Origin of the sequence: Pseudomonas californiensis, from assembly GCF_021147775.1 — a bacterium.
GTDB lineage: Bacteria > Pseudomonadota > Gammaproteobacteria > Pseudomonadales > Pseudomonadaceae > Aquipseudomonas > Aquipseudomonas californiensis.
In genome coordinates, this window is sequence record NZ_JAGTPK010000005.1 from 56,166 (window position 1) to 169,794 (window position 113,629).

Consider the following 113,629-nt stretch of genomic DNA (forward strand, 5'->3'; position numbering starts at 1 on the left):
AATCACCGTAGGCCTGGGCTGGGATCCGCGCGTTACTGACGGCACCGAGTTCGACCTGGATGCTTCCATTTTCATCGTGGGTGAAAGTGGCAAGGTTCTGGACGACAACAGCTTCATTTTCTACAACAACAAGAAGTCGACCGATGGCTCGGTTGAGCACTTGGGCGACAACCGCTCCGGCGCAGGCGATGGCGATGATGAGTCGGTCAACGTCAAGCTGACGGGTCTGGCTGCCACGGTCAAAAAGCTGGTGTTCGCCGTGACCATTCACTCTGCTGAAGAGCGCAAGCAAAGCTTCGGTCAGGTTGGCAACGCTTACATCCGCGTTGTGAACAAGGCAGATGGCAAGGAAATCGCTCGCTACGACTTGTCGGAAGACGCATCGACTGAAACCGCGATGATCTTCGGCGAGCTGTATCGCAACGGCGAGGAGTTCAAGTTCAAGGCCATCGGCCAGGGCTTTGCAGGCGGTCTCAAGCCTCTGGCAGAAGCCCACGGCGTCTCGATCGGCTGAACCTGAGTCACGCCTGATACGCGCAATAAAAACCCCCGTCAGCGATGGCGGGGGTTTTTTATTGTCTGCACTTCAGTGCCTGGGCTGCCTTTCGGCCATTGACCGCGTCAGATGATGCCAGCCGTCCTGGCAGCCTTGAGCCAGTCCGGAAACTCTTCCATGAGCAGGTCGTAGAGCTTTTCTTCCGGGATTTCATCCAGGCGGTCCAGGGCGAAAAAGTTGCAGTTGTCCACGACACGGCCGTCCATGTCATCCAGCTTTTCGAGAATGCCGTATCCACGTCCGCCCAGGCCGACGAACTGCCAGAAGATCGGTAGTTTGGCTGCTTCGATCATCAGTTTGGTGATTGCACGGTCTTCGTAGATGCCGCCATCGCTGATGAACAGTATGTAAACCGGGGTCTTGTCGTTCGACTGCTTGTAGTAGTCGATGACCATGCGCATCGCCTTGGGCTCATCGTTTATCCGTGCGCCCAGTACCCAGTCTTTCCAACCACCTTTGTCGGTCTTGATGAAGTCCTTGAAGTTGTTCAGCGTTACGGCTGACAACTGCTGGGGCTTGGCGCCGAATGCCCAGCAATCCAGGGCGCCGTCATCGTCGAAATGCACGGCGAGAGGGATCAGTCGGTCCACGACTTCCTGCACGTGTCCACGGTTGTATTGCCCATTCATGGACCCCGACGCATCGAGCACCAGGCCGACGCGTGCCTTGGTGTCGGTGAGTTTGGCTTTTTCCAGGCTGATCTGTGCCTTTTTTGCCAGGCTGACCAATTGCGGCGCAGCGTCGGCGATCTTTTTCTCCAGAGAGACTCTGGCGGGCGTGGCAGGGGTCGGCGCTGGTGCGGGTGCTTCACTGACCTCGCCACCAAAATGCACCACCAGCGCATCCAGACCGGCGTTGTAGCCTTGCAGGTTTGAGGCGATACGCCATTCGCCGTTCTTGCGATAAATGTCAGCGACCATGATCGCTTTTTCAGCCGCGAAGCTCGCGCCGGAAAACTCGCCACGAGCCACTTCGCGACCGCTGTCTTTGATACTGAAGTGGCTGGCCTGAATATCGCTCATCGCGCCTGCACCGTCGATGGAGGCTGTGAACACCAGACGGTCGATTGACGCTGGCAGGCTGGCGAGCGCCAGCTGGAAGTCGCCACCGTTGGACTGCTTGACGCTGTTGCAAGGGCTGGCGGGCTGGTTGAAAAAGATCATGTAGCGGTCGTCTGACAGTTTGCCGTTTGCATCGACCCCGAAGCAGACGTAATCAATCACATGCCCCGACTTGATGTCGATGGACAGTGTCAGATCCGAGCCCTGCAGGAGCGTGGACAGCGGTATGCGTTGACCTTGTGTGATAAGCATGTCTCTTCCTTGGCGATGAGGGGCCGTAATGGCCCCTTATGACAGAATGGCAAATTAACGCTCGCTTCGGCCCACACCCGCAGGGCCAGCTGCCAGCATCCGACCGGCCAGGCGCGAGAAGGGCAGGCTTTGCAGCCAGACCGTTCCGGGCCCCGTGAGTCTGGCGAAAAACATGCCTTCGCCGCCGAACAACATGGATTTGATGCCGCCGCCGACCATGCGGATATCGTAGTCGACGGTCTGGGTCATGGCCGCCAGACAACCGGTGTCCACATCCAGCCCTTCGCCGGCTGCCAGCTCGATCTTGCGCACGGTGCCGCCCATGTGCACAAACACCCAGCCGTCACCTTCCAGTTTTTGCAGCACGAAGCCTTCGCCACCAAACAGGCCCGTGAGGATCTTCTTCTGGAACTGGATGCCGATAGAGACGCCTTTGGCGCCCGCCAGGAAGCTGTCCTTCTGACAGATCAGCTTGCCGCCAAAGTCGCGCAGGTTGAGCGGCAGGATGGTGCCGGGGTAGGGGGCCGCGAAAGCCACGCGTCCTTTGCCATTGCCCTGCTGCGAAAACACCGTGGTGAACAGGCTTTCACCGGTCAGCATGCGCTTGCCCGCCCCAAACAGTGAGCCCAGCAGCCCCGAGGACTGGTTGCTGCCGTCGCCGAAGATGGTTTCCATCTGCACGTCGCAGGTTTTGTACATCATCGCGCCGGCCTCGGCGACCGCACTTTCGCCGGGGTCCAGTTCCAGCTCGACGAACTGGGTTTCGGCGCCGTACAGCTTGAAGTCCACGCCTTCGGTTGCCTGGGATGAACCGTAGCCGCCCGAGGCACCAGCGTCAGGTGTGAAAGAAGGCCGTTTGAGCGGCGGCGAGCCCGGGGTGTTTGAAGGGGCTGGCGCAGGAGCGGCGTGTGCGGGCAGTGCTGATGGCCTGGGTTGAATCATGTCCGGTGTCGGGTCCGGGAACGGCGTAACGCCGTCCTTCTTCATCGCGCGCACTTCGGCAACCTGATAGATCGGCTGCCAGTCCGGCATGCCTTGCTTCCAGCACCAGGCACCGGGAGATTCACGCGCGATGAGCCGGGCAGCCGCCGAATCCATCGGGCCCAGCTGTTTGCCGGCGTTCATTACAAACCACTGTTCCAAGGCGCTTGCTCCTTACCCGATCAGGTTGTGATAGTCGGCGTGCACGAAGGGGTCAGATGCTCAGGCGCATGGACAGGTCCACGGCTTTCACATCCTTGGTCATTGCACCAATGGAGATGAAATCGACACCGGTCTCGGCGATCACGCGCAACGTATCGTCATTGATGCCACCGCTGGCTTCGAGCTTGGCACGCCCGGCAGTCAGCTTTACCGCTTCGCGCATGTCATCCAGGCTGAGTTCGTCGAGCATGATGATGTCGGCCCCGGCTTGCAGCGCCTCTTTGAGTTCGCTCAGGCTTTCAACTTCGACTTCTACCGGCTTGCCCGGTGCGATCTTGCGCGCCGCCTCGATGGCCTGGGCAATGCCGCCACAGGCTGCGATGTGGTTTTCCTTGATCAGAAACGCATCGTAGAGCCCGATACGGTGGTTGTGGCAGCCGCCGCAGGTCACCGCATATTTTTGCGCGAGGCGCAGACCCGGCAATGTCTTGCGGGTGTCGAGCAACCTGACCTGAGTACCCGCCACCATGTCAGCGAAATACTGCGCCCGGGTGGCGACACCCGAAAGCATCTGCAGAAAGTTGAGAGCGCTGCGTTCGCCGGTCAGCAGTGAGCGGGCCGGTCCTTCCAGATGAAACAAGGCCTGATCGGGACTGACCCGCTCGCCATCGCTGACTTGCCAGTGCACGGCCACACGTGGGTCCAATTGACGAAAAACCGCATCGACCCAGGCCGTGCCCGCGATCACGGCAGCATCGCGCGAGATGATCGTCGCTTTGGCCAGACGCTCCTCGGGGATCAGTTGAGCGGTAATGTCGCCACTGCCGACATCTTCGAGCAATGCGCGGCGCACATTGGCTTCGATTTCGGCTGTCAGGGCGGCAAGTCGTAAATTCGGCATAGCAGGCTCCACTAACAAAGTCGATCGAGTATAAGCCACCGCACCCCTGTAACCCACCCGTGCCAGCGGTCTTGTCTGGCAATCGGGACATGCTGTTGGTCGGTTTTGCAAAAAGCTTTGCGATGGAACCCGAAAGACGCGGTCTATCCCCGCATCAGGTTCTGCTGAATGCGTTGATCAGGGCGCAACACGCTGCTGGCGTCGATGACAAGTTTTGAAAGATAATGCGACTTGTATTTGACGTCATAGGTTTGACGTAGCGCAGAACCAAGGGGATCGCTTCACACACGACGGTCAAAAGCCGGATTGTGAGGGGGTTCAGGTAGTTTCCTGTCAGGGGGCGTGATGCCGAACGACGAAAAAGTAGTGCCATTGAGCAAAGTATTCCCGGGTCAGGGGAGCGGTACGCCGCTTGCCAGACTGCCCGTGGTGTTGCTGCAAGTGCGCGATAAAGCGGCACAGCAACTCAAGGACGGTTTGCAGGCGCTGTTCGACAATGCTGATGACACCCTGTTCGAGATGGCCGACCGTGCCCGCAATAACACCGAGCAGAATATCTTTTTCGAAGCAATGCGTGACCTGCGCCTCAAGCGTAAAAGTATCGAACGTGGCTTCCTCGACCAGTTCTACGAGTCGTTTCTGGCGCTGGGTCAGTACCGGATCACTGAACCTGATCTGCCGGTCTCGGTGCCGTTCGACAAGCTTGCGCTGGTGGCCAACGATGACCTGGAAAAGACGGTCGCCGTCGACTCCATGGTTACCAAGGTCATGAGTCGTGATGGTCTTGCCCTCGGTCAGCTCACCACCCGCCTGAATGTGCTGCTGCCTCAACCCATTGTCGACCAGGCCAATCCGTTGGGCCCTGCAATGCTGTGCCGGTTCTACCTGGCCGCCGGAAAAAGTCTGGGGGTCGAGATCAAGGTCAAGCTGATCATTCTCAAGTTGTTCGAGAAGTATGTCCTGACCAACACCGATCACTTGTACGGCGAGGCCAATCAGTTGCTGATCGCCACCGGTATATTGCCGGAGATGAAAGCCCTGCCGGCCCGACGCTCGTCTGACCGAAGCGCGCCGAGGACACAGAGCCCCACCTTGTCCGACCCTGCGCTCGCGCAGGCGGCCGACAAACTCGATAAAAGTGTGCAGGAAGTATTCTCGGCATTGCAGGAACTGCTGCTGCAGGTGCGGGGCAATCTTGTGCCGCGTCATGAGGCGAATACTGAAGTACGACCGATTTCAAGCAAGGACCTGCTGCGCTTGCTTTCGCATTTGCAGCAGTATGTGCCTGCTCAGGATATGTCGGACGAGTTCGATCTGCGCAATCAGCTGGAACAGTTGCTGACGCGTGTCAGTGTCAAAAGCGGCAAGTCCCGAGGCGTGGGTGCTGGCGACGAAGACGTCATCAACCTGATCGCCATGCTCTTCGAATTCATTCTCGACGACCGTAATTTGCCCGCTTCGCTGCGCGCCCTGATCGGTCGCTTGCAGATCCCGATGCTCAAGGTAGCGGTGCTGGACAAAAGCTTCTTCAGTCGGGGCAGTCATCCTGCACGCCGTTTACTCAACGAGATCGCTACCGCCGCGCTTGGCTGGGGTGGGCGTGACGATTATCAGCGAGACTCGCTCTATATGCGGGTTGAGCAGATCGTGCAGCGGCTGCTGAATGACTTTGTCGATGACCCCGCGATTTTTTCCGAACTGCTGGCAGATTTCCTCGCGTTTACAGGCGATGAACGACGCCGCAGCGAACTGCTTGAGCAGCGCACACGCGATGCTGAGGAAGGCCGTGCTCGCGCAGAGCTGGCCCGACAGTGCGTGCAGCGGGAGTTGAACCAGCGGTTGATGGGCAAAACGTTGCCGGAAGTGGTCGTGCGGCTGTTGCAGGAGGCCTGGAGCAAGGTGCTGCTGCTGATCTGTCTCAAGCACGGTGAAGATTCCGGCGAATGGCAGGCCGGCCTGACGACCATGGACGACCTGATCTGGAGCGTTGAGCCCCATGATGATCCGCAGGCCCGCCAGCAACTGCTGGACCTGGTGCCCGGGTTGCTCAAATCATTGCGCGATGGCTTGACCCGCGCAGCATTCGATCCGTTCGCCACCAGCGAGTTTTTCAGCCAGTTGGAAACGCTGCATGTCAGCGCGTTTCAGCAGTTCTCTCATGCGCAGGAAAGTGGCGGCGCAGTCGATCAGCATGAGTCGGACTCTTCAGTCGTCTCGACGGCGGATGGGCCGGCGATGGTAGCGGTTGTCGACAGGATCGTCCTCCTTGAGCCCCAGGAGAGTGCTCTGCATGAACCGATCCCGGAACTTGAGGATGATGATGCCGGGTTACAGCAGGTTGACACATTGCGCGTGGGTTGCTGGGTCGAAATCAAGGAAGACGAAGAGCACAGGTTGCGCTGCAAGCTGACTGCCATCGTTGAGCCGACCGGTCGCTATATCTTCGTCAATCGCACCGGCATGAAGGTGCTGGAAAAAACGCGTAAAGGCCTGGCGGTGGATTTTCAACGCGGCGCTGTGCGTATTCTGGATGATGCGTTGCTGTTTGATAGGGCGCTCGCGTCGGTGATCAACAACCTGCGCAAGCGCAAGAGTGCCTGAGCCCCGGGGCAGGGGCTCACTCCACCCTCCGACACTGCGTACGAGCCAAACTGCAGCTTGACGGGCTGTTTCGTACGCAGGCCATTGGCATGCAAGCATCTACATCCTTCTGCATCGCGGGCATACTTGGCGCCTTCCCATTTCTTTCAAAGGAATTCCCATGCAGCTGGATGGCGCAAGCGGTTGGTGTGAAGGCATTCAGCAATGCCCTTCGCCCAATTTCAATTCGCGACCCGACGGCGAGATCTCCTTGCTGGTCATTCATAACATCAGCCTGCCGCCCGCCCAGTTCAAGACGGGCAAAGTGCAGGCGTTCTTCCAGAATCAGCTCGATACAGATGAGCATCCCTATTTCAAGGGCATTGCCGATCTGAAAGTTTCAGCGCATTTTCTTATCGAACGTGATGGCGACGTGATTCAGTTCGTCTCTTGTCTGGACCGTGCGTGGCATGCGGGCGTATCCAGTTTTCTGGGGCGCGAAGGCTGCAATGATTTTTCCATAGGTATCGAGCTGGAAGGGACAGACGACCAGCCCTTCACCGATGACCAGTACCGCGCGCTGATCGAATTGACGCGTCAGCTGCGCCGGGCGTTCACAGCCATCACGCCCGAGCGTATTTGTGGCCACAGCGACATCGCACCCGGGCGCAAGACGGATCCGGGGCCGTGTTTTGACTGGGCCAGATTTCAGGCGGCTTTGCAGGAATGATGTGAGGGACAAACGATGAGTTTTCTGGTGTTGCTGCTGGCCGTCTGGATCGAGAAATTCTCAGCCTTGCGGCAGCGCGTGCAGCGTGACGGGCCATGGTTGAAAGAGCTGGCAAAGCTTGAGGCCAGCCCGCGAACTGCCTCTCGCCCGTGGGTAACCCTGGCATTGTTGATCCTGTTGCCGGTGTTGCTGCTGCAACTGGTGCTGACCATTGTCGGTTCAGTCGCATATGGCTGGCTGGCGCTGCCTGTCCACTTGCTGGTATTGATTTATAGCCTGGGGCGGGGCGACCTGATCGCCGCGCTGGGACCTTTTCGCGATGCTTGCCGACGCGGTGACGAACAGGCGGCGGTACATGTGGCCGAGCGCGATATGGGCGTTCTGGCCGACGATGGCCCGCAATTGCTGCAGGGCGTGCAGGGTTACATGCTCTGGCAGGCCTATCAGAGTTTTTTCGCAGTGATCTTCTGGTATTTCCTGCTGGGTCCGGTGGCGGCGCTGGCGTATCGGTTATTGGCGCTTGCCGCCGAACACGGTACCAGTGCTGCGCTGGTCGAGCGGGCCGAACAACTGCGTCATGCTTTCGACTGGATACCGGTCAGGTTGCTTGCGGCCAGCTTTGCGCTGGTGGGCAACTTCGTCGCGGTGAGCCGGGTCATGTTGCATGAATTGCTGAACTGGAACATCAGCGCAGCCGCTCTGATCACCCGCATCGGCTGTGCCGCCAGCGAGGTGCGCTCGCCTGAACTGGGTGCGGAGGGCGTATCGAGCCTCGACATGCTCTGGGAGCTGTTGATTCGCGCCGCGATTGTCTGGTACGCCGGTTTTGCGTTGTGGACGCTGCTGGTCTGACAGGGTGCTGTCCTGGAGCGCTTCAAGCGTTCCAGCCAAACACCTCGCAGGCATTGCGCGTACTTGCATCGGCCAGCTGCTCGTGAGTGACCTTCATCAGTTCGGCCAGGTATGTACAGATATCAGGCAAATGTTCCGGGCTGTTGCGCTGGTTGGGGTACATGGCGGGGGCCATGTCTGGAGAGTCGGTCTCCAGTACCACGCTTTCTAGCGGCAATTGCGCAATGACGCGATGCATGCGCAGTGCCTGCGGCCAGGTCGCTGCGCCGCCAAGGCCCAGTTTGAAACCGAGCTTCAGGTACTCCTTCGCTTCCTCCCGGCTACCGGCAAATGCATGAATGATCCCGCAGCGTTTGAGCTTGTAGCGCTTTAGCGTTGCAATCACATCGGCATGGCTGCGTCGCACATGGAGCAACACGGGTAGGTCGAAATCCGCCGCGAGTTGCAGTTGGGCTTCGAAGACCTGCTGCTGACGAGCCCGGTCCAGATCTTCGAGGTAGTAATCCAGGCCGATCTCGCCTATTGCACACAACTTTGCGTGACCCTGCAGCCGGGCAAGCCAGTCGCCCAGCTCGATCAGATGTTGCGGGCGATGCTCATCAATGAACACCGGATGCAGCCCAAAGGCTGCGTGAAGGGCGGGGTGTTGCAAAGTCAGGTCCCAGACGCGTTGCCAGTTTTGCTGGTACACACCCAGAACCACGATACGTTGAACGCCGAGCGAGTCGCACCTTTCCAGAATCTGCACGCGATCGGCATCGAAGTCTGGAAAATCAAGGTGGGTGTGCGTATCGATCAGCGTCACGCTCAGACTCCGTGGATCCGTTGCTTGAAGGATCGGGCGATCGCGTGTACGCCCGGCTGGTATTCATTGTTCTGAACAGCCGCCAGCGCCAGCTGCAGGGCTTTGTCTGCGATCAGTTGATGCTGTTGAGCCATGGCGTTGACGGGCAGCGGCAGGAAATCCAGCAGTTGTGTGTCGCCGAACGTTCCCAGATGAAGCTGAGTAGCGTTGAGCTGCTGGCTTTGCAGAACATCAAATACGCCTTGCAGCAGTACGTATGAGGTGGTCACCAGCGCATCGGGGAAATGGCCGAGGCGCTGCAGCATTTCGCTCATCAGACGATGCCCGCATTCACGGCTGAAGTGCTCGCCGTGTTCCACGATGGTCGTGCCGGCAAAACCGTCCAGCGCATGGCGGAAACCGGCCGCACGTGCGCGACTGATGCTCAGCTCGGGCCGCGCGCCGATCAGGGCGATGTGTTGAGGCTTGGTCTGCAACAGGCTGTAGGTCAGTTGCAGGCTGGCGTCGTGGTCATCGCTGACCACCGAGCAGAAGTAATCGGGGTTCATCTCCCGGTCGATGGCGATGATGGGCAAGCCCTTCAGTTGCAGCTCGCGGTAGCTGTCGTCGCTGGGTGGCAGGCAGCTCGCGACCAGCAGCGCATCACAGCGACGCGCGCGAAACACTTGCAGCAGTTGCAGCTCGCTGACGGGGTCGTCATCGGAACTGGCAATCAGCATCTGGTACCCCAGTTTGCGCGCGCCTTGTTCAAGCAGCTTGGCGATGCGGGCGTAACTCGGGTTTTCCAGGTCCGGCAGGATGAACCCCAGAGTTTTGCTGTGCCGACTGCGCAGCCCAGCTGCCTGAGGGTTGGGTCTGAAATCGTGTTCGTCGACCACCGCCCTGACACGCTCGACGGTGGCAGGGCTGATGCGCTGCTGTTCGGCCTTGCCGTTGATCACGTAACTGGCTGTGGTGACGGAAACACCTGCCAGACGGGCAATATCGCTCAGTTTCACCGCAAATTTTCCTTTTGTTGTTTGCGTGGCTCAGAACAGTCAGAGCAGTCTTGATATGACGATCATCTTTACACCAGACAGTGGCATTTTCCCAACTACTCCGAGTATTTTGGGACGTCTCCTACAGCGATAAGACCGACTGGGCTTCAATGAATGCACAGAATCGAGTAACGTGCCGTGCAATTGTAGATTAAACGATTCAGCAGTCCGATTGTCTGCTGCATTCCAGATGAAACTGATGTCCGATGGGACAGCACTTCATCACCTAAGCTGTCGATCACGCTTGATCGTCATTAAAACAAGAAATCAGGTGGCGCCTTTGCGCTGCACAGGAGTCTAGGCAATGCTCGAACTCTCTCTGGAGCAAATATCCATGGCCCAGTCGGCTGTGGATAAGACTGCCGCACTTAAACTGCTTGCCGACCACCTGGTTGCTGATGGCCTCGTTGCAGAGGGTTATCTGACCGGGCTGACGAACCGCGAGCAACAGGGTTCGACCTTCCTCGGCCAGGGTATTGCAATTCCCCATGGTACGCCTGAAACCCGCGACCTGGTGTTTACCACCGGTGTGCGCCTGATGCAGTTCCCCGAAGGGGTGGATTGGGGTGACGGTCAGATCGTCTATCTGGCGATCGGTATCGCGGCGAAGTCCGATGAGCATTTGCGCCTGCTGCAACTGCTGACCCGTGCGCTGGGTGAGGAAGATCTCGGCCCGGCCCTGCGCGAAGCCAAAACGCCCGAAGACCTGCTCAAGTTGTTGCAGGGCGCTCCTCAGGAACTGGCCCTCGACGCACAAATGATCAGCCTGGGTGTGTCGGCTGACGATTTCGAAGAACTGGTCTGGCGCGGCGCGCGCCTGCTGCGCAAGGCTGACTGTGTCAGCAATGGTTTTGCCGCTGTGCTTCAGCAAGTCGAAGCCCTGTCGTTGGGTGATGGTCTGTGGTGGCTGCACAGTGAGCAAACGGTCAAGCGCCCGGGCCTTGCGTTCGTCACGCCCGACAAACCGATCCGTTACCTGGGCCAACCGCTGACGGGCCTGTTCTGTCTGGCCAGCCTGGGCGAAGCGCATCAGGCTTTGCTTGAGCGCTTGTGCCTTTTGTTGATCGAGGGCCGTGGCCATGAATTGGGTCACGCCACTAACAGCCGCGTCATATTGCAGGCCCTGGGTGGCGAACTGCCCGTTGAATGGCCGACTGAGCAGATCGCGCTGTTGAATGCCCACGGGTTGCATGCGCGTCCCGCCAAGATCCTCGCGCAACTGGCCAAAGAGTTCGAAGGTGAAATTCGCGTTCGCGTGCTGGAGGCCGGTGACACTGCGGTGTCGGTCAAGAGTCTCAGCAAACTGCTGAGCCTTGGCGCACGTCGTGGTCAGACGCTGGAATTCATCGCTGAACCGAGCATCGCTGCCGACGCGTTGCCCGCTCTGATCGCTGCAGTGCAGCAGGGGTTGGGGGAAGAAGTCGAGCCGTTGCCGGTGGTTGCCGAAGCTCAGTCTGCGGCGCCGCAAGCCGCTGTCGCCAAGCCGGTAATTGCCCCGGCCGCAGGTAGCGTGTTGCAGGCTGTGCCTGCATCTCCGGGCATTGCGATCGGCCCGGCACACGTGCAAGTGCTGCAAACCTTCGACTATCCACAGCAGGGCGAGTCAGTCGCCGCCGAGCGTGAGCGCCTGCACAAAGCGCTGGCCGAGGTGCGCAGCGATATCGAAAACCTGATTCAGCGCAGCAAGGCCAAGGCCATTCGCGAGATCTTCATCACTCACCAAGAGATGCTTGAAGACCCGGAACTGACCCAGGAAGTCGAGTTGCGCCTTAACAACAACGAAAGCGCCGCCGCTGCATGGGCCAGCGTTATCGAAGCGGCGGCTGTTCAACAGGAGCAGTTGAAAGACGCGCTGCTGGCTGAGCGTGCCGCTGATCTGCGTGACGTCGGTCGCCGGGTGCTGGCCCAGATCTGCGGCGTCGAAACCATCGCGGCTCCGGATGAGCCTTACATCCTGGTCATGGACGAGGTCGGCCCGTCTGATGTCGCCCGTCTGGACCCGGCACAGGTAGCGGGGATTCTCACGGCGCGCGGTGGCGCGACTGCGCACAGTGCAATTGTGGCGCGAGCGCTGGGTATCCCCGCGCTGGTCGGCGCAGGTGAGGCGGTGTTGCTGTTGAAACCGGGCACGGTTCTGTTGCTCGACAGCCAGCGTGGACGCCTGACCGTCGCTCCTGACGAGGCAACCCTGCAACGTGCGGCGCAGGACCGGGATGAGCGCGAACAGCGCCTCAAGGCTGCAGCAGCGGCACGCATGGAGCCTGCCGTGACCCGTGATGGCCACGCGGTCGAAGTCTTCGCCAACATCGGCGACAGCACCGGCACGCCAGCGGCTGTGGAGCAGGGCGCCGAGGGCGTAGGCTTGCTGCGCACCGAATTACTGTTCATGGCTCACTCCCAGGCGCCGGACGAAGCGACTCAGGAAGCTGAATACCGTCGCGTGCTTCTGGATCTGGGCGGTCGTCCGCTGGTGGTGCGCACGCTGGACGTCGGCGGTGACAAGCCGTTGCCGTACTGGCCGATCGACAAGGAAGAGAACCCGTTCCTCGGTGTACGCGGCATCCGTCTGACATTGCAACGTCCGGAGGTGATGGAAAGTCAGTTGCGCGCTCTGCTGCGGGCTGCCGACAGCGGTCCGCTGCGCATCATGTTCCCGATGGTCGGCACCGTCGAAGAGTGGCGTCAGGCGCGGGACATGACCCAGCGCCTGCGTGAAGAAATCCCGGTCAGCGACCTGCAACTGGGGATCATGATCGAGGTGCCATCGGCCGCCCTGATCGCGCCGGTCCTGGCCAAGGAAGTTGATTTCTTCAGTATCGGCACCAACGACCTGACCCAATACACGTTGGCCATCGACCGCGGTCATCCGACGCTGTCGGCGCAGGCCGATGGCCTGCATCCGTCGGTCCTGCAACTCATCGACATGACCGTGCGTGCGGCACATGCCAACGGCAAGTGGGTCGGTGTGTGTGGCGAACTGGCGGCAGACCCGCTGGCCGTGCCAGTGCTGGTTGGTCTGGGCGTCGACGAATTGAGCGTGTCGGCACGCAGCATTGGCGAGGTCAAGGCGTGTGTGCGTGAACTGACCCTGAGCACTGCTCAGCAATTGGCGCAAACCGCGCTGACGGTGGGCAGCGCCGCTGAAGTCCGCGCACTGGTGGAGGCACTGTAATGGCGAAGATTCTTACTCTGACCATGAACCCGGCGTTGGACCTGACCGTGCAACTGGCGAAGATGGAAGTGGGGCAGGTCAATCGCAGCAACGCGATGCTCACCCATGCGGCAGGCAAAGGCCTCAATGTTGCGCAGGTGCTGGCTGACCTTGGGCATGACCTGACGGTCGCCGGTTTCCTGGGCGTCGATAATCAGCAGGCCTTCGAGGCGCTGTTCGAGCGGCGTGCTTTCGTCGACGAGTTCGTCCGCGTGCCGGGCGAAACGCGCAGCAATATCAAGTTGGCCGAGGGCAATGGCCGTATCACCGATCTGAACGGCCCAGGCCCGCAGGTCAGCGATGACGCGCAACAGGCACTGTTTGCTCGCGTGCAACAGATAGCGCCGGGCTTCGATGTGGTGGTCGTTGCGGGCAGTCTGCCGCGTGGCGTATCACCGGAGTGGCTGCAAAAACTGTTGCTGATGCTAAAGGACCTCGGGCTGAAGGTCGCGCTGGACAGCAGCGGGCTGGCCCTGCGGGCAGGTCTTGCCGCAGGCCCGTGGCTCATCAAGCCCAATACCGAAGAACTGGCCGATGCGCTCGACGCACCGATCATTTCCATCGCAGCTCAGGCAGAAGCAGCCTCGCGACTGCATGCGCAGGGCATCGAGCATGTGGTTATTTCCCAGGGCTCGGAAGGTGTGCATTGGTTCAGTCCAAGCCTGGCGCTGCATTCGCTGCCGCCCACGGTCACCGTGGCCAGCACCGTAGGCGCGGGTGATTCGTTGCTGGCCGGTATGGTTCATGGATTGATCTGCGGCCATGAGCCACATCAAACACTGCGAACGGCGACGGCGATTGCGGCCATGGCCGTGACCCAGATCGGTTTCGGCATCACCGATGCCACGCAACTCAAACGGCTTGAAGGCGGCGTCACCGTACGCAACCTGACAGAACAATAAGAGAGGATCGTCATGAAGTTAGCCATAGTAACGGCCTGCCCGAACGGCAAGGTCAGCAGCGTACTCAGTGCACGATTGCTCGAGGCAGCGGCGCTGCGTCAGGGCTGGGAAACCAGCGTTGAGATCATCGACCCGCACAAGCCGGACCGACAGCTGTCGGCTCACGACATCGAGGCCGCTGATCTGGTGCTGGTGGTCAATACCGGCCCGCTGGACCTGAGCCGCTTTGTCGGCAAGCGTCTGTTTCAGGACTCCCCCGCGCATGCCTTGCAGGAGGTGGATGGTTTTCTGCAGCGAGCCAATCAGGACGCGAAGGTCCATGAAGCCTCCCTGGCTCCCGCGCCTGAGGCGACTGGCAGCGCCAATGCCCAGCCGCGCATCGTCGCAATCACCGCTTGTCCGACGGGTGTCGCGCATACGTTCATGGCCGCCGAAGCCCTTCAGCAGGCTGCCAAGAAGCTGAATTACGAGTTGCACGTGGAAACCCAAGGCTCGGTCGGCGCCAAGACACCGCTGAGCCCGCAAGCGATTGCCAATGCGGATGTGGTGCTGCTGGCGGCTGATATCGAGGTCAACACGGACCGTTTCGCCGGCAAGAAAATCTACCGCTGCGGGACTGGTATTGCGCTCAAACAATCCGAAACGACCCTGAAAAATGCCTTGGCGCAAGGGCAGGTCGAATCCGACGCGTCTGCCGCCAAGTCGCCTGCCAAGCAAGAAAAAGCCGGCGTCTACAAGCACCTGCTGACGGGTGTTTCGTTCATGCTGCCGATGGTGGTAGCAGGTGGTCTGCTGATTGCCCTGTCGTTTGTGTTCGGTATCACGGCGTTCAAGGAGCAGGGCACACTGGCAGCGGCGCTGATGCAGATTGGTGGCGAAGCGGCCTTCAAGCTGATGGTGCCGCTGCTGGCCGGTTACATCGCTTACTCCATCGCTGACCGCCCAGGGCTTGCGCCCGGCATGATCGGCGGTTTGTTGGCGAGCACGCTGGGTGCCGGCTTTATCGGCGGTATCGTCGCAGGGTTTCTGGCGGGTTACAGCGCAGCGGCGATCAACCGCTACGCACGCCTGCCCGCGAGCGTCGAGGCGCTCAAACCGATTCTGATCATCCCGTTGCTGTCGAGTCTGTTCACCGGTCTGGTGATGATCTATGTGGTCGGCAAACCGGTTGCCGGCATGCTCGAAGCACTGACGCACTTCCTGGACAGCATGGGCACCACCAATGCGATCCTGCTGGGCGTGTTGCTGGGCGCGATGATGTGTGTCGACTTGGGTGGGCCGATCAACAAGGCCTCTTATGCATTCTCCGTGGGCCTGCTCGCGTCGCAAAGCTACGCGCCTATGGCTGCCGCAATGGCCGCCGGTATGGTGCCGCCCATTGGCATGGGCATCGCCACGATCCTCGCCCGTCGCAAATTTGCCCAGAGCGAGCGCGAGGCAGGTAAAGCTGCTTTCGTACTGGGGCTATGCTTCATTTCCGAAGGCGCAATCCCGTTTGCAGCCAAAGACCCGCTGCGCGTGATCCCGTCGGCTGTGGTCGGCGGTGCGTTGACCGGTGCGTTATCGATGTACTTCGGCTGTAAACTGATGGCGCCGCACGGTGGTCTGTTCGTGATGCTGATCCCCAATGCGATCAACCATGCGCTGCTGTATCTGGTGGCAATCGTCGCGGGCAGCGTCGTGACGGGCGTGGTGTATGCCTTTCTCAAACGCCCCGAAGCGGTCGAATTGGAAGTCGCCCCCGCCAGCGCCTGACAGTCGGCTTGCGGTACATCTGGCAGAGATGTACCGCCTGGGCTCATCTGTTCGTGAACAAGCTCACTCCCACGAGGGCGTACGCCTTCCGTGAGTCAGCTTGCTGACGAAGGCTCCGGTGAAGTGCGTCCACGGCGTTCCGTTTGCTGATGAAGAGGCCAATCAATCCACACTCCGCCTTACCGGCCCATCTCACTGCCCGCATTGGCACGCTGTCATACAGCGCCCATATTCCCCTGCTAGGTTGCTCTTTTGCCTGTCTGCGAGGGGTTTACCGTGAGCCAATTCGATCTCAAGCGCCGTCGTATCATTCAAGCTGTCGGGGCCGGGCTGTTGCTGCCTGGGCTGGCCCCGGCTGTTATCGCCTCGGTCCAGGACCGTCCGAAAATCACCGACGGCGTGCAGTCGGGGGATGTGCTGGGTGATCGCGCCGTCATCTGGAGCCGCAGTGATCGACCTGCCCGTATGGTGGTCGAGTGGGACACGCGCAGTATGTTTACTCAGCCGCGGCGTGTGGTGTCAGGACTGGCTGACCAACGTACCGATTTCACCGCGCGCGTGGATCTGAGCGGCTTGCCCGTCGATCAGGCGATCTTCTATCGCGTGTCGTTTGAAGATGTGCAGACCGGCGTGGCCAGCGAACCCTGGTTCGGCCATTTGCGCAGCATGCCGCAACAGCGCCGTAACATTCGGTTCGTCTGGAGCGGCGACACTGTAGGCCAAGGTTTTGGCATCAACCCTGACATAGGCGGCATGCGGATTTACGAAGCCATGCGCCTGCGCTTGCCTGATTTCTTCATCCACAGCGGCGACACCATTTATGCCGACGGCCCGGTTCCGGCGCAGATCACCGCCGAAGACGGACGTATCTGGCGCAATATCACCACGGAGGCCAAGAGCAAGGTTGCGGAAACCCTGGATGAGTACCGAGGCAATTACCGTTACAACCTGATGGACGATAACTTGCGCCGTTTCAATGCCGAGGTGCCACAAATCTGGCAATGGGACGATCACGAAGTGACCAATAACTGGTCGCCGAGCAAACAGCTGGATGATCGCTACAAAGTCAAAGACATCCAGTTGCTGTCGTCTCGGGCACGTCAGGCTTACCTGGAGTACGCACCGTTGCGCCTGCAGGAGGCTGATAACGGTGGCCGCATCTACCGCAAGATTCCCTACGGGCCGATGCTGGATGTGTTTGTGCTGGACATGCGCAGTTACCGTGACGGCAACGACGCGAATCTGGCTGACACGCCGGGCCCGACCACTGCTTTCATGGGGCGCGAGCAGTTGAACTGGCTCAAGCGTGAACTCAAGGCGTCGTCCGCACAGTGGAAGGTCATTGCTGCTGACATGCCGATTGGCCTGGGTGTGCCGGACGGCGAAGTCAGCCCCGGTGTGGCGCGCTGGGAAGCCATCGCCAACGGCAACGACGGTGCTCCATTGGGTCGTGAGTTGGAGGTCGCTGAGCTGCTGGCGTATCTGCGCGCCCAGAAAGTCCGCGACTGTGTATGGCTGACGGCAGACGTGCACTACTGCGCGGCGCATCACTATCAGCCGGACCTTGCAGTGTTTCAGGACTTTGATCCTTTTTGGGAGTTTGTTGCCGGGCCTCTGAACGCCGGCAGCTTCGGCCCGAATACGCTGGACAAGACCTTTGGTCCTGAACTCGTATTCCAGAAGGCTCCGCCTGCGCAGAACACATCGCCCTTCGCGGGTTTCCAGTTCTTCGGTGAAGTGAATATCGATGGACAGAGTGGCGAAATGACCGTGGCCCTGCGTGATCTGGACGGCGTGTCGGTCTTCGAGCGCACGCTGCAGCCTGCGGCTGAGGCGCCTCGTATCGCCTGACGGAAATTCCTTGCAACACGCTCGTCATGGGTGGCTTATCATTGAGTCACCTAATGACGGCACCGGGTGCGTTGCATGTTGGCTATTTTTCTCGAAACCCTGAACATCACCGCCCCGGTTTTTGCCATGCTGTTTCTGGGCGTGTTTCTCAAGCGTATCGGTGCGATCAACGACAGCTTCATCGTTGCGGCTTCGGGGCTGGTGTTCAACGTCACGATGCCTGCGCTGCTGTTTCTGGGCATCATCCACGCGGATCTGCGCGCTGCCCTGCAACCCAAACTGCTGATCTTTTTCAGTGCCGCAACATTGTTGAGCTTCGCATTCATCTGGTGCTGGGCAGTCTGGCGCTGCCCGTATGAAGAGCGCGGGATCTACGTGCAGGGCGCATTCCGCGGTAACAACGGCGTCATCGGTCTGGCGCTGGCGGCCAGCATGTATGGTTCCTACGGTATCTCGCTGGGCGCGATCCTCGCAGCGCTGGTCATCGTCTTTTACAACACGCTCTCGACGGTTGTGCTTGCGGTCTACAGCCCGGTCATCAAGTCGGATCCGTGGAGTGTATTCAAAAGCGTACTGGCCAACCCGTTGATCATCAGTGTGATCATCGCGTCGCCGTTCGCGTATTTCAGTATCGGATTGCCCAAATGGCTGGAAACCTCGGGCAGCTATCTGGCGCAGATGACCTTGCCGCTGGCATTGATCTGCATCGGCGGTACGCTGTCACTGGCCTCACTGCGCAAGAGCGGAAAGCTGGCCATCAGTGCCAGTGTCATGAAGATGGTCGCGTTACCCGTGTTAGGCACGTTCGCAGCCTGGCTGGTCGGTTTTCGCGGTGCGGAACTGGGGATTCTGTTCCTGTACTTCGGCAGTCCGACGGCAGCGGCCAGCTACATCATGGCGCGTACGGCCAATGGCAACTACGAATTGGCGGCAGCGATCATCGTCATCACCACGCTGGCGGCTGCGGTTACCACCAACGTCGGGATCTTCATCCTGCAATGGGGTGGCTGGATTTAGTCCGGTTTGACGTAGCTGTCGATCACTTCCTGCGCCGAGCGAAAGGCTTCGATGGCGGCAGGCACACCGGCATACACCGCGCAGTGCAACAGGGCCTCGCGGATCTCTTCCACAGTGCAGCCGTTATTGAGTGCGCCGCGCACATGGCCCTTGAGTTCCTGCGAACACTTCAGCGCCGTCAGCGTAGCCAGAGTGATCAGGCTGCGGGTCTTGAGCGGCAGACCTTCACCGCTCCAGACGCTGCCCCACGCATGTTCGTTGACGAAGTCCTGCAACGGCTGACTGAAATCGGTGGCGTTGCCCAGTGCGCGGTCGACGAATGCATCGCCCATCACCTGACGACGAATCTGTTCGCCTTCGCTGATCGGTTTGTCTGTCATGGCGTTTCCTCTGTGTGCAGTCAGTGTTGGCGGCGCCAGGCGCGGATGGTGGTCAAGGCAACGATCACACCCAGCGGTGGCAGGATGAACGAAAGCATGGCGTTTTCAAGCCGTTCGGCCAGCAGCATGCCGGTGCTGATCGAAATGATATGCAAACCATAGGTCAGGTACAGCGACAGAAGGAACACGCCTTCGATACGGTCGATCCGGTAGCCCGAATAGAACAGTGGCACGCATAGCAGTGCGACTCCCAGCATCACGGGCAGGTCGAACGCCAGCGCATTGGGCGAGATGGTCAGAGGAACTGGCGCCATCAACGCGGTCACGCCCAGCACACCGAGCAAATTGAACACGTTGCTGCCAATCACGTTGCCGACGGCAATGTCGCGCTCGCCACGAAAGGCTGCGATCACCGACGTCATCAGTGCGGGCAGGGAGGTGCCGACGGCGATCACAGTCAGGCCGATGATACGTTCGGAAAGCCCGAGGTTGATGGCGATGACCACCGACGCATCCACCAGCAGGTGTCCGCCAGTGGTCAGCATCAGCAGGCCAGACGCGAGCATGGCAATCCGTGTCAGGGCGCGGGGTTTCTCGGTCGTAATCGCCTGACCGTGGCGTGGCGTATGGCCACCCTGTCGGATCACGACGAACAGGCAAGCCAGCAAGCCGGCCAGCAGCAGGACGCCATCGAAGCGACTGAGCTCGCCTGTCCATGACAGACCGATTACCAGCAGGCAGGCGCCGATCATCAAGGGAATGTCGACACGCAGCACCTGGCGGGCCACACGTAACGGGATAATCAGTGCACACAGGCCGAGAATCACCAGCACATTGAATATATTGCCGCCAATGACGCTGCCGATCGCGATGTCGGTGTTTTCCGAGAACGCGGCTTGCAGGCTGACCGCCATTTGCGGCGCGCTGGTGCCCATCGCAACTACGGTCAGGCCGATGATCAAGGGTCTGACCTTGAAAATGGCCGCCAGGTGCACGGCTGAGCGAACTGACAGCTCAGCACCGATCAGCAGCAGTACAAGGCCGGTGATCATCTGAATGAGCGAGGGGGCGGGCAACGTCGATAGCTGGAGAATTCCGGAAGTCCTTAGTCGAGGCTCTGAATACGCACGGTTGCGGTACCGCTGCGCAGCATACCCAGTTGTTCGGCTGCCTCGCGAGACACATCGATCAATCTTCCGCGTGTATGCGGCCCACGGTCATTGATGCGCACCACCACCGTCTTGTTGTTATCGACGTTGGTCACCTTGACTCGGGTGCCGAAGGGCAACTGCCGGTGGGCGGCGGTCAGGGCGTTCTGGTTGAAGGGCTCACCGCTGGCGGTGCGATTGCCGTGGTGGCGGGCACCGTAGTAGGACGCGCGTCCGGTTTCATCGTAGCCGTGAGGGTCGATTTCGTGGCTGGCACAACCGGCAAGAAGCGCAAGTGCGCTACAGGCAGAAAGCAGTCGGCGCATGGGTCGGGTCCTGAATGCCTGTGGATCGAAAAGGGGGGTGTACCAACGTGTGGGTCAAACCGGTTCTGGCCGGAAACAGTCCATCGGCGGGTGGCGCTTGTGCCGGCCGGTCATCAAACCCCGACCAGTCAAGCACCACCCTTTTATCAGCCTTCGAGCTTGGCCTTCAGCAGTTCGTTGACCTGCTGCGGGTTGGCCTTGCCTTTCGATGCTTTCATGGCCTGCCCGACGAAGAAGCCGAACATCTTGCCACGCTTGGCTTCGTCAGCGGCCCGGTACTGTTCGACCTGTTCAGCGTTGGCAGCCAGCATTTCGTCGAGCATTGACTCGATGGCGCCGCTGTCAGTGACCTGCTTCAGGCCGCGCTTCTCGATGACCTCATCAGCGCTGCCCTCACCATTGGCCATTGCCTCGAACACCATCTTGGCGATTTTGCCGGAAATGGTGTTGTCGGTGATGCGCTTGAGCATGCCGCCCAAATGTTCGGCGCTGACCGGCGATTGCTCGATTTCGACGCCCTGTTTGTTCAACAGGCTGCCCAGTTCGACCATGACCCAGTTGGCGGCCAGTTTGGCGTCACCACTGATGCTCACCACCTGCTCGAAATAATCAGCCTGTTCACGGCTCGAAGCCAGCACGCTGGCGTCATACGTCGACAGACCGAATTGGCTCTGGAAGCGCTCGCGCTTCTGCGGCGGCAACTCGGGCAAGGTGGCGCGCACGTCATCCAGGAACGAGTCCTCGATGATGATCGGCAGCAGGTCCGGGTCGGGGAAGTAACGGTAGTCGTTGGCTTCTTCCTTGCTGCGCATGGCGCGTGTTTCGTTGGTGTTCGGGTCATACAGACGAGTCTGCTGAATGACCTTGCCACCGTCTTCGATCAGGTCTATCTGGCGCTGAATCTCGCTGTTGATGGCCTTTTCGATGAAGCGGAACGAGTTGACGTTCTTGATCTCGCAGCGAGTACCGAACTCGACCTGGCCTTTCGGACGAATCGACACGTTACAGTCGCAGCGCAGAGAGCCTTCAGCCATGTTGCCGTCGCAGATGCCGAGGTAGCGAACCATCGCGTGCATGGCCTTGACGTAGGCGACCGCTTCCTTGGCGCTGCGCATGTCCGGCTCGGAAACGATTTCCAGCAGCGGCGTACCGGCGCGGTTCAGGTCGATGCCAGTCATGCCCTGGAAGTCTTCATGCAGGCTTTTGCCCGCATCTTCTTCCAGGTGAGCGCGGGTGATGCCGATACGTTTGACCGTGCCGTCTTCCAGCGTGATGTCCAGGTGGCCCTTGCCGACAATCGGCAGTTCCATCTGGCTGATCTGATAGCCCTTGGGCAGGTCAGGGTAGAAGTAGTTCTTGCGGGCAAACACGTTGTGCTGGCCAATTTCAGCGTCGACTGCAAGGCCGAACTTGACGGCCATGCGCACGGCTTCCTTGTTCAGCACCGGCAATACACCCGGCATGCCCAGGTCAACCAGGCTGGCCTGGGTGTTGGGCTCGGAGCCGAACGTGGTGGCGCTGCCGGAAAAAATCTTCGATTGGGTCGAAAGCTGGGTATGAATCTCCAGCCCGATGACGACTTCCCATTGCATGTGTTTCTCCTCAGAAGCCTTCAGGTGCGCGTGTGTGCCAGTCGGTGACTTGCTGATACTGGTGCGCGACATTCAACAGGCGGCCTTCCTGGAAATAGGGGGCGAGCAGTTGCACGCCGACCGGCAGGCCTTCGACGAAACCGGCTGGCATGGACAGACCCGGCAGGCCCGCCAGGTTGGCGGTGATCGTGTAGAAGTCTTCCAGGTACTCGGCAATCGGGTCGTTGACCTTGGCGCCGATCTTCCAGGCCGGGTTCGGCGTGGTAGGGCCGAGGATCACGTCGACTTCCGTGAACGCGCTCATGAAGTCGTTCTTGATCAGGCGACGGATCTTCTGCGCTTGCAGGTAGTACGCGTCGTAGTAGCCTGCCGACAGTGCGTAGGCACCGACCAGAATGCGGCGCTGAACTTCCGGGCCAAAGCCTTCTGCGCGCGAGCGCTTGTACAGGTCGGTCAGGTCTTTCGGGTTTTCGCAGCGATAGCCGAAGCGCACACCGTCAAAACGCGACAGGTTCGACGACGCCTCCGCCGGAGCAATGACGTAGTAGGCCGGGATGGCGTGCTGCAGGTTTGGCAGGCTGATTTCCTTGACGATGGCGCCGAGTTTTTCAAGTTCCTTGACGCTTTCGTGCACCAGCTGCGCGATGCGCGGGTCGAGGCCTGCGCTGAAGTATTCCTTTGGCACACCAATCCGCAGGCCCTTGAGCGAGGTATTGAGGCCGGCGGAATAATCCGGCACCGGTTCGTCGATGCTGGTGGAGTCCTGTGGGTCGAAACCGGCCATGCCTTGCAGCAGCAGCGCGCAGTCTTCGGCCGTACGGGCCATCGGGCCCGCCTGATCGAGGCTGGAAGCATAGGCAATCATGCCCCAGCGCGAAACGCGACCGTACGTCGGTTTCAAGCCGGTCAGGTTGGTCAGCGCTGCGGGCTGGCGAATCGAGCCACCTGTGTCAGTGCCAGTGGCCGCAGGCAACAGACGCGCGGCAACGGCAGCTGCCGAGCCGCCAGACGAACCGCCGGGTACGCAGTCCAGATTCCACGGGTTTTTCACCGCGCCATAGTGGCTGGATTCGTTGGCCGAACCCATGGCGAATTCGTCCATGTTGGTCTTGCCCAGCGTCACGGTGCCTGCCGACGCGAGTCGGGACACCACGGTGGCGTCGTACGGTGCCTTGAAGTTGTCCAGCATCAGCGAACCGCAGCTGGTGCGGATGCCCTGGGTGCAGAACAGGTCCTTGTGCGCCAATGGCGCGCCAAGCAGCGGGCCATTCTCACCGGCTGCGCGGCGTGCATCTGCCGCCTGCGCCTGGGTGATGGCCAGGTCTTCGGTCAGGCTGATAAAGCTGTTGAGCTGAGGATCAAGCTGCGCGATGCGCGATAGCAGGACACGGGTCAGCTCTTCAGAAGAAAACTTTTTTTCGGCGAGTCCGCGGGCGATCTCGGCCAGAGTCATTTGATGCATACAGGCTCTTTTCCTTAATCGATGACTTTCGGAACCAGATAAAGACCGTCCTGGACCGCCGGTGCGATGGCCTGGAAGGTCTCGCGACGATTGGTTTCGGTAACGGCGTCTTCACGCAGGCGCTGCGAGGCTTCCAGCGGGTGTGCGAGTGGCTCGATGCCGGCGGTGTCCACCGCTTGCATCTGATCGATCAGCCCGAGAATGCTGTTAAGAGCTTCGGTAGTACGTGGGATATCGGCGTCATTAAGGCCAAGTCGAGCCAGATGAGCGATCTTTTCCACGTCGGAGCGTTCAAGCGCCATGAGGGGTATCTCCAGTGGAATGCGACGAATTTGCTTTGTTGGTCATTGCGGAACACTATCGGGTTATTGCGGTCTCAAGCCGCTAACGTCGAGGGTCGTGTTCGGAAAACCGCCAATTTAGCATATTGGCTCCTTGCCCAAAATCCCTGTCGTTGTTAGAGTTTGCCGCACTTTTTTTACCACGCGTTCCCTAGGGTCCCTTTCCCATGTTCAAGAAACTGCGTGGCATGTTTTCCAGTGATCTATCCATCGACCTGGGCACTGCCAACACCCTTATTTACGTGCGTGAGCGCGGTATCGTTCTGAATGAACCCTCTGTTGTTGCCATTCGTACTCATGGCAACCAGAAGAGTGTCGTGGCCGTCGGTACCGAAGCGAAGCGCATGCTGGGCCGTACGCCAGGCAACATTGCAGCCATCCGTCCCATGAAAGACGGCGTCATCGCCGATTTCAGCGTCTGCGAAAAAATGCTGCAGTACTTCATCAACAAGGTTCACGAAAACAGTTTCCTGCAGCCCAGCCCTCGTGTGCTGATCTGCGTACCGTGCAAATCCACTCAGGTTGAGCGCCGCGCCATTCGCGAGTCGGCCCTGGGCGCTGGTGCGCGCGAAGTGTTCCTGATCGAAGAACCGATGGCTGCTGCCATCGGTGCAGGCCTGCCCGTGGAAGAAGCCCGTGGTTCGATGGTTGTCGACATCGGCGGCGGTACCACTGAAATCGCACTGATCTCCTTGAACGGTGTGGTTTACGCAGAATCCGTACGTGTGGGTGGCGACCGTTTCGACGAAGCCATCATCACTTACGTACGCCGCAACTACGGCAGCCTGATCGGTGAGTCCACCGCAGAGCGCATCAAGCAGGAAATCGGCACCGCCTACCCGGGTGGCGAAGTACGTGAAGTCGACGTACGCGGCCGTAACCTGGCTGAAGGCGTTCCACGCGCATTCACGCTGAACTCCAACGAAGTGCTGGAGGCTCTGCAGGAGTCGCTGGCGACCATCGTTCAGGCCGTCAAAAGCGCCCTTGAGCAGTCGCCGCCGGAGCTGGCTTCGGATATCGCCGAGCGTGGTCTGGTGCTGACAGGTGGTGGTGCACTGCTTCGCGACCTGGACAAGCTGCTGGCTCAGGAAACCGGTCTGCCGGTCATCGTGGCTGAAGACCCGCTGACCTGTGTGGCGCGTGGCGGTGGCCGTGCGCTGGAAATGATGGATAAGCACACCATGGATCTGCTCTCCAGCGAGTAATTCGCCGGGGTGCCGTTCAGAGGTCTTTCGTCTGCAGGTAGCGCTTGTGCTGCCTGTATGCGTTAGGCTGACGCCGAAACATGGTGCCTATTTCTTTCATCTGTCCAGGCCGGTTCCATACCGCATGAATAACAGCCAATTGAAGCGAGATCCTGTCATCGCATGCCTGGGAGGAGCGGCCTATTAAACCGCTTTTCGCCAAAGGCCCATCGCTGGGTGTACGTCTGCTGGTGCTGGTCGTGCTGTCGGTAGCGTTGATGGTCGTTGACGCCCGTTTCACGATTCTCAAGCCCGTGCGCAGTCAGATGTCGCTGGTCCTGATGCAATCCTATTGGATCGTCGATCTGCCGCAGCGCATGTTTCAGGGCGTTGCCAGCCAATTCGGCAGCCGCACCGAGCTGATCGCCGAAAACGAAAAACTCAAGACCGAAGCCCTGCTCCTGCAAGGTCGCCTGCAAAAGCTGGCGGCGCTGACCGAGCAGAATGTTCGGCTGCGTGAGCTGCTCAATTCGTCGGCGCTGGTCAACGAGAAAGTCGAGGTCGCCGAACTGATCGGTATGGACCCGAACCCGTTTACCCACCGAATCATCATCAACAAAGGCGAGCGTGACGGCGTCGTGCTGGGTCAGCCTGTGCTCGATGCCCGTGGCCTGATGGGGCAAGTTGTCGAGTTGATGCCGTACACCTCGCGTGTACTGCTGCTGACTGACACGACCCACAGCATTCCCGTGCAGGTGAACCGCAACGGCCTGCGCGCCATTGCCAGCGGCACCGGCAACCCGGAACGCCTTGAGTTGCGTCATGTTGCTGACACCGCAGACATCAAGGAAGGGGATTTGCTGGTCAGCTCCGGCCTGGGTCAGCGATTCCCGGCGGGCTATCCTGTTGCCACGGTGAAAGAAGTCATTCACGACTCGGGTCAGCCGTTTGCAATCGTGCGTGCAGTGCCGACCGCTGCCCTGAACCGCAGTCGTTATCTGTTGCTGGTGTTCTCGGATGGCCGCTCCCCTGAAGAGCGTGCTGCTGATGCTGCGCAGGCCCAGGAATCAATCGACAAGGGCCTTGAGCCCGCAGCTATCGCGACACTGCCGCCTTTGGCGCCTGCGTTCCCGATGTGGCCGCAGCCAGTCGGGCCGCTCTTTCCGGTCAGCACAACGCCTCACCGGGCTGGCGGGCAGGGCACGAACACCGCTCCGGCCACTGCACCTGCCGCAACGCCTGCGACGCCAGCTTCAAGGCCTGCCGCCCGACCTGCTGTTTCACAGCCCCCGGCTTCTTCACCTTCCAGCTCGCGGGAGCGTATCGATGGTTAGTCATGTTTCCGGACGCAATGGTTGGGTTGTCTGGCTGACCTTCGCCATCGGCTTGTTGTTGAGCGTTTCGCCGCTGCCGCAATTCATGGAAATCTTCCGGCCGCTCTGGCTGGCGTTGCTCCTGACATTCTGGGTGCTGGCGTTGCCCCATAAATACGGCATGACCACCGCGTGGCTGCTGGGCCTCATGGAAGACGTGTTGTATGGCACGCTGCTCGGGCAGAACGCCTTGATTCTCAGCCTGATCACCTTTCTGGTCATGTCCCTGCAACAGCGCCTGCGCATGTTCCCCATGTGGCAGCAATGTCTGGTGCTGTTGGTGGTGTTTGGGCTGGCCCAGCTTGCGCAATTGTGGCTCAGTGCCCTGACCGGCAATCGTCAACCGACCCTGGCGCTGGTACTGCCTGCACTGGTCAGTGCGCTGTTATGGCCATGGGTCAGCTACGGCCTGCGTGGATTGCGCAAACGTTTGAAAATCAATTAAGCGCAACGCGAGCGCGGCGCCTTTTACGTACTGCGCTCGCTCTCATCGACACGGAGATGACCTTATGCCCTCGCTTTATCTGGCTTCTGGCTCACCGCGCCGTCGTGAACTTCTCGCTCAGATTGGTGTGCCGTTCACTGTGTTGAGCGCGCAGATCGACGAAACCCCTTTCGACAACGAACTCCCTGCCGCTTATGTCGAGCGCCTGGCGCTTGGCAAGGCTCAGGCCGGGCTGGCGCTGCTCGCGGGCGACGCGCAAGCGTGTGTGCTGGGTGCTGACACCGCAGTGGTTCTCGACGGGCGCATTCTCGGCAAACCCGTGGACGAAGCCGACGCGCTTGCGATGCTGGCAAGCCTGTCGGGTACCGAGCACGAAGTACTGACCGCCATCGCGCTGACCGACTCGCACCGAAGCGAAACCTGTGTTGTTGCCAACCGTGTCCGTTTTCGCCCGATTCAGCCTCACGAAGCCCACGCCTATTGGGGCAGTGGCGAGCCGCAGGACAAGGCCGGTGGCTATGCCATACAGGGCTTGGCGGCCATCTTCGTCGAGAGTCTGCAGGGCAGCTATTCTGGGGTGGTTGGACTGCCTCTGTGTGAAACCGCAGAACTGCTGGGTCGTTTCGGCATACCCTGTTGGCAATACCTGGAAGGTAACGAGCCATGAGTGAAGAGATCCTGATCAACATCACCCCGATGGAATCGCGGGTGGCAGTAGTGGAAAACGGTGTGCTGCAGGAGGTCCATGTCGAGCGCACACAGCGTCGCGGGATCGTCGGCAATATCTATAAAGGCAAGGTTGTGCGGGTGTTGCCCGGCATGCAGGCAGCGTTCATCGATATCGGCCTGGACCGTGCGGCGTTCATTCATGCATCCGAAATCTCCATGCGTGAAGGGCCTGCGGTCGAAAGCATCGCCTCGTTGGTGCATGACGGTCAGAGCCTGGTGGTACAAGTCACCAAGGACCCGATCGGCAGCAAAGGCGCGCGCCTGACCACACAGTTGTCCATCCCGTCTCGCTATCTGGTGTACATGCCGCGCACTGCGCACGTCGGCATTTCCTTGAAGATCGAGGACGAGGGCGAGCGAGAGCGGCTCAAGAAAGTGGTCAGTGATTGTGTCGCGCTGGAAGGCATCAAGGAGGCAGGCGGTTTCATCCTGCGAACTGCAGCCGAAGGTGCCGGCGCAGACGAAATCCTCATGGACATCCGTTATCTGCGCCGCCTGTGGGACCAGATTGGCGAGCAGATCAAGACCGTCAGCCCGCCTACCGTGATTTACGAAGACCTGGGCCTGGCCCTGCGAACCTTGCGGGATCTGGTAAGCCCCCGGATTGAAAAGATCCGCATTGATTCGCGTGAGACCTTCCAGAAGACCACCCAGTTTGTCGCAGAGTTGATGCCAGAAATCGCCGACCGGCTTGAGCACTACCCAGGCGAACGGCCGATTTTCGACCTGTACGGTGTCGAGGATGAAATCCAGAAGGCACTTGAGCGCAAGGTGCCGCTCAAGTCGGGTGGCTATCTAGTGATCGATCCGGCCGAGGCGATGAGCACTATCGACGTCAATACTGGCGCGTTCGTCGGGCATCGCAATCTTGAAGAGACTATCTTCAAGACCAATCTGGAGGCAGCGACCGCCATTGCCCGGCAGTTAAGGCTGCGCAATCTGGGCGGCATCATCATCATCGACTTCATCGACATGGAGGATGGTGAGCATCAGCGGCAGGTCTTGCGCACGCTTGAAAAGCAGCTGGAGCGTGATCACGCCAAGACCAACATCATTGGCATCACCGAGCTTGGGCTGGTGCAGATGACGCGCAAACGCACCCGTGAAAGCCTTGAGCAGGTGCTGTGCGAGCCTTGCCACTGTTGTCTGGGGCGCGGCAAGCTGAAAACCCCGGAAACCATCTGTTATGAAATCTTTCGCGAGATATTGCGAGAAGCCCGTGCCTATCAGGCGGTGGGCTATCGTGTGCTTGCCAACCAGCGTGTGGTGGACAGGTTGCTCGACGAAGAATCCGGGAATGTGGCAGAACTCGAGACATTCATCGGCAGGACTATTCGCTTTCAGGTAGAAACAATGTACTCACAGGAACAATACGACGTCGTGCTGCTCTGAAGTAGCTCGCCGTATGAATGTCTGGGACATAACGCCCGACGGGGTTCTGGCAGGTATGCCCTTTATTGAGATTGATGCGTGGCGAATGAGCAAAACCTGTACCTGGCGCTACTTGCCCACATGAGTCAGGCGGTTTTCAAACACGTCGAGCGGCTTGCTTCCCTGTGGGAGGCGTCCTGATATGGAACGTCTTCCTCGTGCCGTCGCCACCACCACCCGCTGGGGCCTGAGTCTTTGCGCGCTGGTTGTGGTCGTTGCAGCGCTTTACGTCAGTGTCGGTCGTCAATTGACGCCGATGGTCGCCGAATACCGTGTCGATGTGGAAACCAGGGCCAGCACCGCGCTGAAACTGCCCATCAGCATCGGCAGACTTGAAGGTAGCTGGAGCGGCTTTTCACCGGTTTTCGTGGCACACGACGTCATGGTGGGTGAGGGCAGTAACGCATTGCGTCTGGACAACGTCCGGGTAGTCCCGGATATCTGGGAAAGTCTGCTGGCCAGGGATATTCGACTCTCGCACCTCGAAGTCAGTGGTCTGCAGGTGATCGTCAAGCAGGATGCAGACGGAAAGTGGGCGGCTGAGGGACTGCCGACCAACGACGACAGCCCTGTCGACCCTGAGCAGTTGCTCAATCGTATGCAGATGTTTTCGCGCCTTTCATTACTCAACAGCCAGGTCACTTTACAACCCTTCAATGAATCTCCCCTGACGCTGACCTACGTCAACCTCAGCCTTGCCACAGGTCGCTATCACCAGCGCCTGGACGTACGCATGACATTGCCCGATGGCCAGCCTTTGGCACTGAACCTGCGTACGCGTATCGAGGCGAGTCAGTGGAAAAACGGCGAAGCAGACCTGTATGCCAGTCTGCCGCAAAGCGACTGGGCCAAATGGCTGCCCAAGAGTCTGACCCGGGAGTGGACCGTATCGGCACTGCAAGCGGGCGGCGAGTTCTGGTTGACTTGGGGCAAGGGAGCTGTGCAGAGCGCTGTGGCTCGCCTGAATGCCCCTGAAATTCGTGGCGTGTACGCTGCACGCAAACCGTCGACCATCGAAAACCTGGCGCTCAATGCCTGGTTCAAGCGGACTGACAGCGGTGTCGAACTGACGCTTGATTCGCTGGCGATGAGTCTGGGCAAGACGCGTTGGGAAAGCCGGATGCAGGTCACGCAGACGGCTGCGACCAGCGATCAGGAAGAGCTGTGGCACATCCAGGCCGACCGTCTTGATCTGACACCACTGACGCCGCTGATCGATTCCTTCGCACCCCTCCCGGACAGCCTGATGGCGGTCGTCGACGGGCTCAAGGTCACCGGTGGACTGCGTAATGTGCTCGTTGATTACCGTCCACAGGCTGCAGGTGACAAGCGACTCGGCTTTGCCGCCAACCTGAGCAATGTGGGTTTCAATGCTTATCACGGCGCGCCCGCAGCAGCGAATGTCAGTGGTGTGATCAGCGGCGATCTGGGGCAGGGCGAGTTGCGTCTGGATACCACCGATTTCATGTTGCACCTGGACCCGATATTCACCAAGCCGTGGCGCTATCAGAAAGCCAATGCACGCCTGACCTGGAAGCTCGATGATCAGGCGTTCACGCTCATCGCGCCGTACATCAAAGTGTTGGGCGACGAAGGCAGGATCGCCGCAGACTTCCTGATCCGTATCCACCTCAACCACGACCTTGGCCAGGAGGATTACATGGACCTGCGGGTCGGCATGGTCGACGGCGATGGTCGTTACACCGGCAAGTATCTGCCTGCTGTACTGAGTCCCGAGCTTGACCATTGGTTACGAACGGCGGTGGTCAGTGGCGCGGTCAAACAGGGTTTCTTCCAGTATCAGGGTTCGCTCAACAAGGGTTCGCCCGACACTGCGCGCGTCATCAGCCTGTTTTTCGATGTCAGCAATGCAACGCTCGCGTTCCAGCCGGGCTGGCCTTCGCTGACTGGCGTTGATGGCAAGGTTTACGTCGAGAACAGCGGTGTGCGTGTCAAGGCCAGCAAAGGTCAACTGCTGAACACCCAGGTCAGTAATGTACTGGTCAACATTCCGCATGTGCCCAGCGGCACGGTCAGTCACTTGCTGGTGGACGGCAATTTTTCGGGCAGCCTGGGCGATGGCCTGAAAATCCTTCAGCAGGCACCGATTGGTACAGCTGAAACGTTTGCCGGTTGGCAAGGCGATGGTCCGCTGGATGGCAAGTTGAAGCTGGACATACCGTTGGCAAAGAGTGTTGAGCCGAAGATTGTCGTGGATTTCAGCACGCAGAATGCACGCTTGAAGCTGGCCGATCCGGTACTTGATCTGACGCAGCTCAAAGGCGATTTTCGGTTCGACAATGCCAGCGGTCTGAGCGGTAAAGGGGTCCGGGCCCAGGCATTTGATCGACCGGTAACGGCGGAAATTGCCGCTGAAGGCAAGCCAGGCGCCAACGTGACCCGGATTGTCGCGAATGGCCAGATCACAATCAAAAGACTGACCGATTGGCTGAGCGTGAAGCAGGCGCTGCCCGTGTCGGGTGACATGCCCTTTCAACTTCAGCTCACGCTGGATGACAAGGACAGTCCACTGCTGATCACTTCGCCCTTGAAAGGCGTTGCAATCGATCTGCCGGCGCCTTTCGGCAAAACTGCCGAGCAGGATCGACCGAGCGAGTTCCGCATGACCTTGCAGGGTGCCGAGCGACGCTTTGGCGCCGCTTACGGCGACCTGGCCAATCTGGCATTTTCTGCACCGGGCGGCAAAGTCGAAGACGGACGTGGCGAGCTGTACCTGGGGCAGGGCGGTGCAATCGTGCCTGATGCCAAAGGGCTGCGAGTGCGCGGTAGTCTGACTGAATTGGACGTTGCACCCTGGCAGGCGATTGCCGAGCGTTACGCAGGCAATGATCCAGGCGGTAGCGCCAAGCAATTGCTCAACAGCGTTGATCTGCAGATTGGCAAGCTCACCGCCATGGGCACGACGCTGGATGACGTCCGTGTGCAGTTGCAGCGTAACGCCGCCGCATGGGCGTTGTCGCTAGACAGTGCGATTGCCAAGGGCACTGCTTCATTGCCTGATGCCAAGTCCGCGCCCATCGGCATCAACATGCTGTACGTGCGCCTTCCCGCACCTGATCCTAACGCAACAGTCGTGGAGAACGCGCCCGATCCGCTTGCTGATGTCGACCCTGGCAAGATTCCGGCACTGGATATCAAGATTGCTCAGCTGTTTCAGGGCGAACAATTACTGGGGGCCTGGGCGCTGAAGGTTCGTCCGACTGCGACGGGCATGCGCTTGTCGGATATCAGTCTGGGTCTGAAAGGCATTCTGCTGGAAGGTGAAGGTGCCTGGGAGGGAGCGGCAGGTGCCAGCAGCAGTTGGTTCAAAGGAAATCTTGCAGGCAAGAACCTGGCGGACGTGTTGAAGGCCTGGAATTTCGCGCCCACAGTCACCAGCGAAAGCTTTGAGCTGAGCGTGGACGGCCGCTGGCCGGGCTCGCCTGCCTGGGTCGGGCTCAAGCGCTACTCCGGGAGTCTTGACGCTACCTTGCGCAGGGGTCAATTCGTCGAGGTCGAGGGCGGAGCTCAGGCCTTGAGAGTGTTCGGGCTGCTGAACTTCAACTCGATCGGGCGCCGACTGCGGCTGGACTTCTCCGACCTGCTGGGCAAAGGCTTGAGCTATGACCGGGTCAAAGGTCTGCTGGTGGCCAGCGATGGCGTCTATGTAACCCGTAATCCGATAACCCTGACAGGCCCTTCCAGCAATCTTGAGCTCAACGGCACCCTCGACATGGTCCGTGATCGTGTCGATGCCAAGGTGCTGGTGACCTTGCCGGTGACCAATAACCTGCCCATTGCAGCCCTGATCGTCGGAGCGCCAGCAATTGGCGGCGCGTTGTTTCTGGTCGACAAGCTGCTGGGTGACAAGATCGCGCGCTTTGCCAGCGTGCAGTACAAAGTCGAAGGGTCCTGGAAGGATCCGAAGATCACCTTCGACAAGCCTTTTGAAAAGCCTCAATAGCGCGCCATGGAGTACAGTGGTAACCCGGTCATTCAGGAAAGGGTTGCCATGTCTCTTGCTGTAATTCAAATGGTCAGTCAGAGCGATGTCGCAGGCAATCTGGCCCGTGCGCGCGCATTGCTGGAACAGGCGGCCGAGAGCGGCGCCAGGCTTGCGGTGCTGCCTGAAAACTTCGCTGCCATGGGGCGTCGCGATGTTGCAGATATCGGTCGGGCCGAAGCTTTGGGGCAAGGTCCGATCATTCCATGGTTGAAACTGGTCGCCCGCGACCTCAAGTTATGGATTGTTGGCGGAACATTGCCGTTGCCTCCTGATGGTCAGCCCGAAGGCAAAGTGACCGCTTGTTCGTTATTGATCGATGATCAAGGTGAGCAGGTTGGGCGTTACGACAAGCTGCACCTGTTCGATGTAGACGTCACGGACAATCGGGGCCGCTACCGTGAATCGGATGACTATGCTCACGGCAACAACGTGGTGGTGGTCGACACACCGGTGGGGCGTCTGGGGCTGACTGTCTGCTATGACCTGCGTTTCCCCGAACTGTACACGGCGCTGCGCGAAGCGGGCGCCGAACTGATTACCGCGCCGTCAGCGTTTACCTCAGTCACCGGCGCTGCCCATTGGGACATTCTGGTCCGGGCACGCGCTATCGAAACCCAGTGTTATTTGCTGGCGGCGGCACAAGGCGGGGTTCATCCAGGCCCGCGCGAGACTTACGGACACGCGGCCATCGTTGATCCATGGGGCCGCGTACTGGCACAGCAGGCACAGGGTGAAGCCGTGTTGCTGGCCACACGCGACAATGAAGAACAGGCGTCCATACGGGCGCGGATGCCGGTGTCCAGTCACCGGCGCTTTTTTTCGCAGGACGCCGTGCGGCCTGCTTCGGAGTGAATATGAGTGATCTGTCCTCAGTCAGTGAACACCTTCTGGCGCCCGGTGGCCTGAGCCTCGACAGCCTGCAATCGGTACTCGGCGAACTTGCCGGGCCAGGGATTGATGCCGCTGACCTCTACTTTCAGGGGATGATCTCCGAGTCCTGGTCGCTCGAAGACGGCATCGTCAAGGAAGGCAGCTTCAATCTTGATCAGGGCGTGGGTGTGCGTGCTCAGTCGGGCGAGAAGACTGGCTTTGCCTACAGCAACGCAATCAATGCCGAGGCGCTGAGTTCGGCCGCACGTGCGGCGCGCTCTATTTCTCGCGCAGGCCAGAACGGCACTGTCCAGGCGTTTACCGCGCAGGACGTGGCTCAGCTCTATGCCCCCGATAACCCCCTCGAAGTGCTGAGCCGTGCCGAAAAGGTCGAATTGCTCAAGCGCATCGATGTGGCGACCCGTGCTCTGGATTCCCGGATCCAGCAAGTCTCGGTGAGCATGGCCGGTGTCTGGGAGCGTATTCTGGTGGCCGCCGCTGATGGCAGCCTGGCCGCTGATGTACGCCCCTTGGTGCGCTTCAATGTCAGCGTGATCGTTGAGCAGAACGGTCGTCGTGAACGTGGCGGCCACGGCGGCGGTGGCCGTACCGACTATCGCTATTTTCTGACTGATGACCGTGCCATGGGCTATGCCCGTGAAGCGTTGCGTCAGGCGCTCGTCAACCTCGAAGCGATTCCTGCCCCGGCTGGCACCTTGCCGGTTGTGTTGGGTTCGGGCTGGTCCGGTGTCCTGCTGCACGAGGCTGTCGGTCACGGCCTTGAAGGTGACTTCAACCGCAAGGGCAGTTCGGCTTACAGCGGACGCATGGGCGAGATGGTTGCGTCCAAGTTGTGCACCATTGTCGATGACGGCACGCTCGCAGGCCGCCGTGGCTCGCTGAGCGTCGATGACGAAGGCACGCCGACCGAATGCACCACGCTGATCGAAAACGGCGTGCTGAAGGGTTACATGCAGGACAAGTTGAACGCGCGTCTGATGGGTGTTGCGCGCACCGGCAACGGGCGTCGCGAGTCCTACGCCCATCTGCCGATGCCACGCATGACCAACACCTACATGCTGGGTGGCCAGAGCGACCCGCAGGAAATCATTGCTTCGGTGAAAAGAGGCATCTACTGCGCCAATCTGGGCGGCGGTCAGGTGGACATCACCAGCGGCAAATTCGTGTTCTCGACCAGTGAGGCTTACCTGATCGAAGACGGCAAGATCACCGCACCTGTCAAAGGCGCGACTTTGATCGGCAACGGGCCTGAAGCGATGAGCCGGGTTTCGATGGTGGGTAATGATCTGTCGCTGGACAGCGGTGTCGGTACATGCGGTAAAGACGGCCAGTCCGTGCCGGTTGGCGTGGGTCAGCCGACGCTGAAGATCGACGCGATCACCGTGGGTGGCACAGGCAATTGAGAATGAGCCGGGGCTGGCTGCTTGCAGTCAGCCCCTTGGCCAGGATCAACGCAGACCGCGTTGTATCTCGTCCAGCTCACGGATGTATTTGAAGATTTTGCGGCTGGTGGCCGGCGGTTTGTTGCGTGCAACTTCGTGTTGAGCCTGACGGATCAACGAACGCAGTTGCTGGCGATCGGCATCGGGGTATTCGATGACGAACTTTTCAAGGTCGCTGTCATCGCCCGCGATCAGGCGATCACGCCAGCGCTCCAGGTTATGGAAGCGTTCATTGTATTGGCGAGTGGAGGCATCGAGTTGGTCCAGCAAAACCAGAATGGCTTCCTGGTCCTGATCGCGCATCAGCTTGCCAATGAACAGAATGTGCCGTTTTCGCGCAATGTTGGCCGTGTGCTTGGGCGCTTCGGCCAGGGCCTTGCGCAGCGCATCGGTCAACGGCAGCTTGGCCAGTACATCGGCTTTGAGTGTCGTCAGTCGCTCGCCGAGGTCGACCAGAGCATGCAGCTCTCGTTTGACCTGGGTTTTGCTTTTCTCCCCGTCGAGGGAGTCGTCGTAAGAATCAACCATGGGGGCAGTCCGCTAAGAAACGCCGCCATGATAACCAGTCGGGGGCCGCTTGTCCGGCCCGGTCGGTATTCGGCCTGTGCCGAAAGCAGAATTTGATGGAGAAAGTCATGAGTGCAACCCAAAGCGTTGGCCCACAGGCCTTGCCCGAGCTGCAGGAACAGGTTGAGCAGATCATCGCCGAAGCCCGTCGCCAAGGCGCCAGCGCCTGTGAAGTCGCTGTATCCCTGGAGCAGGGGCTGTCGACATCGGTGCGTCAGCGTGAAGTCGAAACGGTCGAATTCAACCGCGACCAAGGGTTCGGCATCACGCTGTACAAGGGTAAACGCAAGGGCTCGGCCAGCACATCGGCTACCGGCGCGGATGCCATTCGTGAAACGGTCGCTGCTGCGCTGGCGATTGCCGAGCACACGTCCGAGGACGAGAGTTCAGGTCTGGCGGACGCGGCATTGATGGCCACCGAAACCATGGATTTCGACCTTTACCACGCGTGGGACATAACGCCTGAACAAGCCATCGAAAAAGCGTTGATCTGCGAAGCGGCAGCTTTTGATGCCGACCCGCGCATCAAAAACGCCGACGGTACCACCCTCAACACCCATCAGGGTTGCCGGGTATACGGCAACAGCAATGGCTTCATCGGTGGTTATGCCTCGACTCGGCACAGCCTAAGTTGCGTGATGATTGCTGAAGGCGAAGGCCAGATGCAGCGCGATTACTGGTATGACGTCAATCGTCAGGGCCAGCTGCTGGCTGATGCGCAGAGCATCGGACACAAGGCCGCACTGCGAGCAGCCAGCCGTCTGGGGGCGCGTCCCGTACCGACCTGTGAGGTGCCGGTGCTGTTCGCCGCCGAGCTGGCGGGCGGTTTGTTCGGCAGTTTCCTGGGTGCGATTTCCGGCGGCAACCTGTATCGCAAGTCGTCGTTCCTGGAAGGAACGATGGGCCAGCGGCTTTTCCCCGAGTGGATGACCATCGACGAGCGTCCACACCTGATGCGTGCCATGGGCAGTTCCGCGTTCGACAGCGACGGTCTGGCCACCTACGCCAAGCCCTTCGTGGCAAATGGTGATCTGGTTTCTTACGTGTTGAGCACCTATTCCGGGCGCAAGCTGGGCATGCCGAGCACGGCCAATGCTGGTGGCGTACACAACCTTTTCGTCACGCACGGCACGGAAGACCAGGCTGCGTTGATCAAACGCATGGGCCGAGGTCTCTTGGTCACCGAGTTGATGGGTAGCGGGCTGAACATGGTGACTGGCGATTACTCGCGCGGCGCAGCGGGTTTCTGGGTCGAGAACGGCGAGATCCAGTTCCCCGTTCAGGAAGTGACGATTGCCGGCAACATGCGTGACATGTTCAAGCAGATCATCGCCGTAGGCAGTGACCTGGAACTGCGCAGCAACATTCGTACAGGCTCGGTACTGATCGAGCGTATGACTGTCGCGGGCAGCTGATTCTCGCCGACACACGTGTCATCCTCTTCGCGAACGAGTTCGCGGAGGGGAGGGCGTCGCTTCAAGATGCGCGCCCTGACTCAACCTCGCACCACCCTCCTGCTTTCCCTTCCCAAAGCGCCGTCCGGCCTTAAATCAAACTCCAGGCTTGTTTTGATTCTTGATCTCATTCAATAATGAATCTCATTTCATAATTGAGATGCGGTCATGGGATCTGTTCTGCAAGAGCTGCCTTACCTTGAAAACTGGCGTGGGCTTGGCCTGAGGATTCGCTGTGCGCTCGATCCGGACGAACCGCGTGTGATCGAGCACTACCTTGCCGAGGGGCGTTATCTGGCTCGTTTTACGGCCACGCCGCAGGCCATGATCGCTGAAACCTCATTTCGCCTGTTGATGGACAGCGCACGCGACACCGTCCTGCCATGGCACTGGCGTTGTCTGTGCCTGGATCAGGCGTGGCGCCCGCTGCGTGATATCGAGGCGCTGGCTTCGTCACCTGCCAGGCGTCGACGCTGGGAAGGCTGCGTGCATCAACTGGCTTTTTGCATTTTGCAGCCTTCGATTTCTCTTTCTGAACTGGTGCAAGGACATTGCGATGAGTAATACCCGTATCGAACGCGACAGCATGGGGCCACTGCAGGTGCCAGCCGAGGCCCTATATGGCGCACAGACGCAGCGGGCGGTGGATAACTTTCCAATCAGCCACCAGCGCATGCCCAGGCAATTCATCCGTGCCCTGTTGCTGGCCAAGGCAGCCGCCGCCCATGCAAACCTTGAGCTGGAACAGATCAGTGAAGGGCAGAGCAAGGCCATTGTCAGCGCAGTGAATGAGCTGATTTCCAGCGATTACATGACGCACTTTCCGGTGGACATCTTTCAGACCGGTTCTGGCACCAGCACCAACATGAACGCCAATGAGGTGATTGCCACACTCGCCTCACGGGTGCTGGGCGAAGCGGTAAACCCCAACGATCACGTCAATTGCGGCCAGAGCAGCAACGACATCATCCCGACCACTATCCACGTCAGCGCCGCACTGGCGCTGCATGAGCAACTGCTTCCCGCTCTTTCCCATCTGGTCCAGGTCACTGAGCAAAAGGCCGGGCAGGTGCACGCCTACGTCAAAACCGGTCGCACGCATTTGATGGACGCCATGCCGGTGCGCATGAGCCAAGTGCTCAACGGCTGGTCCCAGCAAATTCGCGCCAACGTCGAGCACCTGCAAGCGTTGCAGCCGAGCCTCCAGGCATTGGCGCAGGGCGGTACTGCAGTCGGCACCGGGATCAATGCGCATCCGCAATTCGCTGCCCGCTTCAGCGCCCACCTGAGTGCGCTGACTGGTGTGCAATTCGTGCAGGGCAAGGACCTGTTCGCGCTGATCGGCTCGCAAGACACGGCTGTGGCGGTTTCCGGTCAGCTCAAGGCCACGGCCGTGTCGCTGATGAAGATTGCCAATGACCTGCGCTGGATGAATTCCGGCCCGTTGGCAGGTCTGGGGGAAATCGAACTCGAAGCGCTGCAGCCCGGCTCATCAATCATGCCCGGCAAGGTCAATCCGGTGATTCCGGAAGCCACTGCCATGGTGGCGGCGCAAGTGATTGGCAACGACGCGACCATCACTGTCGCAGGGCAGTCCGGCAACTTCGAGCTGAACGTGATGTTGCCCATCATCGCCCAGAACCTGCTCAGCAGCATCGAACTCCTGGCCAACGCCAGTCGACTGCTGGCCGACAAGGCGATTGCCAGCTTCAAGGTCAACGAAGCCAAGCTCAAGGAAGCACTGTCGCGCAATCCGATTCTGGTCACCGCGCTCAACCCGATCATCGGCTACCAGAAAGCCGCCGAAATCGCCAAGAAAGCCTATCAGGACGGTCGTCCGGTGATAGACGTGGCGCTGGAACACACCGACTTGCAGCGCAGCGAGCTCGAGGTGCTGCTCAACCCTGAAAAACTCACCGCTGGCGGTATTTGATCCAGTCAGCCAACGCATCTGGAGGTAGGTCATGCAGCATTGGAAACGCACCATTGAACAGGCCAATCGCTGTTTCAATCTAGGTGAATGGGTTGAAGCCCGCGAGCTGTACCTTCAGGCGTTGGCGCTGGCGCAAGTGTTATTCGAGCGCTGGGCGGACGTTGACGAGGCCGTCGCCGCCTTTGTGATTTCTCACCATAACCTGGCCGACCTGCACCTGAGTCTGGGTCAGCCGGAAGAAAGCGCCGAATACCTGTGCGCCGTGCATCAGCATTTGCTGCAGACCATGCAGGACCAGCGTCTACCGCCACCTCTGCGTGAAGCAGCGCTGCGCCACAGCAGTAAAACTTACGCCGAGCTGTTGAATTTCATCAGCGAACACGGCGAATACCCCCGCACTCATCGATTGCTGAACAGCAGCGGCGAACATACGCGTTCGTCGTTGCAACGCAATTCGACTGCCACTCCTGGCCTCTTCTACGGAGCACATTGAAAATGCCTTATACCTTGCCTGCGTTGCCTTATGCCTACGATGCCCTGGAACCGCACATCGACGCGCAAACCATGGAAATCCATTACACGAAACACCACCAGACCTACATCAACAACCTGAATGCGGCCGTTGAGGGCACCGAGTTTGCCGAGTGGCCGATCGAAAAGCTGGTTGCCAGCGTCAACCAGCTCCCGGAAAAATTGCGTGCTGCGGTGATCAATCAAGGTGGCGGCCATGCCAACCATTCGCTGTTCTGGGAGGTCATGGTGCCCGGCGGTGGCGGCCTGCCCAAGGGCGAGATTGCCAAAGCGATTGATGAGCAACTGGGCGGCTTTGACAGTTTCAAGGATGCCTTCACCAAGGCGGCGCTGACCCGCTTCGGCAGCGGCTGGGCCTGGTTGAGCGTCACTCCGGAGAAAAAGCTGGTGGTGGAGAGCAGTGGCAACCAGGACAGTCCCCTGATGAATGGCAACACACCCATCCTGGGGCTGGATGTGTGGGAGCATGCTTATTACCTGCGCTACCAGAACCGCCGTCCTGAATACATCAATGCGTTCTACAACGTCGTCAACTGGGATGAAGTGTCGCGACGTTATCAAGCCGCTACGGCGTGATTCTTACTAACCGATCCAAGGCGACTTATGCGTTCTGAAATACTCGCGATCAGCAGTGTGCGGTTGTTTCGTCTGGCAGTAGGGACCGTGCTGCTGTTGGCGGGTATGGCGTTACTGGTGGCTGAAGGTCTTGAATGGCTTAGCCTCGAGCCTCGACTTTTGCGTGCGCTTGAGGGCGGCGCTATCTGTGCCTTGGGGACTGCGCTCGGGGCAGTGCCCGTGCTGGTGATTCGCAACATGCCGGTCATGGTGTCCGACGGGCTACTGGGTTTCGGCGCTGGCGTCATGTTGGCCGCGACGGCATTCTCGCTGATTGTGCCAGGGCTTGATGCGGCCGAAGGTCTGGGTTTGTCCCCATGGGGTGCGGGTGGCTTGATCAGTGTGGGCATTGCGTTGGGTGCGCTTGGATTGATCGCGGTGGATTACGGTGTGTCCCGAGGTACGCCCTCGAGTGCGCCGTTTGACGTCCACACGATTGCTCCACGTATCTGGCTGTTCGTGATTGCCATCGTGGCTCACAACATCCCTGAGGGCATGGCCATCGGTGTTTCAGCTGGCGGCGGATTGTCGGAGGCGGACAGTCTGGCCATCGGCATCGCCTTGCAGGACGTCCCAGAAGGGTTGGTTATCGCGATGGTGCTGGCGGGGGCCGGCATGTCACGGGTCAAGGCATTTCTGATCGGTGCGGCATCAGGTCTCGTCGAACCTGTGTTTGCCCTGCTGGGCGCCTGGCTGGTCGCGATCGCCGAGCCTCTGCTGCCGTTTGGGCTGGCACTGGCTGCGGGTGCGATGTTGTTGGTTGTCACCCACGAAATCATTCCCGAATCACGCCTCAACGGCCATAAAAAAATTGCCAGTCTGGGCCTGATCTCAGGTTTCTGCCTGATGATGGTGATGGATACTGCGCTGGTGTGAAGCGTGTTGCGCAGGAGGAGGTGAGTCGAAGCACGCTTCAAGCTGGCCTTCATGCTTGCTCGGTGGATGGCCTTTGGTAGAAACATCAAGGCACGGAGGCGCTCAGTGTTTGGCTTGACGTATCACTCGCCCTCGTCGAATTTGTTGTTGATCAGTTCAACCAGACCGTCCAGAGCGTCCTGCTCCTGTTCACCTTCGGTCGAAAGATGGATTTCGGTGCCTTTGCCAGCCGCCAGCATCATCACGGCCATGATGCTTTTGCCATCGACCATGGTGTCCACCGAACGGCCGACCCTGATCTGGCAGGGGAATTTGCCTGCGACGCCAACGAACTTGGCGGCTGCGCGGGCATGCAAGCCCAGTTTATTGATGATGGTGATTTGACGAGCGGGCATCGCAGTGGAAGTCCTTCAGCTGAGGTCGCGGTGGCGAACCTGAACGTTCTTGAGTGATTGTTGCAAGACCCGACCCAATCGTTCTGTCAGGTATACAGACCGATGATGCCCGCCTGTGCAGCCAATGGCGATAGTTACGTAGGAGCGATTGCTGGCAGCGAAACGGGGCAGCCATTTGTTGAGGTAGGAGAATATGTCCTGAAACATCTCTTCGACGTCGGGCTGCGCTGCGAGGTATTCGATCACGGGCTCTTCGAGTCCCGAATGGTCACGCAGTTCCGGCTTCCAGTAGGGGTTGGGCAGACAGCGCACGTCGAACACCACGTCGGCATCGACTGGCATGCCGCGCTTGAATCCGAACGATTCGACCAGAAATGCAGTGCCAGGCTCGGGTTTGTTCAGCAACCGCAGCTTGAGTGCATCTCGTAACTGATACAGATTGAGGTGAGTCGTATTGATCTTCAGGTCGGCCAGATCGATGATCGGGCCGAGCAATGCGGTCTCGTCGCGAATGGCTTCTGCAAGCGAGCGGTCTGCAGTGCTCAGCGGATGACGCCGCCTTGTCTCGGAGAAGCGTTTGAGCAGGGTGGCCTCGTCGGCATCCAGATAGAGCACATCACACTGGATATTGCGCGAGCGGACCTCGTCGAGCATCAACGGAAAGCGTGTCAGGTGGCTCGGCAGGTTTCGTGCGTCTATGGACACGGCCAGCAACGGCTCTGCCAGCTCAGTGTTGATCAGGGCGCGCTCGGCGAGTTCGGGCAGCAGGCCTGCCGGCAGGTTGTCGACACAATAGAAGCCGTTGTCCTCAAGCACGTCGAGCGCGGTGCTCTTGCCTGAGCCTGACCGGCCGCTGACGATGATCATGCGCATGATCAGTGACCGTTCTGTACGTCCAGCACCACTTGATAAAGCGCTTCACCGCTTTTGGCACTGCGTAGGCGTTCACGCACGTCGGCGCGGTCGAGCATGCTGGCGATCTGGCGCAGCAATTCAAGGTGTGCGTCAGTGGCGGCTTCCGGAACCAGCAGAACGAACAGCAGGTCGACGGGGGCACCATCGATGGCATCGAAATCTACAGGTGAATCGAGATGAACCACTGCGCTGACAGGCTCGCTGCAGGCAGGGAAACGGCAATGGGGAATCGCAATGCCGTTGCCAAAACCGGTTGATCCCAGTTTTTCGCGTGCAACAAGGCTTTCGAACACTGCCTGCTGATCCATGCCCGGTACTTGCTCACCGATCAGTCTGGCAATTTGTTCGAGGACGCGTTTTTTACTGCCGCCCGGCACGTTCACAACGGAACGGCCGGGGGTCAGGATATTTTCAATTCGGATCATGTGGATGCGTGTTTAGCGAGCGGTTGCACCCTTGAGGATGCTTTGCTGCTTTTCCTTATGCTTGAGCAATTGTCTGTCCAGCTTGTCAGTGAGCAGGTCAATCGCAGCGTACATGTCATCATGCTCGGCATTGGCAACAACCTCCCCACCGTGGATATGCAGCGTGGCTTCGATCTTCTGTTTCAGCTTCTCGACCGCCATCGTGACCTGCACATTTGTAATCTTGTCAAAGTGCCCCTCGAGCTTCTTGAGTTTGAGCTCAACGTATTCACGAAGGGGTTTGGTCACTTCCAGTTGGTGTCCACTGATGTTCACTTGCATACAGCTTTCTCCTTTGCCAGTGCATAAAGAGGCAGGCGTGGCGCCTGCCACTGGAACGCTGTGGCTCGGCCTGCATCACATCAGTCGCTTGCGCTCACTGGAAGGCGCGATCCCAAGTGATTCGCGGTATTTGGCGACTGTGCGGCGGGCTACTTGAATGCCTTGTGCCTCCAGTAAACCAGCGATCTTGCTATCACTCAACGGCTTTTTCTGATTTTCGGCGGCAACCAGTTTTTTGATGATTGCGCGGATTGCCGTGGACGAGCATTCACCGCCTTCCGAGGTGCTTACGTGGCTTGAAAAGAAATATTTCAGCTCGTAAATACCACGTGGGGTGTGCATGAATTTCTGGGTGGTCACGCGGGAAATCGTCGATTCGTGCATGCCTACCGCTTCGGCGATATCGTGCAGCACGAGCGGCTTCATCGCCTCGTCGCCATACTCGAGAAAGCCGCGCTGGTGCTCGACGATCTGGGTGGCGACCTTCATCAGTGTCTCGTTGCGGCTCTGGAGACTCTTGATGAACCAGCGCGCCTCCTGCAACTGATTGCGCATGAAGGTGTTGTCGGCGCTGGTGTCGGCGCGCCGCACGAACCCTGCGTACTGCGGGTTGACACGCAGACGCGGCACAGACTCCTGATTCAGCTCAACCAGCCAGCGCTCGTTGTCCTTGCGCACGATGACGTCAGGTACAACGTACTCGGCTTCAGTGGATTCGATCTGCGAACCGGGGCGCGGGTTAAGACTCTGGACCAGCTCGATGATCTGACGAAGCTCATCCTCCTTGATCTTCATGCGGCGCATGAGTTGCCCGTAATCACGGCTGCCCAGCAGGTCGATATAATCGGTGACCAGGCGCTGGGCTTCGGCGAGCCATGGGGTTTTTGCTGGCAGTTGGCGCAGTTGCAAGAGCAGGCATTCGCTCAGATTGCGCGCACCAATACCGGCAGGCTCAAATTGCTGAATGCGATGGAGCACGGCCTCGATTTCGTCGAGTTCGATGTCCAGTTCAGGGTCGAAAGACTCAAGTATTTCTTCAAGGGTCTCGTCCAGATAGCCCTGATTGTTGATGCAGTCGATCAGGGTTACAGCGACCAGTCGGTCCTTGTCGGACATCGGCGCGACGTTCAACTGCCAAAGGAGGTGGCTTTGCAGGCTTTCTCCGACAGAGGTGCGCGTCGTGACGTCCCACTCGTCGTCGTCATTGCTGGGCAGGCTGCTGGCGCTGGTCTGATAGATATCTTCCCAGGCCGTATCCACCGGCAGCTCATTCGGAATGCGCTCGCTCCATTCACCGTCTTCCAGGTTGTCCACCGTAGGGGCAGCTTCCTGGTAGGTAGGTTCCTGAACGTCCGGGTTGGGCTTTTGCTCGATGTTGTCGGCCAGCGGATCGGAGTTGTCGAAGTCGTCGCCTTCTTCCTGCCGTTCCAGCATGGGGTTGGATTCCAGCGCCTCCTGGATCTCCTGCTGGAGGTCCAGAGTGGATAACTGGAGTAAGCGGATTGCCTGTTGCAGCTGCGGTGTCATCGTCAGCTGCTGGCCCATTCTCAAGACTAGCGATGGTTTCATGGCAGGGGCTAAACACCTTATTCGCCGGCGCACATGCGCCATCCACTACAGGCGCCGAAGCGCCAACTTAAGCAAGTTATATGCCTGAAATCGAAGCGTTTGCCTAGGGCATCCCGACAAATAATGCATTGTCAATACGCCACTAGGGCATCGAGCGCCTGAAAAGCGCGAAACGCCTGGTTTACAGGCGGAACTCGTGACCGAGATAGACTTCTTTCACCAACTGATTCGCCAGGATAGTTTGCGAATCACCTTCTGCGATCAACTGCCCGTCATTGACGATATAAGCGGTTTCGCAGATGTCCAACGTCTCACGGACGTTGTGGTCAGTGATCAACACGCCGATGCCTTTGGCTTTCAGGTGATGAATGATTTGCTTGATGTCGCCAACCGAAATGGGGTCCACACCCGCGAAGGGCTCATCCAGAAGGATGAATTTGGGTGCTGTGGCCAGTGCGCGTGCGATTTCCACACGGCGGCGCTCACCACCCGACAGGCTCATGCCCAGGTTGTCACGGATATGCGTGATGTGGAATTCCTGAAGCAGGCTTTCCATCTCCTTGCGACGCCCGGCTGCGTCGAGTTCCTTGCGTGTTTCAAGGATTGCCATGATGTTATCGGCGACTGACAGCTTGCGGAAGATGGAAGCTTCCTGGGGCAGGTAACCGATACCTGCCCGGGCCCGGCCATGCATCGGCTGGTGGCTCACATCGAGGTCGTCGATCAATACGCGTCCCTGATCGGCCTGTACAAGGCCGACGATCATATAGAAGCAGGTGGTCTTGCCGGCACCGTTTGGGCCCAGCAAGCCAACGATCTGACCGCTGTCGATGGATATGCTCACATCGCGGACGACCTGTCGGCTTTTGTAGCTTTTAGCCAGGTGCTGGGCTTTGAGCGTCGCCATTTACTGGGCCTTCTGCGGTTGATCGGGTTTCTTTTTCGGCTGGATAACCATGTCGATCCGAGGGCGCGGCGTCGTCACCTTCGCACCGCCATTGGCCCGGCCGGCATTCACGATCTGCTTGACGGTGTCGTAGACGATTTTCTCGCCTTCGGACGTGTTGCCGTCATTGATAACCTTGGCCTTGTCGATCAGCACGATGCGATCCTGCGCCGCGTAATACTGGATCGTGACGGCATATGCCTGCACGATCGGCTTGTCGACGGCAGGCTTCTGCTCGTAATACGCCAGGTTGCCGACGGACGTGAACACGTCGACTTCGCCCTGGGCATTACGGGTAATGGTCACGGTATTACCGGTGATTTTCATCGAGCCTTGCGTGATGATGACGTTGCCCTTGTAGGTAGCAACGCCTTTCTTGTCATCGAGCTGCGCATCATCGGACTGGATGTGGATAGGCTGATCACGGTCGGTAGGCAGGGACCAGGCGCTCGCGCTTCCCAGTGCTGCGCCCAGGCCGAGCAAGAAAGGAAGAGTTTTAACGAGCCTCATACTGTCCTCTTACGTTGGACAGCAGGTCCATCCTGCCGTCGTTCAAATACGCTTTCATTCCCTTGGCTGTGGTGACACCGCCCGCGCCGTCGATTCTAACGACTTGCTCGGTCTGCGCATATTGCTTCTGTGGGAATACCGTCATGCGACTACTGGTGATGATAGTCGTGCGTTGCTTTTCGTCAGTACGTGCGACGCGAACGTCGTCGATCAGTTCGACATGGTCGCCGCCGGGCGACACTTCGCCACGCTTGCTTTGTACGTGCCACGGAAACACCGTGCCGCGATACATCTGCAGGTCAGGGGTGGTCAGCAGCGTCACGTCAGTGGCCTTCAGGTGCTCGACCTTGTCGGCTGTCATGTCGTACTGCATCTTGCCGTCAGGCAGGTACTGAATGCTGTGTGCATTGATCGCGTAGTAGTCAATGGCGCTCTCGTCCACCGTCGCTACAGGCTGATCCATGAAGCTTTCCGGGCTGATATTCCAGTAGCCGACAGCAGCGAGCAGCAGCGCCAGCACCCCGAAAAGCAGGAACTTCCGAATTTTCTTGCTCAACATAAATGGCTTCTATAAGTAGGCGGAGTGGGCCGCTTCAAGGTTGCCTTGCGCACTCAGGATCAGTTCGCAGAACTCACGGGCTGCGCCTTCGCCGCCCCGTGCCTGAGTAACGCCGTGTGCGTGTTGACGGACAAAGCCTGCTGCGTTGGCGACTGCCATGCCCAGACCGACACGTCGGATGACCGGCAAGTCTGGCAGATCATCACCCAGATAGGCGACCTGTTCGTAACTCAATTTCAATTCGGCCAGCAATTGATCGAGCACTACCAGCTTGTCTTCGCGACCCTGGTACAGGTGTTCGATGCCCAGATTCTTTGCTCTGCGCTCTACAATCGGCGTCTTGCGCCCACTGATGATAGCGGTGGTTACGCCCGACGCTATCAGCATTTTTATGCCTTGGCCGTCGAGTGTATTGAATGTCTTGATCTCGCTGCCGTCTTCGAGGAAGTACAGGCGGCCGTCAGTCAGCACGCCATCGACGTCGAAAACTGCCAGTTTGATGGCTTTGCCACGCTGCATCAGTTCGCTGTTCATTGTGTCGGCCTGCATTACATCACTCCCGCACGCAGTAGATCCTGCAAGTTGAACGCACCCACCGGGTAATCGTTCGCGTCAACCACAATCAGAGCACTGATTTTGTGATCTTCCATGATTTTCAAGGCTTCGGCGGCCAGCATTTCTGCGTGCACTGTCTTGCCGTGAACGGTCATGACTTCATCAATAGTAGTCACTCGAATGTCGATCGGACGGTCCAGCGTGCGACGCAGGTCGCCGTCCGTGAAGATTCCGGCCAGGGTCCCGTCGGTATTCAGCACTGCCGTCATGCCAAGGCCCTTGCGGGTCATTTCCAGAAGCGCGTCCCGCAACAGGGTGCCACGCTGCACAGTAGGCAGTGTCTCGCCAGAATGCATCACGTTTTCGACTTTCAGCAGCAGGCGTCGCCCCAGGGCGCCGCCTGGATGCGAGAACGCGAAATCTTCGGCAGTAAACCCGCGCGCATCGAGCAGCGCTACTGCCAGGGCGTCGCCCATGACCAGTGCTGCTGTCGTTGACGAGGTCGGCGCCAGATTCAGCGGGCAGGCCTCATGTGCGACATGCGTGTTGAGATTGACATCGGCGGCTTTGGCCAGCGTCGAGGCCGGGTCGCCGGTCAGGCTGATCATTTTGATGCCCAGGCGTTTGATCAACGGCAGCAAGGTGACGATTTCATTGGTGGTGCCGGAATTCGACAAGGCCAGAATGATGTCGTCGCGCGTAATCATGCCCATATCGCCATGGCTGGCTTCGGCCGGATGGACAAAAAACGAAGTGGTGCCGGTACTCGCCAGTGTGGCGGCGATCTTGTTGCCAATATGCCCAGACTTGCCCATCCCGACCACAACGACTCGCCCTTTGCTGGCGAGGATCATTTCACACGCGCGCACGAAATCGCCGTCGAGACGACCCAGCAGGCCTTCTATTGCTTCTATCTCAAGGCGAACGGTGCGTTGCGCGGATTGAATCAGGTCACTGGATTGGTTCATGTCTTGAATGGGTCAGCCTTCCGAAAGGCGGCGATTATAGCGGTAATGAACGATTCCCTCACGTCTGATCGTCGTCGTGTAATTTTTAAACGAATTTCCTGTGCTTTCACGGGTCTGTATCAAGGCATCCTGCCAGCTCGGCATGCTGCAATAATTCAGTGATTATCTGAACTTACCGGTTCTCTTTCTGTTGGGTGACGAGTCGCTGCGATGCTATAGTTCGCGGCTTGTTCGGCCCGCCTGGACAGCTTGTCTCCCTCTGGGATCTGGCGGCTGAGGAGGGAGGCTGTATCGCAAGGAGTTTAGATGAGTCCTGATGACGCCTACGCGGTCGAGTTGAAAGGGGTTTCCTTCAAACGCGGCGCGCGCAGCATTTTCAACAATGTCGATATTCGTATTCCTCGGGGCAAAGTCACCGGGATCATGGGGCCGTCCGGCTGTGGCAAGACTACCTTGCTGCGTCTGATGGGCGCCCAGTTGCGTCCCAGCGAAGGCCAGGTGTGGGTCAACGGGCAGAACTTGCCAGAGTTGTCGCGCAGCGATCTGTTCGATGCGCGCAAGCAAATGGGCGTTCTGTTCCAGAGTGGCGCGCTGTTCACCGACCTTGATGTCTTTGAAAACGTCGCGTTCCCTTTGCGTGTCCACACCGAGCTGCCCGAAGAGCTGATCCGTGACATCGTGCTGCTCAAGTTGCAGGCCGTGGGCCTTCGCGGGGCCATCGAATTGATGCCGGACGAACTGTCCGGAGGCATGAAACGCCGCGTTGCGCTGGCTCGGGCAATCGCGCTGGACCCGCAGATCCTTATGTACGACGAGCCTTTCGTGGGGCAGGACCCGATTGCAATGGGCGTGCTGGTGCGACTGATCCGGTTGCTCAACGACGCGTTGGGCATTACCAGCATCGTGGTGTCCCATGATCTGACCGAGACGGCCAGCATCGCCGATTACCTTTATGTGGTGGGTGACGGGCAGGTACTGGGGCAGGGCACGCCGCAAGAGCTGATGTCTTCGGACAATCCGCGCATTCGTCAATTCATGACCGGCGAACCGGATGGCCCCGTGCCATTTCATTATCCGGCGCCGGATTTTCGCGAAGACCTGTTGGGGAAGCGCTGATGCGCAAGAAGTCACTGATGGAGCGCATTCGCCTGCTGGGGCGTGCGGCCATGGATATCGTTACGGTTCTGGGGCGTTCAGGAATATTTCTGGGCAACGCTCTGCTCGGGCGAGGCGGCACGGGCAGCAGTTTTCAGTTGCTGGTCAAGCAGTTGTACTCGGTGGGTGTCATGTCACTGGTCATCATTGTGGTGTCAGGCATGTTCATCGGTATGGTGCTGGCCCTGCAGGGTTTCAGCATCCTGACCAAGTACGGTTCGGAACAGGCTGTTGGCCAGATGGTTGCGCTGACCCTGCTGCGTGAACTTGGGCCGGTTGTCACCGCTCTGTTGTTTGCAGGGCGTGCAGGCTCGGCGCTGACCGCTGAAATCGGCAACATGAAATCTACCGAACAGCTGTCCAGCCTGGAAATGATCGGTGTCGATCCGCTCAAATACATCGTTGCACCGCGTTTGTGGGCCGGGTTCATTTCGTTACCGATTCTGGCAATGATTTTCAGCGTGGTCGGTATCTGGGGCGGCTCCTGGGTGGCGATCGATTGGTTGGGAGTCTATGAAGGCTCTTTCTGGTCGAACATGCAGAACAGCGTTTCCTTTACCAACGATGTGCTCAATGGAGTCATCAAGAGCGTCGTATTTGCTTTTGTGGTGACATGGATTGCCGTCTTCCAGGGTTATGACTGTGATCCCACTTCGGAGGGAATCAGCCGTGCCACGACCAAGACCGTTGTATATGCCTCGTTGGCAGTGCTGGGCCTGGACTTTATTTTGACCGCCTTGATGTTTGGAGATTTCTGATGCAAAACCGCGCCATCGAAACCGGTGTCGGCCTGTTCCTGCTGGCAGGGATACTGGCTTTGCTGTTGCTGGCCCTGCGTGTCAGCGGTCTGAGCACCAGTGCGACCAATGACAGCTATAAACTTTATGCCTACTTCGACAATATTGCCGGTTTGACTGTCAGAGCCAAGGTAAGCATGGCCGGTGTGACGATCGGCAAGGTCACCGCGATTGATCTGGATCGCGATACCTTTACCGGTCGCGTCACGCTGGAAGTACAGAAGAAGGTCGACAATCTGCCTGCTGACTCCACTGCGTCGATCCTGACTGCCGGCCTGCTGGGTGAGAAATACATTGGTATCAGTGTGGGTGGCGACGAGGCACTGCTCAAGGATGGCGCAACCATCCATGACACTCAATCGTCGCTCGTGCTGGAAGATCTGATCGGGAAATTCCTGCTCAATACCGTAAGTAAAGACGCCAAGTGAGGAGCTTTAAATGATCTCGATTCTGCGCCGCGGCCTGCTGGTATTGCTGGCCGCTCTGCCGATGCTGGCCAATGCTGCTGCGGCTCCGTCTGCCCATGACCTGGTGGAGCGTACCACCAAGGAATTGCTCAGCGATCTGGCTGCCAACAAAGAGCAGTACAAAGCCAACCCGAGCGCCTTTTACGATGCACTGAACCGCATCGTCGGTCCGGTCGTGGACGCCGACGGCATTTCCCGCAGCATCATGACCGTCAAGTATTCGCGCAAGGCGACGCCTGCGCAGATGCAGCGCTTTCAGGAAAACTTCAAGCGCAGCCTGATGCAGTTCTATGGCAATGCGTTGCTTGAGTACAACAACCAGGGCATTACCGTTTCTCCTGCCAAGGATGAAGGCGCCGACCGGACCAGCGTGGACATGCAGGTCAAGGGCAACGGCGCGGTCTATCCTGTTTCCTACACCCTTGAGAAGGTCGGTGGTGAATGGAAAGTGCGCAACGTGATCATCAACGGGATCAACATCGGTAAATTGTTCCGCGATCAGTTCGCCGACGCGATGCAGCGTAACGGCAACGATCTGGACAAGACCATCGACGGTTGGGCTGGTGAAGTCGCCAAGGCCAAGGAAGTTACGGACGACGCCGCCAAGAAGCCGGCCCAATGAGTGAGTCCGCCGTGCGCCTTGCAGGGCCAGGTGAGCTGAAGCTGATCGGTGTGCTGGATTACCTCAGCGGGCCGCAGCTGCGCAAGCAGGGTGCGGCCTTGATCCGGTCGGGCGATTTGAGCAATCTGACGCTGGACTGCTCGGGTGTCGAGAAGTCCAGTAGCGTCGGTCTGGCGCTGGTGCTTGCATTCATGCGCGACGCCGAAGAAGCAGGCAAGTCCCTTCGTGTGCATTCATTGCCCGAAGACATGCGCAAAATTGCCCAGGTTTCCGGCCTGAGTGAGCTTCTGGACATCCATTGACAGGTATTATCAAAAAGGCCCTTGGTCCGACCTCCGCACAGCGGGGTTCGCATAGCATGGGCTTTTTTGTATGATGGCCGACCCGCGCGCGTACAGCGCCGATCGAGGTTAAGCATGCAGGCTGTAGAAGTTAAAGGCTTCCTTGAAGGAAAGCTGCCAGATATCCAGGTGGAAGTTGAAGGCGAAGGCTGCAACTTTCAGCTGAACGTGATCAGTGACGAGTTGGCCAGTCTGAGCCCCGTCAAGCGTCAGCAACAGATTTATGCCCATTTGAACCCTTGGATTGCCGATGGCAGCATCCACGCGGTAACTATGAAATTTTTCAGCCGCGCTGCCTGGGCCGAGCGCACCTGAGCCAATTGGTGTCGAGATTCTAATGGATAAATTGATTATTACCGGCGGTGTTCGTCTTGATGGCGAAATCCGCATCTCCGGGGCAAAGAACTCTGCCTTGCCGATCCTCGCAGCCACGCTGCTGGCCGATGGGCCGGTTACCGTTCAGAACCTGCCGCACCTGCACGACATCACCACCATGATCGAGCTGTTCGGTCGTATGGGCATCGAGCCTGTGATCGACGAAAAGCTGAGCGTCGAGATCGATCCTCGTACCATCAAGACCCTGGTTGCGCCGTACGAGCTGGTCAAGACCATGCGTGCGTCGATCCTGGTGCTGGGCCCTATGGTTGCCCGTTTCGGCGAGGCTGAAGTAGCCCTGCCAGGCGGCTGCGCAATCGGTTCGCGTCCGGTTGACCTGCACATCCGTGGTCTTGAAGCCATGGGCGCGGTCATTGATGTTGAAGGCGGTTACATCAAGGCCAAGGCGCCTGAAGGTGGCCTGCGCGGTGCCAATTTCTTCTTCGATACCGTGAGCGTGACCGGTACCGAGAACATCATGATGGCAGCCAGTCTGGCCAACGGTCGCAGCGTTCTGCAGAACGCTGCCCGCGAGCCCGAAGTGGTCGATCTGGCGAACTTCCTGATCGCAATGGGTGCGAAGATTCACGGCGCGGGTACCGACACCATCACTATTGATGGCGTCAAGCGTCTGCACTCGGCCACTTACAAGGTGATGCCTGACCGCATTGAGACCGGCACCTATCTGGTGGCGGCTGCCGTGACCGGTGGGCGCGTCAAGGTCAAGGACACCGATCCGACCATTCTTGAAGCTGTACTGCTCAAGCTTCAGGAAGCCGGTGCCGAAATCACGACCGGTAATGACTGGATCGAGTTGAACATGCACGGCAAGCGTCCCAAGGCCGTTAATGTGCGCACTGCACCTTACCCGGCGTTCCCGACTGACATGCAGGCGCAGTTCATCTCGCTCAATGCCATCGCTGAAGGTACGGGCGCGGTCATCGAGACCATCTTTGAAAACCGTTTCATGCACGTGTATGAAATGCACCGCATGGGCGCGCAGATTCAGGTTGAAGGCAACACTGCGATTGTTACCGGTACTGAGGCCCTCAAGGGTGCCCCGGTGATGGCGACGGACCTGCGTGCATCGGCCAGTCTGGTGATTTCGGCGCTGGTTGCTCAAGGCGACACGTTGATCGACCGCATCTACCACATCGACCGTGGTTACGAGTGCATCGAAGAGAAGCTGCAAATGCTGGGCGCCAAGATCCGCCGCGTTCCGGGCTAGTGGCAAGCAGCCCCGATGCCGTGAGGCCTCGGGGCTGTCTGTTCTACCGCGGATGTGATTTTCTGAATCGTTCCACCTCAGGCCCTGTGGGTCGAGGTTTGTCATGCGCCGCTTGCGTCATGGCAAAAGTTTCCTGATAAGGACTTACGTTTCCCATGTTGACCATCGCACTGTCCAAGGGCCGCATCCTTGACGACACCCTGCCGCTTCTTGCTGAAGCGGGCATTGTGCCGACCGAGAATCCGGACAAGAGCCGCAAGCTCATTATTCCCACGACTCAGGCCGACGTGCGCCTGTTGATCGTTCGTGCCACCGATGTGCCGACTTACGTTGAGCATGGCGCAGCCGATCTGGGTGTTGCGGGCAAGGACGTGCTGATGGAGTACACCGGCCAGGGGCTGTACGAGCCGCTGGACCTGCAGATCGCCAAGTGCAAGCTCATGACAGCAGGCGCCATTGGTGCCGTCGAGCCGAAAGGCCGTCTGCGTGTGGCGACCAAATTCGTCAACGTTGCCAAGCGTTATTACGCCGAGCAGGGTCGTCAGGTCGACATCATCAAGCTGTACGGTTCGATGGAGCTGGCACCGCTGATCGGTCTTGCCGACAAGATCATCGACGTGGTCGACACGGGTAACACGCTGCGTGCCAACGGTCTTGAGCCTCAGGAGCTGATCGCTACCATCAGTTCGCGTCTGGTGGTGAACAAGGCTTCGATGAAAATGCAGCACGCCCGCATTCAGTCCCTTATCGACACCCTGCGCAAGGCAGTGGAGTCGCGACACCGCGGCTGATTTGACTACGCAACGTTGAGTTGCGTCCAGCTATCCGTGTCATAGCCAAATTTCTCAGGTGCCTGCGCGGATAGCTTGGTAGCTTTAGGCTCCTGAGCATCTGCCAATTACTGAGGCCCTGTTATGACCACTCCCACTGCAATTCGCCGACTTGATGCTGCTGACCCGGATTTCGCACGACATCTGGATCATCTGTTGAGCTGGGAAAGTGTGTCTGACGATTCGGTCAACCAGCGTGTGCTCGACATTATCAAGGCCGTGCGTGAGCGTGGCGACGAGGCGCTGGTCGAGTTCACGCAGCGTTTTGATGGCTTGCAGGTGGCTTCGATGGCCGATCTGATTCTGCCGCGTGAGCGTCTTGAGCTGGCTCTGACACGCATCACCCCGGTTCAGCGCGAAGCGTTGGAAAAAGCGGCGGAGCGTGTGCGCAGCTACCATGAAAAACAGAAACAGGACTCCTGGAGCTACACCGAGGCCGACGGCACCGTGCTGGGTCAGAAGGTCACGCCGCTGGACCGTGCTGGCCTTTACGTACCGGGCGGCAAGGCCTCCTATCCGTCGTCGGTGCTGATGAACGCCATCCCCGCAAAAGTCGCTGGTGTGACCGAAGTGGTCATGGTTGTGCCGACCCCACGTGGCGAAATCAATGAGCTGGTGCTGGCCGCTGCGTGCATCGCGGGCGTTGATCGGGTGTTCACGATTGGTGGCGCACAGGCCGTCGCGGCATTGGCGTACGGCACTGAAAGCGTGCCGAAAGTCGACAAGGTAGTGGGGCCCGGCAATATCTACGTGGCGACTGCCAAGCGTCACGTTTTCGGGCAGGTCGGTATCGACATGATCGCCGGCCCGTCGGAAATCCTCGTGGTCTGCGATGGTCAGACCGACCCTGACTGGATTGCCATGGACCTGTTCTCGCAGGCCGAGCACGATGAAGACGCGCAAGCCATTCTGGTCAGCCCGGATGCAGAGTTCCTCGACAAGGTTGCGGCCAGCATTACTCGCCTGTTGCCGACCATGGCCCGCTCGGCGATTGTCGAGACGTCCATCAATGGTCGCGGCGCGCTGATCAAGGTGGCGGACATGGCGCAGGCCATCGAAGTTGCTAACCGCATCGCGCCCGAGCACCTTGAGCTCTCCGTAGCGGACCCTCAAGCGTGGCTGCCGCACATCCGTCACGCCGGTGCGATCTTCATGGGGCGGCACACTTCCGAAGCCTTGGGCGATTACTGCGCAGGTCCCAACCACGTGCTGCCGACCTCCGGCACTGCCCGGTTTTCATCGCCGCTGGGTGTTTACGATTTTCAGAAGCGCTCGTCGATCATCTATTGCTCGCCTGAAGGCGCCTCTGAACTCGGCAAGACAGCTTCAGTGCTGGCGCGTGGCGAATCTCTCAGCGGTCATGCGCGCAGCGCCGAATACCGCATCACAGACACCGACTGGAAAGCTGCCAACCTGAAGGAAGACACCTGATGAGCAAGTTCTGGAGCCCGTTTGTCAGCACTCTGGTGCCCTATGTGCCCGGCGAGCAGCCGAAGCTGACCAAGCTGGTCAAGCTCAATACCAATGAAAACCCCTACGGTCCTTCGCCGAAAGCGCTCGACGCCATGCGCGCGGCGTTGACCGACGACCTGCGTCTGTATCCGGACCCCAACAGCGATCTGCTCAAGCACGCAGTGGCCGACTACTACAGCGTGCGGACGAACCAGATCTTTTTGGGCAATGGCTCGGACGAGGTGCTTGCGCACATTTTCCACGCGCTGTTTCAGCACAATGCGCCGCTGTTGTTCCCGGATATCAGCTACAGCTTCTACCCTGTGTATTGCGGGCTGTATGGCATTGATTTCGAAGCCGTGCCGCTGAACGACCAGTTCCAGATTCGTGTCGAGGATTACGCCAGGCCGAACGCCGGGATCATCTTTCCTAACCCGAATGCGCCGACCGGCTGTCTGTTGGCGCTGGATGCGGTGGAACAGATCATCAAAGCCAGCCCGGATTCGGTGGTTGTGGTGGACGAGGCGTATATCGATTTTGGTGGAGAAACTGCGATCAGTCTGGTCGACCGCTACCCTAATCTGCTGGTAACGCAGACTCTTTCCAAGTCGCGCTCGTTGGCCGGTCTGCGAGTCGGGTTGGCGGTGGGTCATCCTGACCTGATCGAGGCGCTGGAGCGGGTCAAGAACAGCTTCAACTCCTATCCGCTGGATCGCCTGGCCAATATCGGCGGGGCGGTGGCGTTCGAGGACCGCGAGCACTTCGAGCTGACACGCAACAAGGTTATCGAGAGCCGGGAGGCACTGGTTGAGCAGTTGCAAGGCAAAAGCTTTGAGGTGCTGCCATCTGCCGCCAACTTCATTTTCGCCCGCCACCCGCAACACGATGCCGCCGGGCTTGCTGCAAAACTGCGCGAGCAGGGCGTTATCGTTCGTCACTTCAAGCAGGAGCGCATTGCGCAGTTCCTGCGGATCAGCATTGGTACGCCTGAGCAACATCAGGCATTGCTGGAAGGGCTGAGCGATATCTGAGGGGCGCTCCCCGCTGTTTGCGAAAGGGGCGGTACATCCGCTGAAGATGTATCGCTCCTGCTTCAGCATTCGCCAGCAAGCTCGCATCCCACAGATTCTGAAGCCCTGAAGTGGCAGATTCTATGGTATCGGAAAAGTCCTCAAGCCACTTTTGACGGGTATCCGCTCTGGTTTTTTAACAGGGCGAACGCTACTCAAGCTATTTTCCGCGCCAGGATGACCACTGCCTGAGTGATCCTGAAAACTGTGTTTTCTTCGTTGTTCATAAGACGACTTCCACGCGGCCGTCTGGATGCCCGCCCGGCGGCGTTCCGTTTGCTGACGAAGAGACAAGCATGTTCTCTGAAGATGCAGGTTGCATATCGGCTCAGCGATCAGAATCAAAAAAAGCCCAGCCACGGCAAACAGCGCCTTTCTACCCCGATAGCCGCCACACCGCAGAACGCGACGCAAGGTGCAGGCTGAGTTCTGGCGCTGATCCGGGGGGCAATCGGCATGGATGCCGATTGAGCTGCACCGGGCCATGGAGGGCCCGTTGCAGCGACCACCGGATCAGTGTCAGGACGAAGGAATCCGCCGCAGGCGGACCCAACCGGAGCCTGGGGCTTTGCCCACTTTGGCCCCATCAAAGTGGGTCGCCGAGGGGCGAAAAGGTGACCTGAGCCGAGCGTTCATCCAACTGAATCCACAGTCCCGAACGGCCAAAACAAAAGCCATACAAGCGAGCCGGGCGGCGCTCCGCTTGCTCGCGAAAAGATGGGTACATCCGTTGAAGATGTATCGCCCGTGTTTCAGCCTTCGCCAGCAAGCTGGCTCCCATGTGGGGCGACCTGGATCACTCCGGATTTGCGGCCGCTGCTGGGGCTGGTGGTGGGCGCAAGCCCACTTCTGCGTTCAGGCGTAATTCCTTGCCGTTGCGCATTACATCAATGGCAACCTTGTCCTTGGGCTTGGTACGAGCCACCTGATTCATGGAGCGTCGGCCATCGCCAGCGGGTTCTCCGTTGATGCTCAGGATCACATCGCCCAACTGCAAGCCGGCCTTTTGCGCCGGGCCGTCACGAAATACGCCAGCGACAACAATGCCCGGACGGTCTTTCAAGCCGAAGGATTCGGCCAGCTCCGGGGTCAGCGGTTGAACTTCTATGCCCAGCCAGCCACGAATGACCTGACCGTGTTCGATGATCGATTTCATGACATCCATCGCCAGTTTGGTAGGGATGGCAAAACCGATACCCTGTGACCCGCCGGACTTGGAGAAAATCGCTGTGTTGATGCCGATCAGGTTGCCGGTGGCATCTACCAGGGCGCCGCCCGAGTTGCCTGGGTTGATCGCGGCATCGGTCTGAATGAAGTCTTCGTAGGTGTTGAGGCCGAGCTGGTTACGGCCCGTGGCACTTATGATACCCATGGTGACGGTCTGGCCGACACCGAACGGGTTGCCGATGGCCAGAGCGACGTCGCCGATGCGGATGCCGTCGGAGCGGGCGATAGTGATGGCGGGCAGGTTCTTGATGTCGATTTTCAGCACCGCGAGATCGGTCTCGGGATCGTTACCGATCACTCGGGCAATGGTCTCGCGGCCATCTTTGAGCGCTACCACAATCTGGTCCGCTCCAATGGTGACGTGATTGTTGGTCAGCAAGTAGCCTTCCGGGCTCATGATCACGCCCGAGCCGAGGCTGGACTCCATGCGCCGTTGCTTGGGCGTGTTGTCACCGAAGAAACGCCGGAACTGCGGGTCTTCAAACAGCGGGTTGCTGCCTTTGTTGACCATCTTGGTGGTATAGAGGTTGACCACCGCAGGGGCCGCCGCGATAACCGCATCCGCGTAGGACGTAGGACCCTGCATGACGTTGGTGGTCTGCGGTGCCTGTTGCAGATTGACATCCAGGCTCGGCAGGCCGACCCATTGCGGATAGCGCTGAATGATCAGCAGGGCGATAAGCACGCCAGCCAGCAACGGCCAGCCGAAAAAGCGCAGTGCCTTGAGCATTGAACAAGTCCTGGTGGTTTCGGGCGCAGAAGTTTTTACCGCGGGTGCGCCATAATGGCGGGCATTATACGAGTACAAAGCAGCTCTGAACTGCATATTTAGGAGTCTTTTATGGCTGTTGCCCTGACCACCCTGGTTGAAGAAGCCGACCGCTATCTCAGCAGTGCCCGCATCCAGGATTACTGCCCCAACGGATTACAGGTCGAAGGCCGTCCACAGGTGATGCGTATCGTCAGTGGCGTCACTGCCAGTCAGGCCCTGCTGGATGCAGCAGTCGAGGCGCAGGCTGATCTGATTCTGGTGCACCACGGCTATTTCTGGAAGGGTGAAAATCCCTGTGTGGTGGGCATGAAACAACGACGTCTCAAGACATTGTTGAAACATGACATCAGTCTGTTGGCCTATCACCTGCCATTGGATGTGCATCCCGAGGTGGGTAATAACGTGCAGCTGGCTCGCCAGTTGGACATCACCGTCGAAGGCCCGCTGGATCCTGAAAATGCCCGTATTGTCGGCCTGATAGGTTCTCTTGCCGAGCCCATGACGCCTCGCGATTTCGCTCGCCGTGTCCAGGAAGCGCTTGGGCGTGAGCCGCTGTTGGTCGAAGGCAGTCAGATGATCCGCCGCGTGGGATGGTGCACGGGGGGCGGGCAGGGTTATATCGATCAGGCCGTGCAGGAGGGCGTCGATCTGTTTCTCAGTGGCGAGGCGTCGGAGCAGACCTTTCACAGTGCTCGTGAAAATGACATCAGCTTCATTGCTGCCGGGCATCACGCCACTGAAGGTTATGGCGTTCAGGCTTTGGGGGATTACCTGGCGCGACGTTTCGCGCTGGAACACCTGTTCATCGATTGTCCAAATCCGATCTGACGATGCAAACAGCGGGGAATATACATAGATCGTTTCGATCTATCAGCTCCGCTGAATCGCGATATCGCGCATGTTAAAGTGTGCGGCTCGAATACGGCCCGCAGGCCGCCCCGGGGTTTCCCGGTCCATAACGAACGCAATCCGTGAGTAACCATGGTTGACAAACTGACGCATCTGAAACAGCTGGAGGCGGAAAGCATCCACATCATCCGCGAGGTCGCCGCCGAGTTCGATAACCCGGTGATGCTGTACTCGATCGGCAAGGATTCGGCCGTGATGTTGCACCTGGCACGCAAGGCCTTCTTCCCGGGCAAATTGCCGTTCCCTGTGATGCATGTCGATACCCGCTGGAAATTCCAGGAAATGTACAGCTTCCGCGACAAGATGGTCGAGGAAATGGGGCTGGATCTGATCACCCACGTCAACCCTGATGGTGTGGCGCAGGGCATCAACCCGTTCACTCACGGCAGTGCCAAGCACACCGATATCATGAAGACCGAGGGCCTTAAACAGGCACTCGACAAACATGGTTTCGATGCCGCCTTTGGTGGTGCGCGTCGCGATGAAGAGAAATCCCGCGCCAAAGAGCGTGTGTACTCGTTCCGCGACAGCAAACACCGCTGGGACCCAAAGAACCAGCGTCCGGAGTTGTGGAACGTCTATAACGGCAACGTCAACAAAGGCGAGTCGATTCGCGTGTTCCCGCTGTCCAACTGGACCGAGCTGGACATCTGGCAATACATCTACCTTGAAGGTATCCCGATCGTGCCGCTGTACTTCGCGGCCGAGCGTGATGTCATCGAGAAAAACGGCACGTTGATCATGATCGACGACGACCGCATCCTTGAACACCTCACTGACGAGGAAAAGGCGCGCATCGTCAAGAAGAAGGTCCGGTTCCGTACACTCGGTTGCTACCCGCTGACGGGTGCGGTCGAGTCCGAAGCGACCAGCCTGACTGACATCATTCAGGAAATGCTGCTGACGCGAACTTCCGAACGTCAGGGCCGTGTCATCGACCATGATGGCGCCGGTTCGATGGAAGAAAAGAAACGTCAGGGTTATTTCTAAGAGGTGTCACATGTCGCATCAATCTGATTTGATCAGCGAGGACATCCTCGCCTATCTGGGCCAGCACGAACGCAAGGAAATGCTGCGCTTCCTGACCTGCGGCAACGTCGACGACGGCAAGAGCACGCTGATCGGCCGCCTGCTGCACGATTCCAAGATGATCTACGAAGATCATCTGGAAGCCATTACCCGCGATTCCAAGAAGTCCGGTACCACTGGTGAAGAGGTCGACCTGGCATTGCTGGTTGACGGTCTGCAGGCCGAGCGTGAGCAGGGCATCACGATCGACGTTGCCTACCGGTATTTCTCTACTGCCAAGCGCAAGTTCATCATTGCCGATACTCCGGGCCACGAGCAGTACACCCGCAACATGGCCACCGGTGCGTCGACCTGCGACCTGGCGATCATTCTTGTGGACGCGCGTTACGGCGTGCAGACCCAGACTCGCCGTCACAGCTACATCGCCTCGCTGCTGGGCATCAAACACATCGTGGTCGCCATCAACAAGATGGACCTCAACGGTTTCGATGAAAGCGTGTTCGAGTCCATCAAGGCCGATTACCTGAAGTTTGCCGAGGGTATCGCTTTCAAGCCAACCACCATGGCCTTTGTGCCGATGTCGGCGCTCAAGGGCGATAACGTGGTGAACAAGAGCGAGCGTTCGCCCTGGTACGCCGGTCAGTCGTTGATGGAAATTCTCGAAACGGTGGAAATCGCCAGCGACCGCAATTACGCGGACCTGCGGTTCCCGGTTCAGTACGTCAATCGTCCGAACCTCAACTTTCGTGGTTTTGCCGGCACCCTGGCCAGCGGTATCGTGCACAAGGGCGACGAAGTCGTGGTGCTGCCGTCGGGCAAGAGCAGCCGCGTCAAGTCCATCGTTACCTACGAAGGTGAGCTGGAGCAGGCCGGTCCAGGTCAGGCTGTGACCCTCACCATGGAAGACGAGATCGACATCTCCCGTGGCGACCTGCTGGTGCATGCTGACAATATTCCACAAGTCAGCGATGCATTCGATGCCATGCTGGTCTGGATGGCTGAAGAGCCGATGCTGCCGGGCAAGAAATATGACATCAAGCGGGCCACCAGCTACGTGCCTGGTTCGATTGCCAGCATTACCCATCGCGTGGACGTCAACACGTTGCTCGAAGGTCCTGCCAGTTCGCTGCAACTGAACGAGATTGGCCGCGTCAAGGTCAGCCTGGATTCAGCCATCGCCCTGGACGGTTACGACAGCAACCGCACTACCGGCTCGTTCATCGTCATCGATCGTTTGACCAACGGCACTGTGGCGGCGGGCATGATCATCGCCAAGCCGGTCGGCGGTGCATGTGCCAGTCATCATGGCGAGCTGGCTCACGTCGCTACTGAGGAGCGCGCGCAGCGCTTCGGCCAGCAACCGGCAACCGTACTGTTCAGTGGTTTGTCAGGTGCAGGCAAAAGCACGCTGGCGTATGCGGTGGAGCGCAAGCTGTTCGACATGGGGCGTGCGGTGTATGTGCTGGACGGTCAGAACCTGCGTCATGACCTGAACAAGGGGCTGCCACAGGATCGCGCCGGACGTACCGAAAACTGGCGTCGTGCTGCACACGTGGCGCGTCAGTTCAACGAGGCCGGCCTGATTACATTGGCGGCGTTCGTCGCGCCGGATGCCTACGGTCGTGAACAGGCCAAGGCGCTGATCGGTACCGAACGTCTACTGACCGTCTATGTCCAGGCATCGCCTGCAGTCTGTCGTGAACGAGACCCACAGGGCCTGTATGCCGCCGATGGCGACAACATTCCGGGTGAGTCCTTCCCTTACGACGTGCCGCTCAACGCTGATCTGGTTATCGACACGCAGACGCTGACTGTCGAAGACGGCGTCAAGCAGGTCCTGGAGCTGTTGCGCAGTCGCGGTGCGATCTGATGTAACGGCTGCAACGTTGTGACAACGCCCCGGCAGAGCCTGAATCCTGCCGGGGTTTTTGTTTTCCACAGGCATGAAAAAACCCGTCATTCGCTTCCAATGACGGGTTTTTCGTGTGGCTGGCCGGGCGTTACTTCTTCAGGCCATAGTGCTCGTCAAGCATACCTGGAGTATCAGGCGACTTTGGCGCGTAATCCTTGGGGGCTTCGCTGTGACGTGGTGGCGTCAGGCGGTCGCGTGGAGCCTGATTGGCCGGCGGATGCAGGGCGGCCAGCAGACGTTGACGGGTCAACTCATCAAGGGCCAGACGGTTGGCGCCCTCGGCAAGGTGTTCCTGAACATCCTGATAACTTTGCGACAGTTTCTGTACCAGGTTAGCCGTGCTGTTGAAGTGAGTGACCACCTCGTTCTGATAGGTATCGAAGCGCTCCTGAATATCATTCAACTGGCGCTGGGTGCTATTCGGAACGGTGTTGGGCAACAGACGTGCGACCAGGAAACCAATGACGACACCGGCAACCAGGGCGAGAGTCGGCAACAACCAAACTAAGAGCGAGTGTTCCACGAGTCCTTCCTCTATAAACGGCTTTGCTTTACGTTAACGGCTCGAACCTGCGCTGTATACCCGCGACGTGTCGTAGATATGCCAGCCACAGACATTCAGCTAGACGAGTCGACCCATTTCGAGGTCACGGAGTTCTTTTTTGCTCATGCGTGAAACCCCTGTATTCATCGACGGCCCAGAGGGCCAACTCGAAGCACTTTATCAGGACGTGCCCAATGCCCGGGGCATCGCACTGATCTGCCATCCTAACCCGATCCAGGGCGGAACGATGCTCAATAAAGTCGTCTCTACGTTGCAGCGCACCGCGCGAGACGAGTCTTTGATCACGTTGCGCTTCAATTATCGCGGTGTTGGCGCCAGCGCTGGCACCTCCGTTGCCGGTCCCGGCGAGATCGATGACGCGCAGGCAGCTGCGACTTGGCTGCGTGCTCAGCATCCCGATTTACCTCTGACCCTGTTCGGCTTTTCCTTCGGCGGATATGTCGCAGCCAATCTGGGTGGTCGCCTTGAAGCGAAGGGCGAACAGCTCAAGCATCTGTTCCTGATTGCGGCGGCCGCGTCACGCCTGCAGGACCACAGTGTGTTGCCGCAAAACTGTCCGTTGACGATCATTCAGCCCGAAACCGACGAAGTCATCGACCCGGAAATGGTTTACGCATGGTCTGCTGCGCTGCAACGTCCCCATGAGCTGCTGAAAGTGGCAGAATGCGGACACTTTTTTCACGGCAAGCTGACCGATCTGAAAGACCTGATCCTGCCGCGACTCTCCAATTGATTGCAGCCCATAGATAAGCGACCTGCCATGACCATTCGTATCCTGACCGGTATCACGACTACCGGCACTCCCCATCTGGGCAACTATGCGGGCGCTATTCGCCCGGCGATCGTCGCCAGTCGTCAGAGCGACGTCGACTCATTCTATTTTCTGGCCGACTACCACGCCCTGATCAAATGCGATGACCCGCTGCGTATTCAACGCTCGCGTCTGGAAATCGCAGCGACCTGGCTGGCAGCAGGGCTGGACGTTGAGCGCGTGACCTTTTATCGCCAGTCCGACATCCCGGAAATTCCGGAGCTGACGTGGCTGCTGACGTGTGTGGCAGCCAAGGGGCTGCTCAATCGTGCGCACGCTTACAAGGCGTCGGTGGACAAGAATGTCGAAACGGGCGAAGACCCGGATGCTGGCATTACCATGGGCCTCTACAGTTATCCGGTGCTGATGGCAGCGGACATTCTGATGTTCAATGCCCATCAGGTCCCGGTTGGCCGTGACCAGATCCAGCACGTCGAAATGGCGCGTGACATCGGCCAGCGTTTCAACCATTTGTTCGGCAAGGGCAAGGAATTCTTTGTCATGCCCGAAGCGCTCATCGAGGAGAGTGTTGCCACGTTGCCCGGTCTGGACGGTCGCAAGATGTCCAAGAGCTACGACAACACCATCCCGTTGTTCAGTGGTGCCAAGGAAATGAAGGACGCTATCTCCCGTATCGTCACTGACTCCCGTGCGCCGGGCGAAGCCAAGGATCCGGACAACTCACACCTGTTCACCCTTTACCAGGCGTTCTCGACCCCTGAGCAATGCGCTGAGTTCCGCTCTGACTTGCTGCAAGGCCTGGGTTGGGGTGAAGCCAAGTCGCGCCTGTTCAGCGTACTGGATGCCCAGTTGGGTGAAGCGCGCGATAAATATCATGGCTTGATCGAGCGCCCCGCCGACCTGGAAGACATTCTGCTGACAGGCGCCGAGAAAGCTCGTCGTGTTGCCACGCCTTTCCTTGAGGAGCTGCGCGAAGCAGTGGGTTTGCGTTCTTTCCGCTCGGTCGTGCAAAGCGCTGATGCCGGCAAGAAAAAAGCCGCCAAAGGCGCGCGGTTCGTCAGTTTCCGTGAGGACGACGGCAGTTTCCGTTTCCGCTTGCTGGCGGCTGATGGTGAGCAACTGCTGCTGTCGCGCACCTTTGCCGACGGCAAGGCCGCAGGTGCGGTCAGCAAGCAGTTGCAGCAGGGTGGCGAGCTGGACCTGCGTGCTGAAGGCGAGCACTTTACCTTGTGGCTGGACGGTGCATGTGTGGCCGAAAGCCCGGTGTTTGTCGACGCTGCGGCGCGGGACAGCGCCATTGAAACTCTCAAGCAGGCGCTCGCTCCTCAACAGGACTGATTGCCATTCCCTGGGGTCGTCGCTACAGTGACGGCCCGTTTTTGTTGCCTTGCTAACGAATATGACGCCCTTAGAACGATATCAAGCTGATCTGAAACGCCCGGACTTCTTCCATGATGCCGCGCAGGAAAACGCTGTGCGTCATTTGCAGCGCCTGTACTACGATCTGGTCGCTTCCCATGACAGCAAGCCAGGCATATTCGGCAAACTGTTCGGCAAGAAAGAACCGACCCTGGTCAAGGGTCTGTATTTCTGGGGTGGCGTAGGCCGTGGCAAGACCTATCTGGTCGACACTTTCTTCGAAGCCCTGCCTTTCAAAGACAAGGTGCGGACACACTTTCACCGCTTCATGAAGCGCGTGCATGAAGAGATGAAGACCCTGAAAGGGGAGAAAAACCCGCTGACGATCATCGCCAAACGGTTCTCCGACGAAGCGCGAGTGATCTGCTTCGACGAATTCTTTGTTTCCGACATCACTGACGCCATGATCCTGGGCACGTTGATGGAAGAGCTGTTCAAAAACGGTGTAACGCTGGTCGCGACCTCCAATATCGTTCCGGACGGTCTCTACAAGGACGGTCTGCAACGCGCGCGCTTCCTGCCTGCCATCGCCTTGATCAAGCAGAACACCGACATCGTCAACGTCGACAGTGGCGTCGATTACCGGTTGCGTCATCTGGAACAGGCCGAGCTGTTTCACTTCCCGCTCAATGAAGTGGCGCAGGAAAGTCTGCGCAAGAGCTTCAAGGCGCTGACGCCAGACTGTGCCGAAACCATCGAAAACGATATGTTGATGATCGAAAATCGCGAAATCCGTGCCTTGCGCACCTGCGATGACGTGGCGTGGTTCGACTTTCGCGAGCTGTGTGACGGGCCTCGCAGCCAGAACGATTACATCGAACTGGGCAAGATCTTTCATGCGGTGCTGATCAGCGGTGTCGAGCAGATGGACGTCTCGACCGACGACATCGCCCGTCGCTTCATCAACATGGTCGACGAGTTCTACGATCGTAACGTCAAGCTGATCATCTCGGCGGAAGTCGAGTTGAAGGATCTGTACACCGGCGGCCGTTTGATGTTCGAGTTCCAGCGTACGCTGAGCCGACTGCTCGAAATGCAATCCCACGAATTCCTGTCCCGCGCCCACAAGCCTTAGGGTCGCGACAGGTTTTCACGCGGCGAGCAAGCGCAAATCATATGCTCGCCGCGAGCGATTCAAGCTGCTTGCTGGAATTGTTGCCGGTACTGGTTGGGTGACAGTTCGGTGTGCTGGCGGAACAGGCGGGCAAAGAAGCTCGCGTCGTCATAGCCCACCTCGTAGCTGATGGTCTTGATGCTCTTGCGAGACGCTGAAAGCAACCCTTTAGCGGTTTCAATGCGCAAACGCTGCAGATAATGCAGCGGTTTGTCGCCGGTCGCGGTCTGGAAGCGGCGCATGAAGTTGCGGATGCTCATGCCGTGATCGCGGGCCACGTCTTCAAAGCGGAATTTGTCCGCAAAATGCTCCTCCAGCCAATGCTGAATCTGCAGGATGATTACGTCCTGGTGCAGCTTCTGGCCCCCAAAGCCGATTCTTCCAGGCGAATACGTCCGACGCACCTCGTACAGAATGTCGCGGGCCACTGCCTGAGCCACATTGGCGCCGCAGAACCGCTCGATCAAATAGATGTAGAGATCGCAGGCCGATGTGGTGCCGCCCGCGCAGTACAGATTGTCGGCGTCTGTCAGGTGTTTTTCCTGATTGAGCAGGACATTCGGGTAGCGCTCGGCAAACTGGGTGAAGAAGCGCCAATAGGTCGTGGCCTCCTTGCCGTCGAGCAGCCCCGCCTCGGCCAGCCAGAACACGCCGGTCGCCTCTGCGCATAACACGGCACCCCGAGCGTGCTGCTCGCGCAGCCATGGCAGAATTTGCGGGTAGCGTTGGCTCAGTGACTCGAAGTCGTCCCAGAAGGCAGGGATCACGATAATGTCGCTCTCGCACAACCCGCCATCTACCGGCAGGGTGACGTCGCTGAAGCTGCTGACAGGCAGTCCGTCCGGGCTCACCAGGCGTGTTTCGAAGGCAGGCACCAGGCCGTTGCCCAATTGCTTGCTGTACCTGAGACTGGCCAGATGGAAGAAGTCCTTGGCCTGCATCAGTGTGGAGGCGAACACTTTGTCGGTCGCCAGAATGCTGACGCGCCGCAGAAGGGCGGTGTGTTGGATCGGCATCATCTTTTGTTCTTATATGGGGAAATGGTCAGACAACGGCTGGATCGTCTTATTTTTTAGCAAGCGTGTCCAGCCTGCTCGTGACGTGCAGGGCTGGGTGACTGCGATCCGGGCGGCAAATATCCGCTAAATCGGTCATCGCAGGCAATAAACAGAACGTGGACAAAAAATCCGGTTGAGGTTACTGGTCCAATCTGTATAATTCGCCAGCTCTTTGCAGTGGAAGTGATGCGCCGTCTGCCTAAGAAATCTTGCCGTATAACGGACGCGCTGACCCGAGCCCCCGATAGCGTCTGTTTCCGGCTGCCTTTGACTTGTCAAAGTACGCACTATTCAGTAAGATCCGCCGTCTCATTTTCAGGGCGGCCCCTGAGGCTATAAAGAATGAAAACTTTTACTGCTAAACCGGAAACAGTTAAGCGCGACTGGTTCGTCGTCGACGCTGCTGGTCAGACCCTGGGTCGTCTGGCCACCGAAATCGCGAGCCGTCTGCGTGGCAAGCACAAGCCGGAATACACTCCGCACGTTGATACCGGTGACTACATCGTCGTCATCAATGCCGAGCAGATCCGCGTGACTGGTGCCAAGACCACCGACAAGATCTACTACTCACACTCCGGTTTTCCGGGCGGGATCAAGTCGATCAACTTCGAAAAGCTGATCGCCAAAGCTCCTGAGCGCGTGATCGAGACCGCGGTCAAAGGCATGCTGCCTAAGAACCCGTTGGGTCGCGACATGTATCGTAAGCTGAAAGTCTATGCGGGCGCTGTACACCCTCATACTGCTCAGCAGCCCCAAGAACTGAAGTTTTAACGGAATAGTTCATTATGTCGGCGACTCAAAATTACGGCACTGGCCGTCGCAAGACCGCAACCGCACGCGTTTTCCTGCGTCCGGGCACTGGTAACATCTCGATCAACAACCGCACTCTGGAATCGTTCTTCGGTCGCGAAACTGCCCGCATGGTAGTTCGTCAGCCGCTGGAACTGACCGAGACAGTTGAGAAGTTCGACATCTACGTCACCGTTATCGGTGGCGGTGTAAGTGGTCAGGCTGGCGCAATCCGCCACGGTATCACTCGCGCTCTGATGCAGTACGACGAGACTCTGCGCGGCGCGCTGCGTAAAGCAGGCTTCGTAACTCGCGATGCTCGTGAAGTTGAACGTAAGAAAGTCGGTCTGCGTAAAGCGCGTAAGCGTCCGCAGTACTCGAAGCGTTAATTCGCTCTTCGTTCAAGAAGAACGCTCGGTCCCTTTTGGGGCCGGGCGTTTTTTTATGGGTGTCTGTCTGGGGTCCTGTAGGCTGACACACCGTTGCGTCGGGTATTGCCTTGTGGGCTTAAAGGCATTTATTTACCATCCGGCAGAACATGAAGTTGCTGAAGGGTCACACGCAAACGTCTGATTCAGCAGGCAAGACCGCTGACGAGAGGGGGCGCAATGAGTCATGACGGCGTGAACACACGCAGACGTCGCTTCCTGGTGACGGCTACGTCCGTGGTAGGTGCCGCTGGGGTGGTGGGCGCGGCGATCCCCTTTGTAGGGTCATGGTCGCCTGGTGCCAAGGCGAGGGCTGCGGGAGCGCCAGTCAAGGTCAATGTCAGCAAGATCGAGCCAGGCCAGCAAATGGTCGCCGAATGGCGAGGCCAGCCGGTTTTTATTCTGCGCCGCACGCAAGATATTCTGGATAGTCTTGAACGGATGGCTGATCAGCTGTCTGACCCTCAATCCAGAGCCTCCGTCCAGCCTGACTATGTTGATCCGCTCTTGCGCTCGATCAGGCCAGATATCGTGCTGTTGATCGGGATCTGCACGCATCTGGGGTGTTCCCCGACCTTTCGTCCTGAGGTTGCGCCTGTCGATCTTGGCAAAGACTGGAAGGGCGGCTATTTCTGTCCTTGCCATGGCTCTCGTTATGACTTGGCAGGTCGGGTCTACAAATCGCAGCCTGCGCCTTTGAACCTGCCGGTTCCACCTTATTTCTATGAGTCCGACAGCATCATCGTCATTGGCGTCGATCAGGAGGGCGTGTGATGAGCAAGTTCATGGCCTGGATCGACGCGCGTTTTCCGGCCACCAAAAGTTGGGAAAAGCACCTCAGTCAGTACTACGTCGCGCGGAACCTCAACTTCTTCTACTTTTTCGGCTCGCTGGCGCTGCTGGTGCTGTTCAATCAGCTGTTGACCGGTATCTGGCTGACCATGAGTTACACGCCCACGGCGCAAGGAGCGTTCGCGTCTGTCGAGTCGATCATGCGTGACGTCGAGCACGGCCCGATACTGCGCTTGCTGCACACCACGGGTGCTTCTGCGTTCTTTATCGTCATCTACCTGCATATGTTTCGCGGGCTGCTCTACGGCTCGTATCAGAAGCCGCGGGAGCTCGTGTGGATCTTTGGCATGCTGATCTATGTGGCGCTCATGGCAGAGGCTTTCATGGGCTATCTGCTGCCGTGGGGGCAGATGTCGTATTGGGGTGCGCAAGTCATCATTTCGTTGTTCGGTGCCATCCCGTTTATTGGTGAAGATCTCGCGCAATGGATTCGCGGTGATTATCTGGTTTCCGGGATTACCCTGAACCGGTTTTTCGCACTGCACGTGATAGGGCTGCCGCTGGTTATTGTCGGGCTTGTTGTGCTGCACCTCATAGCGCTGCGTGAGGTGGGTTCGAACAACCCGGATGGTATCGATATCTGGAAGCACCTTGATGAGCACGGCAGGCCGCTGGACGGTATCCCGTTTCACCCGTACTACACCGTGAAGGATTTGTTCGGCGTGGCTGTCTTCCTGTTTGTTTTTTGCGGCATCGTATTTTTCTATCCGGATATGGGGGGATATTTTCTCGAAAAGCAGAATTTCGAGCCCGCCAATGCATTCAAGACCCCCGAGCATATTGCTCCCGTCTGGTACTTCACGCCGTTCTACGCAATCCTGCGCGCCGTCCCCGAAAAGCTCATGGGTGTGATGGCCATGGCCGGCGCGATCGCTGTGTTGTTCGTGTTGCCCTGGCTTGACCGTAGCCCTGTCAGATCAATGCGCTACAAGGGGTGGCCGAGCAGGATCGCCTTGCTGGTGTTCTGTGTAGCGTTTGTGACGCTTGGGTATCTGGGGGCAAAGACGCCGACGCCTGGACGTGCGCTGGTGGCACAGATCTGCGCTTGTCTGTACTTCGCTTATTTCCTGCTGATGCCGCTTTACACCCGGTTCGAGAAACCCCGACCTCTGCCGGAAAGAGTGACTGGTCGATGAAAAAGCTATGGGCCATAGGCGTGCTGATGCTACTGCCGGCGTTGGTGCTGGGGGCCGAGAGCAATGCACAGCTTGAGCGGGTGGATATCGATGTTGGCGACAAGGCCGCTCTGCAGGATGGCGCTCGTACCTTCGTCAATTACTGTATGGGCTGTCACAGTGCCAAGTACCAGCGCTACGAGCGTGTCGCGGATGATCTTGGCATTGCGCACAACCTGATGCTGGAAAAGCTGGTATTTACCGGCGCCAGAATCGGCGACCACATGGACATCGGCATGCAGCCCAGCGATGCGGAAGCGTGGTTTGGTGCGGTGCCACCCGATTTGACCCTGGTGGCAAAAGTGCGCGGTACGGATTGGCTCTATGGCTACATGCGCTCGTTCTACGAAGCCCCCTCAAGGCCATGGGGCGTTAACAACAAGGTCTTTCCTGATGTGGCGATGCCTAACGTGCTGGCTGGGCTCCAGGGACGTCAGGTTCTCGGTTGCAGGCAGGTGCAGGCCACCGAGGGTGAGGCACGCAAGTACGACCCGCTGTCGGGTGCGCCGCTGATGCACCAAGAGTGTGATCAATTGATTGTGGTGCCAGGTAGCGGCGAGCTGACGGAAAAGCAGTTCGACGAAAAGATCAGGAATCTGGTGAGCTTTCTCGCCTATTCGGCCAACCCGGTTAAACTTCAACATCAACGCATTGGCGCTTATGTGCTGCTGTATCTGGCCTTCTTTCTGGTCTTCGCTTACTTGCTCAAGCGTGAATACTGGAGGGACATCCGCTGATTACGCGCCGTTGCGCGTTACGCCATGCACGTTGTTGGCGTCTCGCTACAGGCTGCTGCCCTGCTGCAGATGCGGGCAACGCAAGATTACAGAATTTACTTTGCGTAAATGAGCTATCTTGTCGCCCGCGATGAGCGCCTGTACTGCGGTGTTCGTGTGCAAGTTCGATAAATTTCAACAAGCGAGGAGGATCGCCATGGGCGTGACCAACCGGTTGGCCTGCTACTCCGACCCCGCCGACCACTATTCCCATCGAGTGCGTATCGTGCTCGCCGAGAAGGCTGTCAGCGCAGAAATCATTGATGTTGTGACCGGGCGTCATCCGCCACAGCTCATTGAAGTGAATCCTTATGGCAGCGTGCCAACCCTGGTTGACCGCGATCTCGCGTTGTACGAGTCGACGGTGGTGATGGAATACCTGGATGAACGTTATCCGCATCCACCGCTGTTGCCGGTCTACCCCGTAGCGCGTGCCAACAGTCGTCTGCTGATTCATCGGATTCAGCGTGACTGGTGCGGGCTGGTGGATCTGATTCTGGATTCGCGCAGCAAAGAAGCTGCTCGCGTGCAGGCGCGCAAGGAATTGCGCGAAAGCCTGACCGGCGTTTCTCCGCTGTTTGCGGAAAAAGCTTTTTTCATGAGTGACGAGCAAAGTCTCGTCGATTGCTGTCTACTCCCCATACTCTGGCGTTTGCCGATTCTGGGTATTGAATTGCCACGGCCTGCCAAGCCGTTGCTCGATTACATGGAGCGCCAATTTGCGCGTGAGGCTTTTCAGACAAGTCTGTCTGCCGCCGAACGTGAAATGCGCTAAGGCTTAAGGAGCCGTTGATGAACTCCAGTCGCCCTTATCTGGTTCGTGCTCTTTACGAGTGGATCGTCGATAACGATTGCACTCCGCATGTGCTGGTCAATGCGGAGTATCCGTCGGTGCAGGTCCCGCAAGGGTTTGCCAATGACGGGCAGATTGTCCTGAACGTTTCGCCCAGTGCTGTGCGTCATCTGCACATGGACAATGAAGCTGTCAGTTTTGAAGGCCGCTTCGGCGGTGTGCCGCACACGCTCTATGTGCCTGTTGCTGCGATTCTGGGTATCTATGCCCGGGAAAACGGTCAAGGCATGGTTTTCGATCTGGAGCCCTCCCTCGAGGACGACGAGATCGAAATGGACGATGGCGACGATGCGCCGCCACCCAACAGCGAGCCGCCGCGCCCTAGCGGCAGGCCGAGTCTGAAAGTGGTGAAATAAAAAAGGCGATCCGAAAGGATCGCCTTTTTCATGGCTGCCTGTCTGGCGGTCAGTCGATGTACTCGAACAGCTTCACGATCTTCTGTACGCCGGACACGCTCTGAACCAGATTGGTTGCGCGGTTTGCCTCATCCTGAGTCACCAGACCCAGCAGGAAGACGATACCGTTTTCAGTCACGACCTTGATACGCGAGCCGGGGATGGACGCGTCGGCAATCATCTGGCTTTTGATCTTGGTGGTCAGCCAGGCGTCGTTGTTGCGGGCCAGCAGCGAAGAGGGCGCCATGACCTGCAGTTCGTTGTTGACCTTCTTGACGCGCTGAACCGAGCTGGCGGCCTGTTCGGCGATTGCCTTCAGGTCGGCACGGGGTGTCTGACCAGCCAGCAGCACGATGCCGTTGAAGCTGGTCACGACGATGTGCGAGCCTTCGGCAAGGTCAGGGTTCGCCTTGGAGATGTTGACGGCCGCTTTGGTTTCAATCAACGAATCGTCGATTTTACTGCCGAAGGTCCGCGTGCCCCGATCATCCTCGATCGGCTTGTCGCGAGCGGCAGTCAGGACCGAGCTGCATCCGCTGATGCTCAGGCACAGTGTCAGAACCAGTAGGCTTAGACGATGGGTGGTCATTCTTCACTCCCGAACAGTTGGCTGTCGATCAGATCACATAGGCAGTGGATCGCCAGCAGATGGACTTCCTGGATGCGTGCCGTGACGTTGGCGGGTACACGGATTTCAACATCCTCTGGCAGCAACAGCGAGGCCATTCCGCCACCGTCGCGTCCCGTCAATGCTACGACAATCATTTCGCGATCATGTGCGGCCTGGATCGCTTGAATAATATTCGCCGAGTTGCCGCTGGTAGAAATTGCCAGCAACACATCACCGGGCTGGCCCAGTGCGCGGATTTGCTTGGAGAAGATCTCGTTGTAGCTGTAATCGTTGGCGATCGAGGTGATCGTCGAGCTGTCGGTGGTCAGTGCGATGGCTGGCAGGCTCGGGCGCTCGCGCTCGAATCTGTTGAGCAGTTCCGAAGAGAAATGCTGCGCATCCCCGGCCGAGCCACCGTTGCCACAGGAGAGCATTTTGCCTTCGTTGAGCAAGGCATTGACCATGACCTGGCTGGCCTGCTCGATAAAGGGTGCAAGCACTTCCATCGCCTGTTGCTTGGTGTCGATGCTGGCCTGAAACAGCCGGCGAATTCGGGATTGCATGTCCATCAATGTGACCTTAATTAGAGCGTACGGCGGCTGGTCGGGTGCGCTCGGGGTTTCCCGCAGGCTACCTGGCACAAGGATGTGCAGCCGGCAAAACGAATAGCGAAATCGGTGATTTTGAAGGCTTTGGGGTTGTCAGTTTCGCGGCTTGGCCAGTTGGCAAAGCACGCATCAGCTGTCGAAAGCATTCGTTATCCAGTTAAGGGGAGCGGCGTTACCTGGGGCTGCATCGACCGCTATCACGTCGAAACGGCAGGGGGAGCTGGCCCAGTTTGTTTCTTGTTGCAGGAAAAGCTGTGCAGCAATGACTATCTTCTTCTGCTTGCGAAAATCGACGCTTTCCATCGCACCACCCCAGCCGGAATGGCTGCGGTAGCGAACTTCGACGAATACTACTGTATCGCCGTCGAGCATGACTAGATCCAGCTCACCGCGTTTGCACAACCAGTTTTGGGCGATCAGGGTCAGGCCCCGCTGCTGCAAGTAGTGCAGGGCGAAGGCTTCGGCCTCGCGCCCTGCTTGCTGGCGGGTGATGCGTTGCGTCAAGGAGTGGTGTTCGGCAGACGTTGAACCTTGCCGTCAACGAACTCTGCCCATGGCAACTGGCGCTCGACTCGACGGTTGGGGTTCATGCTCAGGCTGCCCGACAGACCATCGATGCGGGTGTCCGGCAAGGTCTTCAACTGGCCAAGGCGCGGTGCCAGGCGATAGGCGTCAATGCCCATTGCGTAGAGGCGGCCCAGGCTGCCAGCTGCTTGCGGCCATTGAGCGGTGACTTGCTGACGCAGCGGATCATCGGCGTTCAGCAGCCAAGGCGTTTCGCAGAAGCGCACGCCGTTGAGGTCCATGTACTGCGCGTGGTCATTGCTGTTGGTAAACAGGTGCGAGGTCGCGTAGACAGGAACATCCCCTGCGTACTGGAACACCATGGTCGGTTTGATCTGTTGCGCCTGCTGGGGGGTTGCGGCCAGGAACATGAAATCTATGTCCTGACGGCGGCTCGGCTGAGCGGCAACCTGAGTGCCTGTGGTGCTTTGCAGGCGTTGTGCACGACCTTCGCTTTTGCGCAGTTGAAACAGATCAGCGACCTGCTGGGCCAGTTCAACAGGCTGGTCCACGTGTTCGGCGGCGATCAGCGTACCGCCCTTGGCTTGCCAGCTTTTGCGGAAGGCGTCCAGAACACGATCGCCCCATTCACCCTTCGGCACCATGGCAACTGCGCTGCGCTTGCCGTCGGCCCAGGCGCGACGTGCAACTTCGCGAGCCTCGTCTTCGGCAGCAAGACCAAACTGGAACAGCTGGGGAGGGCCTTCGTTACCCGCGTCGCTGTAATTCAGCGCCAGCGTGGTGATCGGCAACTGTTCGCGGCTATTGAGTTGCTTGACGAGATTCTTCTCCAGTGGGCCTACGACCAGCTGGACGCCAGCGGCCTGGGCCTGACGATAGAACTCGTCCATTGAGGTCAGGCGCGAGCTGTCGAAGACCTGGATAGCAGGAGGATTCTGTCCCGCTTGCTGAGCCTGGTAATGCGCAGCCATGAAGCCTTCACGCAGCGCCTTGGCAACCGCCGCCAACTGGCCATCTTGTGGCAGCAGCAAAGCGATCTTGGTCAGCGGTTCGCTGGTCAGGGCGCGCAGCTGCGCCAGCGTGGTCGGCAGTTGCAGCGCGGCCGGGTGCTGTGGGTTCTGCGCTTTCCAGGTGTCGATCGCTGCCTGCTGTTGCTCAAGTGTGCCGGCACCCTTGATCGAGCGGGCCAGATTCAGCCAGCCCGCCATGTCGCCTGTGGCCGGGCTTTGCAGTTGTTCGGCCGGCAGTGCGGAAACCAGCGTCCAGATAGCATCGTTGTTTGCGCTTGCGTCGGCACCTTGCAGCAATGGGCTGGTCGCGACGCGCTCGTTGGCCGCCTGAAGGGCCTGGCCATCGGCTTCCAGAGCGCGAGCCTTGACCTTGTGGGTGCGAACCTGCTGCTCGACCGACAGCTCACCCAGGCGCTGCAGGCTCGGGTGGTTCAGCGCGGTCAATGCTGCCTTGGGCTGATTGCGCCCCATGGCCAGCTCGGCGGAAAGGGTGCTTGCAAACACCTGAAGGCCGGGTTTGAGTGTGTCAAGTTGCACTTGCCCAAGAATCTGAGCAGCGCGTCCTGCGTCGTTCTGACGATTTGCCAGGTCCGCTGCGCTCAGGCGCAGGGTCGAAGCCTGTTCAGGAGTCTTGGCAGTGGTCGCCTGATCGAGCAGCTGCTCGATACTGGCATCAGGGGTGCGAGGGAGCTCGCCAAGGCTGGACGAGGGCGAGCTGGCGCAAGCCGCAAGTAGTGCAGCGAGGCAGAGGGCAGAGAACAGCCGCAGGCAGGCGATCATTGATGTGTTCCTGATACTCGAGCGAATTAACGGCGAATTGTACCCAAGCGCTGGCCGGGGCGCGACGTCGCAGGTGTGATATTGATCGTGATAAGGCTTTCTACCGAATGATCATTTCAATCGGACAGTGCTTTGAGGTATCGCAGGGCAGTCTGTTCACGCTTATTTATTCCTTTTTTACAGGGTTCCATGGTGCATGAGCCGTCGGTCAAGGTCGTAGCCTGTACAATGCCGCCCTTCAGGTATCACGCTTAACAAACAAGAGGTCTGCGCTTTGACTGTTCCGGTTGCTTCGAATTCCACCCTTGGCTCGCTTTATGTGGTGGCTACGCCTATCGGCAATCTGGACGACATGAGCGTGCGCGCGTTGAAGGTGTTGCGCGAAGTCGCCCTGATTGCCGCCGAGGATACGCGGCACTCGTCACGGTTGATGCAGCACTTCGGTATATCGACTCCGCTCGCCGCGTGCCATGAACACAACGAACGTGATGAGGGTAGTCGTTTTATCACTCGTCTGTTGGCGGGTGACAGCGTGGCGCTGATTTCGGACGCAGGCACACCACTGATTTCCGACCCCGGCTACCACCTGGTGCGTCAGGCCCGAGCCGCCGGGGTGCCGGTTGTGCCGGTGCCGGGCGCCTGCGCGTTGATCGCTGCGCTGTCGGCAGCCGGCCTGCCGTCGGACCGTTTCATTTTCGAAGGGTTTCTTCCGGCCAAGGCGGTGGGGCGCAGGGCAAAGCTGGGGCATGTCAAAGAAGAACCGCGCACGCTGATCTTCTATGAAGCGCCTCATCGCATCCTGGAGTGCCTTCAAGACATGGAGCTGGTCTTCGGTGCTGAGCGTCCGGCATTGCTGGCGCGTGAATTGACTAAAACCTTTGAGACGCTCAAGGGTCTTCCCTTGGGCGAGCTGCGTGCATTCGTAGAGTCAGACAGTAATCAGCAGCGCGGTGAGTGCGTCGTGCTGGTGGCAGGCTGGACGCCGCCGGAAGACGAGGACATAGTCGGTGCGCAGGCTCGCCGGGTGCTGGATCTGCTGCTTGAAGAGATGCCACTCAAGCGCGCCGCAGCGCTGGCAGCCGAGATCACAGGGGTTCGGAAAAACCTGCTGTATCAGGTTGCTCTGGAAAAACAGAAGGGCCACTAAGCCGGGTTTTCACAGGCACAAAAGCATTTATCAAGCTTTAAGGCTTGTTCTCGTTGGCGTGTGCCGCTAACCTTGTCGGCGGAGAGTCGATTGGACAGTCGCTGCCTCTTGTTGTTCCGCAACAAGGGGGGGAGGAAAGTCCGGGCTCCATAGGGCGGAGTGCCAGGTAACACCTGGGAGGCGCGAGCCTACGGAAAGTGCCACAGAAAATAACCGCCTAAGCACTTCGGTGCCGGTAAGGGTGAAAAGGTGCGGTAAGAGCGCACCGCACGTCTGGCAACAGTTCGTGGCAAGGTAAACCCCACTCGGAGCAAGACCAAATAGGGTTCCTAGGCGTGGCCCGCGCTGGAACCGGGTAGGTTGCTAAAGACGTCCAGTGATGGCCGTCGTAGAGGAATGACTGTCCTCGACAGAACCCGGCTTACAGATCGACTCTCCACCTTTCTCCCTCCTCTGCTTTTCAGCAGCAGATGCGTTTCCTAATACCAAAAAAATCTTAAACCTCACAAATCACTTTAACTTGCGGCTGTAGTTGCCTGAGTTGAATTGGGTTTGTCTGCCTGAACCGTTCCGGTTTCGCATTTTTCTCTCCAATACCACTCCTAAATCTCCGAAATGTAAGGGTTTTCCTTAAGACCGCGCCTTGACGGTGTGGTGGGCGCATTCCTATAGTGTGCGCAAGTGGCAGAAAGTGGCACGAAGTGGGTTTTTTGAGCGCAAAAAGCTGATATTTGGAGAATGCGCCTGTGTTCCGTGGTGCCAACGCTATCAATCTCGATGCAAAGGGCCGTCTCGCTATGCCGAGCCGGTACCGTGACGAGTTGGATTCGCGTAGCGCCGGACAACTGATCGTGACCATTGATGCCGTTGATCCCTGCTTGTGTCTTTATCCGCTGTCCGAGTGGGAACTGATTGAGGCAAAACTTCGCGATCTCGCCACCTTTCGTGAAGAGAACCGTCGTTTGCAGCGGCTTTTGATTGGTAATGCAGTCGATCTGGAACTCGATGGTAGTGGGCGCTTTCTCGTGCCGCCGCGTCTTCGCGATTATGCCAAGTTGGATAAGCGCGTGATGCTGGTTGGCCAGCTCAACAAGTTTCAACTGTGGGACGAGGACGCCTGGAATGCTCTTGCTGATGCTGACCTGGCTGCCATTCAACAACCTGGCGCGATGCCCGACGAATTACGTGACCTGATCCTGTGACTATAACCAGCGGCTTTACCCACATCACCGTTCTGCTTGAAGAAGCCGTGGAGGCTCTCGCGTTGCGCGCTGATGGCTGCTATCTGGATGGTACGTTCGGTCGCGGCGGGCACAGCCGGTTGATATTGAGTCAGCTGGGTACGGAGGGTCGGCTGCTGGGTTTTGACAAGGACCCCCAAGCGATTGCCACAGGGCAAGCGCTAGCGGCCGAAGACGGCCGCTTTGTCATTGTGCAGCGCAGTTTTGCAGAATTGGGCTCCGAGGCTCAAGAACGTGGCATTGCGGGCAAAGTCAGCGGCATTCTGTTGGATCTTGGGGTTTCCTCCCCACAGTTGGACGATCCTGAGCGCGGCTTCAGCTTCATGAACGATGGCCCGTTGGACATGCGCATGGACCCGACCCGTGGTGTCAGCGCCGCCGAGTTCATTGCCACCGCACCTGCCGAAGAAATCGCTCGGGTGTTCAAAGAGTATGGCGAAGAGCGCTTTGCAAAGCGCATGGCCAACGCCGTGGTTCAGCGTCGTGAAATTCAGCCTTTCGAGCGCACTGCCGACCTTGCGGAAGTGCTCAAGGTGGCAAATCCCGCGTGGGAAAAGGGCAAGAATCCTGCAACGCGTGCTTTTCAGGGCCTGCGTATTCATGTCAACAACGAGCTGGGCGATCTGGAAGCCGGGCTTGAAGCGGCGCTGGACGCGCTTGAAATCGGTGGCCGTCTGGTGGTCATCAGTTTCCATTCGCTGGAAGACCGCATCGTCAAACTCTTCATGCGCAAGCTCGCCAAGGGCGAAGCCGATAACATGCCGCGCAACCTGCCTATTCAATACAAGGCATTCGAGCCGAAAATCAAGATTCACGGCAAGGCTCAGTTCGCGTCCGATACCGAAACCAAAGCCAATCCACGCTCGCGCAGTGCTGTCATGCGTGTAGCGGAGAAGCTCAGGTGAGCCGTCTTTTCCTGAAACCCCTGCCAGGCGGCAGCTTTATTATGCTGCTGTTGTTTATTGGCGTCCTGATTTCGGCCATTGGCGTTTCTTACAGTGCCCACTGGAACCGCCAACTGCTCAATTCGCTTTACTCGGAAATGAGTGTTCGCGACAAGGCTCAGGCTGAGTGGGGACGTCTGATCCTCGAGCAAAGCACCTGGACTGCACACAGCCGTATCGAGACACTGGCCACTGAACAGCTGAAAATGCGCATCCCGAGTGCCGCTGAAGTCAGGATGGTGGCGCCATGATGAAGCTTGAAGGCGCACTGTATCCGTGGCGTTTTCGCGTGGTCGTGGGCCTCCTCGTCTGTCTGGTACTCGCCATCTGCTGGCGAATCGTTGACCTGCAGGTCATTGATCACACTTTTCTTAAAGAACAGGGTGACGCGCGCAGTCTGCGGCATGTTCCCATTCCCGCTCACCGGGGTCTTATCACTGATCGTAACGGCGAGCCTTTGGCTGTCAGTACGCCGGTCACGACATTGTGGGCCAACCCGCGCGAGATGCAGCAGGACAAGGCCAAGTGGCCGATGCTTGCCGCCGCACTGGGGCAGGACCTGAAAGCGATGACCGAACGTCTCGACTCGCAGGCCACCAAGGAATTTATCTATCTGGTTCGCGGTTTGACACCGGAGCAGGGCCAGTCGGTACTCGACCTCAAAGTACCTGGTGTATATGGCATTGAAGAATTCCGCCGCTTTTATCCGGCAGGTGATGTTACTGCTCACATGGTGGGCTTCACCGACCTGGACGATCATGGCCGTGAAGGGGTCGAGCTGGCCTACGACGATTGGCTCGCCGGCGTGCCCGGCAAGCGCCAGGTCATCAAGGACCGGCGAGGGCGACTCATCAAGGACGTCCAGGTAACCAAGAACGCCAAGGCCGGCAAGACCTTGGCTTTGTCTATTGATCTGCGCCTGCAATACCTGGCGACCCGCGAGCTGCGCAACGCCATCGTCGAGAACGAGGCCAAGGCCGGCAGCCTGGTGATCATGGACGTCAAGACCGGCGAAGTCCTCGCCATGGTCAATCAGCCGACCTACAACCCGAACAACCGCCGGACCATGGTGCCTGCAGCCATGCGTAACCGGGCAATCATTGACGTGTTCGAGCCGGGCTCGACCATGAAGCCGATCTCCATGACGGCGGCGCTCGACAGCGGCCGCTGGAAACCGACCGACAAGGTCGAGGTTTATCCAGGCACCCTGCAGATCGGTAAATACACCATTCGCGACGTGACCAAGACTGAAGGGCCGGTACTCGACCTGACTGGCATTCTGATCAACTCCAGTAACGTGGGCATGAGCAAGGTCGCGTTCGATGTGGGCGGCGAAGCCATATTCCGTGCCATGCAGCGTGTCGGCTTCGGTCAGTACACCGGGCTTGGTTTCCCGGGTGAACGTGTCGGCAACCTCCCGAACTATCGTGAATGGCGCAAGGCAGAGACCGCTACGTTGTCGTACGGCTACGGCTTGTCGGTGACTGCGCTGCAGCTGGTTCATGCCTACGGCGCCCTGGCCAATAACGGACGTATCGTTCCGCTGACCATCCTGAAAACCGATGCGCCGCCTACCGCCGTGCAGGCGATTCCGGAAAACACGGCCAAGACCCTGCAAGGCATGCTGCAGCAAGTGATTGAAGACCAGCGTGGCGTGTACCGCGCCCGCGTACCGTCCTATCACGTCGGCGGCAAGAGCGGTACTGCGCGCAAGACTTCCATCGGCACGAAAGGTTATGCAGAGAACTCTTATCGTTCCCTGTTCGCCGGTTTTGGCCCGATGAGCAACCCGCGTTACGCGATCGTCGTAGTCATCGACGAACCGAGCAAGGGTGGCTACTACGGTGGTCTGGTTTCTGCGCCGGTGTTCAGCAAAGTCATGTCCGGCACGTTGCGGCTGATGAACGTGACCCCGGACAACCTGGCGCCACCTGAACAAGTGAATGCTGCCCCTGTCGCCAAAGGAGGGCGTGGTTGATGGCCTCTAATCTAAGCAAGATTTTCGCTCATGCGGAACGCGATCCCCAGATCCGCGAGTTGACACTCGACAGCCGTAATGTTCGTCCGGGTGATCTGTTTCTGGCCATACCTGGGCTCAAGGTCGATGGTCGCGATCATATAGCTGATGCATTGCAGCGCGGCGCAGCGGCTGTCGCTTACGAAGCCGAAGGCTCGATCGTGTTGCCGATTACCGATGTGCCACTGATTCCAGTCAAGGGCCTCGCTGCGCAGTTGTCCGACATCGCTGGCCGCTTTTATGGCGATCCGACACGCCGGCTCAATCTGGTGGGCGTTACCGGTACAAACGGCAAAACCAGCGTGACTCAGTTGGTGGCGCAGGCGCTTGATCTTCTTGGTCAGCACTGCGGGATTGTCGGCACGTTGGGCACCGGGTTCTACGGTTCCCTGCAGAGCGGTCGTCATACTACGCCGGACCCTATCGCAGTGCAGGCCACGCTGACTGACCTTCGCAAGGCAGGCGCGCGTGCTGTGGCAATGGAAGTCTCCTCGCATGGTCTGGATCAAGGGCGTGCAACGGCGCTGGCCTTTGATGTGGCCGTGCTGACCAACCTGTCCCGGGATCATCTGGACTATCACGGCACCATGGAGGCTTACGGCGCAGCAAAGGCGAAGCTGTTTGCATGGACCGATCTCAAGTGTCGGGTGATCAACCTCGATGACGCGTTTGGTCGCGAACTGATCGCCGCCCAGCACGAGCCGCGGCTGATCACTTACAGCCTGCTCGACAGTTCGGCGTACCTGTATTGCCGCGATGCGATATTCGATGACGAAGGCGTGCGCGCGACGCTCGTCACTCCTCAAGGGCAGCACTTCCTGCGCAGCACCCTGTTGGGTCGTTTCAACCTGAGCAATGTGCTGGCTGCGGTCGGCGCGTTGCTGGGGCTGGATTACGCGCTGGATGAAATCCTCAAGGTTCTGCCGAAGCTCGAAGGGCCGGTTGGCCGTATGCAGCGCCTCGGTGGCGGCGACAAGCCGTTGGTCGTGGTCGATTACGCCCACACCCCGGATGCGCTGGAAAAAGTACTCGAAGCACTGCGCCCACACGCCAAGGGCCGCTTGCTGTGCCTGTTCGGTTGCGGCGGTGATCGTGATCGCGGCAAGCGTCCATTGATGGCCGAAGTGGTCGAGCGTCTCGCTGATGGCGTATGGGTCACCGACGACAATCCTCGCACAGAAGCGCCTTCGCGAATTTTCGACGATATCCGTCCAGGTTTCGTGAACCCTGAAAAAGCATGCTTCGTGGAAGGCCGTGGCCAGGCGATTGCCGACCTGATCGCATCCGCGAGTGCTGACGATGTGGTCGTCCTTGCGGGCAAGGGCCACGAGGATTACCAGGAAATCGATACCCAGCGTGTCGTTTTCTCCGATCTGGACGAAGCCGCCAAGGCTCTGGCCTCCTGGGAGCCTGCAAATGCTTAAGTCACTGACCTTCAGCGAACTGCTCGGGCCGCTCGATGCAAGACTCGTCGGCGAAGACTGCAGCTTTGATCATGTCAGCACCGACAGCCGCGCCATAAAACCTGGTCAGTTGTTCGTCGCGCTGACCGGTCCGCGTTTCGATGGGCACGAATATCTGGAGCAGGTTGCTGCCAAAGGTGCAGTCGGTGCGTTGGTCGAGCGGGAAGTTGAAGGCTGTGTCTTGCCACAACTGGTGGTCCTCGACGCGCGCAAGGCTCTGGCTCAGTTAGGCGCGATGAATCGCAATGCATTTGTCGACAGGCCTGTGGCGGCAGTCACGGGCTCCAGTGGCAAGACCACTGTCAAAGAAATGCTTGCCAGCATTCTGCGCACGCGCGGTCCTGTGCTGGCGACGCGTGGCAACCTGAATAACGAACTCGGTGTCCCGCTGACGCTGCTGGAACTGACGCCTGAATACACCTCGGCAGTCATTGAACTGGGCGCTTCTCGCGTTGGCGAGATTGCCTTTACCGTCAGCCTTGCCAAGCCGCATGTGGTCATGATCACCAACGCAGGAACCGCCCATGTCGGAGAGTTCGGCGGGCCGGACAAAATTGTCCAGGCCAAGGGCGAGATTATCGAAGGCCTTGATGAAAACGGCATTGCGGTCCTGAACCTGGACGACAAGGCCTTCCCTGTATGGAACAAGCGCGCGGGCAGTCGCAAGGTGTTGAGCTTTTCGCTGAGCAACCCTTCAGCTGATCTGCACGCCAGCGAGCTCAATGTCGATGCTCGCGGTTGCCCTGGCTTCACATTGAACAGCCCGCTGGGCGCTGCGCCAGTACAACTTAATCTGTTGGGCGCGCATAACGTGACCAACGCGCTGACTGCCGCTGCTGCAGCGTATGCGCTGGGCGTCTCTCTGGACGGCATCGTCAGCGGCCTGAACAACGTTCAGCCGGTCAAGGGCCGCACGGTTTCGCAGATCGCCAGCAACGGCATGCGCGTCATCGACGACACCTACAACGCCAACCCTTCATCTATCAATGCCGCCGTCGATATTCTCGCCGGTTTTCCTGGGCGTACCGTCCTGGTGCTGGGCGATATCGGCGAGCTGGGTGAGTGGGCCGAACAGGGCCACCACGACGTGGGTGCTTATGCGGCTGGAAAGGTTTCGGCCCTGTACGCCGTTGGCCCGCTGATGACGCATGCGGTCAGCGCATTCGGCAAGGACGCGCATCACTTTGCCAGTCAGGCAGAGCTGATCGCAGCGCTGGGCGCCGAACAGGATCCTCATACCACTTTACTGATCAAGGGCTCGCGTAGCGCTGCGATGGAAAACGTCGTGGCTGCTTTGTGCGGTTCTAGCCTGGAGAAACATTAATGCTGCTGCTGTTGGCCGAGTTTTTACAACAGTTCTATAAGGGCTTCGCGGTCTTTCAATACCTCTCGCTGCGCGGGATTCTCGGCGTGCTCACCGCGCTGACGTTGTCGCTGTGCCTTGGGCCCTGGATGATCCGTACTCTGCAAATGCGCCAGATCGGTCAGTCCGTGCGTAATGACGGTCCGCAATCGCATCTGTCCAAGTCGGGCACGCCGACCATGGGCGGCGCGTTGATTCTTTCGTCGATTGGTATCAGTACCCTGCTGTGGGCAGACCTCAGCAACCGCTATGTCTGGGTCGTGCTACTGGTCACGTTTCTGTTCGGTGCCATCGGTTGGGTTGATGATTACCGCAAAGTGATCGAAAAAAACTCGCGGGGTCTGCCAAGCCGTTGGAAGTATTTCTGGCAGTCCGTGTTCGGCCTTGGGGCAGCGATTTTTCTTTATACGACTGCGCCATCAGCCACTGAAACCACGCTGATCGTGCCGATGCTCAAGGATGTCCGGATCCCGCTCGGTATAGGCTTTGTGGTGCTGACCTATTTCGTGATCGTAGGCTCCAGTAACGCGGTGAATCTCACTGACGGTCTGGATGGCCTCGCGATCATGCCGACCGTGATGGTGGGGGGTGCCTTGGGCATCTTCTGCTATCTGTCTGGCAACGTGAAGTTTGCCGAGTACCTGCTGATACCTTACGTGCCGGGGGCGGGCGAACTGATTGTGTTCTCTGGAGCGCTGATTGGTGCCGGGCTAGGGTTTCTCTGGTTCAACACGTATCCGGCCCAGGTGTTCATGGGTGATGTCGGCGCACTGGCGCTGGGCGCTGCACTGGGCACGATGGCCGTCATTGTCCGTCAGGAAATGGTGCTGTTCATCATGGGCGGTGTGTTCGTGATGGAAACACTTTCAGTCGTGATTCAGGTCGCTTCTTTCAAGCTGACCGGTCGCCGAGTTTTCCGAATGGCGCCCATACACCATCACTTTGAACTCAAAGGCTGGCCCGAGCCACGCGTGATCGTCCGTTTCTGGATCATTACCGTGATTCTGGTGCTGATCGGCCTTGCCACGCTGAAACTGAGGTAAGACGAGTGTCCCTGATCGTTTCCGACCGCTTCCGCATTGTCGTGGGTCTAGGCAAAAGCGGCATGTCCCTGGTTCGCTTCCTGGCGAACCGGGGCGTGTCCTTTGCTGTGGCCGACACGCGGGAGAATCCGCCGGAGCTCGAGACGTTGCGTCGTGATTATCCGCAGGTGGAAGTGCGTTGTGGCGAACTGGACGTCGAGTTTCTGTGCCGTGCCGATGAGCTTTATGTCAGCCCAGGCCTGGCACTGGCTACGCCTGCGCTTCAGCAGGCCCAGGCGCGTGGCGTCAAAATGGCAGGTGATATCGAACTGTTCGCGCGTTACGCGAAGGCGCCTGTCGTTGCAATAACCGGCTCCAATGCGAAAAGCACGGTGACCACGCTGGTCGGCGAGATGGCTGCAGCGGCGGGCAAGCGTGTGGCGGTTGGCGGCAACCTCGGTACGCCTGCGCTGGACCTGCTCAGCGATGACGTCGAGCTGTACGTGATGGAGCTCTCCAGCTTCCAGCTCGAAACCACTGACCAGCTGAACGCTGAAGTGGCGACCGTGCTGAATATCAGTGAAGACCACATGGACCGCTACAGCGGCCTGCCTGCCTACCATCTGGCCAAGCACCGCGTATTCCGTGGCGCTCGTCAGGTGGTGGTGAATCGTCAGGACGCGCTTTCGCGTCCGTTGATCGGTGAAGGTCTGCCGTGCTGGACGTTTGGCCTCAACAAGCCTGATTTCCACGGTTTCGGTCTGCGTGAAGAGGGCGGTGAAAAGTACCTCGCGTTCCAGTTCGAGAACCTGATGCCCGTCAGCGAGCTTAAGGTCCGTGGTGCGCACAATCATGCCAACGCGCTGGCCGCGCTGGCGCTGGGACACGCCGTCGGGCTGCCTTTTGACGCGATGCTCGCCAGTCTGCGCACCTTCACTGGGCTTGAGCACCGCTGCCAATGGCTGCGTGAGCGTGCCGGTGTTCATTATTACAACGACTCCAAGGCGACCAATGTGGGCGCAGCGCTCGCAGCCATCGAAGGCCTTGGTGCCGATATCGACGGCAAGTTGGTATTGATCGCCGGTGGCGACGGCAAGGGCGCGGACTTCAATGGTCTGCGTAAAGCTGTGGCGGCGCATTGCCGCGCCGTGGTGCTGCTGGGGCGTGATGCTGACCTGATCGCGCAAGCCCTGGGTGAGGCCGCGCCGCTGGTACGCGTCGACTCACTGCAGGCAGCAGTGGAACGTGCTGCTGCGCTGGCCGAAAGCGGCGACGCGGTGCTGCTGTCGCCCGCCTGCGCCAGTCTCGATATGTTCAAGAATTATGAAGAGCGCGGACGTGTGTTCGCGCAGGCAGTGGAGAGCTTGTCATGATCTTCGGTGTGATCAAGCCGTATCCATCGCCCCTGATCAGTGGGCGGGGCATCGACCTCGACTTCCCTATGCTGGTGGGTTGCCTTGCGTTGTTGGGCCTGGGTCTGGTGATGATCACTTCGGCCTCGTCCGAAGTCGCGGCCATGCAGTCAGGCAATACGCTGTACATGATGACGCGTCACCTGGTCTATCTGTTGATCGGTCTGGGCGCCTGTGGCGTGACCATGATGATTCCGGTAGCAACCTGGCAGCGTCTGGGCTGGCTGATGCTGATCGGCGCCTTTGGCCTCCTGCTGTTGGTGCTGGTGCCCGGCATCGGACGCGAAGTGAACGGTTCGATGCGCTGGATCGGCTTTGGCGCGTTCAACGTGCAACCGTCGGAAATCGCCAAGGTGTTCGTGGTGATCTTCCTGGCCGGTTACCTGATTCGTCGTCAGCAGGAAGTACGTGAAAGCTGGATGGGCTTCTTCAAACCGTTCATCGTCCTGTTGCCGATGGCAGGTCTTCTGCTGATGGAGCCTGACTTCGGTGCGACCGTCGTGATGATGGGCTCGGCTGCGGCGATGCTGTTCCTGGGCGGTGTCGGTCTGTTCCGCTTTTCGTTGATGGTGGTGCTGGCTGTCGCTTCCGTAGTGGTGCTGGTACAGGCCCAGCCTTATCGTATGGCGCGATTGACCAACTTTACCGACCCGTGGGCTGACCAGTTCGGTTCTGGCTATCAGTTGACTCAGGCGCTGATCGCCTTCGGTCGTGGCGAATGGTTTGGCGTTGGTCTGGGTAACAGCATCCAGAAGCAGTTCTATTTGCCTGAAGCGCACACTGACTTTGTGTTCTCGGTGCTTGCCGAAGAGTTGGGCGTCATTGGTTCGCTGCTCACTGTCGGCCTGTTTCTGTTCGTCAGTATTCGTGGCATGTACATCGGCATGTGGGCAGAAAGAGCCAAGCAGTTCTTCGGTGCTTATGTGGCTTACGGTCTGTCCTTTCTGTGGATTGGTCAGTTCCTGATCAACATCGGCGTTAACGTCGGTCTGCTGCCGACCAAGGGCCTGACCCTGCCTTTCCTCAGCTACGGCGGCAGCTCGCTGGTGATCTGCTGCGCGAGTCTTGGTTTGCTGTTGCGAATCGAGTGGGAGTCGCGCAACAACATGGGCAGTGAGGAAGCCGAGTTCAAGGAAAGCGACTTCGCCGAGGAGACGCCGCATGGACGCTAATGTGCTGATCATGGCAGGCGGAACCGGCGGGCATGTCTTCCCGGCGCTGGCCTGCGCACGTGAATTCCAGGCCCGCGGCTACAAGGTTCATTGGCTGGGCACGCCTCGCGGCATCGAAAACGAACTGGTGCCGCAAGCGGGCTTGCCTCTGCACCTGATCAACGTGACCGGTCTGCGCGGCAAGGGCCGGTTGTCGTTGCTCAAGGCGCCGCTGATGCTGGTCAAGGCCCTGCTGCAGGCGCGCAAGGTTGTACGCGAGCTTAAGCCAGTCTGCGTGGTCGGTTTTGGTGGCTATGTCACAGGTCCGGGTGGCCTTGCCGCGAAGTTGGCCGGTGTGCCGTTGATCATCCACGAGCAGAACGCTGTGGCCGGTACTGCCAATCGCAGCCTGGCATCGTTCGCCAGCCGCGTGTGCGAGGCGTTTCCGAACACGTTCGCTGCGTCGGCCAAGCGCCGTACCACCGGCAACCCGGTTCGCGCCGAGCTGTTTTTCGAAACACCTCGACAGGCTCTCGCTGGCCGCAAGGCTCGGCTGTTGATCCTGGGCGGCAGTCTGGGCGCCGAGCCGTTGAACAAATTGTTGCCTGAGGCGCTGGCTCAGTTGCCTCAGGATATCCGGCCTGAAGTGTTTCATCAGGCTGGCAAGAACCACGACGAGATCACTGTCGAGCGCTATCGCTCCGTGGGCGTCGAGGCGCAAGTCGCGCCATTCATTCAGAACATGGCTCAGGCGTACAGCTGGGCCGATCTGGTGGTCTGCCGCGCAGGTGCGCTGACCATCAGTGAACTGGCGGCCGCTGGCCTGCCTTCATTGTTGATACCGCTGCCCCACGCGATTGATGACCATCAGTCTCGTAATGCTGACTATCTGGCTCGCGAAGGCGCAGCCTTTGTCATGCCGCAAGCGACAACTGGCGTCGCCGAAATGGCCGCTCGCCTGAAAGAGGTTTTGATGCAACCCGAACAATTGAACAGCATGGCCCGCACGGCACGTCGCCTGGCCAAGCCTGATGCAACCAGCACCGTAGTCGATACCTGTGTGGAGGTGGTCAATGGTTGAGAATCAACGCGCCATGCCACAACCCGAAATGCGCCGTATCCGTCGTATCCACTTTGTGGGTATTGGTGGCGTCGGCATGTGCGGTATCGCCGAAGTGTTGCTGAACCTTGGTTATGAAGTGTCGGGTTCCGACCTCAAGAAGTCGCCGGTTACCGAGCGCCTTGAGTCATTCGGGGCGCAGATCTTCATCGGCCACCTTGCCGAAAACACCGTGGGTGCCGACGTGCTGGTGGTGTCCAGTGCTGTGAATACCTCCAACCCGGAAGTCGCCACCGCTCTGGAGCGCCGTATTCCGGTGGTTCCTCGTGCCGAGATGCTGGCCGAGCTGATGCGTTATCGTCACGGTATCGCCGTGGCCGGTACTCACGGCAAGACGACGACTACCAGCCTGATTGCATCGGTATTCGCTGCCGGTGGCCTGGACCCGACGTTTGTGATCGGTGGCCGCCTGAACGCTGCGGGCACCAACGCGCAGTTGGGTACCAGCCGTTACCTGATTGCCGAGGCCGATGAAAGCGACGCCAGCTTCCTGCACCTTCAGCCGCTGGTCGCTGTCGTTACCAACATCGACGCCGACCACATGGCGACCTATGAGGGTGACTTCAACAAGCTGAAGAAGACTTTCGTCGAATTTCTGCACAACCTGCCGTTCTATGGGCTGGCCGTGATGTGCATTGATGACCCTGTGGTTCGGGAAATTCTGCCACTGGTCAAGCGTCCGACCCTGACCTACGGCTTCAGCGAGTCGGCAGACGTGCGCGCCATCAACGTCCGTCAGGACGGCATGTTGACGTTCTTCACCGTGTTGCGTCGTGACCGTGAGCCGCTGGATGTATCCGTGAACATGCCGGGTAACCACAACGTGCTCAATTCGCTGGCAACCATTGCCATTGCGACGGACGAAGGTGTCAGCGACGAAGCTATTGTCCAGGGCCTGTCGGGCTTTCAGGGCGTGGGCCGTCGCTTTCAGATCTACGGCGAGTTGCCGGTCGAAGGTGGCAACGTAATGCTGGTCGATGACTACGGTCACCACCCGCGTGAAGTTGCCGCAGTGATCAATGCGGTACGCGGTGGCTGGCCAGATCGCCGTCTGGTCATGGTCTACCAGCCTCATCGTTTCAGCCGTACTCGTGATCTGTACGATGACTTCGTGCAGGTTCTGGCCGACGCCAATGTGTTGTTGCTGATGGAAGTCTACCCGGCCGGCGAAGAGCCGATCCCGGGTGCCGACAGCCGCAACCTGTGTCACAGCATCCGTCAGCGTGGCCAACTGGACCCGATTTACATCGAACGTGGTGTTGAGCTGGCGCCGCTGGTGAAGCCGCTGCTCCGCGCGGGCGACATTCTGCTGTGTCAGGGCGCCGGTGATATCGGTGGTCTTGCGCCGCAATTGCTCAAGAGTCCGCTGTTTGTGGGCGCAACAGTGGCTTCAACCGAAGGTAAGCTGAAATGACAGCCGTCGCCCAGACTTCCCTGCGCTCGGCACTTGAGCCGAAAAGCTTCGGCCGCGTTGCCGTGCTCTTCGGCGGCAAGAGTGCCGAGCGGGAAGTGTCGCTGAAGTCCGGCCATGCCGTGCTTGATGCGTTGCAAAGCGCAGGCGTGGACGCATTCGGCATCGATGTGGGTGATGACTTTCTGCAGCGTCTGGTCAGTGAAAAGATCGACCGCGCATTTATCGTACTGCACGGTCGTGGTGGCGAAGACGGCACGATGCAAGGGCTGCTGGAATGCCTGGAAATCCCTTACACCGGCAGCGGTGTGCTGGCATCCGCGTTGGCGATGGACAAATTGCGCACCAAGCAGGTGTGGCAGAGTCTGGGCCTTGCGACCCCCTTGCATGCCGTGCTGGGCAGCGAAGCAGATTGTATTTCTGCTGCGACGGAACTGGGCTTCCCTTTGATCGTCAAACCGGCCCATGAAGGTTCAAGTATTGGTATGGCGAAGGTGACCAGCGTCGATGAGTTGATCGAAGCATGGAAAGCCGCCAGCACCTACGATTCGCAAGTATTGGTTGAACAGTGGATTCAGGGGCCTGAGTTCACTGTGGCGTCCCTGCGTGGCCAGGTGTTGCCGCCCATCGGTCTGGGTACTCCCCACAGCTTTTACGATTACGACGCCAAGTATGTGGCTTCCGATACCCAGTACCGGATCCCGTGCGGGCTCAGTGACGATCGCGTACAGGAACTCAAACAACTTACCGCGCGCGCTTGCGAAGCCATTGGCATTGCAGGCTGGGCGCGCACGGATGTCATGCAGGACGCGCAAGGCAAGTTCTGGCTGCTGGAAGTCAACACCGTGCCCGGCATGACCGATCACAGTCTGGTTCCTATGGCAGCGGGTGCTGCGGGTCTGGATTTTCAACAACTGGTGTTGGCGATTCTGGCCGACAGCGTTCAGGCGAGAGGTTAAGGCATGTACGGCGCTTCGGCACGTCAACAGCCACCCGCTCCCGGCCGCAAGCCGGTACCGCGTGGCGCCAGCCGGATGGTGGCCAAGGAGCCGCTGTCGTCGCGCATGCCGAAGGCCAACTTCAGTTTTCTGAAGCGCCTGTTCTGGCCCGTGATGTTGGTGATTCTGGGCTTTGCCACGTACGAAGGCGCCCAGCGTCTGTTGCCGTATGCCGATCGTCCGATCACCCGCATCAATGTGCAGGGCGATCTGAGTTACATCAGCCAGCAGGCTGTGCAGCAACGTATTGCGCCGTTCGTGGCATCGAGCTTCTTCAAGATCGACCTCGCGGCCATGCGCACCGAGCTGGAACAGATGCCATGGATTGCACACGCCGAAGTCCGGCGTGTCTGGCCGGATCAGGTGGTGATTCGTCTGGAAGAACAATTGCCGGTTGCCCGATGGGGTGACGAGGCGTTACTGAATAACCAGGGGCAGGCTTTCACACCACGTGAATTGTCCAACTATGAACATCTTCCCCAGTTGTTTGGCCCACAGCGGGCTCAGCAGCAGGTGATGCAGCAGTACCAGGTGTTGAGTCAGATGTTGCGCCCAATGGGGTTCTCCATCGTGCGCCTGGAACTGCGCGAGCGCGGCAGCTGGTTCCTGACAACAGGTGCCGGTAGTGCTGGCCCGGGTATTGAGTTGCTGCTGGGACGCGATCATCTGGTCGAAAAAATGCGCCGCTTCATCGCGATTTACGACAAGACGCTTAAAGAACAAATCACGAACATTGCGCGCGTCGACCTGCGTTATTCCAACGGCCTTGCGGTCGGCTGGCGTGAACAGGCAGCGCCGACGACGGACAAACCCGCCGTCGCGAAGAATTGATAAGAGGCAGGACCATGGCAAATGTGCAAAGCGGCAAAATGATCGTCGGGCTGGATATCGGTACCTCCAAGGTGGTGGCACTGGTAGGCGAAGTCGCGGCCGATGGATCGCTGGAAATCGTGGGCATTGGTACTCATCCTTCCCGCGGCCTGAAGAAGGGCGTGGTGGTGAATATCGAGTCCACCGTGCAGTCGATCCAGCGCGCGGTCGAAGAAGCCCAACTGATGGCGGGCTGCCGCATTCACTCTGCATTTGTTGGTGTTGCAGGCAACCACATTCGCAGCCTGAACTCCCACGGCATCGTGGCGATTCGCGACCGCGAAGTAAGCTCTGCGGATCTGGAGCGGGTGCTGGACGCTGCGCAGGCCGTTGCCATTCCTGCCGATCAGCGTGTTTTGCACACGCTACCTCAGGACTACGTGATCGATAACCAGGAAGGCGTACGTGAGCCGCTGGGCATGTCGGGCGTTCGTCTGGAAGCCAAAGTGCATGTGGTGACCTGCGCGGTAAACGCTGCTCAGAATATCGAGAAGTGCGTGCGTCGCTGCGGCCTGGAAGTCGACGACATCATTCTCGAGCAACTGGCTTCGGCGTACTCGGTCCTGACCGATGACGAAAAAGAGCTGGGCGTCTGCCTGGTCGACATCGGCGGCGGCACTACAGATATCGCGATCTTTACTGAAGGCGCGATTCGTCACACCGCAGTGATCCCGATTGCCGGCGATCAGGTCACCAACGACATCGCGATGGCGTTGCGTACACCGACCCAATACGCCGAAGAAATCAAGATTCGTTATGCCTGCGCCCTGGCCAAATTGGCGGGCGCTGGCGAAACCATCAAAGTGCCGAGCGTGGGCGACCGCCCACCTCGCGAGCTGTCGCGTCAGGCCCTGGCCGAAGTGGTAGAGCCTCGTTACGACGAGCTGTTCACCCTGATCCAGGCCGAACTGCGTCGCAGCGGTTACGAAGATCTGATCCCGGCCGGCATCGTGCTGACCGGTGGTACCTCGAAAATGGAAGGTGCGGTTGAACTGGCCGAGGAAATCTTCCACATGCCGGTGCGCCTGGGCGTACCGCATAGCGTCAAAGGGCTCGCTGATGTCGTCCGCAACCCGATCTACTCCACAGGCGTAGGCCTGTTGTTGTACGGGCTGCAGAAACAATCTGACGGCATTTCGCTGTCGGGGATTGTCGGCAACAGCAGTTACGGCGACGAACCCAAGGCACCGGTGCTTGAGCGTATCAAGCGCTGGGTCCAGGGCAATTTCTGAGTTTCAAGGTTTCAAGGCTCCACAAGCAGTAGCGGCAGGCAGTAGGCAAATAAACTAGAGAGCGGAAGGAGAGAGAAAATGTTCGAACTCGTAGACAACGTCCCGCAAAGCCCGGTAATCAAAGTCATCGGCGTGGGTGGTGGTGGCGGTAACGCTGTCAATCATATGGTCAAGAGCAACATCGAAGGCGTCGAGTTCATCTGCGCCAACACCGATGCTCAGGCGCTGAAAAACATCGGCGCACGCACCATTCTGCAACTGGGTACTGGCGTGACCAAAGGTCTTGGCGCCGGTGCGAATCCTGAAGTGGGCCGTCAGGCTGCACTGGAAGATCGTGAGCGCATTGCAGAAGTTCTGCAGGGCACCAACATGGTCTTCATCACCACGGGCATGGGCGGCGGTACCGGTACTGGTGCTGCACCGATCATTGCTGAAGTGGCCAAGGAAATGGGCATTCTGACGGTTGCAGTCGTGACTCGTCCGTTCCCGTTCGAAGGCCGCAAGCGTATGCAGATCGCCGATGAAGGCATTCGCATGCTGTCCGAAAGCGTCGACTCGCTGATCACCATTCCCAACGAGAAGCTGCTGACCATCCTCGGTAAGGACGCCAGCCTGCTGTCGGCTTTTGCCAAGGCTGACGACGTTCTGGCTGGTGCCGTTCGCGGTATCTCCGACATCATCAAGCGTCCGGGCATGATCAACGTCGACTTCGCTGACGTACGTACCGTGATGAGCGAAATGGGCATGGCGATGATGGGCACCGGCTGCGCCAGCGGTCCTAACCGTGCACGTGAAGCGACTGAAGCGGCCATCCGCAACCCGCTGCTTGAAGACGTCAACCTGCAGGGCGCACGTGGCATCCTGGTCAACATCACTGCGGGCCCTGACCTGTCGCTGGGCGAGTACTCGGACGTGGGTAGCATCATCGAAGCGTTCGCATCCGAGCACGCAATGGTCAAGGTCGGTACTGTTATCGATCCTGACATGCGCGACGAACTGCACGTTACTGTGGTGGCAACAGGTCTGGGCGCTAAAATCGAGAAGCCTGTGAAGGTGATCGACAATACCCTGCAGACTGCTTCTCAGCAGGCGCCTTCCCAGCAGGCGGCCCGTCAGGAAGCACCGTCGGTCAACTACCGCGACCTGGATCGTCCTACCGTGATGCGCAATCAGGCACACGCAGGCGCTACTGCCGCAGCGAAGATGAATCCGAACGATGATCTGGACTACCTGGACATCCCGGCTTTCCTGCGTCGTCAGGCCGATTGATGAAATGTATCAGGGGTATTAGGGTGATTGGTGTTCAGCAAAGGCATGGTCTGCTATTATCGCCAGCCTTTGTTGATACCAGTTCGCAACTTGCGCTGAAGCGGCCCATGCCATGATTAAACAACGCACCCTGAAAAATATTATCCGTGCCACAGGTGTAGGCCTGCACTCCGGGGAGAAGGTTTACCTGACCCTCAAGCCCGCACCTGTGAATACCGGCATTGTGTTTTGCCGAGCTGACCTTGACCCGGTCGTGCAGATCCCTGCGCGTGCGGAAAACGTCGGTGATACCACGCTGTCGACCACACTGGTCAATGGTGATGTCAAAGTAGACACGGTAGAACACCTGCTTTCGGCCATGGCTGGCCTTGGCATCGATAACGCCTACGTCGAGCTCTCTGCCTCCGAAGTCCCTATCATGGACGGCAGCGCAGGCCCTTTCGTATTCCTGATTCAATCGGCTGGCCTGGAAGAACAGGACGCACCGAAGAAATTCATCCGGATCCTGCGCGAAGTCACAGTGGAAGAGGGCGGTAAACGCGCTACTTTCGTGCCTTTCGAAGGGTTCAAGGTCAGTTTCGAAATCGATTTTGATCACCCCGTCTTCCGTGACCGCACCCAGAGTGCAAGCGTGGACTTTTCCAGCACTTCCTTCGTGAAGGAAGTCAGCCGTGCCCGTACCTTCGGGTTCATGAGTGACATCGAGTACCTGCGCAAGCACAACCTCGCACTCGGCGGCAGTGTGGAAAACGCCATCGTGGTCGACAAGGACGGCGTATTGAACGAAGACGGCCTGCGGTACGAGGACGAATTCGTCAAACACAAAATCCTGGACGCCATCGGTGACCTCTACCTGCTGGGCAATAGCCTGATCGGGGAGTTCCGGGGCTTCAAGTCGGGGCATGCACTGAACAATCGTCTTCTGCGCACGTTGATCGAGCAGAAGGATGCATGGGAAGTCGTGACCTTCGAGGATGCCAGTACGGCACCTATTTCTTACATGCGCCCTGTCGCGGCCGTGTAAGCAAGCTTTACTCTCTTTCCTTTTGTTCTTTAAAGGCTGCCCTCGGGTGGCCTTTTTTTATGCGGGCTGGAACCGCGCCTGACGTATTACAAACGTGATACGCGACGTAGATGCCCTCAAAAAGCGCTGAACGCTTTTCTAGTTGGCCCCCGTAAGATTTCTGCAAATACAAATCTGCTTGACGAGGTAGAACGATCGTTCTACCTTGCAGGCCATGACCAAGACAACGACCTCTGATGTACACGACAAAGTGCTCGCGACGGCCGAGCATCTGATCTACCACAACGGCATCCACGCGATGGGCATGGACCTGCTGGTGCGTTCGTCAGGGGTCGCACGCAAGAGCATTTATCGCTACTTCACCACCAAGGAAGAGATCGCCGCCCAGGCCCTGAGCGCGCGGGATATTCGCTGGATGAACTGGTTTCGCACCGAGTCTGACAAGGCTGCAACTGCCGAGGGGCAATTGCTCAACATGTTTACCGTGCTCAAGGCCTGGTTCGAGTCGGAAGGCTTTTGTGGATGTGCGTTCATCAATACCGCAGGTGAAATCGGCGACCCCTCCAGCCCGGTGCGCCAGATTGCCAGACTGCACAAGCAGAAGCTGCTCGACTACATCCTCGAGCGGTGCCAGCAACTGCCCGCACAGGCTCCCGATGCCCTGGCCAAACAGCTGCTGATACTGATCGACGGCGCCATCACGCTGGCGCGTGTCATGGGCGATTACAGTGCCGCTGACAGCGCTCGCGAGGTCGCCAACGTCCTGCTGCAAAACGCCGTCGTCCCACACCCTTAACGTTCCCTGCCCAAAGGTATTGCCGTTATGACTTCTACCCCAGCAACGCGTCCGCCGCTGCCGCCCTTCACCCGAGAATCAGCTGCCCTCAAGGTCCGGCTGGCCGAAGACGGCTGGAACAGTCGAGACCCCGAGAAGGTTTCGCTGGCCTATACCCTGGATACGAAATGGCGCAACCGGGCCGAGTTCGTCTGTAACCGCGAAGAAGCCAAGGGCTTTCTTGCCCGCAAGTGGGCCAAAGAGCTGGATTATCGTCTGATCAAGGAGCTGTGGGCCTTCACCGATAATCGCATTGCTGTTCGCTACGCCTATGAATGGCATGACGACTCGGGCAACTGGTTTCGTTCCTACGGCAACGAGAACTGGGAGTTTGACGAGAATGGCCTGATGACCAACCGTTTCGCCTGCATCAATGACATGCCGATCAAGGAATCCGAGCGTAAATACCACTGGCCGCTGGGCCGTCGCCCTGATGATCACCCAGGGCTCTCTGAACTGGGTCTCTGAAGCACCGCCGAATCAGGGCTGCGCCACACGCCGACGTTGCCCTTCCAGCCACGCCGCAGGGACCTTTGCCAGCAGCGGATCATCCTCGACCAGATAGCGCCAATGCTCGCCAGCATCGTTCGAGTACACCAGCAGATACGGGCTTGGCGTGGCATCGGGCAAAATCGCTGCCAGCCAGATTTCGCGGTCATTGACCACATAGCTGCTGACCAGCGAAGACAATTCGGCAGGCAAGCTCACTTTGTGCCACTGGCTGCCATCGGTCGAGCGCAACAGCGTCTGTTCGATGGAGCCGGTCAACCACCAGCCTCCTGATGCGGACTGCCCCAGTTCCTGCCGCCCCGAAGGATGGCCAGGGCAACAAGCGGCTGGCTGTTGAACAGAATCTGGTGGAGCACCTACCGACTGCGATGGGAGGCGCAGGTTACGCCAGCCACATTGCAGCGGCATAGTCAGTACCGTTCAGGGTTCGGCAGGTGAATGGCTGGCTCTTTTGCATCGGGTCGTTTGCGATCCGGCCTAGCGTTTGTCCTTGGCGTGGCTGGCGAGGCGCTCCAGTGCTGCACGCAGCTTTGGGTCGCTGATGCCTTCGGCTGTGGCCTGAATGTTCTCGGCGGCGGCCATCGACAGGTCGATGGTATGGGTGGCCGCGCCGCGCGGCGCGTCTGGCGGTTGCACCTTGAACACGATGCGCGTCAGGTTGATGAATTCATCAAAGGTGAGCAATTGTCGGTGCAGGCGCTTCTGCTGATAGCGCAGGCGAGTGGCCCAGTGACCGTCGGTCACGATCAGCAGCAGACTGCCTTCGCGCCATGAGGCTACACGGCAGTGTTCGCGAGCAGCAGGCTGTAGCTGGCTTTCAAGCAGGCGCTGGAGGTGGCTCAGGCGTTCGGCGTGACGAAAGATAGCCTTCAAAGGCTTGGCTTCGCGCAGCAGGACCGACGGTGCGCGAGCATTCAATGGGCGAAAGGCCATGAGGTAGCTGCCAGAGTAACAAGGCGGTTATCTTAACAGAAAGCGCTCAAGCGGCTGCTTTCGGAGGCGTTTCCGTGCTTTCATATGCAAATCAATGAGTAACTTCCCCTCCTGATGGGTTGAAGTGCTTGAAAATGGCCCCATTGTAAATCTGCCCCGTCACAGCGCTGTGCCAGCATCGTGGAATAACGCCACTTTCCTCACCATCGTTTCCGGGTAGAATGCTCGTTCGCATGCAGCCATCAGCGCTGCACGGGCGACTCACGGGGCCGCCCTCCATTCCTATGTGTGGAAGATCCTGTCGATATGTTTGCGCCTTTGTTGAAAAAACTTTTTGGAAGCAAGAACGAGCGTGAAGTCAAACGCATGCTCAAGACGGTACAGATCGTCAATGCCTTCGAAGAGCAAATGGTGGCCCTTTCGGACGAGCAATTGCGCGCCAAGACCGAAGAGTTCAAGGCCCGCATAGCCAAAGGCGAGACCCTCGATCAACTGCTTCCTGAAGCTTTCGCCGTCGCTCGCGAGGCGGGCAAGCGCGTCATGGGCATGCGTCACTTCGACGTCCAGTTGATCGGCGGCATGACCCTGCACGAAGGTCAGATCGCGGAAATGCGTACCGGTGAGGGCAAGACCCTTGTCGGCACCCTGGCGGTGTACCTCAATGCCCTGTCCGGCAAAGGCGTTCACGTGGTTACCGTGAACGACTACCTGGCTCGCCGCGATGCGAACTGGATGCGTCCGCTGTATGAATTCCTCGGTCTGTCCGTAGGGATCGTCACGCCATTCCAGCCGCCGGAAGAAAAGCGCGCAGCGTATGCCGCCGACATCACTTACGGCACCAACAACGAATACGGTTTCGATTACCTGCGCGACAACATGGCGTTCAGCATGGACGACAAGTTCCAGCGTGAACTCAATTTCGCCGTGATCGACGAAGTCGACTCCATCCTGATCGACGAAGCGCGTACGCCGCTGATCATCTCCGGCCAGGCCGAAGACAGCTCCAAGCTGTACACCGAAATCAACCTGCTGATCCCCAAGCTCGAGCAGCACATCGAGGAAGTGGAAGGCGAAGTCACCAAGGCGGGCCACTTCACTGTTGACGAGAAGACCCGTCAGGTCGAGCTTAATGAAGCCGGTCACCAGTTCATCGAAGAAATGCTCACCGAGGTCGGCCTGCTGGCTGAAGGCGAAAGCTTGTACTCGGCGCATAATCTCGGTCTGCTGACCCACGTTTATGCGGGTCTGCGTGCGCACAAGCTGTTCAACCGCAACGTTGAATACATCGTTCAGGACGGCCAGGTTCTGCTGGTCGACGAGCACACCGGTCGTACCATGCCGGGTCGCCGCCTTTCCGAAGGCCTGCACCAGGCGATCGAGGCCAAGGAGCACCTGAACATTCAGGCCGAAAGCCAGACTCTGGCATCGACCACGTTCCAGAATTACTTCCGTCTGTACAACAAGCTGTCCGGCATGACGGGTACCGCGGACACTGAAGCGTTCGAGTTCCACCAGATCTACAGCCTGGCTGTGATGGTCATCCCGCCGAACAAGGCGCTGGCACGTAAAGACTTCAACGACCTCGTCTACCTGACGGCGGAAGAGAAGTACGCTGCCATCGTGACCGACATCAAGGCATGCCTGGCGGAAAACCGTCCGGTACTGGTGGGTACCGCGACGATTGAAACGTCCGAGCACATGTCGCGTCTGCTCAACAGCGAAGGCATCGAGCACAAGGTACTGAACGCCAAATTCCACGAGAAGGAAGCGGAAATCATCGCGCAGGCCGGCCGTCCGGGGGCGCTGACCATCGCCACCAACATGGCCGGTCGTGGTACTGACATCCTGCTGGGCGGCAACTGGGAAGTTGAAGTTGCCAACCTGGAAGATCCGACCCCTGAGCAGATTGCACAGATCAAGGCCGACTGGCAGAAACGCCATCAGCAAGTAATCGAGGCGGGCGGCCTGCACGTGATCGCGTCCGAACGTCACGAATCGCGTCGTATCGACAACCAGCTTCGCGGTCGCGCCGGTCGTCAGGGTGACACCGGCTCCAGCCGTTTCTACCTGTCGCTTGAAGACAGTCTGATGCGCATCTTCGCTTCCGACCGCGTGAAGAACTTCATGAAAGCGCTGGGCATGCAGTCCGGCGAGGCGATCGAGCACCGTATGGTGACCAATGCCATCGAAAAAGCACAACGCAAGGTAGAAGGCCGCAACTTCGACATCCGCAAGCAATTGCTGGAGTTCGACGACGTGGCCAACGAGCAGCGTAAAGTGATCTACCACATGCGCAACAGCCTGCTGGCTGCTGCCAACATTGGTGACACCATCGCTGATTTCCGCGAAGAAGTGCTCAACAACCTGATCAACCAGCACATCCCGCCGCAATCATTGCCAGAGCAGTGGGACGTCGCGGGTCTGGAAGCTGCGTTGAACACCGATTTCGCCGTCAAACTGCCGATTCAGCAGTGGCTCGACGAAGACGACAGCCTGCACGAAGACAGCCTGCGCGAGAAGATCATGGCGCAGCTGCTCGTCGCGTATAACGAGAAGGAAGACCAGGCCAGCGCCGAGGCACTTCGCTCGTTCGAGAAGCAGATCCTGCTGCGCGTTCTGGACGATCTGTGGAAAGACCACCTGTCGACCATGGACCACCTGCGTCACGGTATCCACCTGCGCGGCTACGCTCAGAAGAACCCGAAGCAGGAATACAAGCGCGAGTCGTTCACTCTGTTCCAGGAGCTGCTGGATTCGATCAAGCGCGACACTATCCGTGTCCTGTCGCATGTTCAGGTCCGCCGCGAAGACCCTGAAGAAGAAGAGGCGCGCCTGCGTCAGGAAGCCGAGGAACTGGCCAAGCGCATGCAGTTCGAACACGCGCCTGCCCCAGGTATCGATCAGCCTGCGCTTGTCGAAGAAGAAGGCGAAGTCGTTGCCGTTGCTTCTGAACCGGTTCGCAATGACCAGAAACTGGGTCGAAACGAGTTGTGCTGGTGTGGTTCGGGTAAAAAATTCAAGCACTGTCACGGCCAGATCAACTAAGGCCCTGATGCTGTAATACCGCGCCGCGACCGGCTTGCCCGTCGCGGCGTTTTTTCATTGATAGCCGTACCGATGTGGACGGCACGTACACTCCTTGAGGAGCACCCCGATGGCTGTTGGTCTTGGTCCTTTGCCTGCGCTGCACCCGGTTCCCGGCTTTGAACTTGGCATTTCGTCTGCCGGCATCAAGCGCCCGGGACGCAAGGACGTCGTTGTCATGCGCTGCGCCGAAGGTTCCAGCGTTGCCGGTGTGTTCACGCTGAATGCGTTCTGTGCCGCCCCGGTCATTCTGGCCAGGCAGCGCGTTCAGGGCACTGTGCGTTGTCTGTTGACCAACACCGGCAATGCCAATGCTGGCACCGGTGAGCCAGGTCTCGCAGCCGCCCGCCGTACCTGTGAGGCGCTCGCGCAGTTGACCGGCGTTGATGCGTCTGCCGTGCTGCCTTACTCCACGGGTGTCATTGGCGAGCCATTGCCGGTGGAAAAAATCGAAGGCGCCTTGCAAGCCGCCCTTGACGACCTGTCTGTGGATAACTGGGCTGCCGCAGCAACCGGCATCATGACCACCGACACGTTGCCAAAAGGTGCCAGCCGCCAGTTCCAGCACGACGGCGTGACCGTTACAGTCACCGGCATCAGCAAGGGCGCGGGCATGATCAGGCCGAACATGGCGACCATGCTCGGCTATATCGCGACTGACGCCAAAGTATCGCAGAGCGTGTTGCAGGACCTGATCCGCGACGGTGCCAACAAGTCGTTCAACCGCATCACCATCGATGGCGACACCTCGACCAATGACTGCTGCATGCTGATTGCGACCGGTCAGGCCAATGTGCCAGAAATCACCGAGGCCAAAGGCCCGTTGTTTGATGCGTTGAAAAAGGCCGTGTTCGAGGTCTGCATGGACGTCGCCCAAGCCATCGTGCGTGACGGCGAAGGCGCAACCAAGTTCGTGACTGTGCAGGTCAACGGCGGAGGCAATCACCAGGAGTGTCTGGACGTTGGTTACGCGGTTGCCCATTCTCCGCTGATCAAGACCGCGCTGTTTGCGTCCGATCCTAACTGGGGCCGCATTCTGGCCGCCGTGGGTCGTGCCGGGGTGCCGGATCTGGATGTGAGCAAGATCGACGTGTTTCTGGGCAGCGTGTGCATCGCCAGCCAAGGCTGCCGTGCGACAACCTACACCGAAGAGCAGGGCTCGGCGGTAATGGCTGAAGAAGAGATCACCATTCGTATCGAGCTGGGCCGCGGTCAGTGCAGCGAAACGATCTGGACTACCGACCTGTCCCATGAATACGTAAAAATCAACGCGGAATATCGCACCTGATCCACCCTCCGGCGCGGGAGCGACTTGCCCTTGCGCCGGACTCAATGGAGTTGAACCATGAGCCTGCACCTTGTAATTGGTGACAAACGTTACTCCTCCTGGTCGCTGCGCCCCTGGCTGGTGCTGGAGATGACTGGCGCATCGTTCACCGATCAGGTGATCCGCCTCAATCAGCCGGACAGCCGTGAGAACATTCTCAAGTATTCGCCCACCGGCAAGGTCCCGGCGCTTCAGTGCGAGCACGGCACCATCATCGACTCTCTGGCGATTTGTGAGTATCTGGTCGAGTGCTTTCCTGATGTCGCCTTGTGGCCGCGTGATATTGCTGCTCGCGCCCAAGCGCGTTCCGCCTGTGCGCAGATGCACAGCGGCTTCATGAGCCTGCGTTCGAACATGCCCATGGACCTGCGCCACGATCAGGCGCTTGAGGTGATCCCGGTCGATACCCAGCACGATATCGATCGCATCGTTGCGCTGTGGGCTGAATGCCGCGCTGTCGCCACGGAGAAAGGGCCGTTTCTGTTCGGCGAGCCGAGCATTGCCGATGCGTTCTTTGCGCCGGTTGCGATTCGTCTGCGCACCTACCGCGTGGCGCTGCCTGCCGAAGCGCTGGCCTATATCGAAGCCATTTACCAATGGCCTGCTTTCCAGCGCTGGCAGCAGGCAGGGTTAGAGGAGTCCTGATTGTGAAACGAGTCCACGTGGCCGCAGCCGTCATTCGTGGCGCGGACGGCAAGATCCTGATTGCCAAGCGTGCAGACAGCCAGCATCAAGGCGGCCTGTGGGAGTTTCCCGGTGGCAAGGTCGAAGCCGGGGAAACCGTTCAGGTCGCTTTGGCGCGAGAACTGCGCGAAGAGCTCGGCATTGAAGTGTTCGCTGCACGCCCGCTGATCAAGGTTCAGCATGACTATCCCGACAAACAGGTGCTGCTCGATGTGTGGGAAGTGTCCGAGTTTACCGGTGAGCCTCACGGTGCCGAGGGTCAGCCTCTGGCATGGGTGAGTGCTCGCGAACTGGCTGATTACGATTTCCCCGAAGCCAACAAGCCGATCGTTGCCGCTGCGCGTCTGCCCGGCGAGTACCTGATCACGCCTGAAGGCCTGGATAACATTGAGCTGCTGCGTGGCGTGCAAAAAGCCATAGCGGGCGGGATCAAACTGGTTCAGTTGCGTACGCCAGGTGGTTATGACCCGAAATATCGTGATCTGGCGGTCGATGCCGCCGGGTTATGCGCGGGCAAGGCCCAACTGATGCTCAAAGGCCCTCTGGAGTGGCTGGGTGACTTCCCGTCAGCCGGGTGGCACCTCACGGCTGCGCAACTGCGCAAGTACGCCAGCCGCGGACGTCCGTTCCCTGCAGAGCGTTGGCTGGCGGCTTCCTGCCACAACGCCGAAGAGCTCGCGCTGGCGGAGCAGATGGGCGTTGATTTCGTCACCCTGTCACCCGTTCAGCCGACCCTGACCCATCCGGATGCTCAGCCGCTTGGCTGGGAGCAGGCAGCCCGATTGATTGCAGGCTTCAGCAAGCCGGTGTTCCTGTTGGGTGGTGTAGGGCCTGAGCAACGTCAGCAGGCCTGGGACAATGGTGCGCAGGGCGTAGCCGGTATCCGCGCGTTCTGGCCTGAACAGCTGGACTGAGTATCGAGGCTGGCTCGCGAACAGGTCGTGGTATTCATCGAACATATCCAGCCCGAAAGGCGCCAGAACAATCAGCGCCTTTCGACAAACCATAGCGATCCAGACCCTTCAGCCAGCCTTCGCAACACTCAAGCCGGCCTGGGCGCGGGTTCCCAAAGAATTTCGGCAATCTGCTGCCTTCTGGCAATCAGACGCGCTGCGACGAACAGAAGATCCGACAGCCTGTTGATGTAGGCCAGACCGACCCCTTCCAGTGGCTCGACGGCATTCAGATGCTGGCAGCGGCGCTCAGCGCTGCGAGCAAGGCTGCGGCACACGTGAGCTTGAGCGATCAGCATCGAGCCGCCGGGCAGGATGAAGTTTTCCAGCGGGCCCAGTTCCTCGTTCCACACGTCGATGGCCGCTTCCAGGCGCTCGACCTCGGTGCTGTTCAATGCCTTGTAGGTCGGCATTGCCAACTCGCCACCCAGGTCGAACAGCCGGTGCTGGCAGGGCGTCAGCACGTCGATGACCTCGTTCAGCGCTGGAACATCCCGCGCAGCTTCGACAAGCCCCGCCAGTAACAGGCCCAGTTGACTGTTGAGCGTGTCGACTTCGCCAATGGCCTCGACCCGCGGATGATCCTTGGGCACCCGACGTCCATCGCCCAGCCCGGTTTCCCCGGCGTCTCCGGTGCGTGTGTAAATCTTCGATAAGCGAAAGCCCATTGCGTTGGCTCCTGGTCAAGACTTCGAAATAACCTGTTGCTCCACGTTCATCTGATTGGCTACCAGTGGCAGACGTAGCGTGAAGCAGGTTCCCATACCGATGGACGATTGCACCTCCATCTGGCCTTTGTGGTTGTTGGTAATGATGAAGTAAGACACCGACAGCCCGAGCCCGGTGCCCTGACCGATTTCCTTGGTGGTGAAGAACGGTTCGAAAGTGCGTTTTCGAACGCTTTCGGACATCCCGATTCCGTTGTCCTCGACGTGTATTTCTGCCCAGGGCGGGTTGAGCCGAGTGCGTAGCGTGATACGCCCTGGCTCGTCACCGTCGGGACGTTGATGAATGGCCTGTGCCGCGTTTTTCAGCAGATTGAGCAACACCTGCTCCAACTCGTTGGAAATGCAGGGCACGGGGCCCAGTTCGGGATCGAACTGGCGAATGATGTGCTGGCCCTTGAAGTCAAAGCCAATAGTCAGGTCGAAGTCATTGCTGGCGATTTCGACCGCCTGATCGATAAGGGCGGGCAGGTCGCAGGAGGACAGCTGGCGGCTGCTCAAGCGGCTGAAGTTGAGCATGTGGCTGACGATTTTTGCAGCGCGCGCCCCGGCCTGTTGAATCCCGTCCAGTAGATGCGGCACTTCCCGGCTGGTCAGGTAGCGATTGACCACCGCCAGATCAATGCCGTCGGCTTCGGCCTGCTCAAGGTTTTTCGGCAACTCTGGCGAGAGGCGTCGTCGGATGTTCTGCACGTTGTGCAGTATCGCGCCCAAAGGGTTATTGATCTCATGCGCCATACCGGCAGCCAGACCGCCGACCGAGAGCATTTTTTCCGACTGCACCATCATTTCTTCCAGCGAAATACGCTGGGTTATGTCATCGATACGGATCACCACACCACGGCCTGCATCGCCGCTCAGCGGGTAAAAGGTCAGAGCATAGTGGCGGGGCTCTTCATTCTTGACCCACGTCACGCGCTCGATTTTGGTGACACCGTGGCGCTCGACGGTATGTTTGATCTGCGGCAGAAAGCTGCGCATTGGCTCGAACGCTATGAAAATCGGCTGGTTGAGTGCCTCATCCAGCGTCGTGCCGGACAAGGCAGTCGCCTCCTGATTCCACTGCGTCACGTACAGCTGTTCGTCCAGAGCAATCATCGCCGAAGGCATGGAGTCAATGATGCTGTTGAGGTAATTCTGAAAGCCGGTAAGTTTCTTTTCGATCTTGCTGCGCACCTGGACTTCAAGCTCCAGCTTGCGATTGGTGTGGCGGGTTTCCTCGGCAAGGCCCTGAGCCTGATCGTAAGCGTCCTGCGAGTCGTCGCGCGCCCGTTTCAATTGCTGCTCGCGGGCTTCGATGCGCGACAGCATGGTATTGAACGCCTCCGCAAGGCTGCCGATTTCATCCTCGTTGCCGGGCTCGGCGCGCAACGCGTAGTTTTCTTCGCGCGTAACCTGACGTGACAGCTCCTCAAGCTGGTAGATGGGTTCGGTGATCAGGCGCCGTATCTGGCGGGCCACGACCAGCCACAGCAGCACGCTGAACACCAGAATCCCGAGGCTTGCGGTCAACGTACCGGTATAGAAAGCGGCAGGCAGCTCACTGCTCGCCACCAGCAGCAGATGCCCTGGCGGTTGGTCGTCTTTCGGGACGGTAATGACCTGCGTGCTGCGAAACTCGGTCAGGCGCCAGTTATCGACATTTTTGTAGTCCCTGGGCAGCTCCAGAGGTTCGCCCTGCTGCATCTGCGCAAGCTGCTCGCCGTTATTGTCGTAAATGGCCGCAGCGCGCAGTGGGCCGTAACTTTTCAGTTCGCGGAGCAGGGCGCGTGCATCGGTGGGCGAACTCAAGGCGCGTTCGTTGAGGTACGCACTGCTGATCAATCGGCCAATGGTCTGCAAGGCCTGTGGTGCCATGGCTTCCTGTGAGATGTAATAGGCAGCGCTGATGAAAGTCAGGTTGGCAACCAGCAGCACGGTGGTCATCAGAACCAGCAGGGCGGCCAGCAGTTTCTGGCCGACAGGCAGGTTTTCCAGGCGTTGGCGCAAAGGCATGGGGCGAATCGCATTGGCATGTGGAAAGCGCAGGGTAGCGCGGGCTAGTCGGTACGCAAACCCTTGCTTGCCAGATGTTTGATCAGACGCGTCTGCAACTGCTGCAAGTGCGGTATCGGGCATTGATGGCGAGAGGCAGCCGCGCAGGCGTAACCCAGTAGATAACTGATTTCGGTGCGTCGCCCTTGTGCCACGTCCTGATACATGGACGAGTAGTTGGCAGCCGTGGCCTTGATCACTCGCAGCACCTCATCGTGCAGGTCCAGTGCAGCGCCAGGCTGGCCGCAACAGTTCAGCAGGTCGGTCAGCTCCGCACACAGCGTCGCGACTTCACACGGATGCTCCAGCAACTCGCCGTTACGGCAGTCATGCAGCACCGTCAGCGGATTGATCGCGCAATTGAGCGCCAGTTTGCGCCACAGGCGCGTGAGAATGTCCGGTGTCCATTCATGCGGGACGCCGCTGTCGTGCAGGTCCTGTAGAAGCGTTGGCGCAACCGGGTTCGATGAATCGCCCAGCCAGGTGAAGCCGTGACCTGCAAACACAACGCGCCAGTCGGCTGGGCGAAACGCGCCTTCGGTGCTGGATGCAAACAGGATGCGCGCCTTGGGAAGGAGGGCAGCGACCGCATCCTGACTGCCAAGACCGTTTTGCAGGAGGATCACCTCTGCCTCAGGCGTCAGGCGTGATGCCAACTGCAAGACAGCCTGTTCGGCGTCGTAGGCTTTGCAGGCCACCAGCAGCCGGGTGATGGGTTCCGGATCATCAGCAGTCTGAGCAGGAATCTGGAACGAACCGGCAACATCGTTTTCTACCAGTGTCAGGCAACCGCCGTCAGCATTGTAAATGGCCAGCCGTGCAGCATCGCGTAGCACCAGCCGCACCGGCACGCCAGCCCTTGCCAGGCGTGTTGCCCAGAGACTGCCCAGGCTGCCAGCGCCGAGCACATGCCAGGTCGTCACGCTCATCTCGATGTGCTCCTGAGATGGGAAAGCCTTGCCGTGCTGAAATCGGTGCTGAACATGAAAGGCTCACAGTGAACGCAGGAAAAGTCTCGTTATAATGAGCGTTCTTTCATACCGTCAAGTCATGCGCGCCATTGCAGTCCAGTGCGCGCCGTTTAACTGGAGAAAACATACATGCCCTCGTTCGACGTAGTGTCCGAATTGGATAAACACGAAGTCACGAATGCCGTCGACAATGCCATCAAAGAGCTGGATCGCCGCTACGACCTGAAAGGCAAGGGCACGTTCGAGTTCAAGGAACTGACCGTCACCCTGACCGCCGAAGCCGAGTTTCAGCTGGAAGCGATGATCGAGATCCTCAAGCTGGCTCTGGTCAAGCGCAAGATCGACGTGAAATGCCTTGAGGTCAAGGATGCGTACGCTTCCGGCAAGCTGATGAAGCAAGAGGCTGTGCTGCGCGAAGGCATCGACAAGGAGCTGGCGAAGAAAATCGTTGCTCACATCAAGGATGCCAAGCTCAAGGTTCAGGCCGCCATTCAGGGCGAGCAGGTTCGTGTCACGGGCAAGAAACGTGATGACCTGCAAGATGCCATCGCTGCGCTGCGCGCCTACGATTCGGGCATGCCGCTGCAATTCAACAACTTCCGTGACTGATTGTTCGCACTGAATGCCTGACACCCGGGTTGTCTGGTTGGTGCGAATTGTATTGAGCTCTGAGCCCGCGGCGTTTTGCCGTTCGCTCGGCGCCTGTGTGTGACGGATAAGGAGCTAACGATGGATTTGAATGCAGAGGTCGGTCACCTGTGGCAAGCGTCACAGGCATGGATTCCGATGATCATGCAGTACAGCGGTCGTCTGGTGCTGGCACTGGTCACGCTGTGCGTCGGCTGGTGGCTGATCAACAAGCTGACCGGCAAACTGGGCGCCTTGCTGGCGTTGCGGCATGCCGATCAAGCCTTGCAGGGTTTCGTCAGCAACCTGGCGAACATCATTTTGAAGATTCTGCTGGTGGTCAGCGTCGCGTCGATGATTGGCGTGGAGACCACCTCGTTCGTGGCTGCGATTGGTGCAGCCGGCCTGGCGATTGGTCTGGCGTTGCAGGGCAGTCTGGCGAACTTCGCCGGCGGAGTGCTGATTTTGCTGTTTCGTCCCTTCCGCATCGGCGACTGGATCGAAGCGCAAGGTGTGTCGGGCACCGTCGACAGCATCCAGATATTCCACACAGTGCTGCGTACCGGCGACAACCGTACGGTCATCATGCCCAACGGCAATCTGTCCAACGGCATCATCACCAACACCAATCGTCAGCCGACACGCAAGATCGTGTTTGATATTGGCGTCAGCCACGATGCGGATCTGCGCAAAGCCTTGCAGGTTCTGCTGGACATGGCCGATGACCCGCGTGTGCTTGCGGACCCGGCCCCGCAGGCCGTGGTGGCAGCGCTGGGCGAGAACGCGATCACCTTGTCGCTGCGGGTCTGGACCAAGACTGGCGATCTGGGCGACGTGACCTCGCGCTTCAACATCGAAGCACGCGATCGTCTGAAAGAGGCGGGTATCGAAATCCCGGCTCCGCAACGCACAATGCGGGTCGTCCAGGAGTAGGTTGGCGTAGGCTTCTGAAACCGCAAATGAAAAAGCCCTGATTCGCGAGAGTCAGGGCTTTTTTGCTTAGCAGCCGTATTACATCCGGGCCAGCGCTACAACAATGCCGATCACTGCGGCGACAGCACCCAGCACATTCAGGAAAAACCCGACGCGCAGCGCTTGGGAGAGCTTCCAGGGCTTGAAGCAGAACGCATAGATGATCAGGAAAATGATCGCGAAAATTTCAAGCTGACCGAGCAGCACGACGGCACTGCCGATCGTCATCGGCGATGCTGCACTGGAAGCGAGAAACGCGATAGCGGTCCAGACAACGGGGAGCCAGACGCCCAGGCCGATCAGGGCAAGCAGAAGGTACTGGTTAAACGTGGTCTTTTTTACGGTGTTCAATTCCTTTCCTTTTAGCAAAGTGAGGGTGCAGCCCGAGATTTTACGCCTCAGGCGTCGGTCATTATCAGGGCTTCTCGATCGTCGGGCTCTCCGCCGATTCTGCAATGTCGGCAGTCCGTATCTCCCTGCTCCACTGCAGAATGATCATGATCAGCGTCGGCACCCCGAGCAGCGCAGTAATGAGGAAGAAGTTGTGGTAGCCGAATTTTTCGACCATCACCCCTGAGTAACCACCAATCAGGCGCGGCAGCAGCAGCATGATCGAGCTGAGCAGGGCGTATTGGGTGGCTGAGAATTTAAGGTTGGTCAGGCTCGACAGATAGGCAACAAATGCCGAGGTCGCCAGCCCGGAACTGAGATTGTCCAGCGATATGGTCAGGATCAGCATCCGGATGTTCGGTCCCATGTCCGCCAGCAACAGGAACAGGATGTTGGTCGAGGCCGACGCCAGACCACCAATGAACAGAATCGGCATGATGCCGAAGCGCACAATCAACAAGCCGCCGGCGCCCGCACCCAGCAGGGTCATGATCAGGCCGAATATCTTGCTGACACTGGCGATCTGATCCTTGGTGAAGCCCTGATCGATGTAAAAGACGTTAGCCATCACGCCCATCACGGTGTCCGACATCCGGTAGGTCGCAATCAGGCCGAGCAGCAGCAAAGCCTGCCAGCGATAACGCATGATGAAGTCGTTGATGGGTGTCAGCACGGGCGCCAGGCCGCGGCGACCCATGGACGACAGGCAGGCGACGGTCAGCACGGTGTACAGGATCGCGCGCAGAAACGCCCGGTCTTCCAGCAGCAGATCCATCCAGCTGGTGCCCTCGAACAGCACGCTGGCGAAGTCGGTGTTATAGAGCTGGGTGAACATCGCCGGAACGGACACCAGAAGCACGATCAGGACGAACACCGAAGCCAGTTGATGCGTGAAGCCATAACGCGCGGCCGACAACTGGGTGCGCAGCGGCACAGGCGGTTCGCGCATGACCAGGGTGGTGACCAGCGCTGGCAGCATCAGTAGGCCGAACAATACGTAGGTGCCGGTCCAGGCAGAGTGTTTATAGGCGAAGCCGGTCGAGCCGAAGCCTTCCGCGAAATACAGCGCACCCGCGGTCGCCAGCAAAGCGGCCACGCGGTAGCCGGACATATAGCTGGCTGCCAGCGCGGCCTGCTGCGTGTCCTGGGCGATTTCCAGGCGGTAGGCATCAATAGCGATGTCCTGGGTCGCCGACGAAAAGGCCACGACCACAGCAATCGCAATCAACCATGAGAGATGCTGCTGCGGATCGCAGAAACCCATGCCGATCAGGCCGAGTATCACCAGGGTCTGCGACAGCACCAGCCAGGAGCGTCGACGGCCCAGCTTTCCGAGCAGCGGCAGACGCCACTGGTCGAGTAGCGGGGACCACACCCACTTGAACGCGTAGGCAAGACCGATGAGGCTCGCGTAACCAATGGTTTCGCGCGCAACACCTGCTTCGCGCAACCAGACGGATAACGTTGAGAAGACCAGCATGTAAGGCATGCCCGCAGCGAATCCGAGCAGCAGTAACACTAATGTCGATGGGCTGGCATATGCGGCGAGCGCGGCGCGCCAGGTTTTACGGGGCATGGGCTGGAGTCTGCCTCAGGTTACGAAAACAAAGGCCGCACTCTAACCGCTCAGCTATATAGGGCGCCAGCCATGGCGCTGCATATCCACACGATTGTTAATAATGAAAACGCCTTCTGCGCGCAAACGGGCACGCTGCTCATCGCCTGAAAGGCTGCCCTGCGCCAGACTGATCCTGCCGCCTGCGCCCAGCACACGGTGCCAGGGCAGTGTCGAACCCTCCGGCAGTTGACTCAGCGTGCGGCCCACCCAGCGCGCCGCCCTGCCGAGTCCTGCCAGCTCTGCCAACTGTCCATAGCTGACGACATGACCCTCAGGCACCTGTGCAAGCGTCAGGTACAGCGCTGTGCGCCGTGCGTCGGCAGCTGACAGGCCTGTGGGGTCGTTTTGCTTCGAAACCGGGTAGATCACATATTAATCCTGTATAAAACGCTACTGATTGTCGTTCTCTGGAACTACAGATGAATCTTATTGTCTGTGATAGCTGTTCCTGGCGGTCAGCCGATTGCCTTGACGTTATCCAGCAGGATGATGCCCGTTTCCGCCCTACAGAGCCTAATCATCGCTTATGTTGTCCAGAACCCTTCTGTGCCTTGCAGTCTCCGTTGCTTCCACTCCGCTGTTTGCCGACACCGTCTGGCTTAAAAACGGCGATCGCCTGACCGGGACAATCAAAGTCTTCGATGGCGGCAAACTGTTGCTCCAGACCGCTTACGGGGGGGCTATTCCAATTGACTGGAAACAGGTCAAGACCCTGGAGAGCGATCAGCCGCTTTTGGTCAAGCAAGACGAGCACAGTGGCGAAGTCAGCAAATCGCTCAAGGCCTCCGACGACGGCAAGGTCGTACTGGCCAATGGCGAAGCGCCGAAAACGGTCGAGCTGGCGAGCATTCAACAGATCATCAAGCCCAAGCCGATCATCACTGATCTGGTCTGGAAAGGTAATATCGATGCCGCGCTGGACTTTCAGCAAGCAGAAAACGACACCGATGATTACAACATTGCCTTCAAGACGTCCGCACGCCACGGACAATGGCGTCATAACGCCAAAGGTGATTACAACCGCGAGACCACTGACGACGTAGTCGGCACCGACAACTGGAGCGCCGAGTACTCGCTGGACCGATTCCTTACAGAAAAATTCTTCTGGGATGCGCGCGTCACCTACAAGCGCGACAAGATCGAAGACCTGTCTCGCCAGCGTGTCGTCGGTACCGGTCCTGGTTATCAGTTCTGGGATGACGAATTGGGCGCATTCAAGGTGGGCGGGTTGCTCAACCGTACCGATTTCGAATTCGTCAACGGCGAGAAGGAAAACTTCTACTCGGTCGCAGGCACCTGGGACTACACCCGCTACCTGATCGGCAAAAAAGTCGAGTTCTTCAGTAACGGCGAGCTGGGCAAGCCGTTGAGCGGCGTGGCTGATTACTCGATGGATGTCGAAGCAGGCCTGCGCTACAAGGTGACAGATTGGGCATCGCTTAATCTCAAGGCCGAGAAGAACGTCATCAGTGGCTCTGACAACGGCGACATCGACAAGACCCGCTACACCGCTGGCTTCGGCGTGACCTGGTAAGTGGCTGGCGAGCGATCTGTCGCATGACATGCATGCAAGGCAGATCGCTTGCCAACCGCTGCTGTGACTAGATCCTCATTGCGCCGTCCAGCTCCAGAATACGTCCACTGAAATAATCGTTTTCCAGAATGTAGGCCACCGAATGAGCAATCTCGTTCGGTTTGCCCATGCGTTTGAGCGGTATGGCGGAGGTCATCTTTTCCAGCGCCTCGGGCTTCATGCTGCCGGTCATCTCGGTTTCAATAAAGCCGGGCGCTACGCCCGCAACCCGAATCCCGTAACGCGCCAACT

At 58.8% G+C, this 113,629-nt stretch carries 110 protein-coding genes and 1 other RNA gene (2 of these 111 only partly in view); 73 read left to right on the forward strand and 38 right to left on the reverse strand.

Going from position 1 to position 113,629, the window contains the following annotated elements; translation table 11 throughout:
- Positions 1-514, forward strand: the 3' portion of a protein-coding gene (locus KDX37_RS06545; protein ID WP_231651865.1) for a TerD family protein. Its footprint begins 65 nt before the window's first position; 514 of the gene's 579 nt are visible here — the last part of the coding sequence; its start codon lies off the left edge, out of view; its stop codon occupies positions 512-514.
- Positions 515-621: 107 nt separating this feature from the next.
- Here the strand turns inward: KDX37_RS06545 and KDX37_RS06550 are convergent, their stop codons facing one another.
- The 3 genes from KDX37_RS06550 to nadC are packed head-to-tail and all read right to left on the reverse strand — an operon-like array spanning position 622 to position 3,913.
- Entirely contained in the window at positions 622-1,869 is a 1,248-nt protein-coding gene (locus KDX37_RS06550) for a VWA domain-containing protein (RefSeq protein ID WP_231651866.1), read from the reverse strand.
- Between the two features lie 54 nt (positions 1,870-1,923).
- Complete coding sequence (locus KDX37_RS06555) at positions 1,924-3,012, reverse strand: TIGR00266 family protein (RefSeq protein ID WP_231651867.1); 1,089 nt, start codon at positions 3,010-3,012, stop codon at positions 1,924-1,926.
- A gap of 52 nt (positions 3,013-3,064) precedes the next feature.
- Positions 3,065-3,913, reverse strand: a complete 849-nt coding sequence (gene nadC / locus KDX37_RS06560) for a carboxylating nicotinate-nucleotide diphosphorylase (RefSeq protein WP_231651868.1) — start codon at positions 3,911-3,913, stop codon at positions 3,065-3,067.
- A gap of 345 nt (positions 3,914-4,258) precedes the next feature.
- On the opposite strand from nadC, the gene KDX37_RS06565 reads away from it, so the two are divergent.
- From KDX37_RS06565 to ampE, 3 genes are all read left to right on the forward strand, one after another.
- Positions 4,259-6,514, forward strand: a complete 2,256-nt coding sequence (locus tag KDX37_RS06565) for a DUF1631 domain-containing protein (RefSeq protein ID WP_231651869.1) — start codon at positions 4,259-4,261, stop codon at positions 6,512-6,514.
- A gap of 160 nt (positions 6,515-6,674) precedes the next feature.
- The gene (gene ampD, locus KDX37_RS06570; RefSeq protein WP_231651870.1) at positions 6,675-7,223 is read left to right on the forward strand and encodes a 1,6-anhydro-N-acetylmuramyl-L-alanine amidase AmpD; all 549 of its coding nucleotides are present in this window, start codon (positions 6,675-6,677) and stop codon (positions 7,221-7,223) included.
- 15 nt (positions 7,224-7,238) lie between these two features.
- Positions 7,239-8,075, forward strand: coding sequence for a regulatory signaling modulator protein AmpE (ampE, locus tag KDX37_RS06575; protein WP_231651871.1), 837 nt, complete (start codon positions 7,239-7,241; stop codon positions 8,073-8,075).
- 22 nt (positions 8,076-8,097) lie between these two features.
- Here the strand turns inward: ampE and KDX37_RS06580 are convergent, their stop codons facing one another.
- Together KDX37_RS06580 and cra are read right to left on the reverse strand one after the other, a co-directional pair.
- Positions 8,098-8,886, reverse strand: a complete 789-nt coding sequence (locus KDX37_RS06580) for a TatD family hydrolase (RefSeq protein WP_231652000.1) — start codon at positions 8,884-8,886, stop codon at positions 8,098-8,100.
- Positions 8,883-9,878: a catabolite repressor/activator gene (gene cra, locus KDX37_RS06585; protein ID WP_231651872.1), complete on the reverse strand. Its 996-nt coding sequence runs from the start codon at positions 9,876-9,878 to the stop codon at positions 8,883-8,885. The genes KDX37_RS06580 and cra overlap by 4 nt, the downstream gene beginning before the upstream one ends.
- A 343-nt stretch (positions 9,879-10,221) precedes the next feature.
- On the opposite strand from cra, the gene ptsP reads away from it, so the two are divergent.
- The 5 genes from ptsP to KDX37_RS06610 all read left to right on the forward strand — a co-directional run bounded on the left by ptsP (position 10,222) and on the right by KDX37_RS06610 (position 18,653).
- Positions 10,222-13,089, forward strand: coding sequence for a phosphoenolpyruvate--protein phosphotransferase (gene ptsP, locus KDX37_RS06590; RefSeq protein ID WP_231651873.1), 2,868 nt, complete (start codon positions 10,222-10,224; stop codon positions 13,087-13,089).
- The gene (pfkB, locus tag KDX37_RS06595; RefSeq protein WP_231651874.1) at positions 13,089-14,030 is read left to right on the forward strand and encodes a 1-phosphofructokinase; all 942 of its coding nucleotides are present in this window, start codon (positions 13,089-13,091) and stop codon (positions 14,028-14,030) included. The genes ptsP and pfkB overlap by 1 nt, the downstream gene beginning before the upstream one ends.
- 12 nt (positions 14,031-14,042) lie before the next feature.
- Positions 14,043-15,785, forward strand: coding sequence for a PTS fructose-like transporter subunit IIB (locus KDX37_RS06600; RefSeq protein WP_231651875.1), 1,743 nt, complete (start codon positions 14,043-14,045; stop codon positions 15,783-15,785).
- 276 nt (positions 15,786-16,061) lie between these two features.
- On the forward strand, positions 16,062-17,636 hold the full coding sequence (locus tag KDX37_RS06605) for an alkaline phosphatase D family protein (RefSeq protein WP_231651876.1): 1,575 nt from the start codon (positions 16,062-16,064) through the stop codon (positions 17,634-17,636).
- A 75-nt stretch (positions 17,637-17,711) separates the two neighbouring features.
- Positions 17,712-18,653 (forward strand): AEC family transporter, encoded by a 942-nt coding sequence (locus tag KDX37_RS06610; protein WP_231651877.1) that lies wholly within the window; start codon positions 17,712-17,714, stop codon positions 18,651-18,653.
- Here KDX37_RS06610 and KDX37_RS06615 read toward each other — a convergent pair.
- From KDX37_RS06615 to gatC, 6 genes are all read right to left on the reverse strand, one after another.
- Positions 18,650-19,033 (reverse strand): carboxymuconolactone decarboxylase family protein, encoded by a 384-nt coding sequence (locus tag KDX37_RS06615; RefSeq protein WP_231651878.1) that lies wholly within the window; start codon positions 19,031-19,033, stop codon positions 18,650-18,652. The genes KDX37_RS06610 and KDX37_RS06615 overlap by 4 nt on opposite strands.
- Before the next feature lie 20 nt (positions 19,034-19,053).
- Positions 19,054-20,085, reverse strand: a complete 1,032-nt coding sequence (locus tag KDX37_RS06620) for a calcium/sodium antiporter (RefSeq protein ID WP_231651879.1) — start codon at positions 20,083-20,085, stop codon at positions 19,054-19,056.
- Between the two features lie 53 nt (positions 20,086-20,138).
- Positions 20,139-20,507 (reverse strand): septal ring lytic transglycosylase RlpA family protein, encoded by a 369-nt coding sequence (locus KDX37_RS06625; protein ID WP_231651880.1) that lies wholly within the window; start codon positions 20,505-20,507, stop codon positions 20,139-20,141.
- Between the two features lie 146 nt (positions 20,508-20,653).
- A complete protein-coding gene (gene gatB, locus KDX37_RS06630; RefSeq protein WP_231651881.1) occupies positions 20,654-22,099 on the reverse strand; it encodes an Asp-tRNA(Asn)/Glu-tRNA(Gln) amidotransferase subunit GatB in 1,446 nt (481 codons plus the stop codon).
- A 10-nt stretch (positions 22,100-22,109) separates the two neighbouring features.
- Positions 22,110-23,561 (reverse strand): Asp-tRNA(Asn)/Glu-tRNA(Gln) amidotransferase subunit GatA, encoded by a 1,452-nt coding sequence (gene gatA, locus KDX37_RS06635; RefSeq protein WP_231651882.1) that lies wholly within the window; start codon positions 23,559-23,561, stop codon positions 22,110-22,112.
- Positions 23,562-23,575: 14 nt separating this feature from the next.
- On the reverse strand, positions 23,576-23,863 hold the full coding sequence (gatC, locus tag KDX37_RS06640) for an Asp-tRNA(Asn)/Glu-tRNA(Gln) amidotransferase subunit GatC (RefSeq protein WP_231651883.1): 288 nt from the start codon (positions 23,861-23,863) through the stop codon (positions 23,576-23,578).
- Positions 23,864-24,069: 206 nt separating this feature from the next.
- Between gatC and mreB the strand changes: the two genes are divergently transcribed.
- From mreB to tldD, 8 genes are all read left to right on the forward strand, one after another.
- Positions 24,070-25,107: a rod shape-determining protein MreB gene (gene mreB, locus KDX37_RS06645; RefSeq protein WP_002555108.1), complete on the forward strand. Its 1,038-nt coding sequence runs from the start codon at positions 24,070-24,072 to the stop codon at positions 25,105-25,107.
- A 230-nt stretch (positions 25,108-25,337) separates the two neighbouring features.
- Positions 25,338-26,420 carry a rod shape-determining protein MreC gene (gene mreC / locus KDX37_RS06650; RefSeq protein WP_231651884.1) on the forward strand — a complete coding sequence of 361 codons (1,083 nt, stop codon included), beginning with the start codon at positions 25,338-25,340 and terminating at the stop codon, positions 26,418-26,420.
- Positions 26,413-26,904: a rod shape-determining protein MreD gene (gene mreD, locus KDX37_RS06655; protein WP_231651885.1), complete on the forward strand. Its 492-nt coding sequence runs from the start codon at positions 26,413-26,415 to the stop codon at positions 26,902-26,904. Before mreC ends, mreD begins: the two co-directional genes overlap by 8 nt.
- A gap of 64 nt (positions 26,905-26,968) precedes the next feature.
- The gene (locus tag KDX37_RS06660) at positions 26,969-27,571 is read left to right on the forward strand and encodes a Maf family protein (protein ID WP_231651886.1); all 603 of its coding nucleotides are present in this window, start codon (positions 26,969-26,971) and stop codon (positions 27,569-27,571) included.
- Complete coding sequence (gene rng / locus KDX37_RS06665; RefSeq protein ID WP_231651887.1) at positions 27,568-29,025, forward strand: ribonuclease G; 1,458 nt, start codon at positions 27,568-27,570, stop codon at positions 29,023-29,025. The genes KDX37_RS06660 and rng overlap by 4 nt, the downstream gene beginning before the upstream one ends.
- 181 nt (positions 29,026-29,206) lie before the next feature.
- Positions 29,207-33,028 (forward strand): YhdP family protein, encoded by a 3,822-nt coding sequence (locus KDX37_RS06670; RefSeq protein WP_231651888.1) that lies wholly within the window; start codon positions 29,207-29,209, stop codon positions 33,026-33,028.
- Between the two features lie 48 nt (positions 33,029-33,076).
- Complete coding sequence (locus KDX37_RS06675) at positions 33,077-33,922, forward strand: carbon-nitrogen hydrolase family protein (RefSeq protein ID WP_231651889.1); 846 nt, start codon at positions 33,077-33,079, stop codon at positions 33,920-33,922.
- A gap of 2 nt (positions 33,923-33,924) precedes the next feature.
- Positions 33,925-35,364, forward strand: coding sequence for a metalloprotease TldD (tldD, locus tag KDX37_RS06680; protein ID WP_231651890.1), 1,440 nt, complete (start codon positions 33,925-33,927; stop codon positions 35,362-35,364).
- A 45-nt stretch (positions 35,365-35,409) separates the two neighbouring features.
- Here the strand turns inward: tldD and yjgA are convergent, their stop codons facing one another.
- A complete protein-coding gene (yjgA, locus tag KDX37_RS06685; RefSeq protein WP_231651891.1) occupies positions 35,410-35,931 on the reverse strand; it encodes a ribosome biogenesis factor YjgA in 522 nt (173 codons plus the stop codon).
- A gap of 107 nt (positions 35,932-36,038) precedes the next feature.
- On the opposite strand from yjgA, the gene pmbA reads away from it, so the two are divergent.
- The 6 genes from pmbA (at position 36,039) to KDX37_RS06715 (ending at position 41,379) form a co-directional block, all read left to right on the forward strand.
- Positions 36,039-37,385, forward strand: coding sequence for a metalloprotease PmbA (pmbA, locus tag KDX37_RS06690; protein WP_231651892.1), 1,347 nt, complete (start codon positions 36,039-36,041; stop codon positions 37,383-37,385).
- Between the two features lie 207 nt (positions 37,386-37,592).
- Complete coding sequence (locus KDX37_RS06695) at positions 37,593-37,988, forward strand: FagA protein (protein WP_231651893.1); 396 nt, start codon at positions 37,593-37,595, stop codon at positions 37,986-37,988.
- Positions 37,981-39,357 carry a class II fumarate hydratase gene (locus tag KDX37_RS06700; protein WP_231651894.1) on the forward strand — a complete coding sequence of 459 codons (1,377 nt, stop codon included), beginning with the start codon at positions 37,981-37,983 and terminating at the stop codon, positions 39,355-39,357. The genes KDX37_RS06695 and KDX37_RS06700 overlap by 8 nt, the downstream gene beginning before the upstream one ends.
- A gap of 31 nt (positions 39,358-39,388) precedes the next feature.
- Complete coding sequence (locus KDX37_RS06705) at positions 39,389-39,850, forward strand: DUF2753 domain-containing protein (RefSeq protein ID WP_231651895.1); 462 nt, start codon at positions 39,389-39,391, stop codon at positions 39,848-39,850.
- 2 nt (positions 39,851-39,852) lie between these two features.
- The gene (locus KDX37_RS06710; protein WP_231651896.1) at positions 39,853-40,464 is read left to right on the forward strand and encodes a superoxide dismutase; all 612 of its coding nucleotides are present in this window, start codon (positions 39,853-39,855) and stop codon (positions 40,462-40,464) included.
- 27 nt (positions 40,465-40,491) lie between these two features.
- Complete coding sequence (locus tag KDX37_RS06715) at positions 40,492-41,379, forward strand: ZIP family metal transporter (RefSeq protein WP_231651897.1); 888 nt, start codon at positions 40,492-40,494, stop codon at positions 41,377-41,379.
- A gap of 122 nt (positions 41,380-41,501) precedes the next feature.
- Here the strand turns inward: KDX37_RS06715 and KDX37_RS06720 are convergent, their stop codons facing one another.
- The 10 genes from KDX37_RS06720 to KDX37_RS06765 form a co-directional block, all read right to left on the reverse strand.
- A complete protein-coding gene (locus KDX37_RS06720) occupies positions 41,502-41,774 on the reverse strand; it encodes an HPr family phosphocarrier protein (protein WP_231651898.1) in 273 nt (90 codons plus the stop codon).
- A gap of 15 nt (positions 41,775-41,789) precedes the next feature.
- Positions 41,790-42,647 carry an RNase adapter RapZ gene (rapZ, locus tag KDX37_RS06725; RefSeq protein WP_231651899.1) on the reverse strand — a complete coding sequence of 286 codons (858 nt, stop codon included), beginning with the start codon at positions 42,645-42,647 and terminating at the stop codon, positions 41,790-41,792.
- Positions 42,648-42,649: 2 nt separating this feature from the next.
- Positions 42,650-43,114 carry a PTS IIA-like nitrogen regulatory protein PtsN gene (gene ptsN, locus KDX37_RS06730; RefSeq protein WP_231651900.1) on the reverse strand — a complete coding sequence of 155 codons (465 nt, stop codon included), beginning with the start codon at positions 43,112-43,114 and terminating at the stop codon, positions 42,650-42,652.
- A 12-nt stretch (positions 43,115-43,126) separates the two neighbouring features.
- Complete coding sequence (gene hpf / locus KDX37_RS06735) at positions 43,127-43,435, reverse strand: ribosome hibernation-promoting factor, HPF/YfiA family (RefSeq protein WP_024687475.1); 309 nt, start codon at positions 43,433-43,435, stop codon at positions 43,127-43,129.
- A 75-nt stretch (positions 43,436-43,510) separates the two neighbouring features.
- Positions 43,511-45,004 carry an RNA polymerase factor sigma-54 gene (locus KDX37_RS06740; RefSeq protein WP_231651901.1) on the reverse strand — a complete coding sequence of 498 codons (1,494 nt, stop codon included), beginning with the start codon at positions 45,002-45,004 and terminating at the stop codon, positions 43,511-43,513.
- A 181-nt stretch (positions 45,005-45,185) separates the two neighbouring features.
- Positions 45,186-45,911 (reverse strand): LPS export ABC transporter ATP-binding protein, encoded by a 726-nt coding sequence (gene lptB / locus KDX37_RS06745; RefSeq protein WP_231651902.1) that lies wholly within the window; start codon positions 45,909-45,911, stop codon positions 45,186-45,188.
- On the reverse strand, positions 45,912-46,460 hold the full coding sequence (gene lptA / locus KDX37_RS06750; protein ID WP_231651903.1) for a lipopolysaccharide transport periplasmic protein LptA: 549 nt from the start codon (positions 46,458-46,460) through the stop codon (positions 45,912-45,914).
- The gene (gene lptC, locus KDX37_RS06755) at positions 46,447-47,019 is read right to left on the reverse strand and encodes an LPS export ABC transporter periplasmic protein LptC (RefSeq protein ID WP_231651904.1); all 573 of its coding nucleotides are present in this window, start codon (positions 47,017-47,019) and stop codon (positions 46,447-46,449) included. The genes lptA and lptC overlap by 14 nt, the downstream gene beginning before the upstream one ends.
- A 9-nt stretch (positions 47,020-47,028) precedes the next feature.
- Positions 47,029-47,553, reverse strand: a complete 525-nt coding sequence (locus KDX37_RS06760; protein ID WP_406641646.1) for a KdsC family phosphatase — start codon at positions 47,551-47,553, stop codon at positions 47,029-47,031.
- 14 nt (positions 47,554-47,567) lie between these two features.
- Positions 47,568-48,542 (reverse strand): KpsF/GutQ family sugar-phosphate isomerase, encoded by a 975-nt coding sequence (locus KDX37_RS06765; RefSeq protein ID WP_231651906.1) that lies wholly within the window; start codon positions 48,540-48,542, stop codon positions 47,568-47,570.
- Positions 48,543-48,848: 306 nt separating this feature from the next.
- Between KDX37_RS06765 and KDX37_RS06770 the strand changes: the two genes are divergently transcribed.
- The 10 genes from KDX37_RS06770 (at position 48,849) to hisC (ending at position 56,840) form a co-directional block, all read left to right on the forward strand.
- On the forward strand, positions 48,849-49,658 hold the full coding sequence (locus KDX37_RS06770) for an ATP-binding cassette domain-containing protein (protein WP_231651907.1): 810 nt from the start codon (positions 48,849-48,851) through the stop codon (positions 49,656-49,658).
- Positions 49,658-50,455 (forward strand): lipid asymmetry maintenance ABC transporter permease subunit MlaE, encoded by a 798-nt coding sequence (gene mlaE, locus KDX37_RS06775; RefSeq protein WP_231651908.1) that lies wholly within the window; start codon positions 49,658-49,660, stop codon positions 50,453-50,455. The genes KDX37_RS06770 and mlaE overlap by 1 nt, the downstream gene beginning before the upstream one ends.
- Positions 50,455-50,922, forward strand: a complete 468-nt coding sequence (mlaD, locus tag KDX37_RS06780; protein WP_231651909.1) for an outer membrane lipid asymmetry maintenance protein MlaD — start codon at positions 50,455-50,457, stop codon at positions 50,920-50,922. The genes mlaE and mlaD overlap by 1 nt, the downstream gene beginning before the upstream one ends.
- Before the next feature lie 10 nt (positions 50,923-50,932).
- Positions 50,933-51,583: an MlaC/ttg2D family ABC transporter substrate-binding protein gene (locus tag KDX37_RS06785; RefSeq protein WP_231651910.1), complete on the forward strand. Its 651-nt coding sequence runs from the start codon at positions 50,933-50,935 to the stop codon at positions 51,581-51,583.
- On the forward strand, positions 51,580-51,885 hold the full coding sequence (locus tag KDX37_RS06790; protein ID WP_231651911.1) for an STAS domain-containing protein: 306 nt from the start codon (positions 51,580-51,582) through the stop codon (positions 51,883-51,885). Before KDX37_RS06785 ends, KDX37_RS06790 begins: the two co-directional genes overlap by 4 nt.
- 114 nt (positions 51,886-51,999) lie before the next feature.
- The gene (locus KDX37_RS06795; protein ID WP_231651912.1) at positions 52,000-52,239 is read left to right on the forward strand and encodes a BolA family protein; all 240 of its coding nucleotides are present in this window, start codon (positions 52,000-52,002) and stop codon (positions 52,237-52,239) included.
- A gap of 22 nt (positions 52,240-52,261) precedes the next feature.
- Complete coding sequence (gene murA, locus KDX37_RS06800) at positions 52,262-53,527, forward strand: UDP-N-acetylglucosamine 1-carboxyvinyltransferase (protein ID WP_231651913.1); 1,266 nt, start codon at positions 52,262-52,264, stop codon at positions 53,525-53,527.
- A gap of 155 nt (positions 53,528-53,682) precedes the next feature.
- Positions 53,683-54,318 carry an ATP phosphoribosyltransferase gene (hisG, locus tag KDX37_RS06805; protein ID WP_231651914.1) on the forward strand — a complete coding sequence of 212 codons (636 nt, stop codon included), beginning with the start codon at positions 53,683-53,685 and terminating at the stop codon, positions 54,316-54,318.
- 123 nt (positions 54,319-54,441) lie between these two features.
- On the forward strand, positions 54,442-55,788 hold the full coding sequence (hisD, locus tag KDX37_RS06810) for a histidinol dehydrogenase (protein WP_231651915.1): 1,347 nt from the start codon (positions 54,442-54,444) through the stop codon (positions 55,786-55,788).
- Positions 55,788-56,840 (forward strand): histidinol-phosphate transaminase, encoded by a 1,053-nt coding sequence (gene hisC, locus KDX37_RS06815; RefSeq protein ID WP_231651916.1) that lies wholly within the window; start codon positions 55,788-55,790, stop codon positions 56,838-56,840. Before hisD ends, hisC begins: the two co-directional genes overlap by 1 nt.
- 835 nt (positions 56,841-57,675) lie before the next feature.
- On the opposite strand, the gene algW is transcribed toward hisC, so the two are convergent.
- Positions 57,676-58,836 (reverse strand): Do family serine endopeptidase AlgW, encoded by a 1,161-nt coding sequence (gene algW / locus KDX37_RS06820; RefSeq protein ID WP_231651917.1) that lies wholly within the window; start codon positions 58,834-58,836, stop codon positions 57,676-57,678.
- A gap of 111 nt (positions 58,837-58,947) precedes the next feature.
- Between algW and KDX37_RS06825 the strand changes: the two genes are divergently transcribed.
- The 3 genes from KDX37_RS06825 (at position 58,948) to cysN (ending at position 62,686) form a co-directional block, all read left to right on the forward strand.
- On the forward strand, positions 58,948-59,706 hold the full coding sequence (locus KDX37_RS06825; RefSeq protein WP_231651918.1) for a Nif3-like dinuclear metal center hexameric protein: 759 nt from the start codon (positions 58,948-58,950) through the stop codon (positions 59,704-59,706).
- 153 nt (positions 59,707-59,859) lie between these two features.
- Positions 59,860-60,777 carry a sulfate adenylyltransferase subunit CysD gene (gene cysD / locus KDX37_RS06830; RefSeq protein ID WP_198723703.1) on the forward strand — a complete coding sequence of 306 codons (918 nt, stop codon included), beginning with the start codon at positions 59,860-59,862 and terminating at the stop codon, positions 60,775-60,777.
- A 10-nt stretch (positions 60,778-60,787) separates the two neighbouring features.
- Positions 60,788-62,686, forward strand: coding sequence for a sulfate adenylyltransferase subunit CysN (gene cysN / locus KDX37_RS06835; RefSeq protein ID WP_231651919.1), 1,899 nt, complete (start codon positions 60,788-60,790; stop codon positions 62,684-62,686).
- Between the two features lie 130 nt (positions 62,687-62,816).
- Here cysN and KDX37_RS06840 read toward each other — a convergent pair whose 3' ends face one another.
- Positions 62,817-63,251 carry a YhcB family protein gene (locus KDX37_RS06840; protein ID WP_231651920.1) on the reverse strand — a complete coding sequence of 145 codons (435 nt, stop codon included), beginning with the start codon at positions 63,249-63,251 and terminating at the stop codon, positions 62,817-62,819.
- 145 nt (positions 63,252-63,396) lie between these two features.
- Between KDX37_RS06840 and KDX37_RS06845 the strand changes: the two genes are divergently transcribed.
- The 3 genes from KDX37_RS06845 (at position 63,397) to zapE (ending at position 66,559) form a co-directional block, all read left to right on the forward strand.
- On the forward strand, positions 63,397-64,026 hold the full coding sequence (locus KDX37_RS06845; RefSeq protein WP_231651921.1) for an alpha/beta hydrolase: 630 nt from the start codon (positions 63,397-63,399) through the stop codon (positions 64,024-64,026).
- A gap of 27 nt (positions 64,027-64,053) precedes the next feature.
- Positions 64,054-65,403 carry a tryptophan--tRNA ligase gene (locus KDX37_RS06850; RefSeq protein ID WP_231651922.1) on the forward strand — a complete coding sequence of 450 codons (1,350 nt, stop codon included), beginning with the start codon at positions 64,054-64,056 and terminating at the stop codon, positions 65,401-65,403.
- A gap of 61 nt (positions 65,404-65,464) precedes the next feature.
- Positions 65,465-66,559: a cell division protein ZapE gene (zapE, locus tag KDX37_RS06855; protein WP_231651923.1), complete on the forward strand. Its 1,095-nt coding sequence runs from the start codon at positions 65,465-65,467 to the stop codon at positions 66,557-66,559.
- Positions 66,560-66,618: 59 nt separating this feature from the next.
- Here zapE and KDX37_RS06860 read toward each other — a convergent pair whose 3' ends face one another.
- Positions 66,619-67,515 carry a GlxA family transcriptional regulator gene (locus KDX37_RS06860; RefSeq protein ID WP_231652001.1) on the reverse strand — a complete coding sequence of 299 codons (897 nt, stop codon included), beginning with the start codon at positions 67,513-67,515 and terminating at the stop codon, positions 66,619-66,621.
- A gap of 483 nt (positions 67,516-67,998) precedes the next feature.
- Between KDX37_RS06860 and rplM the strand changes: the two genes are divergently transcribed.
- From rplM to KDX37_RS06895, 7 genes are all read left to right on the forward strand, one after another.
- Positions 67,999-68,427, forward strand: a complete 429-nt coding sequence (gene rplM / locus KDX37_RS06865) for a 50S ribosomal protein L13 (RefSeq protein WP_002555065.1) — start codon at positions 67,999-68,001, stop codon at positions 68,425-68,427.
- 14 nt (positions 68,428-68,441) lie between these two features.
- Positions 68,442-68,834, forward strand: a complete 393-nt coding sequence (gene rpsI / locus KDX37_RS06870; protein ID WP_004881524.1) for a 30S ribosomal protein S9 — start codon at positions 68,442-68,444, stop codon at positions 68,832-68,834.
- A 219-nt stretch (positions 68,835-69,053) separates the two neighbouring features.
- Complete coding sequence (gene petA / locus KDX37_RS06875) at positions 69,054-69,647, forward strand: ubiquinol-cytochrome c reductase iron-sulfur subunit (RefSeq protein WP_231651924.1); 594 nt, start codon at positions 69,054-69,056, stop codon at positions 69,645-69,647.
- Positions 69,647-70,861, forward strand: a complete 1,215-nt coding sequence (locus tag KDX37_RS06880) for a cytochrome b (RefSeq protein WP_231651925.1) — start codon at positions 69,647-69,649, stop codon at positions 70,859-70,861. Before petA ends, KDX37_RS06880 begins: the two co-directional genes overlap by 1 nt.
- Positions 70,858-71,637: a cytochrome c1 gene (locus KDX37_RS06885; RefSeq protein WP_231651926.1), complete on the forward strand. Its 780-nt coding sequence runs from the start codon at positions 70,858-70,860 to the stop codon at positions 71,635-71,637. The genes KDX37_RS06880 and KDX37_RS06885 overlap by 4 nt, the downstream gene beginning before the upstream one ends.
- Positions 71,638-71,833: 196 nt before the next feature.
- Positions 71,834-72,451, forward strand: coding sequence for a glutathione S-transferase N-terminal domain-containing protein (locus KDX37_RS06890; protein WP_231651927.1), 618 nt, complete (start codon positions 71,834-71,836; stop codon positions 72,449-72,451).
- A gap of 17 nt (positions 72,452-72,468) precedes the next feature.
- Positions 72,469-72,885 (forward strand): ClpXP protease specificity-enhancing factor, encoded by a 417-nt coding sequence (locus KDX37_RS06895; RefSeq protein ID WP_231651928.1) that lies wholly within the window; start codon positions 72,469-72,471, stop codon positions 72,883-72,885.
- Positions 72,886-72,934: 49 nt separating this feature from the next.
- Here the strand turns inward: KDX37_RS06895 and KDX37_RS06900 are convergent, their stop codons facing one another.
- The 4 genes from KDX37_RS06900 to KDX37_RS06915 all read right to left on the reverse strand — a co-directional run bounded on the left by KDX37_RS06900 (position 72,935) and on the right by KDX37_RS06915 (position 76,457).
- Positions 72,935-73,513 (reverse strand): BON domain-containing protein, encoded by a 579-nt coding sequence (locus KDX37_RS06900; RefSeq protein ID WP_231651929.1) that lies wholly within the window; start codon positions 73,511-73,513, stop codon positions 72,935-72,937.
- Positions 73,510-74,103: a phosphoheptose isomerase gene (locus KDX37_RS06905; RefSeq protein ID WP_083182593.1), complete on the reverse strand. Its 594-nt coding sequence runs from the start codon at positions 74,101-74,103 to the stop codon at positions 73,510-73,512. The genes KDX37_RS06900 and KDX37_RS06905 overlap by 4 nt, the downstream gene beginning before the upstream one ends.
- A gap of 168 nt (positions 74,104-74,271) precedes the next feature.
- Positions 74,272-74,646, reverse strand: a complete 375-nt coding sequence (locus tag KDX37_RS06910) for a YraN family protein (RefSeq protein ID WP_231651930.1) — start codon at positions 74,644-74,646, stop codon at positions 74,272-74,274.
- Entirely contained in the window at positions 74,643-76,457 is a 1,815-nt protein-coding gene (locus KDX37_RS06915; protein WP_231651931.1) for a penicillin-binding protein activator, read from the reverse strand. Before KDX37_RS06915 ends, KDX37_RS06910 begins: the two co-directional genes overlap by 4 nt.
- Positions 76,458-76,731: 274 nt before the next feature.
- Here KDX37_RS06915 and rsmI point away from each other — a divergent pair, with 274 nt between their 5' ends.
- The 20 genes from rsmI to KDX37_RS07015 all read left to right on the forward strand — a co-directional run bounded on the left by rsmI (position 76,732) and on the right by KDX37_RS07015 (position 97,444).
- Positions 76,732-77,604, forward strand: coding sequence for a 16S rRNA (cytidine(1402)-2'-O)-methyltransferase (rsmI, locus tag KDX37_RS06920; protein WP_264759169.1), 873 nt, complete (start codon positions 76,732-76,734; stop codon positions 77,602-77,604).
- Positions 77,605-77,686: 82 nt separating this feature from the next.
- Positions 77,687-78,044, forward strand: an RNA gene (gene rnpB, locus KDX37_RS06925) — RNase P RNA component class A.
- A 306-nt stretch (positions 78,045-78,350) separates the two neighbouring features.
- Positions 78,351-78,806, forward strand: a complete 456-nt coding sequence (gene mraZ / locus KDX37_RS06930) for a division/cell wall cluster transcriptional repressor MraZ (protein WP_231651932.1) — start codon at positions 78,351-78,353, stop codon at positions 78,804-78,806.
- On the forward strand, positions 78,803-79,750 hold the full coding sequence (rsmH, locus tag KDX37_RS06935; protein WP_406641550.1) for a 16S rRNA (cytosine(1402)-N(4))-methyltransferase RsmH: 948 nt from the start codon (positions 78,803-78,805) through the stop codon (positions 79,748-79,750). Before mraZ ends, rsmH begins: the two co-directional genes overlap by 4 nt.
- Positions 79,747-80,040 (forward strand): cell division protein FtsL, encoded by a 294-nt coding sequence (gene ftsL, locus KDX37_RS06940; RefSeq protein ID WP_231651933.1) that lies wholly within the window; start codon positions 79,747-79,749, stop codon positions 80,038-80,040. Before rsmH ends, ftsL begins: the two co-directional genes overlap by 4 nt.
- Complete coding sequence (locus tag KDX37_RS06945) at positions 80,040-81,767, forward strand: peptidoglycan D,D-transpeptidase FtsI family protein (RefSeq protein ID WP_231652004.1); 1,728 nt, start codon at positions 80,040-80,042, stop codon at positions 81,765-81,767. The genes ftsL and KDX37_RS06945 overlap by 1 nt, the downstream gene beginning before the upstream one ends.
- The gene (locus tag KDX37_RS06950) at positions 81,767-83,230 is read left to right on the forward strand and encodes a UDP-N-acetylmuramoyl-L-alanyl-D-glutamate--2,6-diaminopimelate ligase (protein ID WP_231651934.1); all 1,464 of its coding nucleotides are present in this window, start codon (positions 81,767-81,769) and stop codon (positions 83,228-83,230) included. The genes KDX37_RS06945 and KDX37_RS06950 overlap by 1 nt, the downstream gene beginning before the upstream one ends.
- On the forward strand, positions 83,223-84,593 hold the full coding sequence (locus tag KDX37_RS06955) for a UDP-N-acetylmuramoyl-tripeptide--D-alanyl-D-alanine ligase (RefSeq protein WP_231651935.1): 1,371 nt from the start codon (positions 83,223-83,225) through the stop codon (positions 84,591-84,593). The genes KDX37_RS06950 and KDX37_RS06955 overlap by 8 nt, the downstream gene beginning before the upstream one ends.
- Positions 84,593-85,675, forward strand: a complete 1,083-nt coding sequence (mraY, locus tag KDX37_RS06960) for a phospho-N-acetylmuramoyl-pentapeptide-transferase (protein WP_231651936.1) — start codon at positions 84,593-84,595, stop codon at positions 85,673-85,675. The genes KDX37_RS06955 and mraY overlap by 1 nt, the downstream gene beginning before the upstream one ends.
- A 5-nt stretch (positions 85,676-85,680) precedes the next feature.
- Complete coding sequence (gene murD / locus KDX37_RS06965) at positions 85,681-87,027, forward strand: UDP-N-acetylmuramoyl-L-alanine--D-glutamate ligase (RefSeq protein ID WP_231651937.1); 1,347 nt, start codon at positions 85,681-85,683, stop codon at positions 87,025-87,027.
- Complete coding sequence (ftsW, locus tag KDX37_RS06970) at positions 87,024-88,238, forward strand: putative lipid II flippase FtsW (RefSeq protein WP_264759171.1); 1,215 nt, start codon at positions 87,024-87,026, stop codon at positions 88,236-88,238. The genes murD and ftsW overlap by 4 nt, the downstream gene beginning before the upstream one ends.
- A complete protein-coding gene (gene murG / locus KDX37_RS06975) occupies positions 88,228-89,298 on the forward strand; it encodes an undecaprenyldiphospho-muramoylpentapeptide beta-N-acetylglucosaminyltransferase (protein ID WP_231651938.1) in 1,071 nt (356 codons plus the stop codon). Before ftsW ends, murG begins: the two co-directional genes overlap by 11 nt.
- Positions 89,291-90,751 carry a UDP-N-acetylmuramate--L-alanine ligase gene (gene murC / locus KDX37_RS06980; protein WP_231651939.1) on the forward strand — a complete coding sequence of 487 codons (1,461 nt, stop codon included), beginning with the start codon at positions 89,291-89,293 and terminating at the stop codon, positions 90,749-90,751. Before murG ends, murC begins: the two co-directional genes overlap by 8 nt.
- Complete coding sequence (locus tag KDX37_RS06985) at positions 90,748-91,707, forward strand: D-alanine--D-alanine ligase (protein WP_231651940.1); 960 nt, start codon at positions 90,748-90,750, stop codon at positions 91,705-91,707. Before murC ends, KDX37_RS06985 begins: the two co-directional genes overlap by 4 nt.
- A gap of 3 nt (positions 91,708-91,710) precedes the next feature.
- Positions 91,711-92,577 carry a cell division protein FtsQ/DivIB gene (locus KDX37_RS06990; RefSeq protein ID WP_231651941.1) on the forward strand — a complete coding sequence of 289 codons (867 nt, stop codon included), beginning with the start codon at positions 91,711-91,713 and terminating at the stop codon, positions 92,575-92,577.
- Between the two features lie 14 nt (positions 92,578-92,591).
- Positions 92,592-93,848, forward strand: coding sequence for a cell division protein FtsA (ftsA, locus tag KDX37_RS06995; RefSeq protein ID WP_004881500.1), 1,257 nt, complete (start codon positions 92,592-92,594; stop codon positions 93,846-93,848).
- 78 nt (positions 93,849-93,926) lie between these two features.
- Positions 93,927-95,117, forward strand: coding sequence for a cell division protein FtsZ (ftsZ, locus tag KDX37_RS07000; RefSeq protein WP_231651942.1), 1,191 nt, complete (start codon positions 93,927-93,929; stop codon positions 95,115-95,117).
- Positions 95,118-95,229: 112 nt separating this feature from the next.
- On the forward strand, positions 95,230-96,141 hold the full coding sequence (gene lpxC / locus KDX37_RS07005) for a UDP-3-O-acyl-N-acetylglucosamine deacetylase (RefSeq protein WP_002555040.1): 912 nt from the start codon (positions 95,230-95,232) through the stop codon (positions 96,139-96,141).
- A 214-nt stretch (positions 96,142-96,355) separates the two neighbouring features.
- Positions 96,356-96,937 carry a TetR/AcrR family transcriptional regulator gene (locus KDX37_RS07010; RefSeq protein ID WP_231651943.1) on the forward strand — a complete coding sequence of 194 codons (582 nt, stop codon included), beginning with the start codon at positions 96,356-96,358 and terminating at the stop codon, positions 96,935-96,937.
- Between the two features lie 27 nt (positions 96,938-96,964).
- Positions 96,965-97,444 (forward strand): nuclear transport factor 2 family protein, encoded by a 480-nt coding sequence (locus tag KDX37_RS07015; RefSeq protein ID WP_231651944.1) that lies wholly within the window; start codon positions 96,965-96,967, stop codon positions 97,442-97,444.
- 12 nt (positions 97,445-97,456) lie between these two features.
- Here KDX37_RS07015 and KDX37_RS07020 read toward each other — a convergent pair whose 3' ends face one another.
- Entirely contained in the window at positions 97,457-97,744 is a 288-nt protein-coding gene (locus KDX37_RS07020) for a beta propeller repeat protein (protein ID WP_231651945.1), read from the reverse strand.
- 219 nt (positions 97,745-97,963) lie between these two features.
- Complete coding sequence (locus tag KDX37_RS07025) at positions 97,964-98,419, reverse strand: DUF721 domain-containing protein (protein WP_231651946.1); 456 nt, start codon at positions 98,417-98,419, stop codon at positions 97,964-97,966.
- Between the two features lie 306 nt (positions 98,420-98,725).
- Here KDX37_RS07025 and secA point away from each other — a divergent pair, with 306 nt between their 5' ends.
- From secA to KDX37_RS07045, 4 genes are all read left to right on the forward strand, one after another.
- Positions 98,726-101,464: a preprotein translocase subunit SecA gene (gene secA, locus KDX37_RS07030; protein ID WP_231651947.1), complete on the forward strand. Its 2,739-nt coding sequence runs from the start codon at positions 98,726-98,728 to the stop codon at positions 101,462-101,464.
- 109 nt (positions 101,465-101,573) lie between these two features.
- A complete protein-coding gene (gene argJ / locus KDX37_RS07035) occupies positions 101,574-102,791 on the forward strand; it encodes a bifunctional glutamate N-acetyltransferase/amino-acid acetyltransferase ArgJ (RefSeq protein WP_231651948.1) in 1,218 nt (405 codons plus the stop codon).
- Positions 102,792-102,848: 57 nt separating this feature from the next.
- The gene (locus KDX37_RS07040) at positions 102,849-103,475 is read left to right on the forward strand and encodes a glutathione S-transferase family protein (RefSeq protein ID WP_231651949.1); all 627 of its coding nucleotides are present in this window, start codon (positions 102,849-102,851) and stop codon (positions 103,473-103,475) included.
- Between the two features lie 2 nt (positions 103,476-103,477).
- Entirely contained in the window at positions 103,478-104,428 is a 951-nt protein-coding gene (locus KDX37_RS07045) for a Nudix family hydrolase (RefSeq protein ID WP_231651950.1), read from the forward strand.
- A 128-nt stretch (positions 104,429-104,556) separates the two neighbouring features.
- Here KDX37_RS07045 and KDX37_RS07050 read toward each other — a convergent pair whose 3' ends face one another.
- From KDX37_RS07050 to KDX37_RS07060, 3 genes are read right to left on the reverse strand one after another with little or no spacing between them, the layout of a single operon-like run.
- Entirely contained in the window at positions 104,557-105,135 is a 579-nt protein-coding gene (locus tag KDX37_RS07050; RefSeq protein WP_231651951.1) for a cob(I)yrinic acid a,c-diamide adenosyltransferase, read from the reverse strand.
- A 15-nt stretch (positions 105,136-105,150) separates the two neighbouring features.
- Complete coding sequence (locus tag KDX37_RS07055; RefSeq protein WP_231651952.1) at positions 105,151-107,187, reverse strand: ATP-binding protein; 2,037 nt, start codon at positions 107,185-107,187, stop codon at positions 105,151-105,153.
- A 44-nt stretch (positions 107,188-107,231) separates the two neighbouring features.
- Positions 107,232-108,155: a putative 2-dehydropantoate 2-reductase gene (locus KDX37_RS07060; RefSeq protein WP_231651953.1), complete on the reverse strand. Its 924-nt coding sequence runs from the start codon at positions 108,153-108,155 to the stop codon at positions 107,232-107,234.
- Positions 108,156-108,326: 171 nt separating this feature from the next.
- Here KDX37_RS07060 and KDX37_RS07065 point away from each other — a divergent pair, with 171 nt between their 5' ends.
- Positions 108,327-108,806 carry a YajQ family cyclic di-GMP-binding protein gene (locus KDX37_RS07065; RefSeq protein WP_125831552.1) on the forward strand — a complete coding sequence of 160 codons (480 nt, stop codon included), beginning with the start codon at positions 108,327-108,329 and terminating at the stop codon, positions 108,804-108,806.
- 120 nt (positions 108,807-108,926) lie between these two features.
- The gene (locus tag KDX37_RS07070) at positions 108,927-109,757 is read left to right on the forward strand and encodes a mechanosensitive ion channel family protein (RefSeq protein WP_231651954.1); all 831 of its coding nucleotides are present in this window, start codon (positions 108,927-108,929) and stop codon (positions 109,755-109,757) included.
- Positions 109,758-109,835: 78 nt separating this feature from the next.
- Here KDX37_RS07070 and KDX37_RS07075 read toward each other — a convergent pair whose 3' ends face one another.
- From KDX37_RS07075 to KDX37_RS07085, 3 genes are all read right to left on the reverse strand, one after another.
- On the reverse strand, positions 109,836-110,147 hold the full coding sequence (locus tag KDX37_RS07075; protein ID WP_231651955.1) for a hypothetical protein: 312 nt from the start codon (positions 110,145-110,147) through the stop codon (positions 109,836-109,838).
- Positions 110,148-110,211: 64 nt separating this feature from the next.
- On the reverse strand, positions 110,212-111,762 hold the full coding sequence (locus KDX37_RS07080) for an AmpG family muropeptide MFS transporter (protein WP_231651956.1): 1,551 nt from the start codon (positions 111,760-111,762) through the stop codon (positions 110,212-110,214).
- Between the two features lie 54 nt (positions 111,763-111,816).
- Positions 111,817-112,173 (reverse strand): MGMT family protein, encoded by a 357-nt coding sequence (locus KDX37_RS07085; protein ID WP_231651957.1) that lies wholly within the window; start codon positions 112,171-112,173, stop codon positions 111,817-111,819.
- A gap of 157 nt (positions 112,174-112,330) precedes the next feature.
- On the opposite strand from KDX37_RS07085, the gene KDX37_RS07090 reads away from it, so the two are divergent.
- The gene (locus KDX37_RS07090) at positions 112,331-113,338 is read left to right on the forward strand and encodes a DUF481 domain-containing protein (RefSeq protein WP_231651958.1); all 1,008 of its coding nucleotides are present in this window, start codon (positions 112,331-112,333) and stop codon (positions 113,336-113,338) included.
- A 67-nt stretch (positions 113,339-113,405) separates the two neighbouring features.
- Here the strand turns inward: KDX37_RS07090 and KDX37_RS07095 are convergent, their stop codons facing one another.
- A protein-coding gene (locus KDX37_RS07095; protein ID WP_231652006.1) for an SDR family oxidoreductase crosses the window boundary here: on the reverse strand, positions 113,406-113,629 show its 3' end. 535 nt of this gene lie beyond the right edge of the window; 224 of the gene's 759 nt are visible here — the last part of the coding sequence; its start codon lies beyond the right edge, outside the window — the gene reads right to left on this strand; it ends in the stop codon at positions 113,406-113,408.

Coding starts and splice junctions, on each gene's coding strand:
- KDX37_RS06550 (WP_231651866.1), bottom strand. CDS start 1,869: ATGCTTATCACACAAGGTCAACGCATACCGCTGTCCACGCTCCTGCAG.
- nadC (WP_231651868.1), bottom strand. CDS start 3,913: ATGCCGAATTTACGACTTGCCGCCCTGACAGCCGAAATCGAAGCCAAT.
- KDX37_RS06565 (WP_231651869.1), top strand. CDS start 4,259: ATGCCGAACGACGAAAAAGTAGTGCCATTGAGCAAAGTATTCCCGGGT.
- ampD (WP_231651870.1), top strand. CDS start 6,675: ATGCAGCTGGATGGCGCAAGCGGTTGGTGTGAAGGCATTCAGCAATGC.
- ampE (WP_231651871.1), top strand. CDS start 7,239: ATGAGTTTTCTGGTGTTGCTGCTGGCCGTCTGGATCGAGAAATTCTCA.
- ptsP (WP_231651873.1), top strand. CDS start 10,222: ATGCTCGAACTCTCTCTGGAGCAAATATCCATGGCCCAGTCGGCTGTG.
- pfkB (WP_231651874.1), top strand. CDS start 13,089: ATGGCGAAGATTCTTACTCTGACCATGAACCCGGCGTTGGACCTGACC.
- KDX37_RS06600 (WP_231651875.1), top strand. CDS start 14,043: ATGAAGTTAGCCATAGTAACGGCCTGCCCGAACGGCAAGGTCAGCAGC.
- KDX37_RS06610 (WP_231651877.1), top strand. CDS start 17,712: ATGTTGGCTATTTTTCTCGAAACCCTGAACATCACCGCCCCGGTTTTT.
- KDX37_RS06615 (WP_231651878.1), bottom strand. CDS start 19,033: ATGACAGACAAACCGATCAGCGAAGGCGAACAGATTCGTCGTCAGGTG.
- KDX37_RS06620 (WP_231651879.1), bottom strand. CDS start 20,085: ATGATCACCGGCCTTGTACTGCTGCTGATCGGTGCTGAGCTGTCAGTT.
- KDX37_RS06625 (WP_231651880.1), bottom strand. CDS start 20,507: ATGCGCCGACTGCTTTCTGCCTGTAGCGCACTTGCGCTTCTTGCCGGT.
- gatB (WP_231651881.1), bottom strand. CDS start 22,099: ATGCAATGGGAAGTCGTCATCGGGCTGGAGATTCATACCCAGCTTTCG.
- gatA (WP_231651882.1), bottom strand. CDS start 23,561: ATGCATCAAATGACTCTGGCCGAGATCGCCCGCGGACTCGCCGAAAAA.
- gatC (WP_231651883.1), bottom strand. CDS start 23,863: ATGGCGCTTGAACGCTCCGACGTGGAAAAGATCGCTCATCTGGCTCGA.
- mreB (WP_002555108.1), top strand. CDS start 24,070: ATGTTCAAGAAACTGCGTGGCATGTTTTCCAGTGATCTATCCATCGAC.
- mreD (WP_231651885.1), top strand. CDS start 26,413: ATGGTTAGTCATGTTTCCGGACGCAATGGTTGGGTTGTCTGGCTGACC.
- KDX37_RS06660 (WP_231651886.1), top strand. CDS start 26,969: ATGCCCTCGCTTTATCTGGCTTCTGGCTCACCGCGCCGTCGTGAACTT.
- rng (WP_231651887.1), top strand. CDS start 27,568: ATGAGTGAAGAGATCCTGATCAACATCACCCCGATGGAATCGCGGGTG.
- KDX37_RS06670 (WP_231651888.1), top strand. CDS start 29,207: ATGGAACGTCTTCCTCGTGCCGTCGCCACCACCACCCGCTGGGGCCTG.
- KDX37_RS06675 (WP_231651889.1), top strand. CDS start 33,077: ATGTCTCTTGCTGTAATTCAAATGGTCAGTCAGAGCGATGTCGCAGGC.
- tldD (WP_231651890.1), top strand. CDS start 33,925: ATGAGTGATCTGTCCTCAGTCAGTGAACACCTTCTGGCGCCCGGTGGC.
- yjgA (WP_231651891.1), bottom strand. CDS start 35,931: ATGGTTGATTCTTACGACGACTCCCTCGACGGGGAGAAAAGCAAAACC.
- pmbA (WP_231651892.1), top strand. CDS start 36,039: ATGAGTGCAACCCAAAGCGTTGGCCCACAGGCCTTGCCCGAGCTGCAG.
- KDX37_RS06695 (WP_231651893.1), top strand. CDS start 37,593: ATGGGATCTGTTCTGCAAGAGCTGCCTTACCTTGAAAACTGGCGTGGG.
- KDX37_RS06700 (WP_231651894.1), top strand. CDS start 37,981: ATGAGTAATACCCGTATCGAACGCGACAGCATGGGGCCACTGCAGGTG.
- KDX37_RS06705 (WP_231651895.1), top strand. CDS start 39,389: ATGCAGCATTGGAAACGCACCATTGAACAGGCCAATCGCTGTTTCAAT.
- KDX37_RS06710 (WP_231651896.1), top strand. CDS start 39,853: ATGCCTTATACCTTGCCTGCGTTGCCTTATGCCTACGATGCCCTGGAA.
- KDX37_RS06715 (WP_231651897.1), top strand. CDS start 40,492: ATGCGTTCTGAAATACTCGCGATCAGCAGTGTGCGGTTGTTTCGTCTG.
- KDX37_RS06720 (WP_231651898.1), bottom strand. CDS start 41,774: ATGCCCGCTCGTCAAATCACCATCATCAATAAACTGGGCTTGCATGCC.
- rapZ (WP_231651899.1), bottom strand. CDS start 42,647: ATGCGCATGATCATCGTCAGCGGCCGGTCAGGCTCAGGCAAGAGCACC.
- ptsN (WP_231651900.1), bottom strand. CDS start 43,114: ATGATCCGAATTGAAAATATCCTGACCCCCGGCCGTTCCGTTGTGAAC.
- hpf (WP_024687475.1), bottom strand. CDS start 43,435: ATGCAAGTGAACATCAGTGGACACCAACTGGAAGTGACCAAACCCCTT.
- KDX37_RS06740 (WP_231651901.1), bottom strand. CDS start 45,004: ATGAAACCATCGCTAGTCTTGAGAATGGGCCAGCAGCTGACGATGACA.
- lptB (WP_231651902.1), bottom strand. CDS start 45,911: ATGGCGACGCTCAAAGCCCAGCACCTGGCTAAAAGCTACAAAAGCCGA.
- lptA (WP_231651903.1), bottom strand. CDS start 46,460: ATGAGGCTCGTTAAAACTCTTCCTTTCTTGCTCGGCCTGGGCGCAGCA.
- lptC (WP_231651904.1), bottom strand. CDS start 47,019: ATGTTGAGCAAGAAAATTCGGAAGTTCCTGCTTTTCGGGGTGCTGGCG.
- KDX37_RS06760 (WP_406641646.1), bottom strand. CDS start 47,553: ATGAACAGCGAACTGATGCAGCGTGGCAAAGCCATCAAACTGGCAGTT.
- KDX37_RS06765 (WP_231651906.1), bottom strand. CDS start 48,542: ATGAACCAATCCAGTGACCTGATTCAATCCGCGCAACGCACCGTTCGC.
- KDX37_RS06770 (WP_231651907.1), top strand. CDS start 48,849: ATGAGTCCTGATGACGCCTACGCGGTCGAGTTGAAAGGGGTTTCCTTC.
- mlaE (WP_231651908.1), top strand. CDS start 49,658: ATGCGCAAGAAGTCACTGATGGAGCGCATTCGCCTGCTGGGGCGTGCG.
- mlaD (WP_231651909.1), top strand. CDS start 50,455: ATGCAAAACCGCGCCATCGAAACCGGTGTCGGCCTGTTCCTGCTGGCA.
- KDX37_RS06785 (WP_231651910.1), top strand. CDS start 50,933: ATGATCTCGATTCTGCGCCGCGGCCTGCTGGTATTGCTGGCCGCTCTG.
- KDX37_RS06790 (WP_231651911.1), top strand. CDS start 51,580: ATGAGTGAGTCCGCCGTGCGCCTTGCAGGGCCAGGTGAGCTGAAGCTG.
- KDX37_RS06795 (WP_231651912.1), top strand. CDS start 52,000: ATGCAGGCTGTAGAAGTTAAAGGCTTCCTTGAAGGAAAGCTGCCAGAT.
- murA (WP_231651913.1), top strand. CDS start 52,262: ATGGATAAATTGATTATTACCGGCGGTGTTCGTCTTGATGGCGAAATC.
- hisG (WP_231651914.1), top strand. CDS start 53,683: ATGTTGACCATCGCACTGTCCAAGGGCCGCATCCTTGACGACACCCTG.
- hisD (WP_231651915.1), top strand. CDS start 54,442: ATGACCACTCCCACTGCAATTCGCCGACTTGATGCTGCTGACCCGGAT.
- hisC (WP_231651916.1), top strand. CDS start 55,788: ATGAGCAAGTTCTGGAGCCCGTTTGTCAGCACTCTGGTGCCCTATGTG.
- algW (WP_231651917.1), bottom strand. CDS start 58,836: ATGCTCAAGGCACTGCGCTTTTTCGGCTGGCCGTTGCTGGCTGGCGTG.
- KDX37_RS06825 (WP_231651918.1), top strand. CDS start 58,948: ATGGCTGTTGCCCTGACCACCCTGGTTGAAGAAGCCGACCGCTATCTC.
- cysD (WP_198723703.1), top strand. CDS start 59,860: ATGGTTGACAAACTGACGCATCTGAAACAGCTGGAGGCGGAAAGCATC.
- cysN (WP_231651919.1), top strand. CDS start 60,788: ATGTCGCATCAATCTGATTTGATCAGCGAGGACATCCTCGCCTATCTG.
- KDX37_RS06845 (WP_231651921.1), top strand. CDS start 63,397: ATGCGTGAAACCCCTGTATTCATCGACGGCCCAGAGGGCCAACTCGAA.
- KDX37_RS06850 (WP_231651922.1), top strand. CDS start 64,054: ATGACCATTCGTATCCTGACCGGTATCACGACTACCGGCACTCCCCAT.
- zapE (WP_231651923.1), top strand. CDS start 65,465: ATGACGCCCTTAGAACGATATCAAGCTGATCTGAAACGCCCGGACTTC.
- rplM (WP_002555065.1), top strand. CDS start 67,999: ATGAAAACTTTTACTGCTAAACCGGAAACAGTTAAGCGCGACTGGTTC.
- rpsI (WP_004881524.1), top strand. CDS start 68,442: ATGTCGGCGACTCAAAATTACGGCACTGGCCGTCGCAAGACCGCAACC.
- petA (WP_231651924.1), top strand. CDS start 69,054: ATGAGTCATGACGGCGTGAACACACGCAGACGTCGCTTCCTGGTGACG.
- KDX37_RS06880 (WP_231651925.1), top strand. CDS start 69,647: ATGAGCAAGTTCATGGCCTGGATCGACGCGCGTTTTCCGGCCACCAAA.
- KDX37_RS06885 (WP_231651926.1), top strand. CDS start 70,858: ATGAAAAAGCTATGGGCCATAGGCGTGCTGATGCTACTGCCGGCGTTG.
- KDX37_RS06890 (WP_231651927.1), top strand. CDS start 71,834: ATGGGCGTGACCAACCGGTTGGCCTGCTACTCCGACCCCGCCGACCAC.
- KDX37_RS06895 (WP_231651928.1), top strand. CDS start 72,469: ATGAACTCCAGTCGCCCTTATCTGGTTCGTGCTCTTTACGAGTGGATC.
- KDX37_RS06900 (WP_231651929.1), bottom strand. CDS start 73,513: ATGACCACCCATCGTCTAAGCCTACTGGTTCTGACACTGTGCCTGAGC.
- KDX37_RS06905 (WP_083182593.1), bottom strand. CDS start 74,103: ATGGACATGCAATCCCGAATTCGCCGGCTGTTTCAGGCCAGCATCGAC.
- KDX37_RS06915 (WP_231651931.1), bottom strand. CDS start 76,457: ATGATCGCCTGCCTGCGGCTGTTCTCTGCCCTCTGCCTCGCTGCACTA.
- KDX37_RS06945 (WP_231652004.1), top strand. CDS start 80,040: ATGAAGCTTGAAGGCGCACTGTATCCGTGGCGTTTTCGCGTGGTCGTG.
- KDX37_RS06950 (WP_231651934.1), top strand. CDS start 81,767: ATGGCCTCTAATCTAAGCAAGATTTTCGCTCATGCGGAACGCGATCCC.
- KDX37_RS06955 (WP_231651935.1), top strand. CDS start 83,223: ATGCTTAAGTCACTGACCTTCAGCGAACTGCTCGGGCCGCTCGATGCA.
- mraY (WP_231651936.1), top strand. CDS start 84,593: ATGCTGCTGCTGTTGGCCGAGTTTTTACAACAGTTCTATAAGGGCTTC.
- ftsW (WP_264759171.1), top strand. CDS start 87,024: ATGATCTTCGGTGTGATCAAGCCGTATCCATCGCCCCTGATCAGTGGG.
- murG (WP_231651938.1), top strand. CDS start 88,228: ATGGACGCTAATGTGCTGATCATGGCAGGCGGAACCGGCGGGCATGTC.
- murC (WP_231651939.1), top strand. CDS start 89,291: ATGGTTGAGAATCAACGCGCCATGCCACAACCCGAAATGCGCCGTATC.
- KDX37_RS06985 (WP_231651940.1), top strand. CDS start 90,748: ATGACAGCCGTCGCCCAGACTTCCCTGCGCTCGGCACTTGAGCCGAAA.
- KDX37_RS06990 (WP_231651941.1), top strand. CDS start 91,711: ATGTACGGCGCTTCGGCACGTCAACAGCCACCCGCTCCCGGCCGCAAG.
- ftsA (WP_004881500.1), top strand. CDS start 92,592: ATGGCAAATGTGCAAAGCGGCAAAATGATCGTCGGGCTGGATATCGGT.
- ftsZ (WP_231651942.1), top strand. CDS start 93,927: ATGTTCGAACTCGTAGACAACGTCCCGCAAAGCCCGGTAATCAAAGTC.
- lpxC (WP_002555040.1), top strand. CDS start 95,230: ATGATTAAACAACGCACCCTGAAAAATATTATCCGTGCCACAGGTGTA.
- KDX37_RS07010 (WP_231651943.1), top strand. CDS start 96,356: ATGACCAAGACAACGACCTCTGATGTACACGACAAAGTGCTCGCGACG.
- KDX37_RS07015 (WP_231651944.1), top strand. CDS start 96,965: ATGACTTCTACCCCAGCAACGCGTCCGCCGCTGCCGCCCTTCACCCGA.
- KDX37_RS07025 (WP_231651946.1), bottom strand. CDS start 98,419: ATGGCCTTTCGCCCATTGAATGCTCGCGCACCGTCGGTCCTGCTGCGC.
- secA (WP_231651947.1), top strand. CDS start 98,726: ATGTTTGCGCCTTTGTTGAAAAAACTTTTTGGAAGCAAGAACGAGCGT.
- argJ (WP_231651948.1), top strand. CDS start 101,574: ATGGCTGTTGGTCTTGGTCCTTTGCCTGCGCTGCACCCGGTTCCCGGC.
- KDX37_RS07040 (WP_231651949.1), top strand. CDS start 102,849: ATGAGCCTGCACCTTGTAATTGGTGACAAACGTTACTCCTCCTGGTCG.
- KDX37_RS07050 (WP_231651951.1), bottom strand. CDS start 105,135: ATGGGCTTTCGCTTATCGAAGATTTACACACGCACCGGAGACGCCGGG.
- KDX37_RS07055 (WP_231651952.1), bottom strand. CDS start 107,187: ATGCCTTTGCGCCAACGCCTGGAAAACCTGCCTGTCGGCCAGAAACTG.
- KDX37_RS07060 (WP_231651953.1), bottom strand. CDS start 108,155: ATGAGCGTGACGACCTGGCATGTGCTCGGCGCTGGCAGCCTGGGCAGT.
- KDX37_RS07065 (WP_125831552.1), top strand. CDS start 108,327: ATGCCCTCGTTCGACGTAGTGTCCGAATTGGATAAACACGAAGTCACG.
- KDX37_RS07070 (WP_231651954.1), top strand. CDS start 108,927: ATGGATTTGAATGCAGAGGTCGGTCACCTGTGGCAAGCGTCACAGGCA.
- KDX37_RS07080 (WP_231651956.1), bottom strand. CDS start 111,762: ATGCCCCGTAAAACCTGGCGCGCCGCGCTCGCCGCATATGCCAGCCCA.
- KDX37_RS07090 (WP_231651958.1), top strand. CDS start 112,331: ATGTTGTCCAGAACCCTTCTGTGCCTTGCAGTCTCCGTTGCTTCCACT.